Annotated in this window: 99 protein-coding genes, 1 other RNA gene and 1 pseudogene (2 of these 101 only partly in view); 46 read left to right on the top strand and 55 right to left on the bottom strand. The window is 66.0% G+C overall.

The genetic code is table 11. The features are described 5' to 3' along the window. On the top strand, positions 1-1,523 hold the 3' portion of the coding sequence (locus QZ647_RS07620; protein WP_291271582.1) for a hypothetical protein. Its footprint begins 583 nt before the window's first position; 1,523 of the gene's 2,106 nt are visible here — the last part of the coding sequence; its start codon lies beyond the left edge, outside the window; it ends in the stop codon at positions 1,521-1,523. 62 nt (positions 1,524-1,585) lie between these two features. On the opposite strand, the gene QZ647_RS07615 is transcribed toward QZ647_RS07620, so the two are convergent. Continuing rightward, complete coding sequence (locus QZ647_RS07615) at positions 1,586-2,362, bottom strand: enoyl-CoA hydratase-related protein (protein WP_291271581.1); 777 nt, start codon at positions 2,360-2,362, stop codon at positions 1,586-1,588. A 57-nt stretch (positions 2,363-2,419) separates the two neighbouring features. Here QZ647_RS07615 and nadC point away from each other — a divergent pair, with 57 nt between their 5' ends. Together nadC and QZ647_RS07605 are read left to right on the top strand one after the other, a co-directional pair. Continuing rightward, complete coding sequence (nadC, locus tag QZ647_RS07610) at positions 2,420-3,268, top strand: carboxylating nicotinate-nucleotide diphosphorylase (protein ID WP_291271580.1); 849 nt, start codon at positions 2,420-2,422, stop codon at positions 3,266-3,268. Positions 3,269-3,320: 52 nt separating this feature from the next. Then, positions 3,321-5,558: a S9 family peptidase gene (locus tag QZ647_RS07605; protein WP_291271579.1), complete on the top strand. Its 2,238-nt coding sequence runs from the start codon at positions 3,321-3,323 to the stop codon at positions 5,556-5,558. A gap of 47 nt (positions 5,559-5,605) precedes the next feature. Here QZ647_RS07605 and QZ647_RS07600 read toward each other — a convergent pair whose 3' ends face one another. From QZ647_RS07600 to lipB, 4 genes are all read right to left on the bottom strand, one after another. Beyond that, on the bottom strand, positions 5,606-7,135 hold the full coding sequence (locus tag QZ647_RS07600; RefSeq protein WP_291271578.1) for a TolC family protein: 1,530 nt from the start codon (positions 7,133-7,135) through the stop codon (positions 5,606-5,608). Between the two features lie 147 nt (positions 7,136-7,282). After that, the gene (locus tag QZ647_RS07595) at positions 7,283-8,422 is read right to left on the bottom strand and encodes an acyl-CoA dehydrogenase family protein (protein ID WP_291271577.1); all 1,140 of its coding nucleotides are present in this window, start codon (positions 8,420-8,422) and stop codon (positions 7,283-7,285) included. A gap of 113 nt (positions 8,423-8,535) precedes the next feature. Beyond that, complete coding sequence (locus QZ647_RS07590; RefSeq protein ID WP_291271576.1) at positions 8,536-10,275, bottom strand: HAMP domain-containing sensor histidine kinase; 1,740 nt, start codon at positions 10,273-10,275, stop codon at positions 8,536-8,538. A gap of 57 nt (positions 10,276-10,332) precedes the next feature. Then, entirely contained in the window at positions 10,333-11,478 is a 1,146-nt protein-coding gene (gene lipB, locus QZ647_RS07585; RefSeq protein WP_291271575.1) for a lipoyl(octanoyl) transferase LipB, read from the bottom strand. A gap of 81 nt (positions 11,479-11,559) precedes the next feature. Between lipB and QZ647_RS07580 the strand changes: the two genes are divergently transcribed. Then, positions 11,560-13,020, top strand: coding sequence for a serine/threonine-protein kinase (locus tag QZ647_RS07580; RefSeq protein ID WP_291271574.1), 1,461 nt, complete (start codon positions 11,560-11,562; stop codon positions 13,018-13,020). A gap of 40 nt (positions 13,021-13,060) precedes the next feature. On the opposite strand, the gene purE is transcribed toward QZ647_RS07580, so the two are convergent. Further along, positions 13,061-13,552, bottom strand: coding sequence for a 5-(carboxyamino)imidazole ribonucleotide mutase (purE, locus tag QZ647_RS07575; protein ID WP_286355865.1), 492 nt, complete (start codon positions 13,550-13,552; stop codon positions 13,061-13,063). Between the two features lie 222 nt (positions 13,553-13,774). Here purE and QZ647_RS07570 point away from each other — a divergent pair, with 222 nt between their 5' ends. After that, positions 13,775-15,004 carry an aminoacetone oxidase family FAD-binding enzyme gene (locus tag QZ647_RS07570; RefSeq protein WP_291271573.1) on the top strand — a complete coding sequence of 410 codons (1,230 nt, stop codon included), beginning with the start codon at positions 13,775-13,777 and terminating at the stop codon, positions 15,002-15,004. Here QZ647_RS07570 and QZ647_RS07565 read toward each other — a convergent pair. The 3 genes from QZ647_RS07565 to QZ647_RS07555 form a co-directional block, all read right to left on the bottom strand. Then, positions 15,001-16,011: a glyceraldehyde 3-phosphate dehydrogenase NAD-binding domain-containing protein gene (locus QZ647_RS07565; protein WP_291271572.1), complete on the bottom strand. Its 1,011-nt coding sequence runs from the start codon at positions 16,009-16,011 to the stop codon at positions 15,001-15,003. The genes QZ647_RS07570 and QZ647_RS07565 overlap by 4 nt on opposite strands. Positions 16,012-16,014: 3 nt before the next feature. Beyond that, positions 16,015-17,019, bottom strand: coding sequence for a type I glyceraldehyde-3-phosphate dehydrogenase (gap, locus tag QZ647_RS07560; RefSeq protein ID WP_286355868.1), 1,005 nt, complete (start codon positions 17,017-17,019; stop codon positions 16,015-16,017). A 127-nt stretch (positions 17,020-17,146) separates the two neighbouring features. Then, the gene (locus tag QZ647_RS07555) at positions 17,147-17,371 is read right to left on the bottom strand and encodes a helix-turn-helix domain-containing protein (protein ID WP_286355869.1); all 225 of its coding nucleotides are present in this window, start codon (positions 17,369-17,371) and stop codon (positions 17,147-17,149) included. Positions 17,372-17,511: 140 nt separating this feature from the next. On the opposite strand from QZ647_RS07555, the gene pyk reads away from it, so the two are divergent. Both pyk and QZ647_RS07545 read left to right on the top strand, forming a co-directional pair. Continuing rightward, positions 17,512-18,933 (top strand): pyruvate kinase, encoded by a 1,422-nt coding sequence (pyk, locus tag QZ647_RS07550; protein WP_291271571.1) that lies wholly within the window; start codon positions 17,512-17,514, stop codon positions 18,931-18,933. Between the two features lie 12 nt (positions 18,934-18,945). Continuing rightward, positions 18,946-19,473 (top strand): DinB family protein, encoded by a 528-nt coding sequence (locus QZ647_RS07545; protein WP_291271570.1) that lies wholly within the window; start codon positions 18,946-18,948, stop codon positions 19,471-19,473. On the opposite strand, the gene QZ647_RS07540 is transcribed toward QZ647_RS07545, so the two are convergent. Beyond that, positions 19,452-19,748: a hypothetical protein gene (locus QZ647_RS07540; protein ID WP_291271569.1), complete on the bottom strand. Its 297-nt coding sequence runs from the start codon at positions 19,746-19,748 to the stop codon at positions 19,452-19,454. The genes QZ647_RS07545 and QZ647_RS07540 overlap by 22 nt on opposite strands. Before the next feature lie 49 nt (positions 19,749-19,797). Between QZ647_RS07540 and QZ647_RS07535 the strand changes: the two genes are divergently transcribed. Genes QZ647_RS07535 through QZ647_RS07510 form a run of 6 tightly spaced genes read left to right on the top strand, consistent with a single transcriptional unit; the run spans position 19,798 to position 24,900 of the window. Beyond that, positions 19,798-19,962: a hypothetical protein gene (locus QZ647_RS07535; protein ID WP_291271568.1), complete on the top strand. Its 165-nt coding sequence runs from the start codon at positions 19,798-19,800 to the stop codon at positions 19,960-19,962. Positions 19,963-20,004: 42 nt separating this feature from the next. Next, positions 20,005-21,228: a CinA family nicotinamide mononucleotide deamidase-related protein gene (locus tag QZ647_RS07530; RefSeq protein WP_291271567.1), complete on the top strand. Its 1,224-nt coding sequence runs from the start codon at positions 20,005-20,007 to the stop codon at positions 21,226-21,228. Positions 21,229-21,266: 38 nt separating this feature from the next. Next, a complete protein-coding gene (gene plsY, locus QZ647_RS07525; RefSeq protein ID WP_291271566.1) occupies positions 21,267-21,932 on the top strand; it encodes a glycerol-3-phosphate 1-O-acyltransferase PlsY in 666 nt (221 codons plus the stop codon). Further along, positions 21,919-22,917, top strand: a complete 999-nt coding sequence (locus QZ647_RS07520; RefSeq protein ID WP_291271565.1) for an NAD(P)H-dependent glycerol-3-phosphate dehydrogenase — start codon at positions 21,919-21,921, stop codon at positions 22,915-22,917. Before plsY ends, QZ647_RS07520 begins: the two co-directional genes overlap by 14 nt. A gap of 13 nt (positions 22,918-22,930) precedes the next feature. Then, a complete protein-coding gene (locus QZ647_RS07515) occupies positions 22,931-23,995 on the top strand; it encodes a zinc-binding dehydrogenase (RefSeq protein WP_291271564.1) in 1,065 nt (354 codons plus the stop codon). Then, positions 23,995-24,900 carry a CorA family divalent cation transporter gene (locus tag QZ647_RS07510; RefSeq protein ID WP_291271563.1) on the top strand — a complete coding sequence of 302 codons (906 nt, stop codon included), beginning with the start codon at positions 23,995-23,997 and terminating at the stop codon, positions 24,898-24,900. The genes QZ647_RS07515 and QZ647_RS07510 overlap by 1 nt, the downstream gene beginning before the upstream one ends. Before the next feature lie 16 nt (positions 24,901-24,916). Here QZ647_RS07510 and QZ647_RS07505 read toward each other — a convergent pair whose 3' ends face one another. Continuing rightward, positions 24,917-25,354 carry a hypothetical protein gene (locus QZ647_RS07505; protein WP_291271562.1) on the bottom strand — a complete coding sequence of 146 codons (438 nt, stop codon included), beginning with the start codon at positions 25,352-25,354 and terminating at the stop codon, positions 24,917-24,919. A 225-nt stretch (positions 25,355-25,579) separates the two neighbouring features. Between QZ647_RS07505 and QZ647_RS07500 the strand changes: the two genes are divergently transcribed. Together QZ647_RS07500 and QZ647_RS07495 are read left to right on the top strand one after the other, a co-directional pair. Continuing rightward, positions 25,580-26,632, top strand: a complete 1,053-nt coding sequence (locus tag QZ647_RS07500; protein WP_291271561.1) for a bifunctional UDP-4-keto-pentose/UDP-xylose synthase — start codon at positions 25,580-25,582, stop codon at positions 26,630-26,632. Between the two features lie 19 nt (positions 26,633-26,651). After that, positions 26,652-28,319, top strand: coding sequence for a glycosyltransferase family 39 protein (locus tag QZ647_RS07495; protein WP_291271560.1), 1,668 nt, complete (start codon positions 26,652-26,654; stop codon positions 28,317-28,319). A gap of 15 nt (positions 28,320-28,334) precedes the next feature. On the opposite strand, the gene QZ647_RS07490 is transcribed toward QZ647_RS07495, so the two are convergent. After that, positions 28,335-28,610: a hypothetical protein gene (locus QZ647_RS07490; RefSeq protein ID WP_291271559.1), complete on the bottom strand. Its 276-nt coding sequence runs from the start codon at positions 28,608-28,610 to the stop codon at positions 28,335-28,337. Between the two features lie 53 nt (positions 28,611-28,663). Here QZ647_RS07490 and QZ647_RS07485 point away from each other — a divergent pair, with 53 nt between their 5' ends. The 3 genes from QZ647_RS07485 to QZ647_RS07475 are packed head-to-tail and all read left to right on the top strand — an operon-like array spanning position 28,664 to position 31,775. After that, positions 28,664-30,361 carry a phospholipid carrier-dependent glycosyltransferase gene (locus tag QZ647_RS07485; RefSeq protein ID WP_291271558.1) on the top strand — a complete coding sequence of 566 codons (1,698 nt, stop codon included), beginning with the start codon at positions 28,664-28,666 and terminating at the stop codon, positions 30,359-30,361. Beyond that, positions 30,358-31,401, top strand: coding sequence for a glycosyltransferase family 9 protein (locus tag QZ647_RS07480; protein ID WP_291271557.1), 1,044 nt, complete (start codon positions 30,358-30,360; stop codon positions 31,399-31,401). The genes QZ647_RS07485 and QZ647_RS07480 overlap by 4 nt, the downstream gene beginning before the upstream one ends. Beyond that, entirely contained in the window at positions 31,398-31,775 is a 378-nt protein-coding gene (locus tag QZ647_RS07475) for a hypothetical protein (protein WP_291271556.1), read from the top strand. Before QZ647_RS07480 ends, QZ647_RS07475 begins: the two co-directional genes overlap by 4 nt. A 32-nt stretch (positions 31,776-31,807) precedes the next feature. Here QZ647_RS07475 and mtnA read toward each other — a convergent pair whose 3' ends face one another. The 24 genes from mtnA to QZ647_RS07365 form a co-directional block, all read right to left on the bottom strand. After that, complete coding sequence (mtnA, locus tag QZ647_RS07470; protein ID WP_291271555.1) at positions 31,808-32,803, bottom strand: S-methyl-5-thioribose-1-phosphate isomerase; 996 nt, start codon at positions 32,801-32,803, stop codon at positions 31,808-31,810. Between the two features lie 124 nt (positions 32,804-32,927). Further along, the gene (locus tag QZ647_RS07465) at positions 32,928-33,590 is read right to left on the bottom strand and encodes a class II aldolase/adducin family protein (protein WP_291271554.1); all 663 of its coding nucleotides are present in this window, start codon (positions 33,588-33,590) and stop codon (positions 32,928-32,930) included. 7 nt (positions 33,591-33,597) lie between these two features. Next, positions 33,598-33,996, bottom strand: coding sequence for an MmcQ/YjbR family DNA-binding protein (locus QZ647_RS07460; protein WP_291271553.1), 399 nt, complete (start codon positions 33,994-33,996; stop codon positions 33,598-33,600). A gap of 37 nt (positions 33,997-34,033) precedes the next feature. Further along, entirely contained in the window at positions 34,034-34,453 is a 420-nt protein-coding gene (locus QZ647_RS07455) for a DUF1801 domain-containing protein (protein ID WP_291271552.1), read from the bottom strand. Between the two features lie 169 nt (positions 34,454-34,622). Continuing rightward, positions 34,623-34,793, bottom strand: a complete 171-nt coding sequence (locus tag QZ647_RS07450; protein WP_291271551.1) for a hypothetical protein — start codon at positions 34,791-34,793, stop codon at positions 34,623-34,625. A 182-nt stretch (positions 34,794-34,975) separates the two neighbouring features. Then, entirely contained in the window at positions 34,976-35,560 is a 585-nt protein-coding gene (locus QZ647_RS07445; protein ID WP_291271550.1) for a YdeI/OmpD-associated family protein, read from the bottom strand. A 166-nt stretch (positions 35,561-35,726) separates the two neighbouring features. Further along, positions 35,727-36,188: a VOC family protein gene (locus tag QZ647_RS07440; RefSeq protein ID WP_291271549.1), complete on the bottom strand. Its 462-nt coding sequence runs from the start codon at positions 36,186-36,188 to the stop codon at positions 35,727-35,729. A 1,250-nt stretch (positions 36,189-37,438) separates the two neighbouring features. After that, positions 37,439-37,837, bottom strand: a complete 399-nt coding sequence (locus tag QZ647_RS07435; RefSeq protein WP_291271548.1) for a hypothetical protein — start codon at positions 37,835-37,837, stop codon at positions 37,439-37,441. Positions 37,838-38,156: 319 nt separating this feature from the next. Then, entirely contained in the window at positions 38,157-38,960 is an 804-nt protein-coding gene (locus QZ647_RS07430) for a hypothetical protein (RefSeq protein ID WP_291271547.1), read from the bottom strand. 11 nt (positions 38,961-38,971) lie between these two features. Continuing rightward, the gene (locus QZ647_RS15585; protein ID WP_366526160.1) at positions 38,972-39,511 is read right to left on the bottom strand and encodes an energy transducer TonB; all 540 of its coding nucleotides are present in this window, start codon (positions 39,509-39,511) and stop codon (positions 38,972-38,974) included. A gap of 1,400 nt (positions 39,512-40,911) precedes the next feature. Continuing rightward, complete coding sequence (locus tag QZ647_RS07425) at positions 40,912-41,403, bottom strand: hypothetical protein (protein WP_291271537.1); 492 nt, start codon at positions 41,401-41,403, stop codon at positions 40,912-40,914. 117 nt (positions 41,404-41,520) lie between these two features. Next, a complete protein-coding gene (locus QZ647_RS07420; protein WP_291271546.1) occupies positions 41,521-42,153 on the bottom strand; it encodes a hypothetical protein in 633 nt (210 codons plus the stop codon). A gap of 123 nt (positions 42,154-42,276) precedes the next feature. Further along, entirely contained in the window at positions 42,277-42,609 is a 333-nt protein-coding gene (locus QZ647_RS15580) for a DUF4160 domain-containing protein (protein WP_366526159.1), read from the bottom strand. Between the two features lie 803 nt (positions 42,610-43,412). Then, on the bottom strand, positions 43,413-43,925 hold the full coding sequence (locus tag QZ647_RS07415) for a hypothetical protein (protein ID WP_291271545.1): 513 nt from the start codon (positions 43,923-43,925) through the stop codon (positions 43,413-43,415). A 2,113-nt stretch (positions 43,926-46,038) separates the two neighbouring features. Continuing rightward, on the bottom strand, positions 46,039-46,344 hold the full coding sequence (locus QZ647_RS07410) for a hypothetical protein (RefSeq protein WP_291271544.1): 306 nt from the start codon (positions 46,342-46,344) through the stop codon (positions 46,039-46,041). 1,032 nt (positions 46,345-47,376) lie between these two features. Continuing rightward, complete coding sequence (locus tag QZ647_RS07405; protein ID WP_291271543.1) at positions 47,377-47,853, bottom strand: hypothetical protein; 477 nt, start codon at positions 47,851-47,853, stop codon at positions 47,377-47,379. Positions 47,854-49,369: 1,516 nt separating this feature from the next. Beyond that, complete coding sequence (locus tag QZ647_RS07400) at positions 49,370-49,786, bottom strand: isoprenylcysteine carboxylmethyltransferase family protein (protein ID WP_291271542.1); 417 nt, start codon at positions 49,784-49,786, stop codon at positions 49,370-49,372. A 468-nt stretch (positions 49,787-50,254) separates the two neighbouring features. Continuing rightward, complete coding sequence (locus QZ647_RS07395) at positions 50,255-50,671, bottom strand: hypothetical protein (protein ID WP_291271541.1); 417 nt, start codon at positions 50,669-50,671, stop codon at positions 50,255-50,257. A 231-nt stretch (positions 50,672-50,902) separates the two neighbouring features. Continuing rightward, positions 50,903-51,454 (bottom strand): hypothetical protein, encoded by a 552-nt coding sequence (locus QZ647_RS07390; RefSeq protein ID WP_291271540.1) that lies wholly within the window; start codon positions 51,452-51,454, stop codon positions 50,903-50,905. Positions 51,455-51,598: 144 nt separating this feature from the next. Next, entirely contained in the window at positions 51,599-51,901 is a 303-nt protein-coding gene (locus QZ647_RS07385; protein WP_291271539.1) for a hypothetical protein, read from the bottom strand. Between the two features lies 1 nt (position 51,902). Further along, on the bottom strand, positions 51,903-52,394 hold the full coding sequence (locus QZ647_RS07380; RefSeq protein ID WP_291271538.1) for a hypothetical protein: 492 nt from the start codon (positions 52,392-52,394) through the stop codon (positions 51,903-51,905). 425 nt (positions 52,395-52,819) lie between these two features. After that, on the bottom strand, positions 52,820-53,311 hold the full coding sequence (locus QZ647_RS07375) for a hypothetical protein (RefSeq protein ID WP_291271537.1): 492 nt from the start codon (positions 53,309-53,311) through the stop codon (positions 52,820-52,822). A 1,026-nt stretch (positions 53,312-54,337) separates the two neighbouring features. Next, positions 54,338-55,189, bottom strand: coding sequence for a tetratricopeptide repeat protein (locus tag QZ647_RS07370; protein ID WP_291271536.1), 852 nt, complete (start codon positions 55,187-55,189; stop codon positions 54,338-54,340). Positions 55,190-55,279: 90 nt separating this feature from the next. Continuing rightward, positions 55,280-57,316, bottom strand: a complete 2,037-nt coding sequence (locus QZ647_RS07365; RefSeq protein ID WP_291271535.1) for an SPFH domain-containing protein — start codon at positions 57,314-57,316, stop codon at positions 55,280-55,282. A gap of 220 nt (positions 57,317-57,536) precedes the next feature. Between QZ647_RS07365 and QZ647_RS07360 the strand changes: the two genes are divergently transcribed. From QZ647_RS07360 to buk, 3 genes and pseudogenes are all read left to right on the top strand, one after another. After that, positions 57,537-58,172 (top strand): hypothetical protein, encoded by a 636-nt coding sequence (locus QZ647_RS07360; protein ID WP_291271534.1) that lies wholly within the window; start codon positions 57,537-57,539, stop codon positions 58,170-58,172. 76 nt (positions 58,173-58,248) lie between these two features. Next, a pseudogene (locus tag QZ647_RS15575) lies at positions 58,249-59,277 on the top strand (phosphate acyltransferase); the annotation flags it as partial. Positions 59,278-59,319: 42 nt separating this feature from the next. After that, on the top strand, positions 59,320-60,459 hold the full coding sequence (gene buk, locus QZ647_RS15570; RefSeq protein WP_366526158.1) for a butyrate kinase: 1,140 nt from the start codon (positions 59,320-59,322) through the stop codon (positions 60,457-60,459). Between the two features lie 15 nt (positions 60,460-60,474). On the opposite strand, the gene QZ647_RS07350 is transcribed toward buk, so the two are convergent. Next, on the bottom strand, positions 60,475-61,131 hold the full coding sequence (locus QZ647_RS07350; protein WP_366526157.1) for a nitroreductase: 657 nt from the start codon (positions 61,129-61,131) through the stop codon (positions 60,475-60,477). Between the two features lie 118 nt (positions 61,132-61,249). Further along, positions 61,250-62,152 (bottom strand): bifunctional enoyl-CoA hydratase/phosphate acetyltransferase, encoded by a 903-nt coding sequence (locus tag QZ647_RS07345; protein WP_291271531.1) that lies wholly within the window; start codon positions 62,150-62,152, stop codon positions 61,250-61,252. A 52-nt stretch (positions 62,153-62,204) separates the two neighbouring features. Here QZ647_RS07345 and QZ647_RS07340 point away from each other — a divergent pair, with 52 nt between their 5' ends. The 7 genes from QZ647_RS07340 (at position 62,205) to QZ647_RS07310 (ending at position 69,747) form a co-directional block, all read left to right on the top strand. Further along, positions 62,205-62,615, top strand: a complete 411-nt coding sequence (locus tag QZ647_RS07340; protein WP_291271530.1) for a TfoX/Sxy family protein — start codon at positions 62,205-62,207, stop codon at positions 62,613-62,615. Then, positions 62,612-63,133: a GNAT family N-acetyltransferase gene (locus tag QZ647_RS07335; RefSeq protein ID WP_291271529.1), complete on the top strand. Its 522-nt coding sequence runs from the start codon at positions 62,612-62,614 to the stop codon at positions 63,131-63,133. Before QZ647_RS07340 ends, QZ647_RS07335 begins: the two co-directional genes overlap by 4 nt. Continuing rightward, on the top strand, positions 63,130-63,837 hold the full coding sequence (locus QZ647_RS07330) for a 16S rRNA (uracil(1498)-N(3))-methyltransferase (RefSeq protein WP_366526138.1): 708 nt from the start codon (positions 63,130-63,132) through the stop codon (positions 63,835-63,837). The genes QZ647_RS07335 and QZ647_RS07330 overlap by 4 nt, the downstream gene beginning before the upstream one ends. A 64-nt stretch (positions 63,838-63,901) precedes the next feature. After that, complete coding sequence (locus QZ647_RS07325; protein WP_291271528.1) at positions 63,902-67,120, top strand: S41 family peptidase; 3,219 nt, start codon at positions 63,902-63,904, stop codon at positions 67,118-67,120. Between the two features lie 214 nt (positions 67,121-67,334). Next, positions 67,335-67,943 (top strand): hypothetical protein, encoded by a 609-nt coding sequence (locus QZ647_RS07320; RefSeq protein WP_291271527.1) that lies wholly within the window; start codon positions 67,335-67,337, stop codon positions 67,941-67,943. Between the two features lie 178 nt (positions 67,944-68,121). After that, a complete protein-coding gene (locus tag QZ647_RS07315) occupies positions 68,122-68,811 on the top strand; it encodes a methyltransferase (RefSeq protein ID WP_366526137.1) in 690 nt (229 codons plus the stop codon). Positions 68,812-69,318: 507 nt separating this feature from the next. Then, positions 69,319-69,747: a PaaI family thioesterase gene (locus tag QZ647_RS07310; RefSeq protein ID WP_366526156.1), complete on the top strand. Its 429-nt coding sequence runs from the start codon at positions 69,319-69,321 to the stop codon at positions 69,745-69,747. Here QZ647_RS07310 and QZ647_RS07305 read toward each other — a convergent pair whose 3' ends face one another. From QZ647_RS07305 to QZ647_RS07295, 3 genes are all read right to left on the bottom strand, one after another. Beyond that, positions 69,748-70,896, bottom strand: a complete 1,149-nt coding sequence (locus QZ647_RS07305; RefSeq protein WP_291271524.1) for a hypothetical protein — start codon at positions 70,894-70,896, stop codon at positions 69,748-69,750. A gap of 54 nt (positions 70,897-70,950) precedes the next feature. Beyond that, a complete protein-coding gene (locus tag QZ647_RS07300) occupies positions 70,951-72,882 on the bottom strand; it encodes a HEAT repeat domain-containing protein (RefSeq protein ID WP_291271523.1) in 1,932 nt (643 codons plus the stop codon). Between the two features lie 91 nt (positions 72,883-72,973). Then, entirely contained in the window at positions 72,974-73,348 is a 375-nt protein-coding gene (locus QZ647_RS07295; RefSeq protein ID WP_291271522.1) for a PilZ domain-containing protein, read from the bottom strand. Positions 73,349-73,457: 109 nt separating this feature from the next. Here QZ647_RS07295 and mtgA point away from each other — a divergent pair, with 109 nt between their 5' ends. Further along, positions 73,458-74,183 carry a monofunctional biosynthetic peptidoglycan transglycosylase gene (gene mtgA / locus QZ647_RS07290; protein WP_366526136.1) on the top strand — a complete coding sequence of 242 codons (726 nt, stop codon included), beginning with the start codon at positions 73,458-73,460 and terminating at the stop codon, positions 74,181-74,183. Here the strand turns inward: mtgA and QZ647_RS07285 are convergent. Continuing rightward, positions 74,180-77,260: a ligand-binding sensor domain-containing diguanylate cyclase gene (locus QZ647_RS07285; RefSeq protein WP_291271520.1), complete on the bottom strand. Its 3,081-nt coding sequence runs from the start codon at positions 77,258-77,260 to the stop codon at positions 74,180-74,182. The genes mtgA and QZ647_RS07285 overlap by 4 nt on opposite strands. 151 nt (positions 77,261-77,411) lie before the next feature. On the opposite strand from QZ647_RS07285, the gene QZ647_RS07280 reads away from it, so the two are divergent. The 6 genes from QZ647_RS07280 to nudC all read left to right on the top strand — a co-directional run bounded on the left by QZ647_RS07280 (position 77,412) and on the right by nudC (position 81,369). Then, entirely contained in the window at positions 77,412-78,398 is a 987-nt protein-coding gene (locus QZ647_RS07280) for a malate dehydrogenase (RefSeq protein ID WP_291271519.1), read from the top strand. A 110-nt stretch (positions 78,399-78,508) separates the two neighbouring features. Then, positions 78,509-78,721 carry a hypothetical protein gene (locus QZ647_RS07275; RefSeq protein WP_291271518.1) on the top strand — a complete coding sequence of 71 codons (213 nt, stop codon included), beginning with the start codon at positions 78,509-78,511 and terminating at the stop codon, positions 78,719-78,721. Between the two features lie 106 nt (positions 78,722-78,827). Then, entirely contained in the window at positions 78,828-79,097 is a 270-nt protein-coding gene (locus tag QZ647_RS07270) for a MoaD/ThiS family protein (RefSeq protein ID WP_291271517.1), read from the top strand. 1 nt (position 79,098) lies between these two features. Continuing rightward, complete coding sequence (locus QZ647_RS07265; protein WP_291271516.1) at positions 79,099-80,208, top strand: sialidase family protein; 1,110 nt, start codon at positions 79,099-79,101, stop codon at positions 80,206-80,208. A 102-nt stretch (positions 80,209-80,310) separates the two neighbouring features. Continuing rightward, positions 80,311-80,592, top strand: coding sequence for a hypothetical protein (locus QZ647_RS07260; RefSeq protein ID WP_291271515.1), 282 nt, complete (start codon positions 80,311-80,313; stop codon positions 80,590-80,592). 24 nt (positions 80,593-80,616) lie between these two features. Continuing rightward, positions 80,617-81,369, top strand: a complete 753-nt coding sequence (gene nudC, locus QZ647_RS07255; RefSeq protein ID WP_291271514.1) for an NAD(+) diphosphatase — start codon at positions 80,617-80,619, stop codon at positions 81,367-81,369. A gap of 5 nt (positions 81,370-81,374) precedes the next feature. Here nudC and QZ647_RS07250 read toward each other — a convergent pair whose 3' ends face one another. Continuing rightward, a complete protein-coding gene (locus QZ647_RS07250) occupies positions 81,375-82,145 on the bottom strand; it encodes a cyclic nucleotide-binding domain-containing protein (protein WP_291271513.1) in 771 nt (256 codons plus the stop codon). Positions 82,146-82,276: 131 nt separating this feature from the next. Beyond that, the gene (locus tag QZ647_RS07245; RefSeq protein ID WP_291271512.1) at positions 82,277-85,675 is read right to left on the bottom strand and encodes an adenosylcobalamin-dependent ribonucleoside-diphosphate reductase; all 3,399 of its coding nucleotides are present in this window, start codon (positions 85,673-85,675) and stop codon (positions 82,277-82,279) included. Positions 85,676-85,959: 284 nt separating this feature from the next. Here QZ647_RS07245 and ffs point away from each other — a divergent pair. Beyond that, positions 85,960-86,055, top strand: an RNA gene (gene ffs, locus QZ647_RS07240) — signal recognition particle sRNA small type. Positions 86,056-86,197: 142 nt separating this feature from the next. Further along, positions 86,198-86,839, top strand: coding sequence for a SagB/ThcOx family dehydrogenase (locus QZ647_RS07235; protein WP_291271511.1), 642 nt, complete (start codon positions 86,198-86,200; stop codon positions 86,837-86,839). A gap of 38 nt (positions 86,840-86,877) precedes the next feature. Here QZ647_RS07235 and QZ647_RS07230 read toward each other — a convergent pair whose 3' ends face one another. Then, positions 86,878-87,729 carry a TIGR02757 family protein gene (locus QZ647_RS07230; protein ID WP_291271510.1) on the bottom strand — a complete coding sequence of 284 codons (852 nt, stop codon included), beginning with the start codon at positions 87,727-87,729 and terminating at the stop codon, positions 86,878-86,880. Positions 87,730-87,870: 141 nt separating this feature from the next. Here QZ647_RS07230 and QZ647_RS07225 point away from each other — a divergent pair, with 141 nt between their 5' ends. Next, positions 87,871-88,275: a hypothetical protein gene (locus QZ647_RS07225; RefSeq protein ID WP_291271509.1), complete on the top strand. Its 405-nt coding sequence runs from the start codon at positions 87,871-87,873 to the stop codon at positions 88,273-88,275. A 79-nt stretch (positions 88,276-88,354) separates the two neighbouring features. Here the strand turns inward: QZ647_RS07225 and QZ647_RS07220 are convergent, their stop codons facing one another. After that, complete coding sequence (locus QZ647_RS07220; RefSeq protein ID WP_291271508.1) at positions 88,355-88,876, bottom strand: hypothetical protein; 522 nt, start codon at positions 88,874-88,876, stop codon at positions 88,355-88,357. A 129-nt stretch (positions 88,877-89,005) separates the two neighbouring features. Here QZ647_RS07220 and hemH point away from each other — a divergent pair, with 129 nt between their 5' ends. The 6 genes from hemH to QZ647_RS07190 all read left to right on the top strand — a co-directional run bounded on the left by hemH (position 89,006) and on the right by QZ647_RS07190 (position 94,075). Beyond that, entirely contained in the window at positions 89,006-89,953 is a 948-nt protein-coding gene (gene hemH / locus QZ647_RS07215) for a ferrochelatase (protein WP_291271507.1), read from the top strand. Beyond that, the gene (locus QZ647_RS07210; protein ID WP_291271506.1) at positions 89,950-91,209 is read left to right on the top strand and encodes an FAD-dependent oxidoreductase; all 1,260 of its coding nucleotides are present in this window, start codon (positions 89,950-89,952) and stop codon (positions 91,207-91,209) included. Before hemH ends, QZ647_RS07210 begins: the two co-directional genes overlap by 4 nt. A 54-nt stretch (positions 91,210-91,263) precedes the next feature. Continuing rightward, a complete protein-coding gene (locus QZ647_RS07205) occupies positions 91,264-92,127 on the top strand; it encodes a DUF481 domain-containing protein (protein ID WP_291271505.1) in 864 nt (287 codons plus the stop codon). Positions 92,128-92,201: 74 nt separating this feature from the next. Continuing rightward, positions 92,202-92,588 (top strand): DUF2914 domain-containing protein, encoded by a 387-nt coding sequence (locus tag QZ647_RS07200; protein ID WP_291271504.1) that lies wholly within the window; start codon positions 92,202-92,204, stop codon positions 92,586-92,588. A 35-nt stretch (positions 92,589-92,623) separates the two neighbouring features. Beyond that, a complete protein-coding gene (locus tag QZ647_RS07195) occupies positions 92,624-93,157 on the top strand; it encodes a YetF domain-containing protein (protein WP_291271503.1) in 534 nt (177 codons plus the stop codon). A gap of 30 nt (positions 93,158-93,187) precedes the next feature. Beyond that, positions 93,188-94,075, top strand: a complete 888-nt coding sequence (locus QZ647_RS07190) for a radical SAM protein (protein WP_291271502.1) — start codon at positions 93,188-93,190, stop codon at positions 94,073-94,075. Positions 94,076-94,136: 61 nt separating this feature from the next. Here the strand turns inward: QZ647_RS07190 and gltB are convergent, their stop codons facing one another. Beyond that, complete coding sequence (gene gltB, locus QZ647_RS07185; protein ID WP_291271501.1) at positions 94,137-98,525, bottom strand: glutamate synthase large subunit; 4,389 nt, start codon at positions 98,523-98,525, stop codon at positions 94,137-94,139. A gap of 106 nt (positions 98,526-98,631) precedes the next feature. Between gltB and dnaX the strand changes: the two genes are divergently transcribed. Continuing rightward, the gene (gene dnaX / locus QZ647_RS07180) at positions 98,632-100,272 is read left to right on the top strand and encodes a DNA polymerase III subunit gamma/tau (protein WP_291271500.1); all 1,641 of its coding nucleotides are present in this window, start codon (positions 98,632-98,634) and stop codon (positions 100,270-100,272) included. On the opposite strand, the gene QZ647_RS07175 is transcribed toward dnaX, so the two are convergent. From QZ647_RS07175 to QZ647_RS07145, 7 genes are all read right to left on the bottom strand, one after another. Beyond that, complete coding sequence (locus tag QZ647_RS07175) at positions 100,273-100,494, bottom strand: MoaD/ThiS family protein (RefSeq protein ID WP_291271499.1); 222 nt, start codon at positions 100,492-100,494, stop codon at positions 100,273-100,275. It abuts the gene before it with no gap. A 33-nt stretch (positions 100,495-100,527) separates the two neighbouring features. Then, positions 100,528-104,622, bottom strand: coding sequence for a translocation/assembly module TamB domain-containing protein (locus tag QZ647_RS07170; RefSeq protein WP_291271498.1), 4,095 nt, complete (start codon positions 104,620-104,622; stop codon positions 100,528-100,530). 3 nt (positions 104,623-104,625) lie between these two features. Then, positions 104,626-105,594, bottom strand: coding sequence for a serine/threonine-protein kinase (locus QZ647_RS07165; RefSeq protein WP_286355947.1), 969 nt, complete (start codon positions 105,592-105,594; stop codon positions 104,626-104,628). Between the two features lie 70 nt (positions 105,595-105,664). After that, complete coding sequence (locus QZ647_RS07160) at positions 105,665-107,287, bottom strand: MFS transporter (protein ID WP_291271497.1); 1,623 nt, start codon at positions 107,285-107,287, stop codon at positions 105,665-105,667. A gap of 128 nt (positions 107,288-107,415) precedes the next feature. Continuing rightward, positions 107,416-109,140 carry an RNA polymerase sigma factor RpoD gene (gene rpoD, locus QZ647_RS07155; protein ID WP_291271496.1) on the bottom strand — a complete coding sequence of 575 codons (1,725 nt, stop codon included), beginning with the start codon at positions 109,138-109,140 and terminating at the stop codon, positions 107,416-107,418. Between the two features lie 150 nt (positions 109,141-109,290). Beyond that, on the bottom strand, positions 109,291-111,018 hold the full coding sequence (gene dnaG / locus QZ647_RS07150) for a DNA primase (RefSeq protein WP_291271495.1): 1,728 nt from the start codon (positions 111,016-111,018) through the stop codon (positions 109,291-109,293). Positions 111,019-111,133: 115 nt separating this feature from the next. Further along, positions 111,134-111,652: a GNAT family N-acetyltransferase gene (locus QZ647_RS07145; RefSeq protein ID WP_291271494.1), complete on the bottom strand. Its 519-nt coding sequence runs from the start codon at positions 111,650-111,652 to the stop codon at positions 111,134-111,136. 162 nt (positions 111,653-111,814) lie between these two features. On the opposite strand from QZ647_RS07145, the gene QZ647_RS07140 reads away from it, so the two are divergent. Continuing rightward, on the top strand, positions 111,815-112,804 hold the full coding sequence (locus tag QZ647_RS07140; RefSeq protein WP_291271493.1) for a hypothetical protein: 990 nt from the start codon (positions 111,815-111,817) through the stop codon (positions 112,802-112,804). A 39-nt stretch (positions 112,805-112,843) separates the two neighbouring features. Here the strand turns inward: QZ647_RS07140 and QZ647_RS07135 are convergent, their stop codons facing one another. After that, positions 112,844-113,301, bottom strand: the 3' portion of a protein-coding gene (locus tag QZ647_RS07135) for an MFS transporter (RefSeq protein ID WP_291271492.1). It continues 886 nt past the right edge of the window; the window shows 458 of its 1,344 coding nt (coding positions 887-1,344); its start codon lies off the right edge, out of view; its stop codon occupies positions 112,844-112,846.

The raw sequence follows: 113,301 nt of genomic DNA, 5'->3' as shown, positions 1-113,301 counted from the left end.
GTGGCTGGTACCTGGGCAGCCATGGCCGGGGCCTGGTGCTGCGCTACAGCCGGCAGGGCGATCGCCTGGAAACGCTCATGGACACGCCCTTCGAGGAAGTGCGCGCCCTGGCCGTGGCCGAGGGCCAGCTCTATGTCGGCGCCGACAACGGGCTCACGCCCAAATTCAGCACGGGTCAGCTCGAGCGTCGGGAGGGCTACCTTCAGGCCGATACGGCAAGCACCGCCCGCTCCGCCGTCATCCGCCTGGACCGGGACCGGGTGCCGGAAACCCTGTGGCAGAGCGCCCAGAGCCAGGTCTATGCCCTGACGGCCTGGAAGGGGCAGCTGCTCGTGGGGACGGGCAACCGTTCACGCCTCTTCTCGCTGCCTCTGGGCAAGACCCGCGATGCCGATCCCTTCGCGGTGGTGCAGGAACTGGGAACAGCCCAGGCCACGGCGTTTCTTCCCGCCGGTGGGGATCTGCTGGTGGTGGGCTCCAATCCGGCTGAGCTGCACCTGCTCTCGGAGGCCCAGGCCACGGAAGGAACATTGGAATCCAAGATCCTCAAGGGAGCGCCCCTGGCCGACTGGGGCCGGGCCTACCTCGAGTCGGACCTGCCCACCGGCACGAATGTGGAATTGCAGTTCCGCACGGGCAGCACCGAGACGCCGGACGCCACCTGGAGCGCGTGGACGCCGCCGCTGCGCAGCGGAGAGCGCCCGGCGCTGCCGCCCTCCCGGTTCGCCCAGTTCCGGTTGCGGCTCAGCAGCACCCGGGGTGGCGCCACCCCCACGGTGGAGACCGTCACCCTGCACTGGGCTCACCGCAACCTGGCGCCGGTCTGGGAGGGCGTGGACATCATGCCGCCCGGGCTGGTCATCACCCGTACTGCGCCACCCGATGACATCGGCATCGAGCGCGTGCCCCTGGAGACCCAGAAGCTCATCCCCGCCTTGGGCTACATGGGCGCGGAAAAGCGCAGCTTCCGCCGGGGGGGGGCGAGCTTCGTGTTCCGGGTGAACGATCCCAACGGTGACGCCCTCGAGTTCACCATCCGGTTGGTGCCCGAACGCGGGGCGCCCCTGCTCTTGGAAAAGGCCTGGAGGGAAAAATTCTTCAGCTTCGACACCCTGCCCGTGCCCGATGGCCGCTACCGATTGGAAGTGGTCGCCTCGGATGCGCCCACGGTCCCCTTCAACGCCGCCCTCACGAGCACCTGGCGCACGGCACCCTTCCTCATCGACCATACACCCCCGGCCATCGCCGAGCTGAGCGCCGTGCCCGAAGGCGAGGGCGTGCGCCTGCGCTTCGTGGCCCGGGACGAGACCTCGGTGCTGAAAGAGGCCGCGGTGAGCGCCGATGGCGAGCACTGGCTCCAGATCGTTCCCGAGGACCGCGTCTTCGATCAGAAGGAGGAGCGCTTCGATGTGATCGTGCCCCGTGAGGCCGTGCGCGGCGACCGCATCCTGGTGAAGGTCGCCGATCAATACCACAACGAGCAGACGGCGGTGGTCAATGTGGGGGCCACCGCCAAGCGTTAGCGGTTTCCTCTTTCAGGAAAAAGGCGGGCCGGATGGCCCGCCTTTTTTGAGGATGTCAGAACCTAAAGGCCTTTGAATTGCGCGGCCCGCTTCTCCAGGAAGGCGCCCATGCCCTCCTGCATGTCCTGGGTGGCGGCCAGGAGGCCGAAGAGGGCGGCCTCGTACTGGAGGCCCTGCTCCTGGGGCATCTCGAGGCCCTCATGCACGGCCGCGAGGGCGCTGCGAAGGGCCAGCGGACCGCGGGAGAGGAGGGTCTTCGCGAGCTTCTCGGCGGCGGCCCGGAGATCGGCCTGGGGCACGACCCGGCTCACGAGGCCCATGCGGAGGGCATCGGCAGCGGGCGTCATCTCCCCGCCGAGGATCAGGTCCAGGGCCACGCCCTTGCCCACGAGGCGGGGCAGGCGCTGGGTGCCACCGTAGCCGGGGATGATGCCGAGGCTCACCTCGGGCAGGCCGAAGCGGGCGTTCTCGCTGGCGATGCGGATGTGGCAGGCCAGGGCCAGCTCGCAGCCGCCGCCCAGGGCGAAGCCGTTCACGGCGGCGACCACGGGCTTGGGCATGGACTCGATGCGCTGGAATACGGCCTGGCCGCGCAGGGCCTGCACCCGGGCCGAGGCCGTGTCGAGGGACTTCAGCTCGGCGATGTCGGCCCCGGCCACAAAGGCCTTCTCGCCGGCGCCGGTGACCACCACCACGCCCACCTCGGCGTCGTGCTCGAGTTCCGCGAAGGCCTGTTCCAGCTCTTTCAGCACTTCGTTGTTCAGGGCGTTGAGCTTCTCGGGCCGGTTGAGGGTGACCCAGGCGATGCGGTCGGCTTTCTCGACGAGGACGAAGGGCATGGGGACTCCTGATGGGGGATCGTTGCCGACCATTGTACGCTGGGGCCGGAGTGACCGATGTTCCATCCCCCACACCCCGAAACCTACCGCGACCAGCTGCGCGCCTTCCTGCGCGAGGATTGGGGCACCCAGGACTGGACCACGGCCGCCGTGCCGGACCGGCCCATGGTGGCGCGGGTGGTGGCCAAGGGGGACCTGGTGCTGGCCGGCCTGCCCGTGGCCCAGGAGGTGTTCCGGCTGGCCGAACCCGGGCTGGCGGTGACCCTGGAGGCCGCCGACGGACAACGGGTGTCCAAGGGGACCGAAGTCCTGCGCGTGGAGGGGTCCAGCCACGGCATCCTGCTGGCCGAGCGCGTGATGCTGAACCTCCTGCAGCGGCTATCCGGTACGGCGACCCTCACGCACCTGTTCGTGGACGCCATCGAAGGCACGGGCGCCCGCATCCTCGATACGCGCAAGACCACGCCGGGCCTCAAGCTGCTGGAGAAATACGCCGTGCGCTGCGGCGGGGGCGTGAACCACCGCCTGACCCTGGGCGATGGCGTCCTGCTCAAGGAGAATCACCTTGCCGCGGCCGGCGGCATCCGGGCGGCGGTGGAGGCGGCACGACACGGCGCGCCCAACCTGGTGAAGATCGAAGTCGAGGTGGAGACCCTGGGCCAGCTGAAGGCCTGCCTGGACCTGCCGGATGTGGATGGCGTCCTGCTGGACAACATGCCCCTCGAGCAGATGCGCGAGGCGGTGGCCCTGCGGGACCGCAGCGGGCGGCGCCTCTTCCTGGAGGCCAGCGGCAACCTCACCCTGGAGCGCGCCCGCGCCGTGGCGGAAACCGGCGTGGACTTCCTCAGCGTCGGGGCCCTCACCCACAGCGCGCCTTCGGTGGATCTCAGCCTGCGGATGGACTGAAGCGGCGACCTGCGCCATGATCTAGGCCTCAATACACGAGGCAGGAGGCGGCATGCGTTCGAATCGATGGGGACTGGTCCCGATGGTGCTGGCGGCAGCAGGGCCCCTGCTGGCCCAAACGCCGACGCCGACGCCGACTCCGGCCACGCGGCCCATGACCTTCATGGATGTGATGGAGATGCGCGGGGTGGGCGGCGGCCAGCTGTCGGCCGACGGGGCCCGGGTGGTCTACACCGTGAGCATCCCCCACTGGAAATCGGGCAAGACCTTCACCGAGATCTTCATCGCGGAGGCCGCCACCGGCGCCGCCCGCCAGATGACCTTCACCCGCGAGAAGAACGAGACGGCCCCCCAGTGGGCTCGGGACGGCCGGCGCTTCGCCTTCCTCAGTGACCGTGAGGGCAGCCAGCAGGTGTATCTGATGTCGGTGGACGGGGGCGAGGCCCGCAAGCTCACGGAGGCCAAGGACGGCGTCCACGCCTTCGCCTTCAGCAGGGACGGGAAGTGGCTGGCCTTCAGCGCGGGCAAGGCGGAGGAGCGCCAGCTCTCGCTCGTGGACCTGGCTGCGGAGGACCTGACCGTGGCGGCCCTCCCCAAACACGCCGCGCCCATCCGCGACTTCGCATTCACGGAGGACGGGCAGCGCATCTTCTTCACCAGCCCCGATGGGGTGGACAAGGACGACCTGAAGCGGAAGGAGAAGAAGTTCGATGTGCGCGTCGCGGACCCGGAGCAGCCGCCCGTGCATGTGTGGTCCGTGGATCTGAAGGACAGGACGGAGAAGCGCTGGACGGCGGGGGCGGGCTTCACCGTGACGGCCTTCCAGCTCTCGAGGGATGGCCGCTGGGCCTCGTACCGGGCCCTTCCGGCCGCACGCCGCGTGGGCGACATCACCCACGAGGAGGCGAGCCTGCATCTGCTGGATCTGGGCAGTGGCCAGGGCCGCCAGGTCCTGGAGAGGTACGCCGGATTCTCGGCCTTCTCGCCGGACGGGCAATGGCTTGTCTACGCTGCGCCCGAGCGGTTCGAGCGCCTCCGCAACGAGAAGCTCTGGGTGGTGCCTACGGCCGGCGGGCCGGCCCGGAATCTGATGGCCGGGAAGGACATGAGTGTGTCCAACGCCAGCTGGAGCGAGGACTCGCACACCCTCTACTTCACCGAGGCCGTGGGCGCGAACCAGCACCTGTTCGCGCTGTCCGTCGCCGACGGCGCCATGACCCAGCTCACGAAGGAGACCGGCGTCCTCAACGGCGGCTACAACGCCGACGCCAAGGCCTTCCTGGTGGGCTACAGCCAGCCCCGGAAGCCCCTGGATCTCTATGTGGCGAAGCCCCGGACAGTGGGGTCGGCGGCCAGCTGGGTCAGGGTCTCTGACGCGAATCCCCAGGTGGCGCGGCTGGCCCTGGGCGCCACGGAGACGGTCCGCTGGAAGGCCAAGGATGGCGTCGAGGTGGAGGGCCTGCTCATCAAGCCCCTGGGCTACGAGAAGGGGAAGCGCTATCCCCTCATCGTGCAGCTCCACGGTGGGCCGGCCGCCGCGGACATGAATGGATTCCAGGGCCGCTATGTCACCTACCCGCACATCTACGCCGCCGCAGGCTACGCCGTGCTCCAGCCCAACTACCGGGGCTCGACGAACTACGGCGAGGCCTTCGCCCGGCAGATCGGCGGGAACTTCATGCGCCTTTCCTACGGCGACATCATGAGCGGCGTGGACCACCTCATCCGCGAGGGCGTGGCGGATCCGGACCGGCTCGGCATGATGGGCTGGAGCGCCGGCGGGCACCTGTCCAGCTGGACACTCACCCAGACCGACCGCTTCAAGGCCATCAGCACCGGCGCCGGGGCGGTGAACTGGATCTCGATGTACGCAGAAAGCGATGTCCAGAGCGTCCGCGAGTTCTACCTGGGCGGAAGACCCTACGATGCCTGGGACAACTTCCTGAAGGAATCGGCGCTCAAGTACATCAAGAACGCGAAGACCCCCACGCTCATCCATGTGGGCGAGGCGGATCAGCGGGTGCCCAAGCCCCAGAGCGATGAGCTCTACATGGCCCTCAAGAAGCTGGGCGTGCCCGTGGAGTACCTCGTCTATCCCGGCATGCCCCACGGCCTCACCGAACCGCGCTACCAGCTGGTGAAGATGGTCAGCGAGTTCAACTGGTTCGAGAAGTGGATCAAGGGGAAGAAGGACTGGTTCGAGTGGAAGGTCCTGCTGGATACGCTGCCGGCGGATGCGGAGGCCAAATCCGAAGGACCTTCGGCTTCCGCCGCTTCGCGGCGGAAGTAATACAGAACGGGCCCCGGATGGGGCCCGTTCTGCGCAGGATGGAACCCTTACTTGACTTCCAGCTTCCGCGCTTCCAGCAGGTGGCCCAGGGCCTTCTCCAGGGCGGTGATGGCCTTGGCGTAGGTGATCTGGGACTGGAGTTCGCTGCTCTTGGCGGTGTCGAGGTCGTTCTGCTTGGAGAGCACGAGGAAGTTGGTGCTCATGCCGTTCTCGAACTTCTTCTGCTCGGCTTCGAGATCCTTCTCGCGGAAGATGCGGGTCTTCTCGGCGGCGGCGACGCCCTTGGCGGAGGCCTCCACATTGCGGAAGGCCTGGCGGGCCTCCAGGGTGATGCCGAGCTCCAGGTCGCGCAGGCTCCACTCGCTCTGCCGCCGGTTGGCGCGGGCCTGGGCCTGGTTGCCCTTGGCGGCCCGGTTCTGGATGGGCAGGGCGAACTGGAGGCCCACGGTGTAGCCGGGATAGGCGCCCTTGGTCAGGTCCTTGTTGACGGCCGAGAGACCCTCGGAGGGGATCTGCGAAGCCGCGTTGCCGTTGTAGGTGGCGTAGGCGTCCAGCTGGGGCAGGGTGCGGTTGTTGGCCGCGGTCTCGAGCACCTGCTTGGACTCCAGGTCCAGGCGGGCGCTCTTCAGCTCGATGCGGTTCGCCAGGGCCTGCTTCTCGGCGGCGGCCTCATTCAACTCCAGGGGCTTGATGCTGGGGGCATCGGTGGGCTCCAGGCCGGCGGGGCGCTCGGACGACGGATACAGGGCGCGGATCAGGGCGTCCTTGGCATTCAGCAGCTGGGCCTCGGCGGCGATGATGTCCTGCTCGCGCTGGGCGACGGAGGCCTCGGAAGAGGTGACCTCGATGGGGGCCAGGGTGCCCACCTGCACGCGGATCTGGTTCTCCTTGAGCTGCTTCTGGGCCAGGGTCAGGGCCTGCTGCTTGTTCTCCAGGTTGCGCTGCGCGTACACCACATCCCAGTAGAGGGATTCGGTGCTGGCCACCAGGTCGATGATGGCCTTCTGGAAGGCGAGATCCGCGGCCTGGGCGCTCTTGCGCGCCACGATCAGACGGCTTTCCGTCGCGTCGCGGCCGAAGCCCTTCAGCAGGCTCTGGGAGTAGGTGGCCGAGAAGCTGCCGTCGTAGGGGTTCGTGGTGAAGGGGGACTCGGGCCCGCCGTTGACCGTGCCCTTGCTGAAGCGGTAGGTGGGCGCGTAGTTCAGGCTCAGGTTGCCGCCCCAGCCGAAGGCCTTGGTGGAACCCAGGGTAAAGTTCCGGCTGAAGGTGGTCGTCTCCGAAGAGGTGAGGGGACCTCCCGGGAAATTCTGGGCGCGGCTGGCGTCCTGGACCTTGCTCAGGCTCAGGCTGCTGGTCAGATTCCAATCGAAGGCACCCTGCTCGATGGTCAGGCCGGCACGCGTGAAGTCCCGCGTCTCGACGGCGATCTGCACCTGCAGGTTGTTCTTCAGGGAAGTCTCGATGGCGCCCTGCAGGGTCAGCTGGGTGGTGACCTTGGCTCCATCGGCCTTGGGAGTCTCCTGGGCCACCAGGGAGAAGGCCACCAGCAGGGCCGGGAAGATCGGGAGACGCATCATCTACCACTCCTTGAAGATCGAAAAGAGCTGCCACGGGGACAGGCTGCCTACGGACGGGTCCTGGGGCCGGTTTAGGTTAACCCCGGAAGCAGGATGCCTCCCTCGCAAGATGAGGGCAAGAAAGATTTCACCAGGTGTTGAAAATAATTACTTCAGCAGTTCCCGGGCGATCACCATCCGCTGGATTTCGCTGGTGCCCTCGTAGATGGTGGTCACGCGGACATCGCGGTACAGGCGCTCGACGAGGTATTCCCGGGAATAGCCGTAGCCGCCGTGGATCTGCACGGCGCGGTCGCAGATCCAGACGGCGCTTTCCGTGGTGAAGAGTTTGGCGGTGGCCGCCTCCACCGTGCAGGGCTTCCCGGCCTCCTTCAGCGCGGCGGCACGGTAAACCAGCAGGCGGGCCGCCTGGAGGCGGGCCTCCATCTCGGCCAGGTAGGTCTGGATCATCTGATGTTCGCCGATGGGCTTGCCGAAGGAGACACGGGCCTTGGCGTAGGCCACGCTCTCGTCCATGGCCCGCTGGGCGATGCCCAGGGCCTGGGCCGCGATGCCGACGCGGCCGCCGTCGAGGCCGCCGAAGGCCACCTTGAGGCCGTCCCCGGGCTTGCCCAGCAGGGCATCCTCGGCCACGAAGGCGTTCTCCAGGGCCACCATCACGGTCTTGCTGGAGCGCAGACCCATCTTCTCCTCGGGCTTGCCCATGACCACGCCGGGCTGCCGGGCATCGAGGATGAAGGCGCTGATGCCCTTCTTGCCCTTGTCCGGATCGGTGCGCGCCATGGTCACGAAGTACCGGCCCACGCCACCGTTGGTGATCCAGGCCTTGGCGCCGTTCAGCTGCCAGCCGCCATCCACTTTCGTGGCCCGGGTCTTCTGGGCCGCGGCATCGGAGCCGGCATCAGGCTCCGTGAGCATGAACCCGCCCAGTTCCTCGCCGTTGGCCAGGGGCTTCAGGTACTTCTGCTTCTGCGCTTCGGTGCCGAAGGCCAGGATGGGGGCGCAGGCCACGGAGTTGTTCACGCTCATGGTCACGGCCACGGAAGCGTCCGCGTAGGCCACCTGCTCCAGCGCCAGGATGTAGCTGAGGAAATCCACGCCCGCACCGCCGTAGGCTTCGGGGACGGTCATGCCGAGGAAGCCCATCTCGCCCAGCTGCTTCAGGATCGCCTTCGGGAACTCCCCGCTGGCATCCCGGGCCGCCGCGCCAGGATCGATCTCGGACATCGCGAAGTCGCGCGCGGCCTCGCGGATGGCGGTCTGGTCCTCGGTGAACAAGGGGAACATGGTGACTCCAGGGGAATCATCCAGGTTAGCAAGCCAGGAGCCTCCCTCATCGCGCCGGGCGGAGGGCGTGCCGCGGGTCACAGACCGCGGTGGTCACCCGGCGCAGGTACCGATCAGGCGCAGGCCGGGAATCGCAGCGTGAAGGTGGTGCCCTGGTTGGGTTGGCTGACCAGAGAGAGGGACCCGCCGAGGAGCACCACGGTCTGGTGGACGGAGGCGAGGCCCAGGCCGGTGCCGCGACCGGGGGCCTTGGTGGTGAAGAAGGGCTCGAAGATGCGGGCCTGCAGGGGTTCGGGGATGCCCACGCCCGTATCCGAGACCGTCAGTTCCGCCTGGGACCCCCGGTCCTCCAGGGCCACGGCGAGGCGCAGGACGCCGCCGTCGGGCATGGCATCCCGGGCGTTGAGGACGAGGTTGACGATCAATTGATCGAGGCGGCCGGGCTGGCTGAGGACGAAGACGGGATCCGGAGGGAGATCGACCGTGAACCGGATGCCGGCGGGCAGGGTGGCGCGCAGCAGGGGCCGGAGCTGCTGCACCCGCAAGGCGAGATCCACGGCCACCGGGGCATCCTCCGAGCCGCGGCCGAAGGCCATCAGGTCCGCGGTGAGCGCTTCCGCCCGGGCGGCGGCTTCCCGGAGCCCCTCCACATCCTGTCGGGCCTCGACCTCCCGGTTCCCGAGGCGGGCCGTCAGAAGGTCCGTGCGCAGGCGGATCACGCCGAGCAGGTTCTTCAGGTCGTGGGCGAGACCCGCGCCGAGGATGGCCACGCCGTTCAGGCGCTCCGTCTTGAGCAGGAGCTCCTGGGCCGCCTCCAGGGAGCGGGTGCGCTCCTGCACCCTGGCCTCCAGGAGGGTGGAGAGCAGCTGGAGATCGCGAAGCGCCAGCAGGCCCCGGAGCAGCCCCAGGGTGGTCATGAGGATGCCGGTGATGAGGAAGGGGCGGTCCACGCGTTCCGGTGCGAGAAACAGCACGCTCAGGGCGAAGGGAACGGCGGTGGCGGAGGGGACCAGGGGCAGGATGAGGGTGCCCAGGGAGGTGTCCCTGGTTTCGGCATCCGGCGCGGGGCCGGGCTGGACCGCGTGCGGCGCCAGGGGGGCCAGGAGGACGCCGAGGCCCGCGAGGAGCACCAGCATGTCCAGGGGGTGGCCCACATAGTAGCCACCGGCCAGGCTCAGGGGCACCTGGATGGTCACCTGGAGGAGGGAGAGGCCGAAGGTCAGCATGACCCAGCCGAGGGGCCCCCCCAGGCGGCTGGGCTGACGGGCGCAGAGGTAGGCGCCGATGCCGAGGATGGTGGCGTTGCCAAGGAAGAAGCCCACCATCACGGCCCGGTTCAGGGGCGTGGCGGCGGTGTCGCGGAAGAGTGGGCCAAGGGCGAAGACCCAGGCGGCGAAGAAGACGGCCGCCGCGATGCCCAGGCCATCGAGGCCCTTCCTCAGGCGCTCGGAACCGCTGGCCGAGGTCAGAGGCCAGGCCAGCAGGGCCGCGATGGTCAGGCCCAGAGACAGGAAGGAGAAGGCTTCCCCCAGGGAAGGGAAGGCCGGTGGCTGGCCGTACCGGAGCAGGCTGTGGAGCGCCCAGACCTGAGTGAGGAACTGAGCGGCCAAGGCCAGGCCGAGCAGGTTCCATCCCCAGGCGGCCTCCGGCTCCCGGCGGGCCCGGTGGAAGGCCGCGGCCCCTGCGGCACCGAAGATCGTGGCATTCAGCAGATTCAGGGCGATGTCCCGCGCCGCCACCGGCAGGGCCAGGCTGGCGAATCCGGCCCCGACCAGGACGATCACCACGCCCACAATGAACCCCGGCCAGCGGTGGGGGCCATGAGCGGGGAAGGTCGGGAGGAGGGGAGGCATGGCCGGTCCCTTCACCTATCGGCGTTTTGAAGGGGGACCTGAATCCGGCCGCCTGCTTCAGGCTTGGGCAAGCCAGGTCTCCAGCAGCTTCAACGCCGCCTTGGAACCTTCCCACTTCATCAGGTCATGGGCCTCCTTCAGGCCGCACCATTTGCATTCACTGTGCTCCAGCGGCTCCAGGCGGACCGGGGCCTCCGGGGCCACCTCCATGGAGAAGCAGATCTCGGTGTTGAAGCGCGGTTCGGCATCGGGGAATCGCACGATGGCGGGATCCACCCAGAAGCTGTGGGAAAGGCCCAGCGGCCGCAGGGTGCCGGAGAGGCCCGTCTCTTCCATCAGTTCCCGATGGGCGGTTTCTTCCGGCGTTTCCCCCGGCTCCATCATGCCGGTCACGCTCTGCCACCAGAGGCCATGCTCAGGCACCCGGAGCATCATGAGCACTTCGGGACCTGCGGGGCCCCGGCGCCAGGTCAGGGCCGAAACGCTGCGGCTGGGCTCCCGAACGGGCTGGAGATCCAGAGCCAGGCAGCTAGTCAGGTGAGCCTGGAGCCGGTCCGTGGCCGCTTCCAGGGTGGGCGCGGCCTCGCCCAGCAGGGAAGCGAGGCTGCAGACACCCTTGTCCGTGAAGCCGCAGGGCGTGATCCAGCGGAAGTGGTCGAGGTTGGGGCGCACATTGAAGGCGATGCCGTGGGTGGTGATCCACCGGCTGAGGTGCAGGCCGATGGCGCCCAGCTTCTCCAGGCCGCCTCCGGTGCGATATCGGGCGGTGTCCACCCAGATGCCCGGTGCGCCCTTCAGGCGATCGGCCACCACGCCGTAATCCGCGGCGGTGCGGATCATGGCCTCCTCCAGGCCCCGGACCAGGCGACCCACATCCTCGCGGCCGCCCCGCAGGTTGCAGATGGGATAGGCCACGATCTGTCCGGGCCCGTGGTAAGTGACCTCGCCGCCCCGGTCCGTGCGGTGGACGCTCACGCCCTGGGCGGCCAGGAAGTCATCGCTCATGTGGATGTCGGCGGGCGTGGCGTTGCGACCCAGCGTGAAGACGGGATCGTGCTCCAGGATCACGAGCTGATCCGGGTTCCCATCCTGGCTGACATGGGCCGAGAGGGCCTTCTGCAGCCGGAGCCCCGCGGGGTAGAACACGCGCCCGAAGCGGCGGAGCTGGGCGGGGTGGAGGGTGGAAAAGCCGATGTCGGACATGCCTCGAGTCTACCCGTACGCTCCGATCACGGGCCCGGACCGGCCCCGCTCTGGCATCACTCTGGCATCATCAAGGAACAGATGAGCCTGGACCCTTCCACCATCGGCCGCTACAAGGTCCTCGGCACCCTCGGTTCAGGGGCGATGGGCACGGTGTACCTGGCGGAAGACCCGCTTCTCAAGCGGCCCCTGGCCATCAAGGTCGTGCGGGAGGGCACCGGGGACGCCGAGGTGCTGGAGCGCTTCAAGCGCGAGGCGGAGATCTCGGCCCGCCTGAACCATCCCAGTGCCATCACCGTGTTCGATGTGGGCGAGGAGCCCGATCTCGGTCCGTTCCTGGTCATGGAATTCGTCGAAGGCGAATGCCTGTCGGAGCGGATTCGGCGGGGCCCCCTCGAACCCGAGGAGGCCCTGGGGCTGCTCATCCAGGCCGGCGAGGCCCTGGAGGCCGTGCATGCCCTGGGCATCGTCCACCGGGACATCAAGCCCGAGAACTTCATGGTGGGCCGCGATGGGCGCATGAAGCTCATGGATTTCGGCATCGCCCGCAACGATGACGGACGGCTCACCAGTACGGCCGCTTTTCTAGGCACGCCGGCCTATTCCGCGCCGGAGGTGCTGAACGGGGCCAGGGCCACGGCGGCTTCGGACCGCTGGTCCTTCGCCCTGACGGCCTACGAGATGTTGACCGGCGGCCTGCCCTTTTCGGGCGAGAGCGTGGGCGCCACGCTCTACCGGATCATCCACGACCCGCCGGTCTTCGCGGAGGGGATGCCTCCCGAAGCGGTGGCCGTATTCCGGCGGGCCTTCGAGAAAGACCCCGCCCTGAGGTTCGGGGACCTGCGGGCCTTCCTGCGGGCCCTGGTGGAGGTCCTTCCCCTCGACCCGGCCCTGCGGAGCGGGTGCCTGGCGCGAATCGAGGCTCTGGGCACCGAGACTTCCCCAGGCACCCTGCGCATGCCATCGGCGCCCACCGGGCGGTTCTCCTTGCGCTCCCGGTGGGTTTGGGCGGCCGGGGCCCTGGGCGTGGGCCTCCTGCTCTGGGTGGCCTTCTTCCGCCCGGACCGGAGCCGTGTGCTGTCCATCGAATCCCGTCCAGGCGGGGCCCAGGTCTTCCTGGACGGAACGCCCCTGGGCCAGACGCCGCTCCGCCAGGTGGTGGTGAAGGGCAAGGCGGAAACCCTCCGCCTGGAGAAACCCGATTTCCAGCCCCTGGAAGTGCGCCTCAAGCCCGAGGATCGCGATCTCTCCCTGCGCCTCCAGCCTGCGCCCTTCGAGGTGTCGCTGATCACCGAGCCCGCCGGGGCCGAGGTCTTCCTCGACGGGGAATCGAAGGGACGGACGCCCGCCACGGTCTCCGTGCCTGGCGAAGGCACCCATCAGCTGCGGCTGACCCTGGATGGCCACGCGCCCTGGACCACCGTGGCCGAGCGCCACCGCCCCCTGCCCGAGCCCATCCGCCTTCAAAAGCTGCGTGGGAAAAAGGGCCATCCGGGAGACGGGAAGATCAAGAAGTTCTTCAAGGGCATCTTCCAGAAATAGCCCTCGACGATGTTCAGAGGTGCCCGCGAGGCCGGGTTCCCTAGGGCAGGCGGTCGTTCAGCAGCACCTTCTGGGTCTGGGCTTCGCGGTAGGCGCGCAGGCGGGCGCGGAGGGCCTCGTCCGTGCCCGCCAGGATGGCCGCCGCGAAGAGCGCCGCGTTCACCGCGCCGGCCTTGCCGATGGCGAGTGTTCCCACCGGGATGCCCGCGGGCATCTGCACCATGGAGAGGAGGGAATCCAGGCCGTTCAGGGACTTGCCCTGCACGGGAACGCCCAGCACGGGCAGGGGGGACTTGGCGGCGACCATGCCCGGCAGGTGGGCAGCGCCGCCGGCTCCGGCGATGATGACCCTCAGGCCCCGGCCCTCGGCCTTCTCGCAGTATTTGAAGAGCTTGTCCGGCGTGCGATGGGCGCTGACGACCTCGGCCTCGAAGGGGATGCCCAGCTCCTTGAGCATCTCGGCCGCGTGCTCCATGGTCTCCCAGTCGGAGCGGCTGCCCATAATGAGGCCGACCAGCGGTGCACTCGTCATGATGGGCCTCCCAGGGTGGCGTTCGAGCGAAGGATGGGGCAGAGGTCTGAGCCAGCGAAGTCGGCGAAGAAGATGAGGCCGACCAGCGGTGCACTCGTCATGATGGGCCTCCAGGGGTGGCGTTCAGGCGAAGAATGATGATGCCGACCAGCGGTGCATGGGTCATGGATCATCCCCAGGCGTGATGTCCCAGTGTAGCCCCGCCTCGGCCATGATGGAGCCATGGCGAAGGTGGTCGTGGTGGGCGGGGGTGCGGCAGGACTGGTGGCGGCCTGGCGGGCGGCCTCGCGGGGCCATGCGGTCCTGCTGCTGGAAGCCAATGGACGCCTGGGCGTGAAGCTCCGCATCAGCGGCGGCGGCAAATGCAACATCACGCATGACGGCCCCCCCAAGGCCCTGATGGCGGCCTTCTCCAAGGAGCAGGCGCGGTTCTTGAGGCCGTCTCTCCACGCCTTCGACAACCGGGCCGTGCTGGACCTGCTTCGGCGGGAGGGGGTGGAGACCTATGTCCGGGACAACGGCCGCGTGTTTCCCCTGGACCGGCCCGGCAGCGCCGGGGCGGTGGTGTCGGCCTTCGAGGCTCTGGTGCACCGGGCGGGGGTGGAGGTGCGGACGGGCGCCCGCGTGACTGGGCTGGAAGGGGAGCTCCCCCGCCTGGCGGCGCTGTGGGTGGGCGAGGAGCGCCTCGCCGCGGACGCCTTCATCCTGGCCACGGGGGGCGCGAGCTATCCGGAAACGGGCACCCGGGGCGAGGCCCTGGGCTGGCTGAAGGGCCTGAAGGCCCCGGTGCGCCCCTGGTTCCCGGCCCTGGCCCCCATCCCCCTGGCCCGTCCCCGCGCCACCTGGGAAGGCGTGGCCCTGCGGGAGGGAGAGCTGCGCCTGAGCGCAGGGCCTGAAGGCCGCCGCCTCGCCGCCTTCGCGGGAGACATCCTCTTCACGAAGGTGGGCATCAGCGGGCCCGCGGCGCTGGAGCTGAGCCAGGCCACGGAACGGGCCCGGCGGGAGGGAGCCGCCTGCCTGGTCTACGCTTCAAGCCTGGAGGCGCCGGAACGCGTGGATGCGACGCTGATCGAAGAAGCCCGGGCAAACCCGCGCCTGCTGGCCGCCACCTGGCTGCAGCGGCATCTGCCGGAGCGGCTCGTGGACCCGCTGCTGCAGGAGGCTGGCATGGATCGCGGGCTCATGCTCAAGGATCTCTCCAGGGCCGCGCGCCGGGAGCTGGTGGGGCTGGTCACGGCGCTGCCCCTCGGCGCCCCTCAGCCGGTCCCCCTGGCCCGGGGCGAAGTGGCGGCGGGCGGCGTGGAACTGGCGGCCGTGGATCCGCACACCATGGCCCTGCGGGGCTGGGAGAACCTGCGCGTCTGCGGCGAGCTCCTGGATCTGGATGGCCCGGTGGGCGGCTACAACCTGCAGGCGGCCTTCAGCACGGGCTTCGCGGCGGGGAATCTCTAGATCCTGGCCGCCAGGTCCACCACCAGGTCGCGGAGCCGGGCGGCGTAGCCGGTTTCGTTGTCGTGCCACCCGAAGACCTTCACGAAGCGGGGTCCGAGCATCATGGTCAGGTCCAGATCCATGATCACGCTTTCCGTCCGGCCCGTGATGTCGCAGCTGACCGTGTGCGGATCGGCCAGGGCCACGAGACCCTTCCAGGGGCCCGCGATGGCGGCGGCATAGGCGGCCCGGATTCCCGCGACCTCGGCATCCCGGCGGAGGGTGGCCACCACATCCACCAGATTCACACTGAGGAGGGGCACGCGCAGGGCCACGCCATCGAAGGCCGGAGGCAGGTCCGGCATGGCGCGGTGCAGGGCGCCGAAGGCGCTCGAGGTGGTGGGGATGATGCTCTGGAAGGCCGCCCGGGCTCGCCGCCGGTCCTTGTGGGGCAGGTCCAGCAGGCGCTGGTCGTTGGTGACCACATGCACGGTGCTCATTCCCGCGTGCTCCAGGCCGAAGGCATCTTCCAGGATCTTCAGCATGGGCGCCGTCGCGTGGGCGGTGCAGCTGGCGTTGGAGACGATGCGGTGGCGCGCCAGATCCAGTCCTGAGCCGTTCACCGGGGCGATGACGGTGTAGTCCGCATCCGGGCTGGGCGCGCTGATCACCACATGGGATACCGCCCCCTTCAGATGCCGGGCGGCCTCCTCCCGGCGGGTGAAGCGGCCGCTGGCCTCCACCACCAGGCGGGTTGCGGAAGGGAAGGGAATGCTGCCGGGATCCGTGGCATGGAAGAGGGGCAGGCGCCGGTCCCCCAGGAGGAGGAAGTCCTGTCCGCCCTCGGTGAACCCGTCGATGGGGCGATGGCTGGGCCCATGCACCGAGTCGTACCGGAGCAGGTGCACGAGCTGGTCCAGCGGGGCCGGGTCGTTCACAGCGCCCAGGAGCCCGGGTCGGGTGGTGCCCAGCAGGCGGACCAGCAGCCGGCCGATGCGGCCCAGGCCGTTGAGGGCGATGGAACCCATCGACTAGATCCGCTCCAGCAGGTGCACGCAGAGGTCCTTCAATCGTGCCGCGTAGCCGAATTCGTTGTCGTACCAGGCAAAGACCTTGACCAGCCGGGGGCCCAGCATCTTGGTGAGGTAGGGGTCGTACAGGGTGCTGGCGGTGCTGCCCACCAGATCCGCGCTGACCAGCTCGGCGTCGAGTACCTCGACATAGGGTGCCAGGGGGCCGGCCGTGGCGGCCTGGCGGAAGAGCTCCTGGATGCCCTCCAACGAGGCATCGCGCTTCAGGGTGGCCGTGAGGTCCACGAGGCTCACATCGGGGGTGGGGACCCGCACCGCGATGCCGTCCAGGCGCCCCTTGAGGTGGGGCAGCACCAACCCGATGGCCTTGGCGGCGCCCGTGCTGGTGGGAATCATGCTGAGGGCCGCGGCCCGGGCCCGGCGCAGGTCCTTGTGGGGCAGGTCGAGGATGCGCTGATCGTTGGTGTAGCTGTGCACCGTGGTCATGAAGCCGTAGTCCAGGCCGTAGGCGTCGTCGAGGATCTTAACGACCGGGGCCAGGCAATTGGTGGTGCAGCTGGCGTTGGAGATGATGTGGTCCGCGGTGGGATCCAGGGCCGCCTCGTTCACGCCCATGACCACGGTGCGGTCCGCGTCGCCCGCCGGGGCGCTGATCACCACATGGGTGACGCTGCCCTGGAGGTGGACAGCGGCCTGGGCGCGCTTGGTGAACTTGCCCGTGCATTCGAGGACCACCTGGGCCCCCTGGGCCCCGAAGGGGATGAGCTGGGGATCCTTCTCGGCGTAGACGCGGATGCGCCGCCCGCCGAGCACGAGGTAGTTCCCGTCGGAGGCCACGGGGAAATCCGCCTGGCCGTGGACCGAGTCGTACTTCATCAGGTGGGCCAGGGTGGCCGCATCGGTGAGGTCGTTCACGGCCACCACCTGGACATGCGGGACCTTCATCAAGTGGCGCAGCACCAGCCTTCCGATCCGTCCGAGTCCATTGATGGCCACCTTCTTCATGGCGTCCTCCGAATCCTTGTTGTATCGGCCCCGTCCCATCCTGTCGAAGGAAAAGGCTGTCGCGCCGACAAAATGAAAAGCCCGGCGGGGCCGGGCTTTGGATGAAACGGAGCCGGGGATGGGGGCTTCAGCTGGCCAGGCTCACCTGGCGGATCCGGCTGGGGGGCGTCTCCAGCTTCTTGGCGAGGGTGTTCCGGTGGATGCCCAGCTCCCGGGCAGCGGCGCTGTGGTTGCCCTCGTGGGTGGCCAGCACCTCTTCCAGGTAGAGCCGCTCGAATTCGCGGCGGGCCATCTCCAGAGGGACGCCTCCACGCACCATTTCGGCCACGAGGACTCGCAGCTTTTCGCGCATTCCGTCTTCTCCAACAACCGTATCGGGACCAAGAAGGTAGCACCGCGATGACAAGAGGGAAAGCCCCGTGACAACTTGGAAACGCAGGCGCAGACTGTGGAAAAGTGTGTGGAATGCCTGTGCAGGCCATGGGGGTTGATGTGCGCAAGACCAAACTCGTGATGACCTTGGGTCCGGCCCTGATGCAGGGCGATCGGTTGCGGGAATCCCTCCGCGAAGCCGATGCGGTGCGATTAAATGCGAGCCACGGGGATCCCGAGAGCCGGGCCGAGGCCCTCCAGAAGGTCCGGACCCTGGCTCAGGAACTCGGGCGGTCGATTCCCGTCTTCCTCGATCTGCAAGGACCGAAGTGGCGGGTGGGCCTGCTCGAGGCGCCCATCGACCTGGCCGAAGGCAGCGAAGGCTACTTCTTCGCTGCAGGGGCGACGGTTCCCGCCGACGCCGCCTGGGCCGCACCCCTGCCGCACCCCGAGCTGTTCGAGGGGGCCGAGGCCGGCCAGCACTGGCTCCTGGACGACGGCGCCATCACGGTGGAGATCCTGGCCAAGCGTGCGGATTTCCTGAAGGCCCGGGTGATCATCGGCGGGCCGCTGAAGGCCAGGAAGGGCATCCATCCCATCGGCATGGACATCAACATGGATCCCCTCACCGAGAAGGACCATGTCGACATCCGGTGGGGCGTGGAGCACGAGGTGGACCTCTTCGCCCAGAGCTTCGTCCGCCGGGCCTCAGATGTGCAGCAGCTCCAGGCCATCATCCAGCACCTGGGGGGCACCCAGCCCATCATCGCCAAGATCGAGCACCCGGCAGCCCTCGCCAATCTCGGCGAGATCCTGGAGGTCTCCTGGGGGGTGATGGTGGCCCGCGGCGACCTGGGGGTGGAACTCGGCGTGGAGCGGGTTCCCGGCCTCCAGAAGCAGATCATCAAGACCGCCCGCCGGGCCCTGAAGCCCGTGATCACCGCCACCCAGATGTTGGAGAGCATGATCGAACACTCCCAGCCCACCCGGGCCGAGGCCAGCGATGTGGCCAACGCCATCTGGGACGGCACCGATGCCGTGATGCTCAGCGCCGAGAGCGCCACCGGCGCCCATCCCGTGGAGGCCGTCCAGTGGCTGGCCCGCATCGCGGCGGAGGCCGACGCCAATGTGAAGCAGCGCACACCCACCCTGCCGGACGAACTGGCCGAGAAGGTGCTGGCCCGCACGGACATCTCCGTGGCCTTCGCGGCCTGCCGCACGGCCGACGAGATCAACGCCCGCTGGATCGTGGCCTTCACCGAAGGGGGCGGTACGGCCCGCATGGTGAGCCGCCTGGCGGGGCGCACGCCCGTCCTGGGGGCCACGGTGGACGAGGTCACGGCCCGCCGCATGGGCCTGCTCCGGGGTGTCACCTCCCTGCTGATCCCCCGCGTGAGCAACACGGACGAGATGGTGACGGTGGTGCGGGAGCTGCTGGTGGCGAAGCATCAGCTGGGCAGCATGGATCGGGTGGTGATGACCATGGGCCTGCCCCTGTGGAAGACTGGAAGCACGAACACCATGAAGGTGATGACCTTCTGAAGAGGAGAACCCATGGCCCTCACGCGACCTCTCCCGGGTGAATACCCCGAAGCCTACGCCCCCTACATCGCCGCGGCGGGTGAGGGGGAGATTGCCAGCAGCCTCCAGAGCCAGATGGGTGAAGTGACGGCCCTGTTCGCGGGGCTCTCCGAGGCCCAGGGTGGCTTCCGCTACGCCCCGGGCAAGTGGAGCCTCAAGGACCTCCTGCAGCACCTCAGCGACGCCGAGCGCATCTTCGCCTATCGCTGCCTGCGCATCGGCCGGGGCGATGCCACGCCGCTGCCGGGCTTCGACGAGGAGACCTACGCCGTCGCGGCCCGGGCGGACGCCCACTCCGTGGCGGACCTGCTGGCCGACTGGCGCGCCGCCCGCAGCGCCAGCCTCACGCTGTTCCGCAGCCTGCCCGAGGCGGCCTGGGATCACCAGGGCACCACCAACGGCCGGGCGATCATCGTGCGCTGCCTCCCCTTCATCTGCGCGGGTCACACGGCCCACCACCTGGCGGTGATCCGCGAGCGCTACCTGCCCGGGCTGAAGTAGCCCTTCCACGCCTCCAGAGAATCCGCCAGCTTCTCGAGCTGGGTGGATTCCGTGGTGCGGAAGCGGCTCACGAGCTTCCAGCCCTGGGCCACCTTCTGGTAGCGGTGCAGCCAGAGGAAGGGGCCCTCCCAGTCGCCTTCGGGATCCGTCTTCGTCTTCACCAGGAAGGCCACGGTGGTCCAGGGCCCCCGGGCCAGGACGCGCCGGCCCAGCTCCTGGATGCCGGACTCCTCGTCGGATTCCAGGACCAGGTCGTCCAAATCCGGGATGATCATGGGAACACCTCTTCCAATTCCATCATCCTAAAGCCCAGGAGGCGCCTCCGTGGAAAAGCTCATGGGTTTCGTCGGAGCCACCCTGGGCAGCCTGGCGGGGTGGTACCTCGGCGCCCTCATCGGCGTGACCACCGGGGTCGTTCTCAGCATGGTGGGCACGGGCGCTGGGATCTGGCTGGGGCGCTGGGCCGCGCGGGAGTGGCTGGAGTCCTGACCCGCATTGAGCTTTCGCGATCCCCGTGGTTCCATTCCCTTCATGCGCATCGAATGCATCGCCATCGGAACGGAACTGCTCACCACGCGGCGTCTCGACACCAACTCCGTATGGCTGGGCGAGCGCCTGGCAGCCTTGGGTCTTGGCTTCCACCGCAAGACCGCGGTCGGCGACAGCCGGGAGGACCTGGCCCAGCTCTTCCGTGAGGCCCTGACGCGGTCGGATCTCATCATCACCACCGGCGGGCTGGGCCCCACTTTCGACGATTTCACGAAGGAGTGCTTCGCGGACATCCTCGGCGCTGAGCTGCGTGAAGATGCGAAGAGCCGCGAGGACATGCTGGCCTTCTACGCGGCCCGGAAACGGGTCCCGCCCCAGGCCAACTTCAAGCAGGCGCTCATCCCCGCCGGTGCGGAGGCCCTCGCGAACCCCGTGGGCACGGCGCCGGGCGTGTGGTGGTCGGGTCCCCCAGGACACCCCGGGACGCGCCTCGTGATGCTGCCAGGCGTGCCCCGCGAGATGAAACGCATGTGGGAGGAGCAGGTGGAGCCGCGCCTCCAGGCCCTGGCCGGCCGGCGGGTGCATACGCTGCGCCTGGTGGTGGGGGGCGTGCCTGAGAGCAACCTGGACGAGCGCACCCGGGAGGCCCGCGAACGCCACGCCCACCTCGAATGGACCATCCTCGCCAGCCTCACCCAGGTGGAGCTGCTGGCCCGGGGAAGCGATCAGGCCGCCCTCGAGGCCGCCCGCGTCGAATTCGAAGCCTTGTTGGGCGGGGACCTGGTCGGCGTCGGGGACGGCAACCTGGAGGATGCCGTGCTGGACCGCTTGAAGGTCCGGGGCGAGACCCTGGTCGTGGCGGAAAGCGTGACCGGCGGCCTCCTGGCCGCGCGTCTCACGGCCATCCCCGGGGCGAGCGAGGCCTTCCTCGGGGGCGCCACGGTCTACACCGCCGCCGCCAAGACCGCCCTGCTGGGGCTTCCCAAGCCCTTCCTCGCGGTCGAAGGCACCGTCTCCGAAGCCACCAGCCGGGCCCTGGCGGAGGCGGTCCGCACGAAACTCGGCGCCACCTGGGGCCTCGGCCTCACGGGCAATGCGGGCCCCGCGGCGGAAGGAGGAGCGCCTCTGGGCGCCGTGTTCATCGCCCTGGCTGGACCGGGAGGCACTGTCTCGAAGGCGTTCAACCAGCCAGGTGACCGCACGGACATCCAGCTCCGCAGCACGGCCTGGGCGCTGGATCTGCTGCGCCGGGCGCTGTCCGCGTAGCCTTCCTGCCGGCGCACGGCCGCTGATACACTGCGTTCATGCCGTCATTCGATCCGAAATCCCTGGTCCTCTGGTGCCTCGCGGCCTTCTTCTGCGGCAGCATCCCCTTCGGTCTCCTGCTGGTGAAGCTGGCGGGGAAGGGGGATGTGCGCGCCCACGGCAGCGGCAACATCGGCGCCACCAATGTCAGTCGGGTGGGGGGCAAGGCCTTGGGCGTCGTCACCCTGCTGCTGGACATCCTGAAGGGCTTCCTGCCGGTCTTCCTGGCGAAGCGGGCCGGCCTGGGTACCGACATGCTCGCCCTGCTGGCCCTGGCCGCGGTGCTGGGACACATCTATACGCCCTGGCTGAAGTTCCAGGGCGGCAAGGGCGTGGCCACGGCCCTGGGCGTGATTCTCGCCGCGGAGCCCACCCTGATGGTCCTCCCCATGGTCACCTTCATCTTCGTGCTGTGGCTCACGCGCCAGGTGAGCCTGGGCAGCATCCTGGCCGCGGCCATGGTGCCGGTACAACTGTTTATCGGAATGTACTGTTTCTCGGCTTTCGGATTTTCTGCTCGGAGGGACCTGTGGCCCGTCCTTCCCTGGCTGGCCCTGGCCATCCTGGTGATCTGGAAGCACCGTGAGAACATCAAACGCCTGCAGGAGGGCACGGAATCCAAGCTCTGGGGCGCCAAGAAGGAGGACAGCGATGTCCAGGGCTGACATCGGCGTCTTCGGTTCCGGCGCCTGGGGCACGGCCCTGGCCATCACCTGGGCCCGGGCGGGCGCCAAGGTGGCCCTGTGGGGCAACTTTCCCGATGAGATGGCCCAGATGGCCGCCACGCGGCGCCACCTGCGCCTGAAGGATGTGGTGTTCCCCGACAACCTGCAGACTTCGGACGACCCGGCTGCGGCCTTCGAGGCCCCTCTGTGGATCTCCGCCATGCCCACCCAGGCCACGCCCGGGGCCTGGCGACGCCTTCGGCCCCGAGCGGGGCAGGCCCCTGAGCTGGTGATCCATGTGAGCAAGGGCATCCTCCAGAGCACGCACCAGACCCTGTCCCAGGCCCTCACGGGCGTGTTGGATGTGCCCGTGGGCGCCCTGTCCGGCCCGACCTTCGCCGACGAGGTGAGCCGGGGCGTGCCTTCCGCCATCGTGCTGGCGCTGCCGTCCGCCGTGTCCGATGAGCGGGCGAAGGCCCTGCAGGCCCAGCTGTCCTCGGAGAAACTGCGCATCTACCTCAGCCGCGATGTGGTGGGCACAGAGCTCTGCGGCGCCTTGAAGAATGTCCTCGCCATCGCGGCGGGCCTGGTGGACGGTCTGAAGCTGGGCTACAACGCCCGGGCGGCGCTCATCACGCGGGGTCTGGCCGAGATGGCCCGGCTGGTGGAAGTCCTGGGCGGCCAGCCGTCCACGGTGATGGGCCTGGCCGGCATGGGCGACCTGCTCCTCACGGCCACGGGGCCCCAGAGCCGCAACCGCACCTTCGGCGAGATGGTGGGCAAGGGGCAGAGCGTGGACGCGGCCCGGGACGCCCTGGGCGGCCAGGTCATCGAGGGCATGTTCACCTGCGAGGCCGCCCTGGCCCTGGCGCAGGAGCACGGCCTCGACCTGCCCATCGCCACTGAAGTGCAGCGCCTGCTGAATGGTGAACGGCCCGAAGAAGCCGTGCGGCGACTGATGACCCGCTCGTTGAAGTCCGAGTGACCTGGAGGCCGCCTTGGCCGATCCGTTCCGTTTCCGAGTGAACCAGCACGGCCCGGCGGGCTCGCCAGTGCACGAGGCCTTCGTGCCCGGGGATCCGAAGCCGGGGTGGGTGCGGCTCGAGCTGAAGGCCATGGCCCTGAACCGCCTCGACCTCTGGACCACCGAAGGCCTGCCGGGCTTCCCGCTGCCCCTGCCGCTCACGCCCGGCTGCGATGGCGCGGGCGTGGTCGAGGCCATGGGCGAGGGCACGGTCCTGCCGCCGGGCGTGGAGCCGGGCGGCAGCGTGATGATCGCGCCGGGCCTCAGCTGCGGCGTCTGTCCGGCCTGCCTGCGCGGCGATGACATGCTCTGTCCCTCCTACGGCGTGCTGGGCCATGTCTGCGACGGCACGGCCGCCACCCATGTGCTGGTGCCCGCGGCGAACCTGCTGCCGATCCCGCCGAACTGGGACTTCGAGCAGGCGGCGGCCTTTCCCCTGGTCTTCCTCACGGCCTGGGAGATGCTCGTCCACAAGGCGGCCCTCCGGCCCGGCGAGACGGTGCTGGTCTGGGGTGGCGGCAGCGGCGTGGGCAGCGCGGCCATCCAGCTGGTGAAGGTCCTGGGCGGCACGGCCATCGCCGTGGTGGGCAGCGAAGCCAAGGCCATGAAGTGCTGGGAGCTGGGGGCCGAGCACGCACTCGTCCGCGGCGATCTGAAGGCCCTGGCCGCCAAGGTGCGTGATCTGACGGGCAGGCGCGGTGTGGATGTGGTGTTCGAGCACACGGGCGCGGCCACCTGGGGCACCAGCCTCTCCGTCTGCACCCGGGGGGGCCGCATCGTCACCTGCGGCGCGACCACGGGCCGCGAGACGACCTTCGACCTGCGCGCCCTCTTCGCCAAGCAGATCCAGATCCGGGGCTCGTACATGGGCCGCCGGGAGCACCTCTGGTCGTTGCTGTCCCTGCTGCGGCGCAATCCCACGAACCCGCCCTTCCGCCCCGTCATCGATCGCGTCTTCGATCTGGTCGACTATCCCGCAGCCCAGCGCCACCTCGAAGCCGGACAGGGCTTCGGCAAGGTGGTCTGCCGGGTGCCTTGATGCTGCGCAACCTGCCGCTTCCCGAGGGGTCCTCCTTTGCGTGGGTGGACCTGGTGGATCCCACAGCCGAGGAGATGGCCGAGGTGGCGGACCGCTACGGCCTGCACCCGGCGGCGGTGCGCGACTTCCTCAACCAGCCCCACCTGCCGAAGTTCGAGCGCCTGCCGGGGCAGCAGCTGCTGATCCTGCGGGCCTACGATGAGGTGGCCAAGCGGGGCGACACCATCCAGGCCATGACCCGGCGGCTCGTGGTGCTGATGATGGAGGGCGCCGTCATCACCGTCCACCGGCGCGAGCAGCCCTTCTTCACCACGGCGGCGCAGCAGGCGGCCGCGGGGGGGACGGCGCTCCGGCCGGAGCAGCTGGCGCTGGCCCTCTGCGCGGGCGCGGTGAAATCCTTCGATGATCCCCTGAAGGAGAGCGAGGACAAGCTGGATCAGATCGAGGCGGCCCTCTTCAGCCGGAAGACCCCGCACCAGGGCATCAAGCAGATCTACGGCCTCAAGCGCCGCTGCGCGGTCATCAAGCGCACCCTGGGCCGCATCATGACCTCCCTGGGCCATCTGAAAGAGCAGGCCAGAGACGACCAGGGGCTGCTGGCGGATGTGGTGGAGGAGGCGGATCGGCTGCACACCTGGGCGGACGAACTCCTGGAGAGCGCCACCCATCTCATGAACCTAGAGATCAATCTCGCCAGCCAACGCACCAACGAGGTCATGCGGGTGCTCACGATCTTCAGCGCCTTCTTCCTGCCGCTCACCTTCATCGCGGGGGTCTACGGCATGAACTTCAAGCGGATGCCCGAGCTGGAGCACCGGCTCGGGTATCCGCTCGTGATCGCCGCCATGGTCCTGACGGCCTTGGCCATCTGGGGCTGGTTCCGGCGGAAGGGCTGGCTGAAATAGGCGCGGGGTTCCCGGCCTACCAGCAATCGTTCCCTTCGTATTTCGTGGACAGGATGGTGCCGCGGGCATCGGCCTCGAGGACCACTCGGCAATAGAGGTTGCTGTTCAAAGGCACGGAGACCTTCCGGGTCAGGATGCCGTCGGTGCCGTTGTTCGCCCATTCGGGGGGGGTGGCTCCCGGCGCCTGCTGCACGCGCTCGTGGGTGGTGGTGTTGCGGAATTCTTGGTAGACGATCTTGTCCTCCTTCTGGCGATAGGCCGCGAAGACATAGGTCTTGCCGCCATCGGGCCGGGCGGAAGTGGTGGAGGGATCGCCGTTGGCCTGGATGAATTCGGCGGCGGGGCGACCAACCCAGCGGTTGAGGTTCGTCTCGAAGTCGGCCTTCCTCTTGGGGGCGAGGCAGGCCACGGAAGTCGTCAACAGCAGGCCGACGAGCAGGGTCGAGGCATTCATGGAACCTCCTGGGGGTGGGTGGTGGTAAAAGACAAAGCAATATTTATACCTATTGAAAAAGGTGAGATTGGACGCGGATTAATAGCCCATAAGCGATCCCTTCTTGCGGCAATCTTCCACAGGGTGCGTGGCGATTCGCCACGCACCCTGCCCCTCCCCGGGCAAAACGGGATGTTCATCGGCCTGCCCAGGCTCTAAGCTGAAATGTTTGCGTGAGGAGCTTTCGTGAAAGTCCTGATTCTCGGCGTCAATGGTTTCATCGGGTCCCATTTGGTGGACCGCATCATGCAGGACACGGACTGGGAGGTCTATGGCCTGGATCTCAGCGCCCATAAGGTGGCTGAGCATCTGCCCAACCCGCGCTTCCACTTCGTGGAGGGCGATGTGACCATCTCCAAGGAGTGGATCGAGTACCACATCAAGAAGTGCGATGTGGTGCTGCCCCTGGTGGCCATCGCCACCCCCAAGGTCTATGTGACCGATCCCCTGCGCGTGTTCGAGTTGGACTTCGAGGAGAACCTCCGCGTGGTCCGCCAGTGCGTGAAATACAAGAAGCGCGTGGTGTTCCCCAGCACCTCCGAGGTCTACGGCATGTGCCCCGACGCGGAGTTCGACGAGCATGAGTCGCCCCTGGTGACGGGTCCCATTCCCATGAACCGCTGGATCTACAGCACCAGCAAGCAGCTCCTCGACCGCGTGATCTGGGCCTACGGTTTCCAGCAGGGCCTGAAGTTCACGCTCTTCCGCCCCTTCAACTGGATGGGCCCCAAGCTCGACAGCCTGAACACCGCCAAGGAGGGCAGCAGCCGCCTGGTGACTCAGTTCAGCTGGAACCTCTTCAACGGTGAGCCCCTGAATCTGGTGGACGGCGGCCACGCGCACCGCTGCTTCTGCGATGTCAGCGACGCCATGGACGGCCTCATGTCCATCCTGCGCAACGAAGGTGGCAAGGCCGACGGCGGCATCTTCAACATCGGGAACCCGGCCAACGACTACAGCGTGCGCGAGATCGCCGAGATGATGATCGCCATCTGGAAGGACCATCCCTTCCGCATCGAGCGCGGCATTCCCGAAGGCCGCACGGTGGAGACCAGCAGCGGCGAGTTCTACGGCAAGGGCTACCAGGATGTGGCCCGCCGCACCCCCAGCATCAAGCGCATGCAGAGCACCTTCGGATTCGATCCCAAGGTGTCCATGAAGGATTCGCTGAAGAAGGCCATGGACTTCTTCGTCGAGGAGCACAAGGCACTGGAGAAGGTCGTCGAGACCGAGAACTAGCCCTCTGAGCCCCGCGCCCATGACGCGCCGCGAACGCTCCACCCTCATCGCACTCTGGTTCTTCCTCGGCCTGCTGCCCCTTCTGGTACGGCCGCTCTGGGAGCCGGATGAGGGCCGCTATGCGGAGATCCCGCGGGAGATGCTCGCGGCCGGCGACTGGCTGACCCCGCGCCTCAACGGAGTGCTCTACTTCGAGAAACCGCCCCTTCAATACTGGCTATCAGCCCTCAGCATGAAGCTCTTCGGGTTGAACGGCGCTGCGGCGAGGCTGCCCCTGGCCCTGGCTTCAGGCCTCATGATCTGGGCCGCCTGGCGGCTGGCGAAGCGCCTGGGCGCCCGGGATCCCCTGTGGGCGCCCTTCATGGCGGCCACGGGCCTGCTGGCCTTCCTCGTGGGCCAGGTCCTCACCCTCGACGCCCTCTTCAGCGCCTTCCTGGTGGCGGCCCTGGCCGCCTTCGTGGAGGCGGCAGCCCAGCGCAAAGAAGGGCAGGGTGGTCTGGGGTGGACGCTGACCGCCTTCACCTTCATGGCCGGTGCCATGCTGACCAAGGGGTTGGCCCAGGTGATCCTCATGGGCGGCATCCTGGTGTTCTCGCTACCCTTCGCCTGGAAGGATGCCGCGCTCCGCCGGGCCGTGCTGCGCACGGCCCTCGATCCCCTGGGCTGGCTGCTCTACCTCGGCCTGGTGGTGCCCTGGTTCTGGGCTGTCAATCGCGCGAACCCGGGCCATGCCCAGTTCTTCTTCATCCACGAACACTTCACGCGCTTCCTCACCCATGAACACGCCCGCCAGGGCTCGAACAACTGGCTGCTGGACAAGCTCTACTTCGTGGGCGTCCTGGCCGTGGGCCTGCTGCCCTGGCTATCGGCCACGGCCGTGGGGCTGAAGCGCGGCTGGACCTTCCTCAAGGGCCGGGGGCCGCAGGGCCAGGACCACCTGGCCCGCTGGACTGTCGGCATCACCGCACTGGCCTTCTGCTGGCCCCTGGTCTTCTTCAGCGCCTCCGGCTCCAAGCTGGCCCCCTACATCCTGCCGGCCATCGTGCCGCTCGCGGCGCTGGCCTGCACTTTCGAGCGCGAGGGCGAAGAAACCGCCGCCCTGCGCCGCATGGGCAAGGAGCTGGTGCTGCTCGGCGGGATCTTCCTCCTGGCCGCGGCCATCTTCCGCAAGGATCTGGGCGGATTCGCCTGGATGCTGGCCCTCGGCGCCGGCTTCGCGGGCCTCGGCCTCTGGGCCCACCGGCCCAAGGGGCTGACGGCTTCCCGCCTCAGGGCGGCCATGGGGGCAGCCCTGTGGCTGCTGGTCTGGACCGCCCAGACGGCGGCGGGGCCGGGCAAATCCGTGGCCGATCTCCTTCGCGCCGCGCCGGCGAATGCCCAGTGGATCAGCTACGGGACCTACTTCCAGGGGCTGCCTTTCTACGCCCGGACCCGGGTCGTGGTGGTGGCGGGCACGGGCGAGCTGGCCTACGGCCGGGACAAGCTGGGCGCCGAGGTGGCGCGCTGGTTCGACGAAGACCCCGCCACCCTGGGTCCCATGGCCGACCGCCTGAAGCAGGCTGATCCTTCACGCCCCGTCCTGGTGATGGCCAAGGCCGCCAGCTGGAAGCAGCTGGGCGCCGACGAAAAGGCCCGCTGGGAGGAAGTGGCGCGCAATCCCGCGGCTGTGGTGGCCCGGCGGCGCTGAGGAAACCGGTCGTCTTTACTTCTTCACGGCCTCTTTGATCCCCTTGCCAGCTTCCTTAGCGCCCTTGGCAACGCCCTTGCCCGCGGTTTTCGCCCCGCGTCCCACGGCTTTTCCGCCTTCCTTCGCCGCATGGCCAATGGCTTTGCCGCCTTTCTTGAAGCCCTGGCCGATCTCCTTGCCCGCCTGCTTGATGTCCTCCTTCACGCCGTCCGCCGAGGGAGCAGCCGAAGGAGTGGCCGAAGGAGTCGCAGGCGTGGCCAGAAGCAGGAGGCTGAACAGGAGGGGACCCATGTTCCCATTCTAACGCCTGGGCGGAAGGCGGCTTTCCGGGCGAAGATGGAGGGATGGACGGACACCTGCCCCCGCCGCCTCCCTTGAGGTCCAGAGCCCGCCTGGCGGACTGGCTGCGTGCCCATGCACCCGAGCTGCTCTTCGCCCTGCTCCTCCTGGCCGTGCTGCCCATGCGCGACCTGTGGGCGCCGGACGAGCCCGACTTCGCCCAGTGCGTGAAGGAGATGCGCCTTCGCGGCGACTGGATCCTGCCCTACCTGAACGGCGTGCCCTACAGCGAAAAGCCGATCCTCTACTACTGGGTGATGAAGGCCTCTGCGGGGCTGCTGGACGCGCTCACGGGCGGTCTGGGCTTCACCCAGGGTGTGGCGGCCTGGGCCTTGCGCCTGCCGTCGGTGCTCGCCGCCGTGGCCTTCCTGGCGGCTTTCCGCCGCTGGGCCGCGCGTTTCCTGGAACGGGGGATCGCCATGCCGGCCGCGCTGATCCTCGCCACCACGCCCCTCTGGTTCTGGCAGAGCCAGTTCATCCAGATCGACCTGCTGTTCGCGGCCCTGCTGGCCTGGAGCTGGTTCTGCTGGCTGGGCGGCTACCTGCTCTTGCGCGGCCAGCAGCAGGAGGCCTCGTCTGATGAGCACCGCCGCTGGTTCCTGAAGGCCTACTTCTGGCTGGCCCTGGCCTTCCTCGCCAAGGGGCCCCTGGCGCCGGTGCTGTCGCTGCTGCTGCTGGCGGCCTTCCTCCTCTGGCAGCGGGATTTCGCCGTGCTCCGCCGCGCGGGCATCTTCGCGGGCCTGGGCCTCACGCTGCTGCTCGTGGCGCCCTGGTATGTGGCCGCCGGACTGAAGGGCGGGGCGCACTACGCCTACGAACTGATCATCTTCCAGAACTTCGAGCGGGCCACGAAGGCCTGGGACCACATCCATCCCTGGTGGAAGTACGGCGAGTACCTCCTCGGGGACTTCTACCCCTGGGTCCTGCTGCTGCCGGCGCTGGGGCTGCATCTGCGGCGGGAGCGGAGCCTGGGCGATCCGGCCCGGCGCTTCCTGCTGCTGGCCTTTCTTGTGCCGTTCCTCTTCCTCAGCGCCGTGCAGAGCAAGCAGGGCAAGTACCTGCTCATGGGCTATCCCTTCCTGGCCCTGCTGCTGGCCGATCTGTTCTGGCGGATGGAGGGTGCCCGCACCCGGCGCCTGGGTCTGCTGCTCGCGGCGGGCCTCGCCGTGCCCGCGCTCGTGCTGGCCGCCGTGGCCCTGGGGGCCGGCGGGCCGAAGATGCGAGGGCAGGTGGCGCCCTTCCTCGGTCCGATCCGCCTCATGGCTCTGGTGATGGTGGCGGGGACGCTCGGGACGGCCGTCCAGGCCTGGCGCCAGCGGGCCCAGGGCCTGATTCCCGTCGCGGCGCTGGCCCTCGGCCTGCTCTACCTGGTGGGGGGGACCTGGGGCTTCCGGCTGCTGGATCCAGCGAAGTCCTACCGCCGCTGGACGGCCGCCGTGCAGCCCCTGATCGCCGGGCGGCAGGTCTACTACTGGCAGACCATCCGCAGCGGCGTCATGGTCTATACGGATCACCTCATGCCTGAGTTGCGCAGCGCCGGGGCCCTGGAGCGGCTGGATCCCGAGGCGCGGCTGGTGGCGCAGCGCGGCGAGTGGGAGCTGGATGCCTGGGGCATGACGCCGGCCCTGCGGGACCGCTTCGAGGTGCTGCTGGCCGTGCCCACGGGTGGCGGCGAGATCCTGCTGCTGAAGAAGAAACCATGATTCCCTCCGGCGCCCACTGGCTCCGTCTGCCCCGCTTCGTCGGCGACGCGGTGCTGATGCACCAGGCCGCCGCCCCGCTGATCGCCGCGGGTCTGCCCCTGGTGGCCTGGGGCCCGGCGGCCACGGTGGAACTCTTCGAGGGCGCCGAGGGCTATGCGGGTGCCGTGGCCGATCCCCCGGGAAAGACCGGGCTGCGGGAGGGGGTCCGGCTGCTCCGCGCCCATCGCCCAGCCTCCGTGCTGGCTCTGGCGAAGAGCCTGCGCGCCCCGGCCGCGGCCTTCCTTGCCCGCGTGCCGCGCCGCGTGGGCTGCGGCGATGGCGGCGCCTCGCTCCTGCTGACCGCCAGCTTGAAATACTGGGACCGGGATGACCACTCGCTCGACCGCTACCGGGACATCGTGAAGTGCGGCTATCCCGAGTTGGGGCCGGCGGCTTTCCTGCCCTTCCACCCGCGGCAGGCCAGCGTGGAGGCGGTGGTTGAGCAGCGCCGCCGCCAGGGATTCGAAGTCGCGCCCTATCTCGCGTTCGCCATCGGGGCGGCGGCGGGCGCCAAGCGGCTGGGGCTCGATCTGCTGGTGGATCTGGCGCGGCGGGCCCTGGGAGCTGGGTACCGCATCGTGGTGCTAGGCGGGCCCGGCGACGATGTGATCTGGGGCGCCAGGCTGAAGGAGCAGGTGCCCGAGGTGCTGAACCTCACGGCGCAGCTCCCCTGGTCCCAGAGCGCCGCCTGGCTCGCGGGCGCCACCGCCGTGCTGGCCAACGATTCGGGCCTGGCCCACCTCGCGGCGGCCTGTGGCGTGCCCGTGGTGGCCGTCTTCGGGCCCACCATCCCCCGCCACACGGCCCCCCGGGGGCCCCAGGTGACGGTGCTGCGCAAGGAGGATCTCGCCTGCCTCGAATGCCAGCAGTGGCACTGCCCGCTGCCGGATCACCCCTGCATGACCCAACTGCCCGCAGAACACATCTGGGCCGCCCTTGAAGCCCATGCAGCCACCCGCCAGGTCCCACGCCAAGTCCTGCCCGCCCCGGAGGCCCCATGAGCCCCAACCTGAAGGCCATCCCCCTCATCGTGCTGGGCGTGCTGCTCAATGCCGCCGCGCAGATCTGCCTGAAGAAGGGCCTGCAGGCGGCTGGGGGCATGCAGCTGGCCGCGGGCCCGCTGTTCCGCCTCATGCTCGAGCCCTGGGTCATCGCGGGGCTGGCCTGCTACGCCGTGAGCGTCGTCGTCTGGCTGGGCGCCCTGTCCATGGTGCAGGTGAACTACGCCTACCCCTTCCTGGCGCTGGGCTTCATCGCCAACGCCCTCATGGCCCGGGCCTTCCTCGGCGAGGCCATGACGCCCATGCGGTGGGTGGCGCTGCTCATCATCGTCATCGGCGTGGGATTGCAGGCCTGGAGCGGACGGGGGCAGTGAGAAACCATTAACCACAGAGGGCGCATTCGTCTTTACCCGCACACCCTGGCCAGGACTCCGGATCGAAGCTGGCCGGCGCTGTAGACGCCGCGATCCAGCACCAGACTGGTGACGAGGTCCACCGGGGTGACATCGAAGCTGGGGTTCCACGCGGCCATTCCTTCGGGGGCCCAGCGCAGGCGGCCATGACCGCGCACCTCGGCGGGGTCGCGTTCCTCGATGGGAATGGCGGCGCCGTTGGGGCAGGCGAGGTCCACCGTGGAGAAGGGGGCCACGGGATGGAAGGGCACGCCGTGGAAGCGGGCCTGCACGGCCAGGCCGTAGGTACCCACCTTGTTGGCGAAGTCGCCGTTGGCGGCCACGCGATCCGAGCCGACCAGCACGCGCTGGACCTTGCCGTCGCGCAGGAGCAGGGCCGCCATGCTGTCGGTGATGAGGGTGGACGGGATGCCCAGCTTGCTCAGTTCCCAGGCCGTGAGGCGGCCACCCTGGAGCAGGGGCCGCGTCTCGTCGGCGAAGACATGAATGCGCTTGCCCAGCTCGTGGGCGCGGCGGATGACGCCCAGCGCTGTGCCGATGCCCGCCGTGGCGAGACCCCCGGTGTTGCAGTGGGTGAGGATGCCTTCGCCGTCCTGGATGAGGGCGGCGCCGTGCTGGGCCATGCCCTCGCACAGTCGCACATCCTCCTCGAAGATGGCCCGGGCTTCCACCCCGGGATCAGTCGCCGCCTTCATGCGGTCCATGGCCCACATGAGGTTCACGGCCGTGGGCCGGGCCGCGCGCAGGGTCGCGCAGGCGGCGGCGTACTCGGCCGCGGTGGCCCCGCGCTCCGCGCAGGTGGCCAGGCTGGCCGCCGCGGCCACACCAATGAGAGGCGCCCCCCGCACGGCCAGGCGCTTGATGAGCGCAATCATGTCCTCAGGAGCGCTGCCATCCAGCCAGACTTCGGCGTCCGGGAGCTGCGTCTGGTCCAGCACCCAGAGCGTGCGTCCGTCATGTTTCAGGCCAAGGGATTCAAAGGGGTTCATGGTTGATTCTCAGTCATGGGGGGAGCTGGACGAAGGGTGGATTCATCGTGGGAAGCGCAGAGATCATTCGTTTCTTATTATCTGTAAATTATGCATTATATATAGTTATGGTTGTTTCATCCGTTTAGATGATCCTAGGCCCCAGCTTGGCCCGAAGCGCTCGGAGTTCGTCCAGGTCGGCGGGTTCCAGGCGCTTGGCGCCGCCCAGGGCTTCGGCCTTCCAGAGGATCTCGGCCACCTGTTCCAGCCGCTCGATGCCGCCCACGGCCTCGTCCAGCTGCTCGCCCCAGCACAGGCCGCCGTGGCGGGCCAGGATCATCAGGCGATGGTCGGGCAGGAAGGGCAGGAGGTTCGAGCCCATGGCCTCGGTGCCGGGGATGGCCATGGACACGATGGGGATGCGGCCCGCGGCGAGGATGACTTCCGGCAAGCCATCCGAAGGCAGCTCCCTCAGCTCGGGCCGCGCCAGCGACCAGGCGATGGCGGTGGGCGGGTGGGCGTGGACGATGGCCCTGGCTTCCGGCACGGCGCGGTAGATGGCCAGGTGCATGGCGCGCTCGCTGCTGGGGCGGCCCGAGAGGATGGTGCCGTCGAGGGCCAGGTAGGCCAGGTCCTCCAGCCTCACCTTCGCCTTGGGCACGCCACTGGGTGTCATGGCGATGCGGCCGTCGGCCAGCCGCAGGGACAGGTTGCCGTCGGAAGCCGCCAGCAGGCGGCCTGCGTGGAGGCGGCGGCAGGCCTCGAGGAGGTCGTGGGGGAGATCGCGAAGGGGGCCGGAAGCATCCATGGAGCGATTATCGCCTGCTCCGGAGCGCCGCGGGGCGGGCCTTCGCCGCCAGGATTGCCGATACGCGCTTGGGCGCCACGGCGAAGAAGCTCTCCTCGAGCCAGTCCAGCAACAAGGGCAGGGGGATCGTTTCTCCCAGCGGGAAGGTGGCCGTGATCCATCCGCTTTTGCCGAGGCCGTAGCCCGTGGGCTTGGTGAAGGGCAGAAGGAGGGCGAAGCCGTTCGACTGGGGCAGCTTCATGGAAAGGGAGAGCCTGGCGTCGCCCGTGGACAGGAAGAGGAACACCTTCCCCTTCACCTTGAAGGCGCACTCGCCCCAGGGGTGGTCCTCCGTGGTCTCGGGGAAGGCCAGGGCCGCTTTCCGGAGGGCGGTCACGGGTCGAGAAAACGGAGGGGGCTTGGGCATGGGGCGCTCATCAAGGAAGCTGGCTGGGCGGGATCTCCTAGGACTTCGCTTTCTTCGGGGGCTTCGACTGGCCGGATCGGTTGAGGTCGACCGCTCGGCGGATGAGCGCCTTGAAAGCCGACGCGTCGACTTCTTCCCCTTCGCGGATGTCGATGGCGCGCCGCGCGTTTCCATCGAGGCTCGCGTTGAAGAGATGGTCCGGATCCTCCAGCGAGGCACCCTTGATGAAGGTCAGCTTCACGGCCTTCTTGTAGGACTCCCCGGTGCAGAGGATGCCGTCGTGCGACCAGACCGGCGTGCCCATCCACTTCCACTCTTCGACGACCTCTGGATCGGCCTCCTGGATGAGCTTGCGGACTCGGCTGAGGGTTTCCCCGCGCCAGTCCCCAAGCTCGGCGATTCGTTCCGAGATGAGTTCCGACGCCGAGGGACCTTGACTCACGCTTTGTTTTTTCATGGCCTCCTCCTAGGAGCAGGGGAGATTTTATGAACAAGGGGGTGGGAGTGGCTTTCTTGGTTCGATGTCGCTAACGGCGAGTTGACAAGCGGAGCCGAGATCGCGAAAGGCCGAGAGAGTGCGGAAGGTCACGGTGGCGGGGTCGAGTTGAGTCGAGGGTCAGGCCAATCTAATGGGCATGCATTCCGTCAATGAATCCCTTCACAAAGTCATTCAATGAACCACCAAACCAGAGAACCAATGCCGAGATGAGCATGATGTTTCGATTCTTCTTGGTGTAGCCATAGATGAGGCCGATCAGGCCAAGGCTTTCGAGGACAAAGGAAATTTTGTTTTGCATGGAAGTGGCACTCCAATGAGTTCGTGCGGGGAGGCGAGTGGCCTAACGAAGGACGCTAACCGGCCCCGCCGGCCCCAGGGCGCCTAACGGAGGTGAGGAAGCGGGTAGCCGAGAGAGAGCGGAGGGCAATGCAGGCGGGGTCCGAGTTGGGCTGAGGGTTAGGCTTACGAGGAGGTTACAAATCATTTTCGCACTTCCCCTGGACCCAGGCCGATACGCTTGTTCTCTTTAAGAAGAATGACTGCTTCAGCGATTCGCTTTTCACGCGTATCTTCGCGCTTGGCGGATGACACCCAGCCGACATATCGACGCTGATGTGATGGAGGCAAGTTCTGAAAGTTGCTCAATGCGACCATATCTGCCTGGACGGCGGTCATAAACCAAACAGGCGGGAATGGTTCGGGTGGCTTACTTGAGTCAGTTTGGGCGGACCTTGCCTGATTGAGTGAGGCAATCCCTGATGGCGAAAGGAGGCCTTCGGCCTCCAATTCTTTTGCTAGTGCAATATTAATCGAAGACCATCTAGATGTTTTGGTGCGTGGAGAAAATCGCTGTGCATACTTTTCGTCGTCGATTCGCTGGCGCACACCGTCAATCCAGCCAAAGCAAATGGCTTCTGATAGAGCATCCCTGTATGTAAATGTGAGTTGGCCAGAATGTGCCTTTTTAAAAACCAGCCAAATTTCTTTCTCAATGGCGTGGTGATGCTCAAGCCAGTCGCGCCATGCTTTGCGATGTTTGGGTTCAAGAGTGGCTGCGAGCAACATCGTAAGCCCTAACAAATGAAGCTAAGCGGCCAAGCCGCCGCCGAGGCGACGAGCAGAGCCGAGTTAGCGAAATGCTGAGAGAGAACGGAAGGCCGTTCGGGCGCGGCCCGACTTGAGCGGAGAGTTGGGCAGCACTTCCAACGCCCGGGGTGTGGGCGCTCCGCGTTTACGCCTCATCATAGGCTTTCTCCAGTGCCGCCACATCGAGCTTCACCATTGTCATCATGGCTTCCATCACCGCCTGTACCTTTTTGGGATTCTTATCGGCAATGAGTTCCATGAATCGCCGCGGGACAATTTGCCATGAGAGACCGAAGGGATCCTTGATCCAGCCGCACGCGGTAGGTGTCGCCCCAGCCTTGACCAGTTTGTCCCAATACCCGTCGACTTCAGCCTGGCTCTCGCAGTCAACATAGAGCGAGAAGCCTTCGGAGAATGTAAAGTAGGCCCCTCCGTTGTAGCCCATGAAGACTTGACCACCGACGACGAATTCGGCGGAAGTGATCGGACCATCCTTGCCGGTGCGGGCGACATTCCTGATTTCGGAGGCCGGGAAGGTGGCGGTGTAGAACTCCATGGCCGCCTCGAGCTGATCGTTGAACATCAGGAACGGGGTGATTTTGGTCATTGGGGATTCTCCTTCATCGCGGGCGATGGTAACCGGTGGTCGCATATCCATCCAGAGGTGCGCCTCCGTTCTGTCTGCCTAACGAAGGAAGCTAGCCGGCCCCGTCTGCACCGAGGCGCTGAACGGAGTCGGGACCGCGAGACGAAGAGAAAGAATGGAAGGCAATGCAGGCGGGGCCTGAGTTGAGCGGAGGGTTAGGCACAGGCTCACTCAGAATCGTCGCCGTAAGGATTGGAAGGAACCGATAGTAAGGCAAATAACGGCAGGAAAGAATGTGATGGCGAAAAGCAATCCACAACCAATCGGATTGGGGTTTGGATCTGACAACATGCTTAATTTTGAAAGAAGGATGATCGCGAAGAGGGGACCCCAACCCAGCGCCACTAGAATCAGCCCGACCTTTGTCCAGCGATTTGACAGGATGGATCTCAGGATAGACATGTGTTGGCGCCTAACGAATGGAGCTAAGCGGCACCGTCTGCACCTAGGCGCTGAACGGAGCCGGGGAAGAGAGAAACTGAGAGAGAGCGGAAGGCAATGCAGGCTGGGTCCGAGTTGAGCTGAGGGTTAGGCCGAGGCTCACTATTTTGGGCCGACTGAACCTGGACCGACAGAGGAACCACACGCCTCGCAGAATTTGGCGAGGGGGCTGATGGGATGCCCATTTGGGCAGTGTGTCGGCCTAAGTTGTTCCTGGGTGCTCATTCTGGAATACAGAATTGAAAGGGCAGCACAGTAGAAGGCCATCCAGTGGCCCGAGAAGCCCCTTACTACAGCTGGTGGCATTGGCCCAGAAGCAGGGTGCGCAGGAGCAGAAATGATGAATAGAGCGAAATTGAAGATGGCGTACCCGAAGAAGAAGTAGGTGAGGTACTTCATCCAGGGTGGGCACCCACGCAGTGCTGCCTTCCAGAAATCTTTGGAAGGTACATTGCGGCTTAAAGACTGGCTTGCGATGACCGCTGGAATCCAAACAACAAAAATTCCAATATGTAAGATCCAGGAGAAATCACCCAGAGGGCCGGCCAGACCAAAAAGGGCGAATATATGGGAAACAAGGCTGACGACCAATCCGATGGCCGCGAGGGAAGCGAATAGATTCAGAACTGGTTTCATTGGGAACCTGGAGGCCTAACGAATGAAGCTAACCGGGCCCCGCCTGCGCCGAGGCGATGAGCGGAGCCGAAATAGCGAACTGCCGAGACGAAGAGCGGAAGGCAATGCAGGCGAGGTCCGACTTGAGCGAGAGGTTAGGCGTCTGCATTTGAATCGCCAACCTGGCGTGAAGTGTGGAATGCCAGGGTGATAATTGTGGGAAAAATAAAGCCCTTGAGATAGGAGAGTGGATGCCTACCCAGAGTGAAATCGACGGGCAGGTTCCCGAAATGCGCCCAATAGTGCGTTGCAATAAGCCCGGTGATACCGGCCCACATCCCGCACAAAGCCCAGCGTTTGCCAAAGACCACGAGTAGCAAACTGAGAGCAATCACCGCTCGAAGGACCGATTGTATGTATTCGAACGTCGTATGAGTACTGGTGCCGGCGCCTAGATACAGATCGCACAGGGTAAAGGTGTGGTAATAGATCAGCAGTCCGGCGAGAGCAAAGATGATCAGGCGCCGGAATACCAGAAATCGGCTCGTCTGCATTCCAGGTAGTGTAGTCACCTCGGCCTTCCATTCAATTGCGTATATAAAAGAGGACAAGCCACATACTCCTCGATTCGCATTGGTCGATACCTTACTTCTTCGATGATTTTGAGCGATTCAGATGATTCGAGGCTCAAGGCGTATCTCCCTTCTACAGACGCCTAACGAATGAAGCTAACCGGGCCCCGCCTGCACCGAGGCGCTGAGCGGAGGCGAGGAAGCGAGAAGTCGAGAGAGAGCGGAAGACAATGCAGGCGGGGTCCGAGTTGAGCGGAGGGTTAGGCAGACGATTACGGGGAATGGGCTTGTGTCAATGATTCTATTCGATTGCTCGGAATGCTTTTCGCCAAATCGGTTCACTTGGGAAAGTTGAGCGAACGGAAACCGCCCATTTCTTGCCATCGATTTCTACTGCCCCCTTTTCTTTCCTGGTAGCAAGAAATGCTGTGAGCCGTTGCAGTTGTGACCCTGGGATAAAAATGGAAAACGAATCATCCCTGCGTTTAACTGTCGATTCCGATGACAGCCCCGGCCAGTCCTTGGGCCAATGGATGGACTCCTCGGGTGCGTATTCATACGGCCAAACCATGGCTTCGATATACCGAGGCTTCCACTCCTGCATTTGGGTAGGAGTAAATTTGGCCAGAAGAGTGAGCAGAGACCGTGTCTCCTTTGACAACCTCGACTTTCCCTTTACACCAGGTACGGATCGCTCCTTTGGCCATGAGAGCCCGTAGACCGAACAGAGGAAACGATCTTCACCAAAATCAATCATCACGCTGGTTTCCGGCTGATCAGTAGCTTCTGTCAAAGAAAGTCGGCTTGGTTTTGAAGGGAATGGACCACAGGCATGGATCTGGGCTTTGATTTCGTTGAATTCTTTATCTGTGAGCTGTTTCCAGAAATAGACTGATCGATCTTCAGGCAGTACCTTCAGGCGAATCAGTTGACCGTCCTCGTAAAGAACAAGATTGGGAGTATCAGAACCGATAACCATTCGCCAGGGATCGGAAACGAGGATGACGACTATTGGTTTGGGCCCTTCAAATGGCTTGAACCCCCCGGCTAGAAGGGTGAGAGGCATGATGAGAAGGGCGAATAGCGTCTTTAGAACACTGTTCATGGGCTGCCTAACTAAAAAAGCCAAGCGGTCCCGCCTGCACCGGGGCGATGAGCGGAGTCGAGGAAGCGGGGAGCTGAGAGAGAGCGAAAGGCAATGCAGGCGGGGTCCGAGTTGAGCGGAGGGTTAGACCGCCCTAGAACGGCAAAGCTATTTCTTGGGGGCACTATCACTTCAAGACCCGCGCAGCCATTCGGAATGATCGTTGATTGAATGGTAGCCCTTGCAGGCAGGAATAAGGTAAGGGTCTCTTGAGTGGGAGCGCTCTCTGGGTTTTCTTCTTCTGAGGGTGGCTCAACCAGCTTGTATGTAAGCTCGACCGTGAACTCAGTGCGTTTGTGGGGAACAAACCGCCACGATTTAACGAATGCCAACGAGGATTCAACTAATGTGGGCGGTCCCGACAGGCAATCCACAGCCACCGGCTTGGACCCATCAGTAACTACCGAGACCAAAACAACACCTGAAATCCCGAGTGACCGAGCAGGAACTGGGTAGATCAACAAATTAGAGGCAATAACCTTCGGGCGGGCCGGTGGCTGCGCCTGGAGCATAGATGCAAGGCAGGACAGGGCCAACATGAGGATCATTCGAACATTCATGGGCGGCCTAACGAATGAAGGTAACCGGCCCCGCCTGCCCCGAGGCGCTGAGCGGAGCCGAGGAAGCGAGAAGTTGAGAGAGAGCGGAAGACAATGCCGGCGGGGTCCGAGTTGAGCGGAAGGTTAGGCTGGGCCTCAGCTCCCAATCTATGAATGAGCTAATTTAGCGGCCTTCCATCGCGGTAGCAGAATTTATAGTCCGGTGATGGGTAGTATTCGTGCCCATCGGCACATACAAGTTTCCCGACCCGAACACCGTTTGGATGGGGCATCGGCCAAAAAGCTCCTTCTTGGATAGCGCGTTTCGCTGCTGCCATGATCAATTCATTAAATTGCCGCGACAATTCTATTTGTTGGGCTTCCTGGCTCTTTGTGAGGCGTACATTCCCCTGGTGAAATTGAGGCTTATGATATAGCGCTCTCTCTAGGCTCATCGCCTTAACGGTAGCTAGAAGTTCAGGTTCAATAATCAAATAGCCTTTACCATCCTCTTGGTACCAGAGGAATTCTCCACGAACGGTTTTGATAAGGGCCCTTGCCTGCTCTGGTTGGACATCGCGGGAATTAAGGTTGCCATCGCCACGGGAGTAGACCCAAGAAATTGAATTAGCTAGCGGGTTGACTGTTCGGAGTTCCTGAGCAGTGAATAAGGCGCTGTAACAGCAAAGAGCGACTACCGACACAGCCAACGGCCGAGGCGATCTCATTGGAACCTCCAGGCAATTTGAGTGTGAAACGGGAAGCCTAACGAATGTGGCTAACCGGCCCCGCCTGCGCCGAGGCGCTGAGCGGAGCCGAGGAAGACGAATGAAGAGAAAGAGCGGAAGGCAATGCAGGCGGGGTCCGAGTTGAGCTGAGGGTTAGGCGCTGGTTGCAGCACTGTATAGAAAGAGTATGAAAAACAGAAGGTAGGCTATGCTCCAGATTAGAGCGGCAATTCGCAGTTGCCGTAAATAATCTTTCGCGGTCTCATTTTGATTTATCCAATCAGGTGTTTTAAAAATGACCTTAAACATAAAATACCGGGCGGCCATGGCGTTCTGATATGAATCCTCCCCCGGTGCCCACCAAAACGAGCCCTTTGGCTTGCCATCAGCTATCCAAGTCTCTCGATTTGTTTCGTATTCAATTCTTAAAAGCCTATCGAAACGAATCACGCTATATATCGAAATGACGAGGAATAGGACCGCGATGAGAAGGAGCATGATGATTTGAGAATTGGTCATCGGAGACTCGGAAGCGCCTAACGAATGAAGCTAACCGGCCCCGCCTGCGCTGAGGCGATGAACGAAGCCGAGGAAGCGAGACGAAGAGAAAGAGCGGAAGACAATGCAGGCGGGGTCCGAGTTGAGCTAAGGGTTAGGCCGCTGAGTTATAGGCGTTGGATCTGGTGGGAGAAGGTTCTCGGCAACGTGATAGGTATGAAGCAGCCGCCTCTGTTGGACATCGTATTCGAAGACCACTGTGACCCTCTCGATACCACCAGCGAGGCCACTTGCTTTGGCAAAAAGGAGTTTCTTCGAGGCGTTATATCTTAAATCGCAAGGATAGACGTAGTCGCCTGGATGGCCGATTGTTCGTGGTGTGGATTCATCAGAGAACTGCCCCTGAAATTCACCACTAATCCAACCAGTGGCGGTAACCAGTAGAGTCAGGCCATTGCCCAGATTGATGGACTGATTCCATTGATGAACAGATGGATGATAAATGGTACTCCATGATGGAGTGAAGCTCTGGGAGGATTTATAATCCGCCAGCAATGGGTGATTAGCTGAGGACACATCAACCTTGCTTGGCTGACAGCCGAGTACCAGGGCGCATGCAATTGGGAGAAGGCGTTTCATCAGCGGCCTAACGAATGAAGCTAACCGGGCCCCGCCTGCACCGAGGCGCTGAACGAAGCCGAGGAAGCGTGATGCTGAGAGAGAACGGGAGGCCGTGCAGGCGGGGTCCGAGTTGAGCTAAGGGTTAGGCCGCTGGGCTGGCTTTAGGGTATTAACCACAACGGTACTTTCGCAATCTCCAGATTTAAGAGATGCATCGAAAGGCTCTTTCTCAGAAAATCGATCATCTTGAGCAATCAGTTCCTCAAGCTGTTGCACGCAGGCAATTAACTGGGCTTTCTGGTTGTTGGATAGTGGCTTCTTTTCAAATTCAATGCGTTCCCCGGATTTTGTGACGATTCGTGTTGCCAATCCGTGTTGGAGAAATAACAACTTAATTCGACCAGAATCCAGAGGCTCCTTGGTTCCTTTGGTGTAAATGTAAATTACATCGTTAATGACTTTGGACCAATGCCCCGTAGAGACCCAACTATCGCCGTGGAATGATGGGGGGCGGCCCTTCAAGCGATCGTTATCCACGCAAGCCAGTCTCGAAAGTGCTTGGATCGCCTGACGGTGTGATATACCGCCCTTTCTCCAGGAGATGTATACGCAATCAGTTACATCCTTGACCTCACCGACCTTGGTTTTATGGAAGTCTAAGGTAATAGTTTGTCTGTCTACTTCTAGAACAATAATCTCGGCAGAGGCACCTTGAGCCAGCAACGACTGTGTGGCTTGGGCAAGCACAAGAGTTATTGCCTTGTTCATGAGCGGCCTAACGAATGAAGCTAACCGGCCACGCCTGCACCGAGGCGCTGAGCGGAGCCGAGGAAGCGGGAAGAAGAGAAGGAACGGAAGGCAATGCAGGCGGGGTCTGAGTTGAGCTAGGGGTTAGGCGCCGGAGATATGGATGGGACCTACTTGGCAGCCACTTGGACGGGTTTCATTCCAGATCCTAACCAATTTGGCATGAGAACGAGCGAACCACCATTCGATGAGTGCCTTCTCTCTGGTTCCTATGGTTCCGTTGAGATAACGCCCATCTGATATTGAGAAGGTGGCATCGATACTACCTTTCGAAACATGGAAGTGAGGCGGAGCGTGTTCGCGAGAGAATATTTCGATTCGCAACCCGTTGAAACTATCTACCAGCTTTCGAATACTGCCAATCTGGCCTTCGTACCCGACTGCGTACCCGCCACTGAGGAGGATTTCGAGCACCATGGCTATATCCTCGAGCGATTCGCTCGATGTAATACGGTTCTCAAAATAGGCTGAATTCATGGCGCCTAACGAATGAAGCTAAGCGGCCACGCCTGCACCGAGGCGACGAGCGGAGCCGGGATAGCAAAATGTTGAGAGAGAGTGGAAGGCAATGCAGGCGGGGTCCGACTTGAGCGGAGGGTTAGGGCCGCCGGAACCATTCTTGGAACTTAGCCCATAGTGAAGGCTTTGAGGGAGAAGTAGTCTCGGGACACCACCAACCAGAAACTTGGCCGGTATGGGGTTTCCCATTGTCATCGATGATCTGTACTTCACAGAGGTAAGGTGACTCAATCAAACGCGGATCAGACGAATAGGGACGGGTCTGAGCGAGATCGTAGGTGACTGACATTTGCGCTGCGGTGACCAAACTTAGGTCAGAACCACTGCGTTGCAACAGTGCTGGGAATTGAGTGCAGTAACCCATTACAGAACCGAGGACAGGGGCTGGGAGGAGTTCAGGTGGTTCTGCCGTGGCTCTCAGAAGATCAACATGAAGAATGAATTTCCCGGAATTGCGGGCAGCCAGAAGCAGGTGGCCCATTACATAGTCATTGCCCCAATAATTCATGGCGCTCGTGAAGGAGTGCGCTGTATTGTGAGCGACGCTTTTTAGAACTTTGTGTGAAGGCATGATTGTTGGCGGCTCTAACGAATGAAGCTAAGCGGCCGCGCCTGCACCGAGACGATGAGCGGAGCCGAGGTAGCGAGATGTTGAGAGAGAGCGGAAGGCAATGCAGGCGGGGTCCGACTTGAGCGGAGGGTTAGGCGTTACTGGCCGGGAACCAAATAGGAGCAATATTCTTTCGGAATTCGGAGGCGTATAAAAGAGTGCGAATAAGAGGGAATTGCTCTGACACCATATTTTTTTTGACGCTGTGATCGAGTAGATATTTCATGATATCAGCCATAAGATCGGAAACGAGCATAAGGCGCCCACCACCCAGGGTTGGATGAGTTGTACCGCTGCCGTAGAGGAAAAGTGCGATCTGTTCTATATCCTTTGGGATTCCTAGATTCGGAAACATAGAGGGAATGTACTTTTTCCCCGCTAAAAATTTCTTCGTGTATCTGGATTCTCGTTGAGCCCAAGAATCTGTATCGAGTGAGGGTTCAATATGAACTAGATGTTTTCGTTCTGGGTGGAAGGCGACAACATCAAGTTCGGTTTCATGGCCCCCAGCGCTTCGCTTTCCAACCAGTACATTCCTTCGCACGAAGTAGCCCTGGACCTCGTACCATTCACAAACTAGTTGTTCCAGATGGTTGTTAGACATGATTCGGCATCTCCATGGTGACGCCTAACGAATGAAGCTAAGCGGACCAGGCGCTTGCGCCTGGGTCCGCTTGAGCGAGAGGTTAGGCACGGCGAGATGCGAGGGAGAGAGAACGCCCGAATTCGCGGCTCCTAGATTTGAAAGGGAAAGAACAGACCTTCAGAAACTGTGGACCCAAAGGCTTTAAAAGCTGGGCGTGGACCCAGGTTGCCGACCAGGATGGATGATGATGACAAGAGTCTTAGTGTTTCTGGGTGGGCCACTGCGAACGGTGTTGGTTCGACGGGCGAACGGTAACTGCGGACAAGCAGGGGTAGAAAGTTGGTGAGGCCTAACGAAAGAAGCTAACCGGACCCGCCTGCACTGAGGTGCTGAACGGAGCCGAGGAAGCGAAACGATGAGAGAGAACGGGAGGCAATGCAGGCGGGGTCCGAGTTGAGCTGAGGGTTAGGCCAAGGGCGTACTGTTCCGCTGCTTTGACTTTTTGTAATGAAGGTACTTCCACCCGGCCCCCAAGCAGATGACAGCGTACGGGGCCATATTGAGGAAGGTATCTTCTGCTGAGTAGTTGGGATGCCAGAAGAAAGGTGTAATAAGCATGCCCAAGCCAACGACCAGTAGGCCATACCCAACGAACAATGAGGAGGTCGCTTCACTTGGTCCCTCGACTCTCGGACCTGTATAGGGCTTTGAGGTATACACCTCAGGGTACGCCGATAAGAAACGCCTGCTAAAACGCTCCCCGCACTCAACACACCAGGGGTATCGGTGCCCCTTGTATATCGCCTTGTGGCAACCAGGGCACTCGGCGATTTGGATTGAGGGGTTCATTTGGTAGAGGGCCTAACGAATGAAGCTAACCGGACCCGCCTGCACCGAGGCGACGAGCGGAGCCGAGGAAGCGGGAAGCAGATAGAGGGCAGGAGGCAATGCAGGCGGGGTCCGAGTTGAGCTGAGGGTTAGGCATGTGCCAAGACCACCAGGTCCTTAGGTAAGGGTAATGAGCGTATCAATGATTTTACCATTTCGAAGGAGTTCAAGACCTCCAGTTCCATGGATAGCCCCAGGTGGAGGCGGCGCATAGAACTCAATAAGAATGTCCGTAGGTTGGATCTGGGATTTGAACTTCAACCACTCCGCATGATTGAAACCGAATGCGACAGGTTCTTTCCCCAACCTTGGATCTGTGACCGAATGCTTTCGCTCTGCCTCTTCGATGCTGATAGGTCGACGAAACCCCTTATCCCAATCCGAATTTCCGGGAGCGGGGACTAGGGGTGAATTTGAGGGTGCATTGCAGCAAATTGACCCGAATGTGAGCCCAAGACTGAGCAATCCGACTATTGGTCTCATGGATTCCTCAAATGCCTAACGGAAGAAGTTAAGCGGACCAGGCGCTTGCGCTTGGGTCCGCTTGAACGAATGGTTAGGCATTTCGAGGCTGATGTTAACGAGCGACCCGAGTTGCGATACCAAGCGTTCTTGAAAGTGGAAAGAACGAAGAGAACGCGGTGAACAGAAGGCTTGAAATGCTGGGCGTGGACCCAGGTTACCGACCAGGATGGATGATGATGACAAGAGTCTTAGTGTTTCTGGGTGGGCCACCGCGAACAGTGTTGGTTCGGCGGGCGAACGGTAACTGCGGACCAGCAGGGGAAGAGAGTTGGTGAGGCCTAACGAAAGCAGCTAAGCGGACCAGGCGCTTGCGCCGGGGTCCGCTTGAGCGAGGGGTTAGGCACGGCGCGATTTGAGTAAGAGAACGACCCGAATACGCGGCACCTAGTATTGAAAGGGGAAAGAACAGGATTTCAGGAAGTGCAAATCCGAAGGTTAGAAAAGCTGGGCGTGGACCCAGGTTGCCGACCAAGATGGATGATGATGACAAGGGTCTTGGTGTTTCTGGGTGGGCCAGGCTGAACAGTGTTGGTTCGACGGGCGAACGGTTACAGCGGACCAACAGGGGAAGAAACTTGGTGATGCCTAACGAATGAAGGTAACCGGCCCCGCCTGCACCGAGGTGCTGAGCGGAGCCGAGGAAGTGAGATGCTGAGAAAGAACGGAAGGCAATGCAGGCGGGGTCCGAGTTGAGCGAAAGGTTAGGCGCATTTATGGTTCAATATTTATCTTTTACAGACACCAGCACGAGGCTTGCGACTGCAGCAATCAAAACTAAAACAGGAAGCATTTTTTCCCAATCAATATGAGTTGTTTCCCAGCGAACCTCGTTATTTTTTCTATTTGTGTAACTTCCTTTGGGTTTCCATAGGAAGGTCCATTGTGTTCCACAATCATTTATATAGACCTCTCGCCGATACTCGTCGCTCCAGGTGATTCCATCTGTCTTCCAAGCTGGACGTATAAACGCCAAAATAAGAAGAATTCCAGCCACCTGGCTTGCAATTACTGTTCTTCTTTTCATTTTTTCTCCATGCAAGCGAAGAGTGCTCTGAAGCCTAACGAACGAAGGTAACCGGCCCAACCGCAGCCGGACGATGGGAGGGGAGCGGAATCCCAACCAGGACGGGAGAGCGGAAGACAAGGGCGGTTGGGTCCGAGTTGAGCGCAAGGTTAGGCCGAGACGCCAGCTCTGCCGTGGCATGAACCGAGGCGAAGGGGAAACCACGCGGGGATTGGAAAGAGCGACCTGGGGCTTGCCACCATGAACGCACGCCCGCCTCGAAACCCCAAGCAGAACGGCCGAACAGGCGAATTGACCAGCCGAACGGAGTTCTGACGAGCCTGCTTTTCGAGGCCTAACGAAAGAAGCTAACCGGACCCGCCTGCACCGAGGCGCTTAGCGGAGCCGAGGTAGCGAGATGTTGAGAGAGAACGGAAGGCAATGGAGGCGGGGTCCGGGTTGAGCGAGAGGTTAGGCCGGCTAGTTTCATTACTCAGATACTCTAGGGTCGCCTTTAGAAAATTTAGGGGGCTTGTGGCTACGACATGTATACGAGCCTTGGGCATAGACTCCAAACCCAAATCCACAGGCTTGCTTCGACTCTGGCTGAGATAGAAAGACTTCTCCATTTCGAAAATCGAAGACGATCTCACACGGGCCAAATTCGTCGGTTCGGAATGTGCCCTTGTGCCCTTTCAAAATAAACTCACCCTCGATGAATCCAGAATTGTAAGAAGGACCACCTCGCTGGATTTCGAGCTGAAAACGGACTCGATTGCCCGTCTGCTTGGTGAGGAGATGCCCGCCAGATTCATACGACCCAGACCAGGACCAAGTTCCTGTCGCGAATTGGGACTGCCCGGATAGCAGCCCAGCTGAAAGAAACAGGATCGGAACAACCAACCTCTTCATGAGCGGCCTAACGAAAGAAGCTAACCGGACCCGCCTGCGCCGAGGCGCTGAGCGAAGCCGCGGAAGCGAGATGATGAGAGAGAGCGGAAGGCATTGCAGGCGGGGTCCGAGTTGAGCGGAGGGTTAGGCAGGTGTGAGCTCCTATCTGCGCCGCTTATTGATAAGTAGTGGGGAATAGAACTCCTTCAATTCACGGGGAGAACAAAGTTTTTCAATGTCGATGAGCCGCCCCTCCCATGATTCCCTAGGCTTGGTGATTACAATCCTTCTTACTTCCATCACCATTCCGGTTCGAAGGTTGAGGAGCATTACAATTCCAGGATTATCAGGACGTAATTTATCAAAACCTGGTTCAAGGAATTCAATCTGCATGTAAAAGGGCAAAAGCTTTTCATCGTGATACCAAGATGCAGATGCAAACACTGCATCAATAGATTGGCAGTTCATTGTTTTTAGAAGGATGGCCGGGATCTGAATTGTGTGACCACTTAGGGTGATAGCCAGTGATCTGATTGGTTGATCGGTTGGTGAGCTTGAAAATTCGACCTGAATTGAGGCAGGGGTGAAATCTTTTGGCAGCCCAACGAATGTGCCATCTTTTCGGATTTCGATGACCATGTCTTGGTGAGCACTACAGACGGTCGGGCTGAATGTAGCAAGCACGGCTGGCACGATTACCAATCTCATGAGACCTGCCTAACGAATGGAGCTAACCGGACCCGCCTGCACCGAGGCGCTTAGCGGAGCCGAGGAAGCGAGAAGCTGAGAGAGAGCGGGAGGCAATGCCGGCGGGGTCCGAGTTGAGCTGAAGGTTAGGCCGAGACGCCAGGTTTGCCGCGGCATGGACCGAGACGACGAGGAAACCGAGCGGACGATTGAAAGAACGAAAGAATTGCGAGACGAGTGGGAAATGCGAAGTGCCTGAAAGCAATGTGAGGTGTGGCTTTTCGAGGCCTAACGATGAAGCTAACCGGACCCGCCTGCACCGAGGCGCTGAACGGAGCCGAGGAAGCGAGAAGTTGAGAGAGAGCGAAAGGCAATGCAGGCGGGGTCCGAGTTGAGCGGAGGGTTAGCCGTGGGCCGTGTCATTGGGTATTGGCGCCCAAGAAACCTGAACACAGTTTGATATAGAAAGCCCGGAGTGAATCAACTCCATTACCATGCCACGAACGTAAATCGGAGGGCTGAGGTGGTTCGGTAGTGAACTGGCTATGCCAATGGGATGGGTCAGCGATGATGATTGGCGCCGGGGAATCTTCGAACTGATCGGCAGTAATGTCCACTACGCAGCTACCTTTTGCCAGCCATGCATGGGAAGTCCAGGTGTTTCGCTCTCTAGAACCACGCTCTCCGCAGATGTACATGAATCCATCGATTCCGGAATCTGCGAGATAAGCTCCGAGAAGTAATGACGCATCTCCACACGAACCACGAGGGAATGCGGAGAGAGTGATAGGACGTTCATCTGGTGGAACGGATTCAATCGCCCCTCTTAGCGCATGAGCTAGGACTGAGATGGGATGGTTGGGCATATTGGACGGCTAACGAATGGAGCTAAGCGGCCACGCCTGCACCGAGGCTTTGAGCGGAGCCGAGATAGCGAAATGTTGAGAGAGAACGGGAGGCAATGCAGGCGGGGTCCGACTTGAGCGAGAGGTTAGGGCGACGGGTGCGAAAAGAGATTGGTAGCCATGACCGCGAGCATTATCAGAATTGGAAAGATCAATAGTGAACCGAGCAGCATGAAGCCGAGATTCCGGATTTCGATCGATTTCGAGAAGACAAGAGGCAAGGCTGTAATCGAGTATGAAATGAAGACGAAAATGAATACAAAGAAATCAACGAATGCGACGAGAAAGCCCTCACCGCCGGCATACCCAAGAATGGCCATCACGAGCGTGAAGACCGCGAGCCCTGCCCAATATATGAGAATGTGCTTACATTGCTTCTTGGTCTGGGCTTGCAGTTGTTCGATGGGAACTTCTGTCATTGAGGAGCCCTAACGAATGAAGCTAAGCGGCCACGCCTGTACCGAGGCGACGAGCGGAGCCGGGATAGCGAAATGCTGAGAGAGAACAAAAGGCAATGCAGGCGGGGTCCGACTTGAGCGAGAGGTTAGGCGCCGGGAAAGGCTTTAGAACCATGTTGTCTTTCGATAGGCGAGATAGGCCTCACCAAATGCCTGAGTCAGAATTTTCTCTTCTTGGCGTGCCCGAAGGAACTGCATGGGAAGGATGATGATTAGAATGACTGCCAGCCAAGGCATTTTGAAGTACAGAGCTAAGCCAAGGACTAATACGGAAGAAAAAACGTACACAGGATGGCGGAGCCGCGAATAAATGCCTGTCGTTACGAGATTGCGAGCTTCGGCAGTTATGGAGAAGGAATTCCCTAGCTGCCGGCGGGCGACTGTAAGGAGGGCTAGGAAAACGATGACGATGATGGCACCCAGGATTCGCCATAAATCCCATGGGGACCAAGCGAAGGTCACCATAAGCACCAGGATCGCCGCTGGAGGGACATAGGTAACGAAAGCAGCTTCAGTATCCATGGGATTCCCAGGGGGGATATGGCGCCTAACGAATGAAGCTCAGCGGACCAGGCGCTGGCGCCTGGGTCCGCTGCAGCGAGAGGTTAGGCGCGGCGTGAAATGGGTGCGAGAACGATCCGAATTGCCGCGCCGACAGTTCTGAGAATTGAAGAGCAAAGAACGAGTGAGGCAGGAAGAAGGCTTGAACTGCTGGGCGTGGACCCAGGTTACCTCGACGATGGCAGATGCTCAGCCGTTTCTGGGTGGGCCACCGCGAACGGTACTGAAATGCGGCGCGAACGGTAACTGCGGACCAGAGGCGCAATAGTGATGGTTACGCCTAACGAAAGAAGCTAACCGGACCAACCGCAGCCGGACGCAGGGTGGAGAACGGAAATCGGAAAGAACGAAGGAGAGCGAAAGGCAGGTGCGGTTGGGTCCGAGTTGAGCGAAAGGTTAGGCCGTGATCGCGCATCAAATTGAATGATTTTAAGCTTTCGTTTTTGAATCGGTGGAATGGTTTGAAGAATAGAATGCCAGCGTAATGATGGTCGGAATAATAAATCCCTTTAAGTAGGAGAGGGGGTGCCTGCCCTGAGTGAAATCAACGGGCAGATTTCCAAAATGGGCCCAATAGTGAGTAACAATCAAACCGGTAATCGCGGTCCACATTCCCCACAAGGCTCGACGGCTGCCAAAGACGACGAGAAGCAAGCTTAGAGTGATACCCACGCGAAGAGTCGACTGTACATACTCATATTTCGTATGGACACTCGTACCTGTACCCAAATACAAATCAAAGAGGGTATAAGTATGGTAAAAAATCAGAAGTCCGGCAAGTAATAGGATGATTCCTCGCCGAAACAGCAAAGCAGCTTTGCCCTGAGTTACATGTTGTGCGGTCATCGAAGCTTTCCATTTGATTGTTACGGAATGTAGCCGTCCGAATATTCCGCAACTTGCGGCCTAACGAATGTGGCTAACCGGCCGCGCCTGCACCGAGGCGATGAACGAAGCCGAGGAAGCGGAACGATGAGAGAGAGCGGAGGGTAATGCAGGCGGGGTCCGAGTTGAGCTGAGGGTTAGGCGGCTGACCTGGGAATTTATGATCGAGCAGCACGAAAGGTATATGCACACTTAAGGCGTTTTCTTTTTAAGTGATTTTGATGCTCGAGGAATATACTTTAATTCAAGCTGACTCAAATCCCCATGCTTTCGCCAGTAATCTTCAAGTTCCTTGTCTTCAACGGATCTGCTACGGCCGAACGATACAATGACGGCTTTCATTACCTGCATGGATTCTTCGAGGTCATCCATGGTGTCCACGAGAAATTTAATTGCCTCTTTAGCCCCGGCTTCAGTATGGATATTGAACTCATGCGAAAACTCATGGACGAACAAATTTCGAGCGCCCAAAGTCCTTTTTAGGCATTCGTCGAATGATTCTTCTATCTCAACGTTCTTTCTCAGAAGCCCCATTAGCTGGCCGAGTGTCATGGTGTCGGCATTCAATATGGCTTCTTTCGCTTTTTGAGCATTCTCTGCAAAAACGACCTTTGAGACATATGCGATGAACATTTCTAGATCTTGGAGCAGGACAAGTCGACACCCTATTTCCGCAAAGAGCTCTTCAGGCACTTCTTGGGTGTGCTCTGGCTCAAATGGATGGTTTTTTTGTAGATCGACCATGGATCTCCTGGCGCCTAACGAAAGCAGCTAAGCGGCCACGCCTGCACCGAGGCGATGAGCGGAGCCGGGATAGCAAGATGTTGAAAGAGAGCGGAAGGCAATGCAGGCGGGGTCCGACTTGAGCGGAGGGTTAGGCGCCTCTACCTACGCCTTGTCTTTCATGGAAACAAAGACCAGACCTGATACGACGAAAATAATTACGAGAATGGGAGCCATCCTTGCCCAGTCAATGCGCGTCACGGTCCAATGAGTATAGTTGCCGCCAGTATTCTCGAATACTCCTTTGGATACCCACAAAAAGGACCACTCAGTGCCACAGTCAGGCATAGAGATAAAGTGCCCTCGTTGATTCCAAGTGTAACCTTCCGTCTTCCACGCAGGACGAATGAAGGCCAAGAGAAGAAGCGCGCCAGCCACTTGAATCGCGATTCTCATCCTATTTTTCATGTCACCTCCATTCGGCGTGCTCCAAGGATGGGGCTTGGCCTGTGTTGAATACAAGAAACAAGGCGTGCGAATAGCCTAATTCGGATTTGTAGGCTTGGAGTTTGTCGAGATCGATATTTCGTGAAACGGAGCTATTCGACTTTTTAACCTCAATGACGAGGTGGTTATTAGCACTACCTCGTTTATGCACGATGATGTCGGGGAACACAGTCTTTCCCTCGGTGTCATCAGAATTGGGGTCCAACGCCAAGCCGATTAGCCTTTTCCTAAAATGGACCTCATCACTTGAGTTGATATCGCGGTTGTATTCGCAGTCGACGTGCCAATCTGTAAATTCACATTGAATGTGGCAAGCAAGACGGTGAGTCAATGAGCGCTCATTTGCGTCGCATGAAAAAAGATACCGATCTTCAGAAAGCAATTTGTCGATAGCGTTGATCAGTGCGGCGCCGGGTTTTTGGGAGTTTAGTATGGTGGCGAGTTGAGGGAGCATGAGGTTGGCGCCTAACGGAAGAAGTTAAGCGGACCAGGCGCTTGCGCTTGGGTCCGCTTGAACGAATGGTTAGGCATTTCGAGGCTGATGTTAACGAGCGACCCGAGTTGCGATACCAAGCGTTCTTGAAAGTGGAAAGAACGAAGAGAACGCGGTGAACAGAAGGCTTGAAATGCTGGGCGTGGACCCAGGTTACCGACCAGGATGGATGATGATGACAAGAGTCTTAGTGTTTCTGGGTGGGCCACCGCGAACAGTGTTGGTTCGGCGGGCGAACGGTAACTGCGGACCAGCAGGGGAAGAGAGTTGGTGAGGCCTAACGAATGAAGCTAACCGGCCCCGCCTGCGCTGAGGCGATGAACGAAGCCGAGGAAGCGAGACGAAGAGAAAGAGCGGAAGACAATGCAGGCGGGGTCCGAGTTGAGCTAAGGGTTAGGCCGCTGAGTTATAGGCGTTGGATCTGGTGGGAGAAGGTTCTCGGCAACGTGATAGGTATGAAGCAGCCGCCTCTGTTGGACATCGTATTCGAAGACCACTGTGACCCTCTCGATACCACCAGCGAGGCCACTTGCTTTGGCAAAAAGGAGTTTCTTCGAGGCGTTATATCTTAAATCGCAAGGATAGACGTAGTCGCCTGGATGGCCGATTGTTCGTGGTGTGGATTCATCAGAGAACTGCCCCTGAAATTCACCACTAATCCAACCAGTGGCGGTAACCAGTAGAGTCAGGCCATTGCCCAGATTGATGGACTGATTCCATTGATGAACAGATGGATGATAAATGGTACTCCATGATGGAGTGAAGCTCTGGGAGGATTTATAATCCGCCAGCAATGGGTGATTAGCTGAGGACACATCAACCTTGCTTGGCTGACAGCCGAGTACCAGGGCGCATGCAATTGGGAGAAGGCGTTTCATCAGCGGCCTAACGAATGTGGCTAACCGGCCCCGCCTGCGCCGAGGCGCTGAGCGGAGCCGAGGAAGACGAATGAAGAGAAAGAGCGGAAGGCAATGCAGGCGGGGTCCGAGTTGAGCTGAGGGTTAGGCGCTGGTTGCAGCACTGTATAGAAAGAGTATGAAAAACAGAAGGTAGGCTATGCTCCAGATTAGAGCGGCAATTCGCAGTTGCCGTAAATAATCTTTCGCGGTCTCATTTTGATTTATCCAATCAGGTGTTTTAAAAATGACCTTAAACATAAAATACCGGGCGGCCATGGCGTTCTGATATGAATCCTCCCCCGGTGCCCACCAAAACGAGCCCTTTGGCTTGCCATCAGCTATCCAAGTCTCTCGATTTGTTTCGTATTCAATTCTTAAAAGCCTATCGAAACGAATCACGCTATATATCGAAATGACGAGGAATAGGACCGCGATGAGAAGGAGCATGATGATTTGAGAATTGGTCATCGGAGACTCGGAAGCGCCTAACGATTTGAGTTAAGCGGACCAGGCGCTTGCGCCGGGGTCCGCTTGAACGATTGGTTAGGCACTTCGAGGTTGTTGATTGAGAGCGCCCCGAACTGCGATTCCAAGCGTTCTTGAAGGTGGAAAGAACGAAGAGAGTTCGGTGAACAGAAGGCTTGAAATGCTGGGCGTGGACCCAGGGTACCGACCAGGATGGATGATGATGACAAGAGTTCTGATGTTTCTGGGTGGGCCACGCCGAACAGTGTTGGTTTGGCGGGCGAACGGTATCAGCAGCCCAACCGAGAGAAATCCTGGGTAAGCCTAACTTTAAATTGGACGGTGGGGACGAAGGTGTTCGGAGTTCGCCTAATCCGGTTTGAGAGGGGTGTAAGTGTTGATTTTACCGTGGGGCCATTGAACGGGGCGATTTGAATGGGCAGACCGGAAATGGGCGGATGGTGTCGGGTTTTCTGCAGCTGAAACGGGTCGCTCCGATGCAAACCGAATGGGGGACGCGAACGCTGTTCGTGAGGCAGTCTAAGGCCGCTTGGGGGCGGGCAGGGCGGCGTAGCGCTCGGCTTGGCGCAGGTTTTCGGTGAGGACGGGGTCGTCGGGGCGCAGGGCGAGGGCGGCGCGGAAATCGTCGCGGCTCTCCCGGTAGCGCTTCAGCTCGAAGCGGGCGCGGCCGCGGTTGAAGAGGGCCTCGAGTTGGCCGGGCTCCAGGGTCAGGGCTCGGTCCAGGGCCTCGCAGGCCTCGGTCCAGGCCTTCTTCTCGTTGAGGCAGCGGCCCAGGTTGTTCCAGGCGTGGGCGATCCCTGGCTCCTTCGCCACGGCCTCCCGGAGGATCGGCTCGGCCTCGGCCAGGCGCCCCTGGCGCGCCAGGGCCTCGCCCTTCCAGGCCTGGCCCATGGCATCCCCCGGCCGCGCCTCGAGCAGTGCGTCGGCGCAGGTCTGGAGGGTGCTCCAGTCCTGCGCCAGGCGGGCCTCGGCACAGGCGTTGGGAAAGCCATCGGGGTAGCCGAGGCGGCCGTTCTCGGCATGGGCGGCCGCAGCGTCCCCATGGCGCCCCAGCTGGCTCAGGGCCTGGGCGCGGTAGAGGCGGTAGGTGGCCAGGCGGGGGCCGGATTTGGCTTCCAGCTGGGGCTGCAGCGCCTCGCAGACTGCCGCGAGCCGCTCCCAGCGCCGGCTTCGGTTGAGGGCCTGGATCCACATCTCGTAGTGGGCGCCCCGGGTGGCGGGCGGTACCGTCTCGAACCAGTCCGCGAGGCCGGCCCAGTCCTTGGTCCGGACCAGGGCTTCCGCCGGGGCGGGCAGGGGGGCGGCCAGGCCCTGGGATTGGATCTGGGACTGGACCTGGGCGGCCGGGGACAGGAGGAGCAGAAGGATCATGGGGCGTCCTAATTAGCGGGAGAGAATGCTCCAAACCTACCCGAGAAAGGGGCGGCATCGCCGCCCCTTTCTCGGGTCGTCGAAGTCGGGCTACTTGGTCAGGTTCTGCCGCAGGAGCGCCTTCAGGGCCTCGGCCTCCGGGTTCGCGGCGGTTGGTGTCGCCACGCCCGCCAGCTGCCCGGCCTTCTCGCTGAGCAGGAGCCCCAGCAGGCTCTCGATGAGGCTGCCGCCGCCCTTGTCGCCCCCACCCATGTGGATCTTGGGGACCACATCCACCTGGGATTTCTCGATGGCCTCGGCGAAGCGGTTCATGACCTGCTGCACCAGCTGGAACTGCGGGCCGCCGTAGGCGCGGACCTGCTCCTCGATGGCCATGGCCTGGGCGATGCCCACGCGGGCGGCCTGCTCGGCCTGGGCTTCGGCCATGACCTTGATGCGTTTGGCCTCGCCTTCGCCCATGAGGCGCACCTTCTCGGCTTCGGCGCCGGCCAGCGTCTGGATCTGCGCTGCCTGCTGCTGGGCCTTGGCGTACTCGGCCTTGCCCTGGTTGCTCTGGACCTGGATGCTGATGGCCGATTCCGTGAGCGCCGTCTGCTGTTTGGCCGTGGCTTCGGCTTCGCGAAGCTCGCGTTCCTTCACCGCGGCGCTCTGCTGGCGACCATAGGTCTCCACCTGTTCGTCGGCGATCTGGCGGCTGCGGAGCTGGACGAGGATCTGCTCGATCTGCCCGCCGGGCGCACCGCTGGTGGGTGTGCCGATGAGAACCTCCTGCAGCTCGAGGTTGTACTGGGCGAACTTCTCCTTCATCTGGGTGCCGCTCTGCTCCTGGATGGCGCTGCGGTCCTGGATGAGCTGGATGAGGGTGCGGGTCTGGCCGATGTTCTTGAAGTAGGCGCTCACCATGGGATCCAGCGTCTGCTCCACCAGCTTCTTGATGTCGCCGAAGCGCTGGATGACGAGGGGCGCCTTGCGGTAGTCGATGTGCACCACCACGGAGAGGGGCAGGCTGGGTTCGAAGGCATCCTTGGTGATGAGGCTCACTTCGGCCAGGTTCTCGTCGAACTTGTGGCTGCCCACCTCGCCCTTGGACCACTTCAGGATGAAGTTGGTGGTGGGGACCATGAGCACCTTGCCGGCGTAGGTGTTGAAGGCGTACTTGCCGGGCAGCAGAGGCTCGCTCCACACGCCGCGGCTGCCCTTGGCCACCAGCTCGCCATGGCGGTACTCCTGGCCGCTGATGTCGGCGCCAATGGCGCCGGTATAGCTCACCACCACGCCCACGGTGCCCACCTCCACGACGGTCTTGGGGATGAGCTCCACCGTCGCGAACAGGCGGTTGATGTAGTAGGTGCCTTCCACCAGCACCTGGTACTGGCGCCCGCGCTGGCCGCCTGCCACCAGGAACTTGTCGGCGTCCTGGAAGTTGTTGTGGTAGGTCGTGACCTGGTGGGGATCTTCGCCCACGGTAGAGGCGATGATCTCGCCGCTGGCCAGGCTGGGTCCGTCGTGGACGGTCACGATGCCCACGGCGTCGTCCGTGCCCTTGATGATCACGGGCCGCCAGCCGGCCCGCTCGGTGATGATGGCGCTCATCTTCTGGAAGGTCTCGAGCTCACCCGGATCCAGGGGGAGGTAGAAGAGCCGGTCCTCGGTGAGCACCACGAACTGCACCAGGTTGATGGCGTAGATGCCCTCACGCAGGATCTGGCGCTGGGGGCCCTTCTCGCCACCACCCTGGATGAAGGCCACCACATCCTGGAAGTCGGCACCGTGGGCATTGCTGGCCAGGGCCTGGGAGGGGGGCAGATCTTTGCCGTCGCGGGCGAAGATGTAGCCGATCTTGCCCTGGGGGATGGTCACCAGGGGCATCTTGTGGATGCGGTACTGGAAGGGCGTGAGCAGGTGCCAGCCGCCGCGCAGGAGCTGAGGCTGATAGCCGGCCTCGCCGTCGAGGGCGATGAGGCCGGTTTTGACCGAGCCCTTCCGGCTGATGAGCTTCTCGACGATGCCCACGCGGTTGTTGGGAATGTAGCGGATCCACTTGCTGAGGAGGAGCGCCGCGAAGGCGGCGCCGAGGAGAGCCAGCAAGCTCAGGCCGGGGTTGGCGGAAAGCCAGGAGAGGTCCATGAGGACTCCAAGGGACGGGTTAAATGGCGCTGTCCAGTCCGGGGCGCCGTCCCGCCCAGATTCCGGGGCCCTCTCGCGGTCCGGTGCCCCGGCTCGGCTTCGAGCGGGCACCTGGGATCCAACGCGGAAAGAACCATATGAAGGCTGTGAACATAGGCGAACCGGCCTTCCGCGCCGTGACGGACATCACCCTTTCCCGGGGGGCGGGTAGTCTGGTCGCATGAGCGGATGGCTGGAGTGGCTTCGGGAGCGGCGAGGGGCCGTGGTGGTGGCGGTCCTGGCGGCCCTGGCCGGGCTCGGGTGGTGGCAGGGACGCCCCGTGACCCAGCCGCCGGGGGTGCTCGCGCCGGAGGACCCGCTCCAGACGCCGCCGGAGGCCCCGGCCCCCTGGACCTTCCGGAACCACACGCTCACGGCCCTCGCCCGGTTCGAGCTGCGGGCGCGGGTGCTGGGCGTGGAGCGGTACCGCTTCGACCGGCCCGCCGAGCTGTCTCCGGTGGACTTCGCCCTGGGCTGGGGGCCCATGTCGGATTCCCGGATCCTTGGCGCCTTCAGCATCCAGCAGCGGGACCGCTGGTACTTCTGGAGCACCCCCCGGATGCCCATTCCCGAGGCTGAAGTCATCGCCCACAGCGCGAACATGCACCTGATCCCGGCCACGCCCCTCGTGGAGAGGCGCCTGCTGGCCGTGAAGCCGGGGCAGGTGGTGGCGCTCCGGGGCCAGCTCGTGCGGGCGGACGGGAAGGACGGCTGGCACTGGGTGAGCAGCCTCACCCGGACGGATACCGGCGACGGCTCCTGCGAGGTGATCTGGGTGGAGTCCGTGCGGGTGACAGACCGCCAGGATCAAATGTGACTTCCGGGTAGACAACATAGAATCTTCCGCCTGATAGACTCGGCAGGTTGAAGGCCCCCAGTGGTCTTGGAGTCCCATGTTTGACATCGAAGCGTCCCTCGACAGCCGACTGCTGGCCGAACCCCGGAACCGCCCCACGGTGATGTTTCCGGAGGCCCTGGATCCCCGCACCCTCGAAGCCGCCTGCTTCCTGAGCCGGTTCATCCGGCCCGTGTTCCTGGCACCCGAGGCCGAGGTGCGCGCCGTGGCCGCCCAGCACCTGGCCCATCTCGGCGCCGACCGCGTGGCGTACACGCTGTCGGAGAGCGCCTTCGTGGTGCCCGCCACCCGGCCCGACCTGGTGGAGGCCTTCGCCGCCGCCTGCGTGGACTTCGGCCGGACCCATGGCCGGCCCCTGACCCTGGACGAAGCCCGCCTGCTGGTGTCCGAGCCCGGGCGGTTCGGCATCTGGGCCGTGAAGCAGGGCCATGCCGACATGGTCGTGGGCGGGGCCATCCATGAGCCCAAGGCCTTCTTCCGGCCCATGGTGGAGCTGCTGGCCCACCGGAGCGTCGCCTGCGAGGCGGGCGTGTTCGTCCTGCCGGACTCCCATCCCAGTGATGTCTATCCCCACAACATCGTGGTGTTCGGCGATGTGGGCGTGAACGCGACCATGACGCCGCGCACCCTGGCCGAGGTGGCCGTGGGCACCTGCGCCGTGGCCCGGGACCTCTTCCCTGAGGAGGTGCTGCCGGAGATCCGCTGCGCCATGGTGTCCTACTCGAACCGTGGCAGCGACGAGGGCCCCTCGCCCGAGCTGGTGCGGCAGGCGGCCGACCTGGTGCCGGACATCCTGGCCGAGCGCATCGCCCACAGCACCCGCTATGCCAGCATCCACATCCGCGGCGAGGTGAAGGTGAGCGTGGCGCTGTCCCGCCGGTCCGCGGACCTCTACCACCCGGACGGCCTGCCCTGGGAGGGCGGACCCAATGTGATCGTCTGCCCCAACCTCGACATGGGCAACCTGCTCTACCACCTCTACGCCACGCGGTTCCCCGAGGCGCGGAAGTTCCCGGTCATGTTCGGCCTCTGGTTCCAGGGCGTGGACCTGCCCATGGACTGCACGCCCGAGGACATCCGCCTCGCGGTGAAGGCCTCGGTCCTGCGTCTGCACGCCTACGGCGAGTGGAAGCGCACCCCCAAGGACACCTTCTTCCGGCGCCATCGTGTGCTGGTGCTGAACCCGGGCTCGACCTCCACCAAGACCTCGATCTTCGAGGGCGACGAGGAGCGCTTCACCGAGGAGCTCCAGCACCCGGCCGAGGAGCTGAAGGCCTTCGAGGGCCGGCCCATCACCGAGCAATTCGCCTTCCGCAAGCAGTCCGTGCTGCGCTTCCTCGCCGACAAGGGGCTGTCCCTGGGGGATCTCGATGCCGTGGCCGGCCGCGGCGGCCTGCTGCGTCCCATCCCCCACGGCACCTGGACCGTGGGGCCCGCCATGCTGGAGGACCTGAAGGCCGGCCAGCGCGGCGAGCACGCTTCCAACCTGGGGGCGCTGATCGCCTCTGAGCTGGTGGCCGGCACGGGCAAGCCTGCCTACATCGTGGACCCCGTGGTGGTGGACGAGGCCGATCCCAAGGTGAAGATCACGGGCCTGAAGGAGCTGCCGCGCCGCGTGATCAGCCACGCCCTCAACCAGATCGCCACGGCCCGCCGCTACGCCGAGGAGCACGAGACCTTCTACGAGCGCATCAATGTGATCGTGGCCCACATGGGCGGCGGCATCACCGTGGGGGCCCATCGCCGGGGCCGCTACATCGATGTGAACAACGGGCTGGACGGCGAAGGGCCGTTCTCCCCCCAGCGCACGGGCACCCTGCCGGTGGGGCAGCTCATCGACCTCTGTTTCTCCGGCAAGTACACCAAGGCGGAACTGAAGCTCCTGAACAAGGGGCGGGGCGGCCTCATCGACCTGCTGGGCACCTCCGACATGCGCGAGGTGGAGCGCCGCGTGGACGCGGGCGATGCCGAGGCGAAGGCGGTCTATGACGCGCTGGCCTACCAGATCGCCAAGGCCATCACGGCCCTCGTGCCGGCCTTCGGCGGCGACCGCATCGACGCCGTCCTGCTCACGGGCGGCATGGCGCGCTCGCCGAAGCTGGTGGGCGAGCTGAACCGCCTCACCGCGGCCCTGGGCTGCCCCGTGAAGGTCTACCCCGGCGAGAACGAGATGGCCGCCCTCGCCAAGGGCGCCCTGCGCGTGCTGTCCGGACGGGAGACGGCCAAGGACTATCCGCCCCAGGCCTAATGGACAAAAGGGGTCCTACTTCTCGTAGAACCTGGCGAACTCGGAGACGGGCGCCCGCTCGGTGACGAGGGCGTTCTCGGGGGCCGAGGGATCGGCGTGCCCGAGGGCCATGCCGCAGATCACCATCTGCTCCGGGCCCAGGCCCAGCTCCTGGGCGATGACGCGGTGGAACTGGGTGAAGGCGGCCTGGGGGCAGGTGTCCAGGCCCCGGGCCCGGGCCGCCACCATGATGTTCTGGAGGAACATGCCGTAGTCCAGCCAGCTGCCCACCTGCAGAACGCGGTCCATGGTGAAGATGAGGCCCACGGGCGCGTCGAAGAACCGGTAGTTGCGGCCGTGCTGCGCGTGCATGCCGGCCCGGTCCGACTTCGCGATGCCCAGGAGGCCGTAGAGATCCCAGCCCACCTTCCGGCGCCGCTCGAGGTAGGGCGAAGTCCATTCCTTGGGGTAGTAGTCGTACTCCCGCTCGTGGCGGGCCAGCTCCGCGGGGTCGGCGTAGATCGCGAGGATCCTGTCGGAGAGCCGCGTCAGCGCGGCGCCGGTCAGCACATGCACCTGCCAGGGCTGGAGGTTCGTGCCCGAAGGCGCCCGCGAGGCCACCCGCAGGATGTCCTCCACCACGGCCCGGGGCACGGGGGTGGGCTGGAAGGCCCGGATGGAGCGGCGGCCCATGATCGCGGCATCGACGAGGGCCGTTTCGGCGGCGGTGGGCAGGTCGGTCGGATGGGTCGGATTCACGGGCGCACTCCTCCCAGGGACGGGTCGGCCCTTATTCTGCCGCGGACTCGGCTCAGGCCAGCAGGGCCGCCAGCGCGATGGAGCTCAGCTTGGTCTTGGCGCTGTCGCCACGGCTGCTGAGGACACAGGGAACGCGGGCACCCGTGACGACGGCCGCGATCTCGGCGCCGCCCAGCTTGGTGCCGGCCTTGTAGAAGGTGTTGCCCGCCTCGAGGTTGGGGAAGAGCAGGCAGTCGGCATCCCCGGCCACGGGGCCGCCCATGCCCTTGATGCGGGCCGACTCGGGGTCGATGGCCCCGTCCAGGGCCATGGGGCCGTCCACGAGGGCGCCCTTGATCTGGCCGCGGTCCGCCATCTTCGACAGCATGGCCGCCTCGGCGCTGGACGCGATCTTCGGCATGACCTGCTCCGAGGCCGACAGCACGGCCACCTTGGGGAGGTCGATTCCCAGGGCCCTGGCCACCTTCACCAGGTAGCCCAGGATGGCGACCTTCTCCTTGAACTCGGGCTCGGGGATCACGGCCACATCGCCGGCGATGAGGAGCTTGGGGTGGCCCGGATGCTCCATCACGGTCACATGGCTCAGGATGGCGCCGGGATCGAGCAGGCCCTGCTCCTTGTTGAGGATGGCCCGCATGTACTTGTCCGTGCTGAGCAGGCCCTTCATGAGCAGATCGGCCTCGCCGAAGCGGACCATGGCCACGGCCTTGGCGGCGGCCTCGGTATCCGTGGGCGCGTGGACCATGCGGAAGCGCTCCTTCGGCAGGCCCTGTTCCTGGCAGACCTTCACCATGACGGGTTCGTCCCCCACGAGGATGGCCTCCACCAGGCCCGCCGCCACGGCGGCGTTCACGGCCTCCAGGGTGTGGGCGTCGTTGGCCCAGGCCACCACCAGCCGCTTGTGGGGACGGTTCTTCACGGCAAGGAGCAGGTCGTCGAGGGTGTTGATCCGCATGGGGGATCCTGTCGAAAGGCCGGTCGTACCGGCGGGCCCTGGGGAAGGTAGCATGGTCGCCATGGCCGTCTCTGTGAGCTTCCGCACATACCTCCTGGAACAACTGGGGCGGATCCGCCCCGTCACCGCGCGGGCGATGTTCGGCGGTCTCTGCTTCTTCGCCGAGGGCCGCGCCTTCGCCCTGGCGGACGACGGCGTGCTGTATTTCAAGGTGGACGCCACCAACCGCCCCGATTTCGAGGCCGCGGGCATGGGCCCCTTCCTGCCCTTCGGCGACCCCGGCAAGCCCATGGGCTACTACGAGCTGCCTGAAGATGTGCTGGAGGATACGGACGAACTGGCCCTCTGGATGGCCAAGGCCATCGCCGTGGCAGAGCGGGCGAAAGCCAAAGCCAAGTCCAAAGCCCCAGCGGCGCCCAAAGGGCCCGCGAAGCCCGGGACCGGGGGGAGGTCGCGCCCATGACCGCCGTGACCCTCCGACCCGCCACCGTGGCGGACGCCCCGCTCCTGGCGGACTTGGGCGCCCGCACCTTCACCGAGACCTTCGAGGCGATCTGTTCGCCGCAGGACCTGGCGGCGTTTCTCCAGGCGACCTACGGCGAGGCGCTCCAGCGGGCCGAACTGGCCGATCCATCCCGGCCGGGCCTGGTGCTGGAGCTGGAAGGCGTTCCCGTCGGCTTCGCGCAGCTCCGCCTGGGGCACCGGGAGCCCTGTGTCGGGGGAGCGAGGCCGGCGGAACTGCAGCGCATCTACCTCCTGAGATCCGCGCAGGGCGGGGGCCGGGGCGCGGCCCTGATGGCGGCCTGTCTTGATCTGGCCCGGGCCTGGGGCGCGGATGTGCTCTGGCTCGGCGTGTGGGAGCACAACGACAAGGCCCTGGCCTTCTACGGCCGCTGCGGCTTCCGCGAAGCCGGCGACCACATCTTCCAGATCGGGCAGCAGGTCGACCGCGACCTGATCCTGGTGAAGGACCTGGCTTGAACTTGGTGCTGCTGTTCCCGGAGGACTTGGTGGCCCCGGGCCGCGCCTGCCTCACCGGGCGGCGGCTGGCCCATGTGCGCGAGGTGCACCGGGCCGGAATCGGAGCCGACCTCAGCGTGGGCCTGCTGGGCGGGATGATGGGCCGGGGCAGGGTGCTGCGCCTGGATGACGAGGTCCTGGAATTGGCCCTGACGCTGGACCAGGCGCCGCCACCCAAGCTGCCGCTCACCTTGCTGATCGCTCTGCCGCGCCCCAAGGTCCTGAACCGCGTGGTGGCCGCCGCCGCCAGCCTGGGTGCCGCGCGCCTCGTGCTGCTCAACGCCTGGAAGGTGGAGAAGGCCTACTGGGGCAGCCCCCGCCTGAAGCCCGAGCACCTGCGCGACCAGCTGATCCTGGGGCTGGAGCAGGCCAAGGACACGGCGCTGCCGGAACTGCGCCTGGCGCGGCTCTTCCGGCCCTTCGTGGAGGACGAGCTGCCGGGGCTGCTGGAGGGCGGCACCGGGCTCCTGGCCCATCCCGGCACCGGCGGGCCGGCGCCGAAGGTGCTGGCGGCGCCGGTCACCCTGGCCATCGGCCCCGAGGGCGGGTGGATCGAGGCGGAAACCCAGAGCCTGCTGAAGGCGGGGATGCGGCCCCTGGACCTGGGCCCCCGCATCCTCCGCACCGAGACGGCCCTCGCGGCGCTGGTGGGGAAGCTCTTCTAGAAGCTGCGGTTCCACATTCATCGTTTCACGATGTATGATGGCGAACCCGTTCCCGGAGTCTTTGATGCTGAGCTTCCGCGTTTCCGCCCTCGCGCTCGTGGCCTTTGCCCTGGTGGCCCAGGATCGCGCCCCCCGCTTCGTCAGCGCGCCCGATGTGAAGGGCGACCGCGTGGTGTTCACCTGGGAGGATGACCTCTGGCTCGGCTCTCTCAAGGGCGGCGCCGCCCGGCGGCTCACGACGCATCCCGGTCTGGAGACGGCGGCCCGCTTCAGCCCTGACGGCCGGTGGATCGCGTTCAGTGCCCAGTACGACGGCGCCAGCCAGGTCTATGTGATGCCCGCGGAGGGCGGTGCGCCCAGGCGCCTCACCTGGGCGGGCGCGGCCACCGTGCAGGGCTGGACGCCGGATGGCCGGAAGGTCGTCTACAAGACCGTCGCCGATCACGACTTCCGGCCCGTGGAGCGGCTCCTCACCGTGGACCTCAAGGGCCACGAGCCCGAGGCGCTGCCGGTGCCGCGCGGGGTGCAGGGCACGGTCTCGCCGGACGGCGGACGCCTGGCCTACAGCACCAAGGGCGTGGTGGAGTACTACTGGAAGCGCTACAAGGGCGGTCGCCATCAGGACCTGTGGCTGGCGGACCTGAAGACCGGCCGGTTCGAGAAGCTCACGGATTATGTGGGCCGGAACGGCGCGCCCATCTGGGCCGGCGGGAAGGTGGTCTTCGAGTCCGACCGCGGCAGCAACGGCATCACGAACCTCTATGCCGTGGACCCGGCCACCAAGGCCGTGGAACAGCTCACGGACCTCAAGGATTTCGATGTGCAGCAGCCCAGCAGCGATGGCCGCACCGTGGTCTTCGTGCAGGGGGGCCACCTGCAGGCCCTCGACCTGGCCACCAGGGCCGTGCATCCCGTGGCGGTCACCACCAGCAGCGATGGCTGGAAGGCCGCGCCGCGGCCCGTGAACCCCAAGGACTGGATCCAGGCCATGAGCCTGGTGGGCGGCACGGCGGTCTTCGAGGCCCGGGGTGAGGTGTTCCTCGTGCCCACGGACGCCGCGAAGCCCGCGAAGAACCTCACCCAGACGCCGGGCGTGCGCGAGCGCATGCCGCGCCTCTCGCCCGACGGCAAGCGCGTGGCCTATTTCAGCGACGCCAGCGGCGACTACGACCTCTATGTGCAGGCGGTGGATGGCGCCCCGGAGCGGATCCCCACGGGCCTGAAGACCGCCCTCTACCACCTGGAGTGGAGCCCGGACGGGACAAAGGTGCTGTTCGGCGACAAGAGCTTCGCGCTGTATGTGATGGATGTCGCCAGCCGGAAGCTGACGAAGGTCGACGAGTCCCACGAGCTGAAGAACGACCAGTTCACCTGGGAGGTGAGCGACTACGCCTGGGCACCGGATTCGCAGTGGGTCGCCTACGCCTTTGTCGAGCCCAACCGGAACAGCCGCATCCACCTCTACAACCTGTCGACCAAGCAGAAGGTCACGCTGACCGATGGCTTCTACGACTGCCTGAACCCCCGGTTCGACCAGGATGGCAGCACCCTCTACTTTCTCAGCTACAACAACTTCCAGACGCGGCTCGACCCCAGCCAGGACAACCACATCCAGTCCGCGCCGGTGCAGGTCATGGCCGTGAAGCTGAAGGCCGGCGACGAGAAGCCGGCAGCTTCCTCCTCCGCCCCCGGCGCTTTCCGCATCGATGTGGCGGGCCTGTCGGAGCGCATCGCGCCCCTGCCAGTGAAGCCCGGCAACCTCTTCCACCTGCAGGCCGGTAAGGGTCTCGTGGGCTGGGACGAGGTCGAAGGCTGGGATGACAGCGTCGTGGAAGAGCTCTACGGGCCCCGGGGCGCGGACAAGTGGAAGTTGCACCTCTACGATCCCGCCGCCAAGAAGGACAAGGAAGTGGTGCTGACGGATCCGGTCAGCAACTGGACCTTCGACGCCGAGGGCAAGCGGGTGCTCATCCGCAAGGGCGCCAACTACCATGCGGGCGAGGCCGCGGCCCTGTTCGCCACCAAGGCCCTGCCCGAAAAGCTCGACCTGGAGCGCATGACCATGACCGCGGCCCCCCGCGAGGAGTGGAAGCAGATCTTCGAGGACACCTGGCGCTGGTACCGGGACTTCTTCTACGACAAGGACATGAACGGCAACGACTGGAACGCCATCGGGGCCAAGTTCCGCGCCTGGCTGCCGGAGCTGAACTCCCGGCAGGAGCTGAACTGGCTCCTAAGCCAGATGGTGGGCGAGTTGAATGTCAGCCACACCTATGTGGGCGGCGGCGACCTCGGCCCCGCGCGGCCCGCGCCCAGCCTGGTGGCCCCCGGCTACCTGGGCGCCGACTTCACCGCCGACCATGGCTTCTACAAGTTCGCCAAGGTCTATGGCCCCACGCCCTATGCCATGACCCTCAAGGCCCCCCTGGCCGACCCCGCGCCCAAGGTGAAGGAGGGCGAGTACCTGCTGGCCATCGACGGCAAGGCCCTGCGGGCCCCCGAGGCCATCCAGGCCCGCCTGCAGGTCATCAAGGGCCAGAAGGTGACCCTCACCGTGAACGGCAAGCCCTCGCTGGAAGGCGCCCGCACCATCGAGGTGGAACCCGTCGCCAGCGACTGGACCCTGCGCTACGAGCGCTGGATCGCGGGCAACATCGCCGCGGTGGACAAGGCCTCCAACGGCCAGCTGGGCTACATGCACATCACGGCCATGGGCGACCAGAACATCGGCCAGTTCGACAAGTACTGGCGCGCCTTCCGCTACAAGAAGGGCCTCGTCGTCGATGTGCGCGGCAACGGCGGCGGCTGGACCGAGTACTTCATGATCGACAAGCTGGAGCGCAAGCAGGTGGGCTTCAATGTCATGCGCGGCGTGGCCCCCTTCCGCTACCCCAACACGGCCTCCGACGGCCGCTATGTCTTCCTCAGCAATGAGCAGAACGGCAGCGACGGCGAAGCCTTCCTCATGCATGTGAAGGCCCGCAACCTGGGCACCATCGTGGGCGTGCCCAGCTGGGGCGGCCTGGTGGGCATCATCAACACCCAGTTCACCCTGGATGGCGGCACCGTGGAGCAGAGCAACAACGGCTTCTACGGCCGCGAAGGAAAGTGGTGGGTGGAGAACCACGGCGCCGACCCCGACCTCACCGTGGAGAACGATCCTGCCAGCCTGCTCCAGGGCCACGACCGCCAGCTCGAAGTGGGCATTGAGACCCTGCTCAAGCAGCTCAAGGAGAACCCCACACCGAGCTTCCCGCCGGTGCCGGCGTATCCGAAGCGGTGAGCCGTTCGTAGTGAAAACGGATTCACCACGATAGTTCGGTTCGTCTCGCGTATCGGCGCAGGCGATACCGAGAAGAGACCAGGACACGAAGAAAAGCCAAGCAAGCCGGTGATGGACGAGGAGGAGCGGTGGTGGGAGAGTGATCCCATTACCGTCCTCATTGTTCATCGCTGTCTAACAGTTAATTAGGCATCTAATGTGCGAGGCCAGTCTGATGCTCACAGTAATCAAGGACATTGTTCTTACCTGCGGGGCACTAGTCGGCATCTATGTCGCTATTCGAGGGCTGAACACATGGAATCGCCAACTTCGCGGGACAAGTGAATACGATCTAGCGCGACGAGTACTGCGGGCCGTGTACCGTCATCGCGATGCTCTCAAAAACGTTAGGAATCCCGCAGTGTGGGTGAATGAACAACCTCACCCTCCCGAAGAAGAGGCGAAGAAAATGAATTCTGAGCAACTTCATTTTTATGGAATATCAGGTGCCTACCAAAAACGCTGGGATCGTGTCATAGAGGTTCGAATTGATCTCCAAGCAGAACTCCTCGAAGCAGAGATTCTTTGGGGAAAAGCACTCAACGCTCTAATTGAGCCAATACATAAGCTAGAACGAGAGTTGTTTCTTGCTGTACTTAACTACATCACAATCATTAACCCAGTGACAGAACCCGAAACCAAGAAGGCTTACATTGATATCAAGAATAAGAAACGAGATGTTCTCTATGAAATTTCCGAAGATGAACCAGATGAATATGCGCGAGAACTCACTTCGGCCATCACCGCAATCGAAAGCCACCTGAAACCACATTTGCGCCGATAGTGCATACCCCCCCGCTCAAATTGACCTCCCTCTTGCATGGCCTCTCGGGCTCAATCATCGTTTCGCTCTCCCGGCGACACTCATCGTCTTGGCACAGGCGGGTTCGGTTCGCTTCCTTCATTAGGCGGGGCCTAACTTTTTCATCCTTCCAATTCTTCTCTTAGGATCTTCTGATTCCATGGATCGCTCTTCTCGCAATCGGCTGACGGAAAAACTGCTTCCTCAATTTGCAGGGGACACCCTCTTCGAGGCCATTGCCAGGGCTGTCTGCCGTGCGGGTTGCCTGCCGCGCAAGGAGCTTTACGAGGCCTGGGAAGTGGCTCGAAGGGTGCGGCGCCGATTCCGGGGGAGGCGGGTGGTGGATCTGGCCTGTGGGCATGGTCTGGTGGCCCAGATCCTCCTCCTGCTGGATGACACCTCTCCGTCGGCCTTGGCCGTGGATCAGCGGATCCCGAAGAGTGCCGCCACGCTGGAGGCATCGCTGTGCAGGGACTGGCCACGGCTGCAGGGCCGGGTCAGGTACCTCGAGTCCGATCTGCGGGCGGTGCCACTGGGTCGAGATGATCTGATCGTCTCTGCGCACGCCTGCGGCGGGCTCACCGATCTGATCCTGGAACGGGCGGCCGCGGCCCGGGCCTGCGTGGCGGTGTTGCCCTGCTGCCACAATCTGCAGAAGGCCGATCTCGGGGGCCTGGAGGGCTGGCTGGATGGCCCGCTGGCCATCGATGCCACCCGCGCCGCACGGCTGCGCTTCCAGGGGTACCGGGTGTTCACGCAGGTGATCCCGGGAGACATCACGCCCAAGAACAGGCTTCTCATGGCCGAACCGGAGGATGCCAAGTCTGATTTGGCGAACCTCGGCGCATGACGGGCAGAGGCAGGCCCGATTTGAAGTCGGGCCTCGCCTCACGACCATTGGACCTTCCCCGGGGAGGGGCTTTGAACCATTCTTCACGGATGAGTGATCCCAAACCCTCCTCCAAGCGTTTCTCCCCCGCAGGCCTTGGCGTCCTGTGCCTGAGATGTGAGGGCAGCGGCCACCTATCCGTGGCGTGCGACCTCTGCGGTGGAAAGGGCGCCGTGGCCTTGAGCTGTCGAAAATGTTCGGGGACCGGCACCTATTCCCAAGCCTCGGGGCCGTGCGCCCGTTGCGACGCCAAGGGGGTGCTCCGGGATGGCATGCCATGCCCCCGCTGCAAGGGCCTCAAAACCCAGAAGGCATTCGCCTCTGCCTGTGCGAAGTGCGCTGGCAGTGGGTCCGTCCAGCTTCCCTGCAAGAAATGCCATGGAAGCCTCAAGGTCGTCATTGATTGCAAGACCTGCAATGGCACTGGTGTGTATCGGCGGGAACCATGATCGGACTGACCCCATGTCGATGACCGACCTTCAGGAACGGATCACCACCAGCTTCCAGGCCCAGGGCCTGATGACCACGCTCGGGGCCGAGCTGGTCCGGGTGGCGGAGGGCGAGGTGCACATCGCGCTGCCCTTTTCGGAGCGGCTGTCCCAGCAGCACGGCTTCCTCCACGCGGGCGCCATCACCAGCATCCTCGACAGCGCCTGCGGGTATGCCGCGCTGACGAAGGCGCCACCGGGCTGCGAGGTCGTCACCGCCGAGTTCAAGATCAACCTCCTGCGGCCCGCCCTCGGGGACCGCTTCCTGGCCATCGGCAAGGTGCAGAACGCGGGCCGGTCGCTCACGGTCTGCACAGGCGAGGTGCTGGCCATTTCCGGGGACGGATCCGCCCCCAAGGTGGTGGCGCTCATGCAGGCCACCATCGCCAACCTGCGATCCTCTGCCTGATCAGAACCCCACGGAGTACGCCCCATCGCGCATGAGCGCGACGCGTGATCCGTCGGCCATGGCCAGGTCCACGCTCACGACCTTCACCTCGGGCTGGGTTTCGGGAACATACACGCGGTCGATGTGGATGACGGCTTCGGGGCCGCTGAAGTCCTTGGGGCCCACCTGGCCGCCGAAGTGGTCGCTGCGGCCGAAAGCCAGATGCAGGCCCAGCTTCTCGTCCAGCAGGATCTCGCCGATGGGCTTCACGCCGAAGGCGGCCAGCACGCCCAGGCCCAGCTCGGCGAGGTTGCCGTAGGCGGGCTCCCGGGCCAGCAGGGCGGCCTCTTCGCGGGACTTGGGCCCCTCGCTGATCACTTCCAGGGCCTTGTTCTGCTCGATGCGGTAGCGCACGATCTCGGCCCCGAACTGCACCGGCATCACGCCCGCCGTGCGGCTGGGATCGCCGTCGCGCTCGCCCTCGTAGGGCACGATGTAGGCCTCGCCCGAAGGCAGGTTGCCCGCTACGCCGGGCTGGGGCAGCAGGCCGCCGGAGGCGTGGCCCGTGCGGTGGCGCAGGTCCACCTGCAGGTCGCAGGGGCCGCCGGGCGTGGCGAAGCGGAAGGCCGCGCCCTCGGCCCGGTCCAGCAGGTCCTTCAGGAGGTTCACGCGGCGGTTCACCTCGGCGTAGTCCAGGCGCAGGGCGGGGATCATGTCGGCCCGGAAGCCGGGCATGGTGGCGGCGCGGATGGGGTGCTTCTTGGCCGCCATCTTCAGGGGCGCGGTGGCCGAGAACTTGGTGAGGGCGATGAGGATGGGATGACCGGCATAGAGGTCGGCGAAGCTCACGGAGGCCGCGGGATCCAGCGAGTCGGCCGAGGGCAGGGGGCCGCCGGCGTGGAGCCAGGCCCGTTCCGGCAGGTCGCCGTTGTTGGTGTGGACATTGGGGTAGACCACCAGGTGCGTGTCCAGGCCCAGCTCGGCGCGGTGCGCGGCCAGCTCGCGGGCCCAGGCGGCGGCGATGTCGCGCCGGGCGGCCCAATTCGCGTCATCCGGCACCTTGGCATCCGGCAGGTCCACGAGGATGGCCACGGCGCCTTCGCCCGCCCGGGGCTGGAACACCCGCTGCACCAGGGCCACCAGTTCAGGTCCCGTCAGGTTCTCGCTCATGCCGTCCTCCGCTTGGGAGGATGCCCCGGGTGGTGCCGTCCTGTCGAGGCCGGCTCAGAGCGTCGCCAGCAGCGCCAGCGACCGGGCGCAGGCCTGGAGGCGGGCCAGGTCATCGGGGGAGACCTCGCCGGGCGGCCGCTTTTCGGCGAGGGCCCCCTGGAAGAGGTCCGACAGTTCGGTCCAGAGGTCCGGATCCTCCGCGTGGATGGTCAGCAGGGCGTCGGCCATGCGGCGGCGCAGGGGCCAGGGATTCCGGTCGGACCAGCCGCCCTGGACGGCCCTGATGAGGGCCGCCGTGGCGGGAGCGGACAGGGGCCGCTCCGGATCGCCATGGATGCGGGCGAGGGCCTCCACGGCCACCGCGTGCAGCACTGGGACATTCAATTCGCGGGCCTTGGCGCAGAGGCCGAGGGCCCCCTCGGCGCTGCCCAGGTCGCGGAGGGCCTCCGCGAGGGCGATCTGGAGGCGAGGCGACTGGCCGGAATGCAGCAGCGCCAGGAGGGGCTCCACCGCCTGGAGAGCCCCGATGGCGCCCAGGGCCTCCAGGGCGGCGATGAGCACGGCTTCGCGGCTTTCCGCCTCCACGAGGGTGAGGAGATCCGGCACCAGCTCCTGCAGCCGGTGCATGGCGGCGAAACGGAGGCCCACCTGGACCTGCTCGGGATCGGGGTCGGCGAGAAAGGCCCGCGCCGTTCCGGCGGGATCCGACAGCTGGCCCAGGTGCCAGAGGCTCCGGTCGGCGATGTCGGCGATGGCGTCCCGCTGGGCCTTGAGGAGCGCGGGCCGCAGGGCCGGGTCCTTCCGCGCGCCCAGGAGCTCCACGGCGGCGGCACGAAGGGCGCCGTCGGGTGCGTCCAGCAGCAGGTCGAGCAGGTCCTGGGCCTCGGGGGGCACCACCTGGGCCAAGGCCCCGGCCACGCCGGCGTGGCCCGTGTTCTGACGCAGGGATTCCGCGAGGCCGGGCAGCAGGCGGGCGGTCTCGATGAAACCCTGGCCGGCGAGGGCCGCGAGCCCCTGGGCCGCGGCGTCGATGGCGAAGTCGAGGCGCCGGATCCGCTGCTGGGCCGCGTCGCCAGCCTGGCCCAGGAAGCGCGCCAGGTGGGTGGGCTTCTCCTCGGTGGCGGCGAGGAGTGCGTCCAGGAGGAAGGCATCCAAGATCCCCGGCTGACCTTCGCGGAGCGCGGCGGCCCCGGCCCGGATGCGATGGGCCTGGCCGGAAGCCAGGTCCGCCGCGGCCTCGGGCTGGCGTTCCCCCCAGCGTGCGGCGAGGGCCTGGCCTGCATGTTCCTGGACCTCGGCCCGCGGAAGGTTGCGGAAGGTGGCGAGGAGGGCCCGGGCCTCGCGGTCCTCCAGGGCATCCAGGTGGGTCTCCTGCAGGTAGTCCAGCAGGAAGACCGCGGCCGCTTCGGAGGGCACCAGACCCACGAGGCGGAGCGCATGGCGGAACACCAGGAGGTCCGGGTGGTTCACGGCCTCCTTGAGAGCCTCCAGGCTATCGGGGGTGAGGAGATTCTCGAGCTGGTGGGCGCCCTCGTTGGCATCGGCGGGCTGGGCGCTGCCCTGCAGAAGCCGGGAGAAGTGGTGCTGAAAGGCCTCGGCGGGATCGCATTCGCCGAGCACGGCCTCGACGGCTTCGCGGAAGCCCGGTGTCGCGCGGCCCTGGGCCAGCTCCTTCAGGAGGCCGATGGCGGGGGGCGTCCCCATGCGCCCGAGCGCGCGCACACCCGACTCGAAGCGCGCCAGGTCGTTCTCGTGCCGGAGCAGGCGGTCCAGCACGGGGAGCCAGTCCTCCCAAGGGTAGTAGTAGGCGAACTCGAGGGTGAGCTGCTTCAGGCCGGCCGGGCAGGAGACCCGGCGGACGCGGCCGGCCAGTTCCTCCACGGCCGCAGGACCCGCCGCGGCGACGGTCCGGAAGAAGGCGAGCTGATCGGCCCGCGAGGCCGGATCGAGCCGGTCCAGGAAGATGTCGAGGGATGCTTGCCTCATGGATCCGTCACGGCCTCAGGCTTCTCATGGCGCTTCTCATCGGCACCCGCAGGGCCGGCCATGACCCTCGGGGCCTGGATCCATCCGCGGCTCATGCGCGGGCGAGCTGGGCGGCCACATGGTCGGCGATGAGGCCGCGCACGAAGGGCGTGATGCCCCGGAACTCCATGCCGACGAGGACATAGCCGAGGGTCTTGCCGGGCACCTTGCCAAGCATCCGCAGGATGACGGCGGAGAGGGGCACCAGGGGCATGTCGGGGTGATCCAGGTAGAGCGACTCCAGGACATCGCCCACCTCCAGATTCCGGGCATCGGCCATCTGGATCTCCACGCCGCAGCCTCCCGCACTGAGATTCACCAGGCGGCAGTCGTGGATGTCGACGCCCTTGACCTGGAAGCGGAGTCCGTACACGCGGCTGGTGGTGCTCAGGCGGGGGTATTTCCGCTGCTCGTGTTCGATGGACATCCGCGGGGCTCTCCGGGCCCGGGCGCCGCTGGAGGCGGACATTCCGGAGCCGATTCCCATTCATCGGCGCCGAGGATGGCAGACTGTTGTTTTGGCCGGGAAGCACACGATGGCGAAGACGAAGCGTGGTTGGATGCGACGGCTCCTGGTGGGGCTGGGCTGGGCGGTGGGCGTGTTCCTGGCCTTCAACCTCGTCCTGGTGCTGGTCTTCCGGTTCGTGCCGGTGCCGGTCTCGGGCCTGATGGTGCAGCGGCGCATCGAATCCTGGTCCAGCGACAAGCCCTATGTCTCGCACCACCGCTGGGCCCCTCTGGAGGAGATCTCGCCCAGCCTGGGCGCGGCGGTGATCGCGGCGGAGGATCAGAACTTCACGGATCATTTCGGCTTCGACTGGCAGGCCATCGAGAAGGCCGTGCAGCACAACGAGCACAGCCGCCGGAAGCGGGGCGCCTCCACGGTCTCCCAGCAGACGGCGAAGAACCTCTTCCTATGGAACAGCCGCTCCTGGACCCGCAAGGGCCTGGAGGCCTGGTTCACGCTGCTGATCGAGGTGGGCTGGTCGAAGAAGCGGATCCTGGAGGTCTACTTGAACATCGTGGAGTTCGGCGACGGCGTCTACGGCGCCGAGGCCGCGGCGCGCACCTTCTTCGGCAAGTCCGCCCGGCGCCTCACCGCCAGTGAGGCCGCCCTGCTGGCGGCCGTGCTGCCCAACCCCCGCAAGTTCCGCGCGAACGCCCCCAGCGAGTACATCCGGGGCCGCCAGAGCTGGATCCTCAATCAGATGCGGCACCTGGGCGGCGAGCAGGTGGTGAAGGACCTCGAGGCCAAACTCTAGTCCCAGTGAAGGCTCATCACCTTCCAGGGACCGCTGAGCAGATCGACGGTGCCGCCCTGGACGCACAGGGAGGGAGCCTGGTCGAAGCGCTGGGCCAGGCCCGGGGCCGATCCGGGCCGTCCCGCCACGCCCACCCAGCCGTCCCGGCCGGAGCGCTTCGCGGCATAGAGGCAGCGGTCGGCCACGCGGACCTGGTCCTCCCAGGAGGCGCCCTCCAGGTGATCGGGCTGGAAGGGGAAGAGGGAATACCCGATCGAACAGGTGAGGGAGACCGGCGTGGGAAGGCCCAGGTCGAAGGGATGATTGCGGATGGCCTGGTGCAGGCGGGACACCACGGCCGCGGCGCCTTCGAGGTCGCTGGTGTGCCCCACGAACAGAATCTCCTCGCCGCCCCAGCGGACGAGGAAGTCGGATTCGCGGGCCTCGTGCTTCAGCACATCCGCCACCTGCTTCAGGGCCAGGTCGCCGGCGGCGTGGCTCCAGGTGTCGTTCACGCGCTTGAAGTGATCGAGATCCAGCATGGCGAAGACGATGCAGGCGTCGGTAGCGGGCTCGGACCCGGCGCGTTCGCGCCGGGTCCGCAGCGCGAGGGCCAGCACGGACGGAAGCTCCTCCGCGAGATAGCGGCGGTTGCGGAGGCCCGTGAGGTGGTCGGTGGTGGAGATGGTGGTGAGGGCGAGGTTGCTCAGTTCCAGCGCCTCGGTGCGCTGATGGACGAGGACCTTCAGTTCTTCGTTGCGGCGCCGGAGCCAGCGGACGCGCCAGCCGAGGCCGGCCAGGCCCAGGGAGAGGGCGAGCCCGCCCCAGATGAGCCAGGCCCACCAGCGGAGCCACCAGGGCGGCAGCACCTGGAAGGCTGCGGAGGTCACCGGCCCCGGACCGCCGTCCTCGAGCAGGGCGCGCACCTCCAGGCGGTAGGTGCCCGGGGGCAGGGCGGGGTAGCGGAGCTCCCGGCCGGGCAGGTCGACCCAGCTGTCCTCCAGGCCCACCAGGCGGCCCTGGAACCGCAGCCGCCCTTCATGTTCGAAGGCCAGGGAGCTGAACCGCGCGGACAGCGTGCGCTCCCCGTACGGGACCGTGCCGAGCAGGCCCTCGCCGGTCATCGGCCGGTCCCACTGGCGGGAACCCAGGGTGAGGGAGACCAGGATCGTCGCAGGCCATGTCCCCGGGGGCGGTCCTTCGGCGTCGTGGTGATGGAGGAGGCCCGCCGTGGAGCCGAACCAGACGCCGCCATCCGCATCCACCCAGGTGGCGAAGGGATTGCAGTCCGTGCCCGCCAGACCGTCCTCCCGCCGGAAGAGCCGCCCTCCCCGCTCATCGAGCCGCTGCACGCCTCGGGGGCCACCCACCCACAGGTGGTCGGAGGCATCCGCCGCCAGGCTGTACACCGAGTCGCTGGCCAGGCCGTCCCGCCGCGTCCTCTGCTCCATCACGCGGGGGGCATCGCCCTTGAGGTCCACGCGGGTGAGGCCCATGGGCTCGAGGTAGCCGATCCAGGCCGTGCCGTCTGATAGCGGGGCCAGAGCCCACAGGGGCGCGTTCCGCAGGCCGATGTCCCGGCCCCAGAGGCGCCAGCGGCCCTGGTCGAGGCAGGCCAGGCCGCGGCCCGTGGCCACCCAGAGGCGGCCCCGCGCATCCAGGTGCAGGGCCGTGATCTGCCCGAGGTCGCCCGCGCCGGGAATCTCCGCCCGCTGGTAGGTGGCGCGGCCGGAAGGGTCGCTCAGCTGCCAGAGCCCGTCGTTCGAGGTGCCGATCCACAGGGAACCTGTCCGATCGAAGGCCAGGGCCACCGGCACCGCGAGGCTCGGGGAAGGAGGCAGGGGGATGCGCGTCAGCCGCGCACGGTCCGGGCTGACGCGCACCAGGAAGGGATGTTCCCCGGCGCCCCAGATGGCCCCGTCGGGGGCTTCCTTGAGGGCATAGAGGACGAGCCCTGTGCCCGGGGCGTAGGCCTCAGGCCCGCGAGGGCCCCGATTCTCAGGCCCGCGGGGCCTCATGCGCGCGAGGCCGCTGCTGGTCCCGATCCAGAGCACACCGGCGCGGTCGCGGACCAGGCCCCAGGTGTTGTCGGCCGGGAGCCCGTCCAGCCGTGTGAAGTTCTCCCAGGTCCCGCTGCCCTGAAGCCGGTGCAGGCCCAAGCTCGCCACCCAGAGGTTTCCCGTCCGGTCTACCAGGGCCTGGTTGGCCCATCCCGACGGCAGGCCCCGGGTTTCGTCCAGGAGCTTCCAGATCCCCGATTCCTGGAAGAGCAGGAGGCCCTTGGCCGTCGGCACGAACACGCCGCCCTGACCGTCCGGGCTGAGGGTCTCCTCGTAGAAGCTGACGGCCAGGGGCGGTAGGCCCCTGGAGGGCGGAAGCAGGCGGGCGGCGCCGGGGCGAAGCACCCGCAGCTGGCTGGGCGTCCGGGCCCAGAGGGTGCCGGAGGACCCCACCAGGAGGGCTTTCACAGGTTCGGCAGGTACGCCTTCCGGGGCGCCGTAGGCCCGCCAGGCGCCGTCCTCGTCGCGGTACCGGAGGATCGAGGCTCCGCCCACCCAGAGGCCGTGGGTGCCCAGGGCCAGCGAATAGGCCGGGCCACCGGGCCACCCCTGGACGGGGGCGAAGCGCTGGCCGCGGCCGATGCTGCGGAACAGGCCCGATTCGGCGGCGACCCAGATCTGGCCCTTGGCATCGTGGAGGATGTGGTGGATCCGGGCGGAGGCCAGCGGGTCGCCCGGTTCCAGAGTGTGGATGCGTCCCTCACGCAGCACGCACAGCCCGGCGCGCGTGCCGATCCACAGGCTGCCGTCAGGGGCGGGCCCGAAGGTGCGCACCCAGGCCGAGGGCAGGCCCTCGGGCAGGCTCCAGAGACGGAAGCTGGTGCCGTCGAATCGGTAGGCGCCCCCTTCGGTGCCCATCCAGAGGAAGCCCGTCGAGTCCTGGGCCAGGGTCGTGAGGCTGGTGTGCTCCAGGCCTTCGGAGGGGCCATAGGCGCGGAAGACCATGCGCCCGGAGGCGGGAATGCCCACGGCCTGGGCAACCAGGGCCAGGCTGGTGAGAAGGAGGATTTGCAGGATTCGGGAGAGGGTTACGCGCATGGTGGGGCCGAATCCATCCTATCGGCTGGTGGATCGCGGAACTTTCCAGATGGCTGGCCCGTGTGCGGACATGCGTCACGGATTCCCAGCCCCACGGTTCGATGAGTCCGAGGTGAGGTATAGAATGAGCCATCTCCCAGGAGGATCCAGCATGAAGCCCCCCGTTCGCGTTGCCGTCACCGGCGCTGCCGGTCAGATCGGATACAGCCTGCTTTTCCGCATCGCCAGCGGCGCGATGCTGGGCGAGGACCAGCCGGTCATCCTCCAGCTGCTGGAGATCACCCCGGCCCTGAAGGCGCTGAACGGCGTCGTCATGGAACTCAATGACTGCGCCTTCCCCCTGCTGGCGGGTGTGGTCACCTCCGACGACCCCATGGTGGCCTTCAAGGATGCGGACTACGCCCTGCTGGTGGGCGCCCTGCCGCGCAAGGCCGGCATGGAGCGCGCCGACCTGTTGAACGCCAACGGCGGCATCTTCAAGCCCCAGGGCAACGCGCTGAGCGAAGTGGCCAGCCGCAATGTGAAGGTGCTGGTGGTGGGCAACCCCGCCAACACGAACGCCTTCATCGCGCTCTCCAACGCGCCCAAGCTCAAGCCCACCCAGTTCCACGCCATGGTGCGCCTGGATCACAACCGCGCCATCTCCCAGCTGGCCGAGAAGACCGGCAAGCCTGTCACCGCCATCAAGAAGATGACCATCTGGGGCAACCACAGCGTCACCCAGTTCCCGGACCTCTACCACGCCACCGTGGACGGCAAGAACGCGTACGACCTGGTCAATGATCACGCCTGGTATGAGACCTCGTACATCCCCACCGTGGCCAAGCGCGGCGCGGCCATCATCGAGGCTCGCGGCCTCAGCAGCGCCGCCAGCGCCGCCAACGCCGCCATCGCGCACATGCGCTCCTGGGCGCTGGGTACCCCCGAGGGCGACTGGACCAGCATGGCCTTCGTGTCCGACGGCAGCTACGGCGTGCCCGAGGGTCTGGTCTACGGCTTCCCCGTCACCGTGAAGAACGGCCAGGTGGAGATCGTGAAGGGCCTGGAGATCAACGCCTTCAGCCGCGCCAAGATGGACGCCACCGCCAAGGAGCTCGACGAGGAGCGCCAGGCCGTGAAGCAGCTGGGCCTGATCTAGACGGTCATCGGTTTTTTCTGAAAACGCAGGGGACTTGGTCCCCTGCGTTTTTTTTGACAATGGCGTGACGATCCCCGGGACCTATTCTTGCCTTGAGCCGGAGGTGGACCATGGTCGTACCGATCGAACGGCGTCAGGCGTGGAGCAGGATCATCGGCGTGGAACGCCGCTCCGCGCCCCTGCATGATCTGGAGGGGCGGCCCCTCCCGGATCCCACGCGCCTCGAGGATGAGGAATTCATCGAGGCCCGGGTCCGGAGGGAGGAGGAGCGGCTGAAGGCCGAGGCCCACCGGGAGCGGTGGCATCGGCCGCTCGGGAGGTAGCGCCGGCCCCCCATGGAAGGTCGCGCCGGTTGCCCGAAAAGTAATTGTCCCCACAGCTTGACACCCGGCCGTGAAGGGCGGAGATTGGCGGGTCCCAGGGATCTCCATGCCCCGCGTCACCTTCACCGGCAACCTCCAGCGCCATGTGCCGTGCCCGCCCTGCGCCGTGGGCGGCGCCACGGTGAAGGAGAGCCTGGAGGCGGCCTTCGCGCTCTATCCCCGGGCCCGCGGCTATGTGCTGGATGAGCACGGTGCCCTGCGCTTCCATATGGCGATCTTCGTGGATGGCGAGCCCATCTCCGACCGGAGGGGGCTGAGGGACCCCGTGCCCGCGGCCGGCGAGATCTTCGTCATGCAGGCCCTTTCCGGAGGCTGACATGTCCGACCAGCTGCTGATCTCGACGCGCAAGGGACTCTTCGCCGCCCGGCGGCAGGGGAAGGGGGGCTGGGCCCTCGAGGGCGTGTCCTTCCTGGGCGACAATGTGTCGCTGACCCAGCAGGACCCGCGGGACGGCGCCTGGTATGCGGCCCTGGATCACGGCCACTTCGGCGCGAAGCTGCACCGCTCCAGGGACCGCGGCGTCAGCTGGGAGGAGATCGGCGTGCCCGCCTATCCCACGCCGCCCGAGGGCCATGTCGAAAAGGATTTCCTGGGCCGCGAAATCCCCTGGCGGCTCATCCGCTTCTGGTGCCTGGCCCCGGGCCTCGCTTCGCAGCCGGGTCTGCTCTGGGCGGGGACGCTCCCCGGGGGCCTCTTCTGGAGCGAGGACCACGGGGACACCTGGCAGATGGTCGAATCCCTCTGGAACCTTCCCGACCGCCGCAAGTGGGCTGGCGGTGGCGCCGATGTGCCAGGGATCCATTCCATCTGTGTGGATCCCCGGGACGGCCACCGCGTGGCGGTGGCCGTCTCCAGCGGCGGCGTGTGGATCACCCTCGACTGCGGCCGGACCTGGACCGCCCACACCGCGGGCATGCGCGCGGACTATGCGCCACCCGAGCTGGTCTACGCGCCCGAATCCCAGGATCCCCATCGCATGGTGCAGTGCCCCGCGGCCCCGGACACCTACTGGGTGCAGCACCACAACGGCATCTTCCGCAGCACCGACAACGCCATGAGCTGGGCGGAGATCACGGAGGTGAAGCCCTCGGTCTTCGGCTTCCCCGTGATGGTGCATCCGAAGGATCCGGACACGGCCTGGTTCGTGCCGGCCATCAAGGACGAGCGCCGCATTCCCGCCGAGGGGCGCGTGGTGGTGAACCGCACCCGCGACGGCGGCCGCACCTTCGAGACCCTGCACAAGGGCCTGCCGCAGGCCTGGGCCTACGATCTGGTCTATCGCCACGCGCTGGACCTGGATGCCAGCGGCGAGCGCCTGGCCTTCGGCTCCACCACCGGGTCGGTATGGATCAGCGAGGATGGCGGCGACAGCTGGCTCACCCTCGCCGAGCACCTGCCGCCCGTGCATGCGGTGGCCTTCGTGTAGCGGGAACCGCCGGACCGGGGTCGTGCTCCGCAAGGGAGTAGCATGGGACTTCGGCACGGCGGGAACGCTGCCTCTTGCAGACCCCGTCCCGGGAGGAACCCCATGACCTGCTTGACCCGCATGACGCGCACGCTGATGGCCCTGATGTTCGGCAGTTCCCTGCTCCTGGCCCAGATCCCCAATCCGCTGAACCTTCCGGATCCCCTGGGCCTCTCCAAGAAGCCGGCCCCGGCGCCCACGGCGCCACGCGCCCCGAGGGAAGGCCGGGAAGGCCGCCGGGTGGAGCGGAAGCCCAAGCGGGAGCGCCACGACCAGGGCAAGCACAAGGGCCAGGACAAGCGGGATGACCGCCGCGACGATCGCAAGGGCCATGACCGGCACTAGCCAGGCCGTCGGCCGGGAGGAGGGGTGAGCGAGGTGCGGATCATCTTCCAGGGGGACCGCCTGTGGCTTCCCTCGGGACCCGCGCTGCCCGAGGTCGAGGCCAAGATCAGCCTGCGGCTGCCCGAGGGGCATCTGGCCCTGAAGGTGGCCGAAGAGCAGCCCGTGCCCGAAGGCGTGGAGACCCTGAGCCTCCGGGAGGCCTTCGCGCGGATGGATCTCGAGGCCTGGGTCCGAGCGGGCCGGGCCTACCAGTGGCTGGAGTGGGAGGCAGGCCACCGCTTTTGCGGCCGGTGCGCCACGGCCCTGGAGCCCGGCGAAGGCCACGGCCGGCGCTGCCCGGCCTGCGGCCTGGCGGCCTTCCCCTCGAACGCCACGGCCATCATCGTGCTCATCTCGCGCGGGGAAGGCCGGAACCGGGAACTGGCCCTGGCACGGTCGCCCCACTTCAAGCCCGGCGTGTACAGCGCCATCGCGGGCTTCACGGAACCCGGCGAGTCCCTGGAGCAGGCCGTGCACCGGGAGGTGGCCGAGGAACTGGGCATTCGCGTCCAGGGCCTGAGGTACTTCGGCAGCCAGCCCTGGCCCTTTCCCAACGGGCTCATGGTGGCCTTCCTGGCCGAACACCTTGCGGGCGACCTGCGGCCCGATCCCGCCGAGCTGGAGGACGCCCGCTGGTTCCGTCTGGATGCCCTGCCGCCGCTGCCCGGCCCGCTGAGCATCGCGCGGTGGATGCTGGACGCGGCCCTGGCCGAAGCCGGGCTTGAAGCCGGGGCCTGAGGCCGTCAGTCCCCCCCGGCCTCCAGCAGCTGCAGCGCCAGCTCCGGCTGGGTGCGCAGGAAGGCCACGCGACGCGAAGCCGGGATCACCGCCAGGAAGCAGCCCTCTTCGGCGGTGGCCGTGGCGGCGTGCGGGTGTTGGCGCAGGTAGGCCGCCAGGTCCAGGTAGCCGCTGGGCAGATCCTCCGCACGCACCCGGCGCGCGCCGGCGGCCTCAGCGAGGCGCACGGTCCCCAGGGCCAGCTGGAACAGGGTGTCGGCCTTCGCCCCCGCCTCGAAGATCACCTCGCCGGGCTGCACCATGCGGCGCTGGGCGGCCAGATCGAAGCGGGCCCGCAGGTCGCGCAGCTCATCGTTGGCTTCCTTCAGGCGCGAGGTGAACTGGCGGCAGAGGATGCGGGTGAGGCCGGGGAAACCCGCCATGATGGCGTCCAGGTGGGCGGGCTTCAGGTGCAGGGCCTGGCAGCTGCCCACGGCGCGCACCGTGGCTGTGCGGTGCTGGGCTCCAAAGTAGGCCATCTCGCCCACGATGCAGGGCGCGTCCTCGCTGCACTGCAGCTGGGCCAGGGGCCGCAGCGTGCCGTCCGGCAGGGCCTTCTCCACCACCAGGCTGCCCTTGCGCACGATGAACAGATCCTGTGAATCCTCCCCCTCCACCACCAGCCGTTCCCCATCCCGGAACCGCAGCGGCGCGATGTCCGGATGCGCCGCCAACAACGGCCCCAGCTCCGGGTCCGAGGCCAGGTCCAGGGCGATGGGGTCGAGGGGGTCGGGCATGAAGCTATCTTGTGGCGGGGAGGAAGGATCTGCCACGGATAAACACGGAGGGGCACGAATGACATAACGAAGGGCGGGATCGCTCCCGCCCTTCGTTACGCGCTCCGCATCCTCCGCGGTGGATCGCTTTCCTAGCTGCAGCCCGTGGTCGCACCGCAGGTCTGGCACTTCATGCAGGCGCCGTTGCGGACGAGGGTGAGGTGGCCGCATTCGGGGCAGGGGTCGCCGGTGTAGCCCTTCTCGCGGGCGGCCTGGGCCGCCGAGACGGTGCTCCGGGCGCCCACGGTGACCGGCTGGAGGACGGGCTGGACCGGGGCGGGCGCAGCGGCGCTCCCGGTGGCTCCGGCAACAGCTTCGGGGAAGGGCAGGGGCGTGCCCGTGGGCAGGTTCGGCAGGTTCGCGCCGGGGGCCTGGCTGTTGGGGCGCAGGCCGGTGGCGGCGTTCACGAGTTGCTCGGGCTCCACATGGGCTAGGTCGTAGCGGCCCAGGTAGCTGATGGCCAGTTCCCGGAACACGAAGTCGATGAGGCTGGTGCTCAGCTTGATGGTGTCGCTGCCCGCCACCATGCCGCCGGGCTCGAAGCGGGTGAACAGGAAGGCGTCGCAGAACTCTTCCAGCGGCACGCCGTGCTGCAGGCCCATGCTCACGGCGATGGCGAAGCAGTTGAGCACGGCGCGGAAGGCGGCGCCCTCCTTGTGGATGTCGAGGAAGATCTCGCCGAGGCTGCCGTCCTCGTATTCGCCGGTGCGGAGGTAGAGCTTGGTGCCCCCGATGGTGGCCGCCTGGGTGTAGCCGCCGCGGCGGTTGGGGAGGCGGCGGCGGTAGGTGCGCACCAGCTGGTTGGTCAGCGCCTGGGCCACGGCCGGGGTCTTCTCGGTGCCGGTGGCCTGCTCGTCGAGCAGGGTGTCGACGCCGTCCAGCAGGTCCAGGTTGGTGGCCATGGCCTGGCTCATCTTCGAGCCGTCGCGGTAGAGCGCCACGGCCTTGAGCATGAGCTGCCAGCTGGCTTCGTAGATGCTGCCGATCTCAGCCACGGTGGCTTCGGCGGGCAGGTTGATGGTCTTGCTGATGGCGCCGCTGAGGAAGGGCTGGGCGGCGCCCATCATCCTCAGGTGGCCCTGCGGGGCGATGTAGCGGCGGCCCGTGCGGCCGCAGCGGTTGGCGCAGTCGAAGATGGGCAGGTGCTCGTCCTTGAGGTGGGGCGCGCCTTCCACGGTCATGGTGCCGCTGAGCGCCAGGAGGAAGGTCTCCACCTGCTCGGGGCTGAAGTCGTTCTTCAGGCGCTCCACATCGATGGCGTAGGCGGGATCGAAGGCCGTGGGGAGCTTCTGCTCCACGGAGGCGATCTCCTCCTCGGCCCAGCCCGCGCCCTTCAGCATGCTGCGCGTGATGCCGGGGGTCTCATCGGTGATCTGCTGCCAGCCCACCACATGGCGCTCGATCTCGTGGATCTGCGTGGGCGCGTAGCCCAGGCGGGCCAGGGCCTCGGGGATGGCGCTGTTCACGAGCTTGAAGTAGCCGCCGCCGGCGAGCTTCTTGAATTTCACGAGGGCGAAGTCGGGCTCGACGCCGGTGGTGTCGCAGTCCATGAGCAGGCCGATGGTGCCCGTGGGCGCCAGCACCGTCACCTGGGCATTGCGGAAGCCCCACTGCTCGCCGTAGGTCAGCGCCGTGTCCCAGCTCTCGCGGGCGGCCTCGACGATGCGCTTGGGCACGCCAGCGCCGTGCAGGCCCTGGGGTCGGATGGAGAGCTGCTCGTACTCCGAGGCCGGGGCGTTGTAGGCGGCGCGCCGATGGTTGCGGATGACCCGCAGCATGTGCGCGGCGTTCTTCTGGTAGCCGGGGAAGGGTCCGAGTTCGTGGGCCATCTCGGCGCTGGCGGCGTAGGCGTCGCCGGTGAGGAGGGCGGTCAGGGCCGCGCACCACTGGGTGCCCTCGACGCTGTCGTAGGGGATGCCCATGCGCATGAGCATGGCGCCCAGGTTGGCGTAGCCGAGGCCCAGGGTGCGGAAGTCGTAGCTGAGCTTGGCGATGGATTCGCTGGGGAACTGCGCCATGAGCACGCTGACTTCGAGCACCACGGTCCAGAGGCGGATGGCGTGACGGTAGCCCGCGAGGTCGAAGCCGCCGTCATCCGTGAGGAAGGTGCACAGGTTCAGCGAGGCCAGGTTGCAGGCGGTGTCGTCGAGGAACATGTACTCGGAGCAGGGATTGCTCGCGTTGATGGGGCCGTCTTCGGGGCAGGTGTGCCAGTCGTTGATGGTGGTGTTGAACTGGATGCCGGGGTCGGCGCAGGTCCAGGCGGCGCGGTTCACCTTCTCCCAGAGATCCTTGGCGCGGAGCTTCTTGCTGGTCTTGCCGTCGATGCGGCGCTTCAGCTCCCAGTCGCCGTCCATCTCCAGGGAGCGCATGAAGGCGTCAGGCACGCGCACGGAGTTGTTGGAGTTCATGCCGCCCACGGTGAGGTAGGCCTCGCCGTCCCAGGAGGTGTCGTAGCCGGCCAGATCCCGGGCGAAGTCGCCCTCGGCCAGGCGGCCCAGGCACTGGGTGAGAAACGCGGCTGGCACGCCCTCGCGCTTGGCGCGGGCCAGGGCCTTGCGGAGGGCCTCGTTGGTGTGCGGGTCGGCGTCCTTGCTGGTGGAGCCTTCCACGGACTTGCAGATGGCATCCCAGTGGCGGCGCACCACGGCGCTGCCCGCGGCCATCATGGCCACCTTGCGTTCCTCGGTGACCTTCCAGTCGATGAAGGCCTCGATGTCGGGGTGATCCAGGTCGAGGCAGACCATCTTCGCGGCGCGACGGGTGGTGCCGCCGCTCTTGATGGCGCCGGCGGCACGGTCGCCCACGGCCAGGAAGCTCATGAGGCCCGAGCTGCGGCCACCGCCCGACAGCGGTTCTTCGGAACCGCGCACCTTGGAGAAGTTGGTGCCCGTGCCGGAGCCATACTTGAAGATGCGGGCCTCGCGGGTCCACAGATCCATGATGCCGCCCTCGTTCACGAGGTCGTCGGCCACGCTCTGGATGAAGCAGGCGTGGGGCTGCGGGCGCTCATAGGCCGAGGTGGACTTCATCATCTCGCCGGTCTTCGGATCGACGAAGCTGTGGCCCTGGGCGGGGCCGGAGATGCCGTAGGCGAAGTGCAGGCCCGTGTTGAACCACTGCGGCGAGTTGGGGGCGCACATCTGCTTGGCGAGCATGAGGGTGAGCTCGTCGTAGAAGGCCTGGGCGTCCTCGGCGGAATCGAAGTAGCCGTGCGTCTCGCCCCAGTGCCGCCAGCAGCCCGCCAGCCGGTGGAAGACCTGACGCGCATCCTTCTCACCGCCGTTCTGGGCGTCGATGCCCTTCCGGCGGAAGTACTTCTGGGCCAGGATGTCCACGGCCACCTGGGACCAGGTGTCCGGGACCATCACATCCTTGGCCTCGAAGACCACCGTACCGTCGAGCTTGGAGATGCGGCTGGTCCGGGGGACGAAGGGGATCCCTTCCAGGGGGTCGTGACCTGCCTTCGTGAAGTGGCGGGCGATCTTCATGGGCTGTCCTGGGAGATGGAGTGGAGAAGGACGATTCGAAAGACACGGCCTTCCCACGAGGCGCGCAAAGCCATCCCCAGAGCATGGGGAACTTTGAGGTGACCTCTAGGGGTTGTGCCGGGAGAAAAGGATGGCCCCAACATGTAGGGGTGTCAAGGGTCAGGCACCGTATTTTTCCACTGATTAAAAAAGGCCATGAAATCCATCACTTCAAGCAGCGGTGCCCCTCTGCCGGGGGGCCTCCTGCTGGTGCTGCGGGGCGCTTCCCGGGTAGTCTGAATCCAAGCCGGGCCCCATGCATCGGGGTGCGATGAACCGGGTCAGATCGGAAGAAGCAGCCCTAAGTCGTTCCCCCGAGTGCCGTGGTAAGCCCGGCCCCTTTGTGCCTGGGCGGGAGGCCGCGGGCCCACGGATGGAATTTCCAACCTCTCGATCATCTTCGACTAAGATGGGGCCGCAGACCGAGCAGGGCCGGGGTATCCACCTCGATTTTCCCCGCGCTCATGGTCCCCGAGGTGTTCGATGAAAATCGGCGTCGCCCTTGCTTCCGCGCTGCTGTCCACGAGTGTGCTGCTCGCCCAGGCGCAGGCTCCGCTCGAGCTGCCGGCGCCCCAGAAGACGGGCGGGCGGCCGCTCATGGAGACCCTGGCCCTGCGCTCGACCTCCCGTGCCTTCGACCGGCGGGAGCTGCCGCTGCCGCAGCTTTCGGACCTCCTGTGGGCCGCCTTCGGGGTCAACCGCCCCGAAGGGAAGCGCACGGCGCCCTCGGCCAGGAACACCCAGGAGATCGACCTCTATGTCCTGCTGAAGAAGGGCGCCTACCGCTACCAGGCCCAGGCCCACCGGCTCGATCCCGTGGCGCCGGGCGACCTGCGGGCCTACGGGGGCACCCAGACCTTCGTCCAGGACGCCCCCGTCACGCTGGTCCTGGTGGCGGACCTGGCGAAGACGGGGACGGGTCCCCTGGAGCAGCGCCGGGAGTGGGCCCACGCCGATGCCGGCTACATCTCCCAGAACATCTATCTCTATTGCGCCTCGACGGGTCTGGCCACGGGCGCCCGGGCCTATGTGGACCGGGGGCTCCTGGCTCCGCGTCTCGCCCTCCGCCCGGATCAGCTCATCCTGCTGGCCCAGTCCGTGGGCTTTCCCGCCGGTTCCCGCTGATCTGTTCCCGCTGATCTGCCCGCCTCTCCGGTTCCGGGTCAGCGCTTGCCGGCCCTGCACACCGCCACGAGGGGGCAGGGCGCGCAGGACGGCAGGCTGCGGATTCCCGGGCAATCGCCCATGATGCCCAGGTGGCTGAGGGCGAAGTCGTAGCGCAGGGGATCGGCCGGATCCAGGCGGCGCAGGGCCTCGGTGATCTCGAGGGCCATCTTCCCGTCGGGCGTGGCGCGGCGGGTGAGCCCGATGAAGCGCGAGACCCGCGCCACATGGGTATCCAGGGGGATGATCAGCTGATCGGCGGAAAGGCGGGTCCAGAGGCCGAGGTCGGGCCAGCCCGAGCGCACCATCCAGCGGAGGAACATGCGCCACCGCTTGCAGGCGGCGCCTTCGTGGGGATCGGGCAGGGAGAAGCGGGCGCCGTAGGAGGCCGGGAGGTCGGTCCGGAGCCGCTGCACCAGCCGGGAGAGGCCCTCATCGGGCGCTTCCCCGGGGCCCGGAATCAAGTGGGCTTCGAGGCCGGCCCCGCTCTCCGCATCGAGCCGCTTCCAGGCCAGCAGCCAGGCCGTGAGGTCGGCGCCGGTATGAAAACGCCAAACCCAGGAGGCCAGGGCCCGGTCCAGTTCTTTCCCGGCGGCCGGTTCGGAGCGTTCCCGGAGCCAAGTCGCGGGCCGCGGGCCCAGGGGGGCCAGGGCCGCCCGTACCGCCCGGATCATGGGGTCCACCCGCCCATAGGCCAGGTGGGCGGCCACGAAGGCGGCGACCTCCCGGTCCAGGGGACCCTCATAGGTGAGGGGGAGGCTGAGGGGATCCTTCTCCAGGGCCCCGGCCGTGTCGTAGCGGGCGCAGAGCCCGTCCAGCCGGGCCTTCATCGAGGCGGTCGAGGTTGCCATGGGGTCCAGTGTCCCAGGCGCCGGGAACCCCCGGGGGGCGAAAAAAACGCAGCTCGTGCCTAAAATCACTATGTAAGCAAAGGCTCTGCCGCTATTCTTATGAACGGTGGCCCGTGGCCCCTTCTGGAGTAACAACCGCACATGATGACCCTGCGTGGCCTTGGCAACCTGGCGAAGATCCTCGAAGAAGCTGCAAAGCCCGATTCCGTGTTGCGGGAAGACCGTGAGAAGCCCAAGCCCAAGGTCCTCAAGAAGGGGGAGAAGGCCGCCAACATGCGCGTCATCGATCCCAAGCGGAAAGTTTGGTACGAGAAGCGCCTGAAGGAGATCACCGCCAAGTCCGCCACCGCCCCCGAGGGTTCCGTGTCGGGCCCCGTGAGCGCCCCGATGGTCCCCGCGGCTCCGGCCCTGGCCAAGAGCGTGGCCTCCAAGATGGGTGGCTCCCTGCTGCAGACGCTGGCCGCCGCCAAGGATGCCAAGCCCAAGGCGGACGCGCCCAAGCGCTCCGAGGGCTGGCGCCGCAAGCCGGGTGAGTCGATCTTCTAGATCCTCGTCATTCCAATGAAAACGAGGCGGCTTGGCCGCCTCGTTTTCATTGGGCGGAGCGGAGCTCCGCAGCCTCGCATCAGGCTGAAGGCACGGCGCGCAGGTACTTCCGGCCGATCCAGGTGGCGGCCAGGGGACGCTCCAGGCGGCCCTGGCGCAGATCGCCCAGGTTGAAGAGGGTCAGGTCCAGCAGCGGCGTGGCCCCCTCCAGGGTGCCGTCCGCCAGGCGGGCCTCCAGCTCGGCGCGGTCGAAAGCGTGCAAGCCCCCGGGCAGCCGGGCGAGCACAGCCTGGGGGTCCAGCAGGCTCAGGTTCAGGCGGCCGGCCAGCTGGTGCATGCCGCGCAGCATGCCGTCGATGGCGCAGCCCGAGGGCTGGGTTGCCAGCGTGGGTTCCGCCACGGCCAGGATGCGGCCTTCCAGGATGGTCCAGGTGGCGTGATACTCGACACCCTTGTGGCGCCAGCGGCTCAGCAGCGCCTCAACCTCGGGGGCCAGGAGGGCGGCCTCCACGGGACGATCGAAGGCCAGGAGCCAGAGGCGGGCCTCATCGGGCAGGGTGGCGAAAGCGGCCAGGGGGGAGGGCGGGTTGGACAGGGGCATGGCTGATCTCCAGTCTCGATATCAGTCTAGTGGGTCGGCCCGGGCCCGGGCGGAATTTCCTGTCCGCACAGGACCTGTCCAGGGTTCCGTGACGAATGTTCCGGCAAGTCTCAAGTAAGGTGGAAGTCGATGCGAGACACGGCGATCCTGCTCCTGAACCTCGGCGGTCCGGTGAACCTGGACCAGGTGGAACCGTTCCTGGCGGCGCTGTTCGGCGACCGGGACCTGATCCGGCTGCCGGGCCCGGCCTGGCTGCAGGGGCCTTTTTCGAGGCTCATCGCGAAGCTCCGGGCCCCCGGCGCGAAGGGCCGCTACGCCGAGATCGGCGGCGGCTCGCCGCTGCTGCGGGAAAGCGCCTACCAGGCTTCGGCGCTGCGCGCGACTCTGCGCGCCGCGGGGCGCACGGAGCCCGTGAAGCTCTGCTTCCGCTACGCCGCGCCGCGGGCCGAGGGGCTGCTGAAGGCCCTGAAGCGCGAGGGCATCCGCAAGCTGGTGCCAGTGACGCTCTATCCCCACGACTGCCGCGCCACCACGGGCTCCAGCCTACGGGAGCTGGCCATCGAGGCGGCGAAGGCCGGTATGGAGATCCTGCCGGGGGTGGAGCACTACGCCACCGATCCCGACTACCTCGATTCGCTGGAACGGCCGCTCCGGGCGGCGCTCAGCGAGCTCCCGGGGGCCACCGTGATCTTCAGCGCCCACAGCCTGCCCGTGCGCCAGATCGAAGCCGGGGATCCCTACGAGAAGGAGATCCACGCCACCCGCGAGGCGCTCATCGCCCGCATTGGCGCCATCCCCGGCGACTATATCCAGGCCTACCAGAGCCGCACGGGGCCCGTGCGCTGGCTGGAACCGCCCCTGAAGAGCGTGCTGGAATCCATGGGCGGCAAGGATGTGATCGTCGTGCCCATGAGCTTCGTGAGCGAGCACATCGAGACCCTGCACGAGCTGGACATCGAGTATCGGCATGTGGCCGACAAGGCGGGCATCCGCACCTATCGCCGCGTGGCCGCCCCCGGCATCGATCCCGCCTACATCCGCTGCCTTGCGCGGCGCGTTCTGGAGATCCTCCCATGAGCACCCTGATCCTCGGCGGAGGCGTGACGGGCCTGGCGGCCGCTTGGCACCTGCAGCAGCGCGGCGAGGCCGTGGAGGTCTGGGAGGCCGGGGCCACGGTGGGCGGCTGGATGAAGACCCTGCCCTGGGAAGGCGGCCACTTCGAGACCGGGCCCCAGGGCGTGCTGTGGCAGAAGGGCACGGCGGTGGACCGCCTCTTCAGCGCCATCGACCTGCCGTTCAAGTCGCCGGGTACCGGCGCCCGCTGGGTGGGAAAGGGCGGGCGGCTCATTCCCGTGCCTGCCTCGCCCGTGGGGCTGATGACTTCGCCGCTGATGCCCCTGGGCGCCAAGCTCCGCATGATGCTGGAGCCCTTCCAGCCCGTGCGGCCGGGGGAGCCTGAAGAGGGCCTCAGCGCCTTCATCACCCGCCGCCTGGGCAAGGGCGTGGCCACGGAGCTGCTGCCGTCCATGATCGCGGGGGTGCTGGCTGCGCCTGCGGAGATCCTGTCCGTGGACGCCATCCCCAAGCTGCGCCAGTGGGAGGCCACGGGCAGCCTGGTAAACGGCATCCGCAAGGGCGGCGTGAGCCACATGGTGGTGCCCGAAGGCGGCATGGGCCAGCTGCCCATCCGCCTCGCCGCCAAGCTGGCGTCCGTGCGATCTGGCCTCCGCGCCGAGCGGCTGGAGGCCCTGCCGGACGGTCGCTGGCGCGCGAGCGGCGGCGGCGAAATCCGCGAGGCCGATCGGGTGGTGCTGGCGCTGCCCGCCTATGAAGCCGCGATCCTGCTGGGCTCCGTGGCTCCGCAAAGCGCCGAGGCCCTGGCCGCCATCCCCTATACCTCCGTGGATCTCTGGCACAGCCGCCACGCGCCGCTGCCGGCCCTGAAGGACAGCTTCGGTTTCCTCATCCATCCCCCCGAGGGCCGCGGATACCTGGGTTCCCTGGTGCCGTCCTGGATGGATCCCCAGAGCGCGCCGGAGGGTCTCATGCAGCTCCGCAGCTTCATCGGCGGCGCCTTCGGCAAGCCCGCGGACCTCGAGACCTGGGAGGGCATCCAGGCGCGGCTGAAGTTCTGGATTCCCAGCCTCGGCGAGCCCGTGGCCACGCGCCACGAGCGCGCGGAACGCGCCATCCCGCGTCCTGAGCTGGGCCACCGGGCCCGGGTGAAGACGGCGGTCGAAGGCCTGCCCGCCGGCCTCGATTGGCTCAGCAATGCCCGCTTCGGCCCCGGCGTGCGGGACATCCTCGAAGGCCTGGAAACCTGGGTGGCCTGAGTGCGTCCCGACCGAGAAGCGGGTACCATCGCCTGGAATTTTCAGGAGATGGCCATGCGCACGCGGTCTTTGCTGATGCTGATTCCAGCGGCGCTGCTGCCCCTGGCGGCTCAGGAGGCGGCTGCTCCCACGCGCCCCTGGTCGGACAAGGCCGCCCTGAGCTATGTGGCCGTGGGAGGGAACGCCTCGAGCCAGAGCCTCGGCTTCTCCAACGAGTTCAAGTACACCTGGGCCAACGCGGCCTTCGCATTCAATGCGGGAGGCGTGCGCGTGGCCACCACCACCGTGGCCCGCAGCGCCCTCGGGCCGAGCCTGGACGCGGCCACGGTCCTGGAGACCCGCACCACCCAGACCAGCACGGAGACTTATTTCGCCAACCTCCGCTACGACCACAACCTCACCGAGCAGCTCCAGTGGTTCGGTTCTGCCGGCTGGGAGCGCAACCTTCCCGCAGGTCTGGAAGCGCGGTACACGGGGCTGGTGGGACTCGGCCATTGGTGGCTCAAGGAGGACCGCACCAAGTTCTTCACGGATGCCGGCGTGGGCTATACCAAGGAAACCCAGGTGTTCCGGCCTGCAGGGACGGAGGACGGATTCGCCACTTTCCGGCTGGGCGCCAAACTCGAGAAGAAGCTCTTCGCCGCCTCGACCTTCACCTCGGAGCTGAACCTCTCCGACAGCTTCAAGGACACCCAGAACTACCTGGCGGTCTGGCGGAACGGCTTCACCACGACCCTGTCTTCGCGGCTGGCCCTGAAGGTGGGCTACGACATCACCTACAAGAACAAGCCCGCTTCCATGGGGGTGGAGGTGGTGCAGACGCCCGTGGCCACGCCGCCGGTGGTCCTCGGCCAGGTGCCCTTCCAGCTGAAGAAGACCGACACCGTGTTCACGACCTCCCTGGTGATCACCTTCTGACGGAAGCCCACGACGCGGTGACACCGGCGGGGATCGGGCGCAGAATGGGGCCACCTTTCCACCAAGGAGCCTCCATGCGCCAGGCCTTCCTCCTCCCCCTCCTCGCCTCGGCGGCACTCGTCGCCCAGGCCCCTGAAGCCAAGGCCTCGGCCGAGATCAAGGTCGGCACCGGCATCGAAAAGATGGAACTGCAGGGCGAGGCCGCCTCCTTCAAAGTGGCCGCCGGCACGAAGCTCTACGCCTGGACCAAGGTCACCGGCGCCGCCGACAGCACCATCACCGTGGCGTTCGCGAAGGGCGAGCGCACCACCAAGCTGGAGCTGAAGGTCCCGCGCTCGCCCTACCGCACCAACGCCTACCGCACCTTCCGCAAGGGCGACGAGGGCGCGTGGACAGTGAAGGTGCTGGCCGCGGATGGCGCGGAACTCGGCTCGGCGGCCTTCTCGGTCGAGATCGAGTAACGCCATCTTCAGTCCTCGGTCCTCAGGGGAGGGGCATGTCCATCGCCATATTGCTTGAGGGTGCCCTGCCCGTGGGCGTTTCCATGTGGAAGCTGACCCAGCCCTGGTGGGAGTTCGTGCTGCGGGCCCTCCTGGTGTACGGCTTCCTCCTGGTGCTGCTGCGTCTCACGGGCAAGCGCCAGGTGGGCCAGCTGGCGCCCTTCGACTTCGTGATGCTCCTGGTGCTGAGCAACGCCGTGCAGAACAGCATGAACGCCGGGGACAACACCGTGGCCGGGGGCTTCATCCTGGTCGCCACCCTCCTGGCGGTGAACGGCGTCATGTCCTGGCTCACCTGGCGCAGCAAGCGGGCGGAGACGCTGTTGGAGGGGCGCCCGCAGATCCTGATCCACAACGGGCTGCTGGACGAGGCCATGCTGGCTTCCGAGCGGATCACCCGCCATGAGCTGATGGCCGCCGTGCGGCAGGCGGGGGTTTCCGATGTGGCCGATGTGCGCGTGGCCATCCTCGAAACCAACGGCCGGATCAATGTGATCCCCCTGACCCCCAAATCGCCCGCCACCCCTTGATTTGGCGAATAAAAAGCGAAAACTTGGGCTATGACGCCCTTGCCGCTTCCGTCGGATCCGCCGCCCCTCTTCCAGAACCTGCTGGTGGAGCCGGAGGAGGCCCGCTCCATCCTGCGCCCCCAGAAGGACGACCGGTACGGCTTCGGGTTCGCCCTCAGCCCCTATCGCGGCTGCGGGCACGGGTGCCGCTACTGCTATGTGCGGGACTACCCCAACGCCCTGCACAAGCCCGAAGACTGGGGCGAGTGGGTCGCCCCGAAGCTGAATGCGCCGGAGCTGCTCTGGTCCCAGCGGTACCGGCTCCACGGCGAACGGGTGTTCATGGCTTCGGCCACGGATCCCTACCAGCCCCTGGAGCGGGAGTATCGGCTGACGCGCCGCTGCCTGGAGGTGCTGCTGCTCTGCCCCACCACCGAGGTGATCGTCCACACCCGCTCGCCCATGGTGCTGCAGGATCTGGAGTTGCTGCGGGCCTTCGGGGACCGGCTGACCGTGGGCCTCTCCATCCCCACCGATGACGACACCGTCCGCCAGGCGGTGGAGCCGCACGCCCCGGCCATCCCCAGCCGCTGGGCCGCGGTGGAACGCCTGGCTGCGGCGGGCATCGGCGTGACGGTGGCGGTGGCCCCCCTCATGGCCGTGCATGCCCCTGAGGCCTTCGCCCGCCGGGCCCGCACCAGCGGTGCGTCCAACGCCTGGGTCGGCCGCCTGCGCCTGCTGAAGCAGGATCCCTTCTACAAGGTGCTGGCGGACCATGGCTGGCTGAAGGTGCTGGACCCCACCTATGCCGAAGGTATCCGCCAGGCGTTCGCCGAGGCCTTCCCGATCCGCCGGCGATCCCGGGAGAAGGCCGAGAAGCCACCACCGCCACCGCCAACTCCCGTCTGCCAACCTGGGTTGTTCGACCGGGTGGGCTGATGCCTTCGCGACGGTGAGACGCGACGCCTTTCTGGCGGAAGGGGGGCCCGGCTGAACGGGGCTAGCTGGGCTTCAGCCCTGCCGCCACGGCCACAGGCACAAAAGCGCTGAAGGCAAGAAGGGTGGCGGGCCAGTCTTCGAGCAGGGCGGCGGCGGTGGCACTGCCGGTTTCGGCGTGGTGCTGCTCCAGCAGGCCGCGGAACTGGGTCTCCTCCTCGGGCCGCCAGGGGAGGGCGGTGAGGTAGTCCTGGTTCACCCTTTCCGCGTGGGTCCGGCGCAGGTAGAGGCAACCGCCGGTCATGCCGGCGCCGGCATTGGAGAGCACGGGGCCGAGGATGGCCACGGCGCCCCGGGTCATGTATTCGCAAGCGTGGTGGCCCGTGCCCTCGACCACGGCGGCGGCCCCGCTGTTCCGCACGGCGAAGCGGTCCCCGGCCCGGCCGCGGACCAGCAGCGTCCCGCCAGTGGCGCCATAGAGGGCGCCGTTGCCGAGGATGGCGTTCTCTTCGGCGGCGTAGGTCGACCGGGGATGCGGGAGGAGGATCACGCGCCCGCCGGACATGGACTTGGCAACGGAATCGTTGGCCTCGCCCTGCAGGCGGACCTCCAACCCGTCCGTGAGGAAGGCGGCGAATCCCTGGCCCGCGCTGCCGGTGAAGTCCAGGTGCAGGAGGCCAGGCACGGCCGGATCCTCGCCCCGCCGGCGGCGCTCCCGCACCCGCTTGGCGATGGCTCCGGCGAGGGTGGCCAGGACGCCGCGGTCCTGGGTCGTGATGGCATGGGCCTGACGGTGGGTGCCGCCGGCTTCCAGGAAGGTCTCCGCCTCCGCCAGGATGCGCTGGTTCAAGGCCCCTACGCCTTCGGAGTCGGAGACGGAAGGCCCCGTGCCGGCTCGTGGCGGGCGCGGATTCAGGAGCGATCCCAGGTCGAGCTTCCGGTCGTGCACGAAGGCCGCATGGTCCGGCGCCACCTGGAGGAGGTCCACCCGGTCCTGGAGATCCCCCAGCGAGGCCACGCCCAGGGCCGCGAGGTGGCGGCGCGCGTCCTCCGCCAGGTGGATCAGCACGCGCTGGACTGCCTCGGGGCTGCCGGCATAGCGGGCCTTGAACTTCGGGTCGTGGGTGGCGATGCCTGCGGGGCAGGTGTTCTTTTCGCAGATCCGCGCCATCACGCAGCCTTCGGCCACCAGCAGCAGCTTCCCGAACTCGAAGCCCTCGGCGCCGAGGATGGCCGCCGTCACCAGATCCTTGCCCGTGAGCAGGCCACCGTCCACCCGCAGTTCCACCTGGTCGCGGAGGCCGTTCTCCAGCAACGCCCGCTGGGTCTCCACCAGGCCGAACTCCCAGGGCAGGCCCGCGTGCTTCATGGAACCCAGCGTGGCGGCTCCGGTACCGCCGTCGCCTCCGGCCACATAGATGATGTCGGCCCCGGCCTTGGCCACGCCCACGGCGATGGTGCCAATGCCCGTGCCCGAGACGAGCTTCACGCTGATCTTTGCGGCGGGATGCACCTGCCGCAGCTCGTAGATGAGCTCCTTCAGATCCTCGATGCTGTAGATGTCATGCAGGGGCGGCGGGGAGATCAGGTCCACGCCGGGCAGGGAGAACCGGGCCCTGGCGATGGACTCATCGACCTTCACGCGCATGAGCTGGCCGCCCTCGCCGGGCTTGGCCCCCTGGGCCACCTTGATCTGCAGCTCCTCCCCGGAGATGAGGTACTCCGCCGTCACGCCGAAGCGGGCCGAGGCCACCTGCTTGGTGGAGGCGGTGATGCCGTCCGTCCAGTAGAAGGGGTTCTCGCCGCCCTCGCCACTGTTGCTCCGGCCACCCGAGGCCTCCATGGCCAGGATGAGGTCGCGCTGGCTCTCGGCGCTGACGGCCCCGAAGGACATGGCGCCGGCCCCGAAGCGCTGGAGGATGGCCGAGACCGGTTCGACGGCCTCCAGGGGCAGGGGCGTGGCGTCCGGGCGCAAGGCCAGGAGGTGGCGGGGGTTGATGGGCTCATCGAGCTTCAGGGAGGCGAGGTAGTCCTGGTAGAGATCCCGCGCCTCGGGTGTCTCGGGGTCCAAGGCCACCAGGCGGTGCAGCAGCCGCGCGCGGGCCGAGGTCATGCCGTGGTGCTCGCCCTGGTCGGGGTGGGGCGATTCCCGGAACTGGTGGGTGTGCAGCAGGCGGTCCATGAATCCCGCCTGGGCTGCGAGGCCGGTCTTCCGGAGGATGTCGCCGGCCAAGTCCTCGTACCCGATGCCGCCGATGGGGCTGGTGCGCTGCGGGAAGAAGGTCTCCATCAGCTCCGGTCCCAGGCCCACGGCCGTGAAGAGCTTGGCGCTCATGTAGCTCTGGACCACCGAGATGCCGCACTTCGCCATGATCTTGAGCAGGCCCGATTCCAGCGCCGCGACCAGGTTCTGTTCGCGGCGGTCCGCGCTCAGGGCGCCGAAGGTCGGGTGCTCGTCGCGCCGCGCGATCTCCAGGGCGAGGTAGGGGCAGACGGCGGAGGCGCCGAAGCTGATGAGGGCGGCGAGGTGGTGCGAGGTCCGGGCCTCGGCCGTGTGCATGACGATGGCGGCGTTGAGGCGCTGGCCGGACTCGTTGAGGGTGTGCACCACGGCCCGCAGGGCGATGAGGCCCGGGATGGGCGGCTGCTCCACGCTGGCCTCACGGTCGCTGAGGATGATGACGCTGGTGCCGCCCTTCACGGCCTCGAGGACATCGGCCGCCAGCCGCGCGACGGCGGCGTGGAAGCCCGCCACGCCGTCGTCGCGGCGGAAGCGCATGGCGAAGGTGCGGGGGATGATGTGGGATTCGGAGGGCCGGTAGCTCTGCATCCGCTCCAGGAAGCGCATCTGCCCGAGGTCGAGGATGGGCCGGGGCAGCTCCAGGGCCTCGCTCAGCGGGATCAGATCCTTGGGGAAGAAGATGTTGGGCGAACGGCCGAGGAACACGCGCAGGTCGGTGATGTTGCCTTCGCGGAGGTAGTCCAGCGGCGGGTTCGTGACTTGCGCGAAGTGCTGGTAGAAGTAGTCGAAGAAGGGTCTGGGTTCGGAGGAGAAGACATTGGGCCGCGCCGTGTCGCCCATGGAGCCGATGGCCTCCTTGCCGGTGGCGATCATGGGATAGAGGACCTTCTCCAGCTCCTCGCGGGAGCAGGTGAAGAGGGTCTTGCGGAACACGCTGACGGGGCCTTCCGGCGGGGCCGGGTCCGGAAGCGAGCCGATGGGCGTGGTGCGGGGGTCGAAGGCGGCGTCCCGGTGCTCCCGCGAGCGCCCCGGATCCCGGAAATGCACGCGGCCCGTGGCCAGGTCCACCTTCACGCCCGTGCCTGCATGGAGGATGCCCTTGCGGCGCACGGCCGCTTCATCCAGGGGGAATGCGCCGGCCTCGGAGGCCAGATAGAACCGGTCATCCGTGATGGCCCAGCGCGCGGGGCGGAAGCCGTTGCGGTCGAGCCTTGCTCCCACGGTGCCGCCGTCGGCGTAGACCAGGAAGGCGGGACCGTCCCAGGGCTCCATGGCCCGGCTCCAGAAGGTGTAGAAGGGGGCCTCCGCCTCGGCGGGCGGCAGCATGATGGCGAGGATGTCCTCCACATGCGGGATGCTGCTGCGGTAGAGCAGGGCCTCGGCGATCTCGTTCAGGCTGCCGGAATCGCTGATGGAGCCGTGCGTCACCAGCTGGTCGGCCTTGAGCCCGATGGACATCTCCCGGGAGATGGCGCGGGAGCGGTTGCCGGCGATGGTGTTGATCTCGCCGTTGTGGGCGAGGAGGCGGAAGGGCTGGGCCTTGTCCCAGGAGGTGCGGGTGTTCGTACTGAAGCGGCGGTGGATGAGGGCGAACCGCGTGATGAAGCGCGGATCCAGGAGATCCGGGTAGAACCGGTCGAGATCTGCGGCGCGGGTGAGGGCCTTGTAGACGATGGTCCGGGCGGACAGCGAGGCGAAGAAGAACTCGTCCGTGATGCCCTGCTCCTCGAGCTTGGTGCGCAGCACCTGCTTGGCGTTGTAGAGCAGTTTGTCGAAGGAGGCATCCGTGCGGCAGTGGGCCGGCCGGCGCAGGATGGCCTGCCGCAGGGAGGGCAGGGTGCGCCGGGCGTCGACGCCCAACACTGCGGGATTGGCGGGGACCTCCCGGTAGGCCAGCACATCCAGGTCGAAGAATGCGAAGGTGGACTCGAACAACGCGAGGGCGCGGCGCAGGCGGCCGGGGTCCTGGGGCATGAAGAGGCTGGCCACGGCGATCTCGCCGGGCTGGTGGCCCAGCAGCTCGAAGGGGATGTCGGCCATGACGCCCGCGCCGTCGCTGCTGATTTGATCGGCCGCGCAGCCGCCCCGGTGCTCCACGCACCGCAGGGCCTGGAGGGCATCCCGGAGAACCTGATGGCAGGCCTTTCCGGTCCGGGAGGCGATGAATCCCACCCCGCATGCGGCGTGTTCGTTCCGAGATGCGTGGGGCATCGGATGTCCTCGGGAGAGTCGCAGGTTACCGCAGTTGGCGGCCCACCGGAGCCTCTTCCCTGCTTATGGGGCAGGTTGGGTACTCTTATGGGAGACTGGATTTCCGATGAGCACCCTCGCCCTCAAATACCGCCCCCGTCTGCTATCCGACCTTGTGGGACAGGAAGGTAGTGTGAAGGCCCTGGCCAACGCCCTGAAGCGGGCCAAGGAGAGCGGCCGCATCCACCAGGCCTACCTCTTCGCGGGGGTGCGCGGCACGGGCAAGACCAGCACGGCGCGCATCCTGGCCCGGGCCCTGAACTGCGCCGAAGGCCCCACCGCCACGCCCTGCGGGGTCTGCGATCCCTGCCGCGCCGCGGAGCAACCTGACAGCAGCCTGGACATCGTCGAGATCGACGCCGCCAGCCGGGCCTCCGTGGCCGACGCCCGGGCCCTCCGGGAGCAGGTGCAGACGCGGCCGGCCTTCTGCCGCTACCGGATCTACATCATCGACGAAGTGCACATGCTCAGCACCGAGGCCTTCAATGCCCTGCTGAAGGTCATCGAGGAGCCGCCGCCCCACGCCATCTTTGTGCTGGCGACCACGGAACTGCAGGATGTGCCCGACACCATCAAGAGCCGCGTCCAGATCTTCCCGTTCCGCCTGATTCCCGTCGGCCTCATCGAGGGCCGCCTCCGGCATGTCTGCGAGCACGAGGGCGTGGAGGTCGAGGCCGGCAGCCTGCGGCTGGTGGCCGAGGCGGGCCAAGGTTCCATGCGCGATGCGCTGACCATCCTCGACCGCGTCATCGCGGCTGGCGATGGGAAGGTGCTGGAAGAAGCCGTCCGGGAACAACTGGGCATCGTCAGCGCCCATCTGGTGCAGGGCGTCCTGTCGGCCCTGGTCATCGGCGACACGGCGGCCCTGGTGGAGGCCTGCCGCGAGCTGAATGAGCAGGGCGCGGACTGGGCCACCTTCTGGCGCGAGCTGGTGCTGGCCTTTCGCGACCGCCTGGAAGCGGAAGCCCGCGCCGCGCGGGGCCCCCAGGACCTGCTGCGCTGGGCGCGAATGCTGAATCTTCTGCTGAGCCGGGAGCGAGACTTGCGCGACAGCAGCCTGCCCCGCGTGGTGGTGGAGCTGGCCCTCCTCACGGCGGCGCAGCTGCCGCACCTGGCCCCCCTGGATGCCCTCGTCTCCGGCGCCTACGGGGCCGGAGCGCCATCGCGACCTTCGGGCCCGCCCGCCGGGCCGCCGCCGGTCCCTTCCCGGGCCCCCCAGGCCGCGCCGGCGCCTGAGGGGCCTCGCAGGCCCGCACCGGCCCCCGCAGCAAGTGCCCCGCCCCGCGCTCCATCCCCTGCTCCCGCCCGCCCCCAGGCGGCGGTTCCCATGGGGGCACCGGCACCTCCCCAGCTGCGGGTGGCCTGCAGCGAGGCGCTCCGTCAGGTGCCCGGCCTCCGGGCCCTCGGCACGGCGCCCCAGATGGCCACGGATCTGCGCTGGGAGCCGCCGGTGCTGCACTTCCGGTTCCCGGGCAATGTGCGGCAGACCCTCCAGGACCTTGAGCGGGAAAAGACCAATCCCCATGTCTTGGCGGCGCTGGCGGCGGTGCTCCCGGGCCTGAGGGAGCTGGAGATCAGCTTCGAGGGCGGTTCCTCCGAGGAAGCGCAGGGCGACCGGCCCGAGGACCGCCTGCGGCGGGAGCCCGCCTTCCAGGACCTGCTGCGCCTCAGCGGGGGGGAAGTGCTGGAAATCCGGCGCGAGAGCTGATCAGCCGCCCGACACCGGAGGCATCAGGGCCACCTCGTCGCCCTCCGTCAGCGGCGCCGTGCGGTCTGCGAAGCTCTGGTTCACGGCCAGCAGGGCGTCCTTGGGCAGGTCCGCGAAGCGGGGATCCGCCAGAAGGTCATCCAGGGTGGGGGCGACGGGCAGTTCGAGTTCGCTGAACCCCAACAGGGCGCGGTAGCGGGCGAAGCATTTCACCGTGATCATGCGTGTCTCCACTTACAGCCTACCGCCCGCGCACTACTTGGGACTCCAGGTGTGGCGGATCTCTCCCGAGGGGTTGAGCCCGGTGCCACCGCCCTTGCTGGCGCCCAGCTGCAGAATGAAGCCGCCGAAACGCCACTCCACCTGGCCGGAGGTGATGCTCAGCTCGCCGCTCTTCTTGTGGGAGACCACGAAGGCGCTGCGCTGGCCGAACAGGTTGATGCTCTTGCCCAGGGTGACCTCGGTCTCGGTGGTGCCCAGGTTGGTGGAGCGCACCGCCACATTCACGCGATCCAGGCCGAGCGTCCGCCGCATCTGCTCCTGGAAGGGCGCGAAGGCCAGGGTGGAGATGAGGCCGGAACCGGCGCTGGCGATGCCGGAGGTGATGGCGCCCTGGGTGGCGCCGGAAGTGGCTCCCGCCGCGCCCACATTGGCCACATTGCCGGGATTGATGAGGATGGCCACGATCTCGTCCTGCCGGAGGCTGGGGGTGGAGCTGGGCACGATGGCCAGGTTGCTCAGGGTGCCGTGGATGTCGAGGTTCACGGTGTAGCCGGGAATGGAGCTGACGCTGCCCTGGAGGTTGATGACCGGGTCCAGGGGGCGTGATTCGGAGAAGACCAGCGAACCTCGATCCACCACCATGTCGCCCGCGGGGAAGATGTTGGTGATGCGGCCGCCGGGCTGGAAGATCATCGTGCCCTTGGGCACGGGGTGCGCCAGGGTGCCCAGCACCTGGAAAGGCCCTTCCGTGCGGCCTTCCAGCTTCAGGAGGTTGGTGTCGAAGCTCCAGGGGCTGCGCAGGTCGAGGTCCAGGTCCAGGCGGATGCGCTCCAGGGGATCGTCCAGGTCCAGGCCCACCAGGCCACCGCTGTCGCTGAGGGCGCTCCGCAGGATGAGGTCGGCCAGCTTCACCTCGGTCTGGTAGCTCAGGCGGTCGGCCCGGAGGCGGCCCTTGAGCAGGCCTCCCTCCTCATTGCCCTCCAGGGTGGCCCGCAGGGTGCCCTGGAGATCCAGGCCGTCGGGCACATCCCGGAGCTGAAAGTTGGCGAGGGAGGCCTTCAGCCGGTAGGCGTCCAGGCCGCCGAGCCGCCAGGTGAGGTCGCCGGAGACCTGCAGGTCCCCGTGGGCCAAGGTGCCTCGCAGCGGCCGGTCCGCGGGAATCGACACGGTGCGGTCTTTGAAGATCAGCCCGACCTGCAGATCCTCCACGCCCTGGTAGCCCCGCAGGTTCGTCTGGCCCTTTTCCAGGGACAGGGTGCCGTCCAGCAGGGGGGCGGGATAGGTCCCATGGGCCAGGAGGTCGAACCGGCCCAGGCCCTGGATCCGCAGCTCGGACAGCAGGCTGTACTCGTCGACCTCCATCACCCGGTCGAAGATCGACTTGAGGTGGGCGAGGTTGGCGGCGCCCTGCACCCGGAGGGCCAGGGGGGCGGTCGTCGAGAAGGGCACGGTCCCCGTCAGGCGCAGGTTGGCGGCCTGGGCCGTCGGGTCGGCGGCTTTCCGCGCCCCGCCTTCCAGGGCGATGTCCACCTCGGCGCCATTGGCGTCCCCGCGAAGGGAGGAGGGTCGGGCCTGATGGAGTTCGAAGGCATTGAACTGGGCGGCCAGGCGGTTCAGGGATCCGGTCCAGAGGAGATTCCGGCCGTTCCAGCGCCCCTGGGCGCTGACCTCGAGGCTCAGATCCTCCATCAGGTCGTCGGTCAGGCTCCGGGCCAGGTTCTCGGTTCGGGCGCTGTCCGCGGAGACATTCAGCGATAGGCTGCCGGCCAGATCCGGCCCGTCCTGCCGGACCTGGACCTCCACCAGCGGACGGCTCATGCCCTCCAGGGCCAGGCGGCCGGCCATCCGGCCCCGCTCCAGGCTGAAGGCACCTTCCAGGCCCTCAAGGCTGCGCCCGCCGAAGAAGATGCGGCCCCGGCTCAGGTTGACCTGGCCCTCCGGCAGATCCAGGGCGCCGAAGGGGTGGGTGACGGGCCCCAGCAGGCGGGCCTCCACCTGGGCCTGGATGCGGGGGCCGGGCAGGGCCATCAGCTGGGAATCGAGGCGCCCTGCGAGATCCACCTTCCAGGTCCACCGGCGGAGGTCCATGTCGGCCTGGCCGGTCAGGGCCAGGGCCCCTTCGGGTTCGGAGCCGGGGCTGCCCAGCAGCTCGGAGCGCTCGGCGATGCGGACATCCTGAAGGCGCAGCCGCAGGGTCTCGAGGTCCATCGCGAAATCGGAAGAAGCGGCGGGGACCTTGATCCCGTAGACCTCCCCGGCTTCGACCTGGGCGGCGCCCTGCATGGTGAGGTGATCGTAGGGGCCCTGGAGGCGCACCCAGCCGCTGCCGGTGCCGGTGATGGGGAGGTCGTGGCCCTCGTTGTCCTTCAAATCGGCGGCCCTGAGCCCTTCGGCCACGGGGAGGCGGAAGGCCGTGTAGCACATGTCCATCTGCTTCTGGCCCGGGGCGGTGCGACCCCAGGTGAGCCAGAGATCGCCGCCGCCGCGGCCCTCGTCCTTTTTCAGGTCGATGTCCGTGACACGAAGGTCCGAGCCGCGGATCTCCACCTTGGCCTGCAGCTCATCCGCCCGCGCCCCGTGCCAGCGGGGATGGGAGACCTCGGTGGTGCCATCCAGCTCCAGGCCGGCGCCCCGGCTCCAGCGGACCTTGGCCTGGGCCCGGGTCTGGCCCTCCATGTCCAGGTCCACCACTTTCCAGGCGCGCAGGGCCTGGGCTACCTGGCTGGCGCCCACCTCCACCTGGCCTTCCGCCTCCAGACGCACCAGACCGCGGGACCCGAGGGTGGCCCAGCCGGTGCCGGAGGCCTTCAGTGCTTCGAGGTCCAACCGGAGCTGATCGAGGGTGGCCCGGCCCTCCCGCAAGGAGGCCCGCAGGTTGCCGGCCTCCAGGCCGTGCTGCGTCAGGGCCATCTGGGCCGAGGCCTGCCAGCGGTCCGGGCGGCTCAGGGCCGAAGCTTCCCGCGGTCCCTTGACCTGGGCCTGCAGCGTGCCGCGGACGCCCTGGAATTCCGGGAGGCGCAGGGCGCGGCCGACGGCATCCAGATCCAGGTTCCGTCCCTGGAGGGTGGCTTCCGGGGGCGCCTTCTTGGACCAGGTTCCCTGGAGATCCAGCTCTCCCTGGCTGGACCGCCAGCGCAGATGCTCGACCTTGGCGGCCTGGAGGCCGCCGCTGGCTCGCAGGTCGAGCGCGCCGGGCTGGAAGCTCCCGTTCGCCGGCCGGAGCCCTTGGCCTTCCGCGATCACAGACCAGCGGGGGGCGGCGAGGGTGCCGTCGACGGTGGCACTGACATCCAGGCTGCCTGTCAGGGGCGGTCGCGTCTGACCTCCCCAGCGGGCGATCTGGGCCAGGCTGAGGACACTGCCGAGACGGCCTTCCAGCCGCTCGGGTGCCTTGGGTGTCTTGGCCTCCAGGCGCCCGCTCAGCCGCACCTGGCTTTCGCCTAGGCGGAGGTAGCCCTCCTGGAGCAGGACGAAGGTCTCAGAAAGCTCCCCGTTCAGATCCAATCGGCCCCGCTCCCAGCCGCCCGGCCCCTTCACAGACAGCTGCGGGCCGGCCACATCCAGGCGCAGGCGGTTGGGCCCCTGGCCCGTGGCCTTCACCTCGAACTGGTAGCGTGCCGCGGGAATGCCGCGCAGCGGCTCGGGGATGTCGATCTCGCCGCCGGTGAGGCTGAAGAGGTCGAGCCGCACCTGGGGCAGGGGGCCCGTCCGTGGCGGGCGCTCCTTGAGCTTGAGGGGGGCCAGGCCCGCTTCCGTCAGCCGGAGGTGGGGCTGCTCGGCCCGGATGGAGAAGATCCGGTAGGGGGGCGCAAGGAAGGAGGGGAGGTCCGCCTGGATCTCGATGCGCCGCACGCTGAGCAGGTCCCCTCCGAGGTGCACATCCCGCAGGACGATGGATCCCAGGATGGGGTGGATCTCCAGCTGGCCGATGGTGAGCGGGAGCCCGGTCTCCTCGCGGGTCAGGGCATCGAGCTTGGAGATGGTCCACCGGAGGACGGCGGGCCGGGTGGCGAGCCAGGGGCCCACGGTCACGACGGTCGCGCCGGCCACGAGGACATAGGACACCCGGCGTACCCACCGGCGGCCCCAGAGCCGCTGCACCGCATCCTTGGTGGGGTGCCAGATCATTGGCTAGTTCTTCTCCCCGCAGTTGGGGCAGACCATGGCCATGCGGGGCAGCTGCCGGTAGCAGAAGCGGCAAAGCCGGGCCTGGGTGGCGGCGCGGAGGGTGGGATGGGGGCCCGAGGTGCTGGAGGAGAGCACGGCCGTGCCCAGGGGGCGGGTCTCTCGGGCCACGCTGTCTTTGAGGCGGCGGAGGGCTTCCAGGAAGGCCTGGGCCGACAGGTAGCGCTCGCCGAGGTTCACCGCCAGCGCCTTCATGACGACCTCGGAGAAGGCCTTGGGCACGATGGGATTCCGCAGGTGCGGCGCCAGGATCTGCTGGCTGGTGAAGGCCTGGGCGATCTTCAGGGGATCCGCGTCGTAGAAGGGCACCGTGCCCGTGAGCATCTCGTAGAGGGTGATGCCCAGCGACCAGAGGTCGGACTGGAACACGGCCCGGCCGCGGAAATGCTCTGGCGCCATGTAGGGCGGAGAGCCGATGCGCGTGGGGGCGAAGGGGACATGCTGCATCTCCAGCACGCGGGAGGTGCCGAAATCGGTGACCTTGGCCAGGCCGTCGCGGTTCACCAGGATGTTGGCGGGGCGCAGGTCCCGGTGCAGGATCTGGTGGCCATGGGCGAAGGCGATGGCGCTGCAGATGTCCAGGCCCATCTCCAAGGCCCGGGTCGGCGCGAGGGTGCGTTCCCGCCGGATCATCCGGTCGAGGCTCTCGCCTTCCACATATTCCAGGACCATGAAGAAGATCCCGTTCTTCCGCTCGACGGTGATGAGCTCGACGATATTCGGGTGCTTCAGACCCGCCATGATGCGCGGTTCCTTCAGCAGGTCCACGATCTCGTCCTGCTGCTGGTGGGGGACTTTCAGGGCCACCTTGCGGTTCACCCAGGTGTCCAGGGCCAGGTACACGGCTCCGAACCCCCCGGAGCCGAGGCGATCCAGGATCTGGTATTTGCCCAGGGTCTGGTCCTTGGAAAGCACGAGTGCGGGCTCCGAAGCGATGAGTCCAGCATGACCGAAACGGGCCGGGCCTCCTAGCCCACGCGCGGCCTTACTCCAAGATGCGGTCCAGGATGGAGCGGTGGTCCTCCCAGGCGGCGAGGAGATGGCGGATTCGGGGCCTCACTTCGACCCCCAGCCCATAGGCCCGGCGGAAGACGGCCCGGTCCTCCACGGTGGCCCGGTGGTGCTGGCGGAGGTGCTCTCCCCAGCTGGAACTGAGGAAATTCTCCACGAAGCGCAGCTGGCCGGGCTCCGGCGGGGCGATGTCCTGGAACAGCGACCAGCGCACGGCCCCGTCGCGAATGCGGATGCGGCGGACCTCCCGCATGGCTTCCTGGAAGGCGGTCTTGCGCTCCTCCGGGATCCGGTACTCCAGCACCGTGAGGATGGGCCCCTCGTCGGGATCGATGGGTTCAGGGGCATGGGGCTGGAGGCGATGCGGGCTCATGTCCATGGGTTCGTGCAGGGCCTGGATCTTCAGTCGGGCGGTGGCGGCCAGCAACAGCAGCATGCCGATTCCGGAGGCGAGGAAGGCCACATGGATCCCCCACCGCTCGCCCACCCAACCCCAGAAGGCCGCGCCGCCTGCCATGGCGCCGCCCCAGACGGTGATATAGACCCCAAGGGCCCGGGCGCGCACCCAGGAGGGCACGGACAGCTGGACGCCGGTGTTGCAGGTGCTGAGGACGGACAGCCAGCCAGCCCCGCAGACCAGGAGGGCCAGCCCGGCGGGCAGGGGGTGGTTCACGACGGAGAGAGCCAGCAGGCCAGCCGCGAATGCCAGGATGGCGGTCGCGAGAAGGGCGTTGGGACTCAGCCTCTCCCGCAGGGCGGGCAGGAACAGCGTGGCCCCCACCGCTCCCGTCCCGATGCATCCCAGCAGCAGGCCGAAGGCCGTGGACCCAAGGTTGAGCTGATGGATGGCCAGGGTGGGGAGCAGGGCGAAGATCGTCCCGCCGAAGAACACGAACCCGCCGCCCCGGAGCAGGATCACCTGGAGGGCTGAGCGGTGCCGAGTGTAGCGAAGCCCCACCTTCATGGCGGCGATGAAGCGCTCGGCGGGGAGGTCGGTGGTGACGGGCGTGCGCTTCCACCCCTTCAGGACCACCAGCACCCCCACGAAGGAGACGGCATTGAGGGCGAAGGCCCAGGTCGCACCCAGCCAGCCCACCACGAGGCCTCCCAGGGCGGGGCCGACGGCCCGGCTCACATTGAACCCCGCGCTGTTCAGGGCCACGCCGGCGGCGATCTGGTCCTTGGGCACCAGGTCGGGCACGGAGGCCTGCCAGGCCGGGGCATTGAGCGCGGCGCCCACGCCCAGCAGCAGGGACATGGTGATGAGGATGGCCGGGGTTACCAGATGCAGTGCCGATAGGAGGGCCATGGCCGCGGCCGCCAGCAGCATCCAGGCCTGGGTGACCAGCAGCAGGCGGCGCCGATCCACGATGTCGGCGATGGCGCCGCCGGGCATGGACAACACCAGCATGGGCAGGGTGGAGCCGGTCTCGATGAGGCTCATGAGCAGCGGTGAGCGGGTGATCTCCGCCATGAGCCACTTCTCGCCCACGCTCTGAACCCAAGTCCCCACATTCGAGACCATGGCCGCGATCCAGATCGCCATGAAGATGCGATTCCGAAGGGGGGCGAAGGGGCTCTTTCGGGCGTCGGTCACGGGCTCAGGCTACCTCGACTTCAAGGGGAAAACAGCCGCCGAGGACTCCGAGACAGCTGAGGTTCGCAGAGAAGAACGAACCCTTCCTCTGCGAACCTCTGTTCTCTCAGCGCCCTCTGTGACGGGCGTTATCCCAGGAATGCTTTCAGGGTCTTGGAATAGCGCGGGTGGCGAATTTTTCTCAGGGCCTTGGATTCGATCTGGCGGATGCGCTCGCGGGTGACAGCGAACTCGCTGCCGACCTCCTCCAGCGTGTGCTCGGAGCCGTCGTCGCCCACGCCGAAGCGCATGCGGAGGACGCGCTCTTCCCGCTCGCTGAGGGTGTTGAGCACATTGCGGACGGTCTCCTTGAGGCGCTGCTGCACGACCTGCTCCACGGGGGAGACCACGGTCTTGTCCTCGATGAAATCCCCGAGGTGGGAATCCTCCTCCTCGCCGATGGGCGTTTCGAGGGAGATGGGCTCCTGGGCGATCTTCATCACCTTGCGGACCTTGCCCACCGGCATGTCCATGGCGTGGGCGATCTCCTCGCTGGAGGGTTCCCGGCCCAGCTTCTGCACCAGCTCACGCTGGGTGCGGATGAGCTTGTTGATGGTCTCGATCATGTGGACGGGAATGCGGATGGTGCGGGCCTGATCCGCGATCGCGCGGGTGATGGCCTGCCGGATCCACCAGGTGGCGTAGGTCGAGAACTTGAAGCCGCGGCTGTATTCGAACTTGTCCACGGCCTTCATGAGCCCGATGTTGCCTTCCTGGATGAGATCCAGGAACTGCAGGCCGCGGTTGGTGTAGCGCTTGGCGATGGAGACCACGAGGCGCAGGTTGGCCTCGATGAGCTCGGCCTTGGCGCCGCGGCTGATGCTCTCGGCGGCCTTGAGTCCGTTGAAATCCTTGTGGAACTGCTCGCTGGTGGTCTCGTACTTCTCGAAGAAGTCCTCGAGGGTCTTCTCGATGTGGGCCAGCTCTTCCTTGTAGCGGTCCTTCAGCTTGGCGAAGGCCGGATTCTTGAGCCGGTCCCGCAGCTCGCGGCACTTGCGCTCCCCGGCCATCACCTGGCTGTGCTGATGGGTGATCTTGTCGATGAGGCGGGTGACGGCGAGGCTGTTGAGGCCCAGCTTGCGGATCTGGCGGGACAGGCGCCCGCGGGCCATGAGGATTTCCCGGCCCAGCTTGCGTTTCTTGGGCAGGGTCTTGGTGCCGGCCTCGACCTGGAGGTGCAGGTCCAGCAGCTCCTGGAGGGCCTGGTCGTAGACCAGCAGCTTCTCGAACTGGTGGTGCACATGCTGGGTGGCGGAGGTGCTCTCGGCATCCTCGTCGTCGTCCACCTCGTCGGACAGACCCACGACCTCGCGGATCTTGCCGGGGTTCTCCTTCAGCATCTTGCCGATCTCGATGAGGAGGCTGGCGGCGAGGCGGGACCGGGACAGGGCGCGCATGACGCTGCGCACGCCCACTTCGATGCGCTTGGCGATCTCGACCTCATCCTCGCGCTTGAGGAGGGGGACCGTGCCCATCTCCTTGAGGTACATGCGGACCGGATCGTTGAATTTGTCGCTGTCGGGGCTGTCGATCTCGACTTCGAGGTCCTTGTCGGCCTTGCCGCCGCCGTCCACCAGGACGAATTCGGGCTCGATGGCCTCGCGGGCGGCCTGGGCCTCTTCTTCTGTGGCACCGATGCCCACGCCCAGACGGGCGAACAGACCCATGACCACCTCGAGGTCCATGGGACTGGAGGCGGTGTCGGGGAGGAAATCATTGAGCTGGTCAACCAGCAGGAATCCGTTCTTCCTTCCGATGGAGATCAGGGCTTTGGTCAGGGGGTAGTAGGCTTCTCGCGGTGGCGTCGGAACCATTCGGACCTCAAAGAACGCTGCAGATATCGGGCCGGCGGTGCCGGCGGCCGAGAGGTAAGCAGAACTCGTCCAATGTACCGGCCGAGTCCGGAACTTTTCAGTATAAGGGATCTGCGGATTCAGGCAAGGGTTGGATGGTGGCTCGAACCCTCACCGGGTGATTCGCCGCTGCTGGGAAAGCTTCTTCTGGCGCAGCAGCAGGTCGTTCTGGCGGATCTCCACCTGTTTCGTGAGAGCTGCGTCCACGAGGGTGCGGGGATCCTGGAGCAGGCGATTGTTGGCCTGAATCTCCCGATCCAGGTATCGGCCTTCCAGCTTCGCGAATAAAGAATCAGCATCCCGGCCGGCTTCATCCTTGTGGCTGGCCTGGGCCTCCAGGTGGCGGATGGCGGCCAGGGCGCCTCCTGGCAGCTGGGTGGGATCGCCCTCAGCATCCAGGAGGGCCTGGAGCAGCGGCGCTCCAGGAAGGTTTTCCCACCAGGCCGGTGGAACCTCCTGGACCCGCCGCCAATGCCCCGCGGTGCTCAGCAGGAGGAGGCTGCGGACGAGGTCATCCACTTCTGGGGGCGCGGATTGGCTGGGGGGGGGCTCGTCGGGACCCTGGGCCGGCGCCTGGCGGCCACGCACCGCCCGGTCCAGCTCCTGCAGGGGGACCTGGAGCTGATGGGCGAGGCTGGCGAAGAGATCCCGGCTTTCCGTGGTGCGGGGCAGGTAGGGCAGGAAGTCCAGCAGGTCCTTGAAGGCGCCCATGCGGTCCGTGATGCGGCGCAGGTCCTTGCCCTCCATGGCCCGGTCCACCATGAAAGCGGTCCAGTCCGGCGCGGTGCGCAGCAGATCGCGGAAGGCGTCGCCACCCAGTTTGAGGCACCAGGTGTCGGGATCCTCGCCCTGGGGCAGCTCCAGCAGGCGGACCTCGAACCCCAGTGGCAGCGCCATCCTCAGGCTCTTTTCCATGGCCCGCCGGCCGGCCGCATCGCCGTCGAAGCAGAGGATGACCCGGCGGGTGAAGCGGCCCAGGGCCTTCAGGTGCTCTTCGGTGAGGGCGGTGCCCAGGGGCGCCACGGCCTGGTGGATGCCGTGCTGGTGGAGCTGAAGCACATCGAAATAGCCTTCCACCACCAGGGCTCCGTCCTTCATGGCGCCCTTGGCCCGGTGGAAACCGAAGAGGGTTTCGCCCTTGTGGAAGAGGGGCGTATCGCGGGTGTTCAGATACTTCGGTTGGCCATCGCCCATGAGGCGCCCGCCGAAGGCCACGATGCGACCCCGGGCGTCGTGGATGGGCAGGGTGAGGCGGTTGCGGAGGAAGTCGATCTGCGTGCCGCGCTCGCTGCGGCTGACCAGGCCCGCCTGCTCCAGCAGCTCGCCCGAGAAATCCAGGCTTCGGAGGTGCGTCACCAGAGCATCCCAGCCATCCGGCGCCACGCCGAAGCCCGCTTCGACCACGAAAGGACCTTCGTAGCCCCGTCGGCGCAGGTAGGCGCGAGCCGCCTCGCTGCGTTCGAGCTGGCGTTCATAGAAGGACTGGGCGGCCTCCAGCGCCGACCGCATGCGGGTTTCCAGGTCCACCTCGGCAGTGGGCCGCTCCCGGCGCTGGGGCAGGTCGATACCCGCGGCCCGGGCCAGCTGCTCCAGGGCCTCGGGGAAAGTCATGCCCTCACGCTCCATGAGCCAGGCGAAAGCATCCCCGTGCTTGCCGCAACCAAAGCAGTGGTAGAAACCCCGGTTGGCCACCACCTGGAAGCTGGGGCTCCGTTCCGCGTGGAAGGGACAGAGGCCCACATGGGCCGAACCCTGCTTGCGCAGCTTCACCGCCTGACCCACCAGGGCCAGGAGGTCCGTGGCGTCCCGGACGCGCTCGACGATTTCGCGGTCACGCATGGGTGATACATTCCGGAGAAAAGGAACCACGCTTGCGGAGGGTCGCCGATGTGGTCGGGGGTGCGGAGGAGGGCCCTTCCTCCAGCATACCGCTCCCGGTGCTCCGGACCGGAGGCTACAGGCACTTCTCCATGAGCTTGAACTCCACCCGGAGTTGCTCGAAATCATGGAACTCCACGCCCACCTGCCGGAAACCCAAGGATTCGTAAAAGCGGATCGCCGAGGCATTGCCCTGGTAGACCACCAGCCAGGTGGACCCAGCGCCCCGCGTCCGCATCCACGCTTCGCCGGCCAGCATCAGCTGCCGACCGAGGCCGGAGCGCAGGGTGCCGGGATCCACATACAGTTTCTGGGTCTGCCACGGCGTTCCCGGGCCCGTCGCCGAGGGGTGGGGGCACGCCTCCTTCAGTTTCAGGAAGCCCAGGACGCGACCCTCCACCTCGGCGACAAAATAGGTGTTGCTGGGCTTGGCCAGGCTGCGGGCGATCTTGGCGGGTGAATAGGTGGCTTCCAGATACCGGGCCAGGGTGCCCGCTTCATAGAGGTGGCCGAAGGCCCAAGTGAAGCTTTCGCGTCCCACGGAGGCAATGGCGGTCCCATCTTCGGGACGGGCCGGGCGGATGAGGGCACTCATGGGATCTCCAGGCGCGAGGATCTCCGCAGGGAGACCCCAGGTCCAGCATTGTGGCCATAGCCAGGTGGCACAACCCGGTTCTCGCGACCCCTCGGGTTGGACCTTCCCTGATCCCGTTTCGCTCCGGGCATGGCATTCTTGAGGTTCTGTACGGTGGACCCCATGAACCAGCTCCTCGACACCATCCTCCTCTTCAGCCTGCCCGCCTCCGGCAAGTCGGAAGTGCGCCGCTACCTGGCCAGCCTCACGCCCGATCAGTGCCGGAACGACTTCCACATGGGGCCCACGCTGCAGCTGGACGACTATCCCTATGTCCACCTCATGCACCGCATCGACGACGAGCTGAAGGCCAATGGCCTCGGCTACGCCTACTACCACGGCCCGAACCGGCCCTTCCTGGACAACTGGACCTGGGCCGTCCTCATCGAGCTGCTGAATGAGGACTACGCGAACCTCATGGCCAGCCGCCAGACCCTGGTGGCCAGCGCGGCCCAGCACCTCTTCGACCGCCTGGATGCGGCCCACGCCAGGGTCGGCCTCTCCCAGCCCCTGGGCGAGATTCCCCACCGCATCCGGGTGCGGATGGCTGAGGCCCTGGAAGGCGAATGCCGGGCCGAACTGGATGCCCTCAACCGCCAGAACGCGCAGGACAAGACGGGCCGCACCCTGGTGATCGAAGCCGCCCGCGGCGGCGCCCACGGCTCCGCGTTTCCCCTCTGTCCGCCCCACGGCTACGACACGGCTTTCCAGACCCTGTCCCCGGCCATCCTGGAGACGGCCTCCGTGCTGTATGTCTGGGTGGACCCCACGGAAAGCCGCCGCAAGAACATCGAGCGCGGCCGTCCCAACGGCCAGGGCAGCATCCTCCACCACAGCGTGCCCATGGAGGTGATGCTGGGGCAGTACGGCACGGATGACATGGCCTGGCTCATGGAGCAGAGCGACCGCCCCGGCACCATCCGCGTGGAGCGCCTCATCCAGGAAGGCGACCGCTACGCCAGCAGGGTCTACTACCTGCCCGTGGCCCGCTTCGACAACCGGAACGACCTCACTACCTTCGTACGCGAGGATCAGAAAGCCTGGAAGCCCGCCGATGTGCAGGCCATCCACGGCGGCCTGAAGGCGGCCTTTGACCAGCTGGTGAAGAAATAGAGGACGGATTAACCACCATTGCCGTGGTTAAAACGCCTGTCAGTGCGCTCCGGCTCCCGCCTTGGCATTCCAGATGCGGGTCATGATGAAGGCGCCGATGAGGCTGAAGGGGATGATGGAACCCACCCACACCCAGGCGTGAACCGGCTGGTGGCCGTGAGTGGCCACGCCGTCCCAGCCGTAGGTCTTGAGGATCCAGCCCAGGCCGAAGCCCGTCAGCCCGGAGCCGATGTACTGGATGCCGTCCAGGGCTCCGGCCACGGAGGCCGCGGCCTTCCGTCCACCGAAATCCATGCTGGCGGTGCCGCTGAGCATGCCGTGGACGCCGAAGATGAACATGGCGGTGAGGCCGAGCAGGATCACGGCCCAGATCTGCCCGCCCCAGGTGCCTTGGCCCAGAGTCATGCCCAGTAGGCCCAGCATGACCACCTGCACCAGGTAGAAGAAGAAGGCCACGGGCGGACGCCGGGACTGGAAGAGCTTGTCGCTCATCCACC

It is taken from the genome of Geothrix sp. (assembly GCF_020622065.1).
GTDB lineage: Bacteria > Acidobacteriota > Holophagae > Holophagales > Holophagaceae > Geothrix.
This window is presented reverse-complemented; position numbering and strand designations above follow the sequence as displayed.

Bases quoted from the DNA above. Each gene is read 5' to 3' on its own strand.
- QZ647_RS07375 (WP_291271537.1), bottom strand. From the start codon at position 53,311: ATGAAACGCCTTCTCCCAATTGCATGCGCCCTGGTACTCGGCTGTCAG.
- QZ647_RS07360 (WP_291271534.1), top strand. From the start codon at position 57,537: ATGAGCGGATGGCTGGAGTGGCTTCGGGAGCGGCGAGGGGCCGTGGTG.
- QZ647_RS07530 (WP_291271567.1), top strand. From the start codon at position 20,005: ATGCGCATCGAATGCATCGCCATCGGAACGGAACTGCTCACCACGCGG.
- QZ647_RS07245 (WP_291271512.1), bottom strand. From the start codon at position 85,675: ATGAAGATCGCCCGCCACTTCACGAAGGCAGGTCACGACCCCCTGGAA.
- QZ647_RS07385 (WP_291271539.1), bottom strand. From the start codon at position 51,901: ATGAAAAATAGGATGAGAATCGCGATTCAAGTGGCTGGCGCGCTTCTT.
- QZ647_RS07425 (WP_291271537.1), bottom strand. From the start codon at position 41,403: ATGAAACGCCTTCTCCCAATTGCATGCGCCCTGGTACTCGGCTGTCAG.
- QZ647_RS07365 (WP_291271535.1), bottom strand. From the start codon at position 57,316: ATGGACCTCTCCTGGCTTTCCGCCAACCCCGGCCTGAGCTTGCTGGCT.
- QZ647_RS07195 (WP_291271503.1), top strand. From the start codon at position 92,624: ATGTCCATCGCCATATTGCTTGAGGGTGCCCTGCCCGTGGGCGTTTCC.
- lipB (WP_291271575.1), bottom strand. From the start codon at position 11,478: ATGTCCGACATCGGCTTTTCCACCCTCCACCCCGCCCAGCTCCGCCGC.
- hemH (WP_291271507.1), top strand. From the start codon at position 89,006: ATGCGAGACACGGCGATCCTGCTCCTGAACCTCGGCGGTCCGGTGAAC.
- QZ647_RS07505 (WP_291271562.1), bottom strand. From the start codon at position 25,354: ATGAATGCCTCGACCCTGCTCGTCGGCCTGCTGTTGACGACTTCCGTG.
- QZ647_RS07230 (WP_291271510.1), bottom strand. From the start codon at position 87,729: ATGGCAACCTCGACCGCCTCGATGAAGGCCCGGCTGGACGGGCTCTGC.
- QZ647_RS07495 (WP_291271560.1), top strand. From the start codon at position 26,652: ATGACGCGCCGCGAACGCTCCACCCTCATCGCACTCTGGTTCTTCCTC.
- dnaG (WP_291271495.1), bottom strand. From the start codon at position 111,018: ATGCGTGACCGCGAAATCGTCGAGCGCGTCCGGGACGCCACGGACCTC.
- QZ647_RS07615 (WP_291271581.1), bottom strand. From the start codon at position 2,362: ATGCCCTTCGTCCTCGTCGAGAAAGCCGACCGCATCGCCTGGGTCACC.
- QZ647_RS07145 (WP_291271494.1), bottom strand. From the start codon at position 111,652: ATGAGTGCCCTCATCCGCCCGGCCCGTCCCGAAGATGGGACCGCCATT.
- rpoD (WP_291271496.1), bottom strand. From the start codon at position 109,140: ATGGTTCCGACGCCACCGCGAGAAGCCTACTACCCCCTGACCAAAGCC.
- QZ647_RS07590 (WP_291271576.1), bottom strand. From the start codon at position 10,275: ATGCCTCCCCTCCTCCCGACCTTCCCCGCTCATGGCCCCCACCGCTGG.
- gltB (WP_291271501.1), bottom strand. From the start codon at position 98,525: ATGCCCCACGCATCTCGGAACGAACACGCCGCATGCGGGGTGGGATTC.
- QZ647_RS07490 (WP_291271559.1), bottom strand. From the start codon at position 28,610: ATGGGTCCCCTCCTGTTCAGCCTCCTGCTTCTGGCCACGCCTGCGACT.
- QZ647_RS07175 (WP_291271499.1), bottom strand. From the start codon at position 100,494: ATGATCACGGTGAAATGCTTCGCCCGCTACCGCGCCCTGTTGGGGTTC.
- QZ647_RS07600 (WP_291271578.1), bottom strand. From the start codon at position 7,135: ATGATGCGTCTCCCGATCTTCCCGGCCCTGCTGGTGGCCTTCTCCCTG.
- QZ647_RS07460 (WP_291271553.1), bottom strand. From the start codon at position 33,996: ATGCCCAAGCCCCCTCCGTTTTCTCGACCCGTGACCGCCCTCCGGAAA.
- QZ647_RS07450 (WP_291271551.1), bottom strand. From the start codon at position 34,793: ATGCAAAACAAAATTTCCTTTGTCCTCGAAAGCCTTGGCCTGATCGGC.
- QZ647_RS07520 (WP_291271565.1), top strand. From the start codon at position 21,919: ATGTCCAGGGCTGACATCGGCGTCTTCGGTTCCGGCGCCTGGGGCACG.
- QZ647_RS07265 (WP_291271516.1), top strand. From the start codon at position 79,099: ATGTCCGACCAGCTGCTGATCTCGACGCGCAAGGGACTCTTCGCCGCC.
- QZ647_RS07400 (WP_291271542.1), bottom strand. From the start codon at position 49,786: ATGGATACTGAAGCTGCTTTCGTTACCTATGTCCCTCCAGCGGCGATC.
- QZ647_RS07345 (WP_291271531.1), bottom strand. From the start codon at position 62,152: ATGCGGATCAACACCCTCGACGACCTGCTCCTTGCCGTGAAGAACCGT.
- gap (WP_286355868.1), bottom strand. From the start codon at position 17,019: ATGAAGAAGGTGGCCATCAATGGACTCGGACGGATCGGAAGGCTGGTG.
- QZ647_RS07190 (WP_291271502.1), top strand. From the start codon at position 93,188: ATGACGCCCTTGCCGCTTCCGTCGGATCCGCCGCCCCTCTTCCAGAAC.
- QZ647_RS07220 (WP_291271508.1), bottom strand. From the start codon at position 88,876: ATGCCCCTGTCCAACCCGCCCTCCCCCCTGGCCGCTTTCGCCACCCTG.
- QZ647_RS07595 (WP_291271577.1), bottom strand. From the start codon at position 8,422: ATGTTCCCCTTGTTCACCGAGGACCAGACCGCCATCCGCGAGGCCGCG.
- QZ647_RS07465 (WP_291271554.1), bottom strand. From the start codon at position 33,590: ATGGATGCTTCCGGCCCCCTTCGCGATCTCCCCCACGACCTCCTCGAG.
- QZ647_RS07340 (WP_291271530.1), top strand. From the start codon at position 62,205: ATGGTCGCCATGGCCGTCTCTGTGAGCTTCCGCACATACCTCCTGGAA.
- plsY (WP_291271566.1), top strand. From the start codon at position 21,267: ATGCCGTCATTCGATCCGAAATCCCTGGTCCTCTGGTGCCTCGCGGCC.
- QZ647_RS07205 (WP_291271505.1), top strand. From the start codon at position 91,264: ATGCGCACGCGGTCTTTGCTGATGCTGATTCCAGCGGCGCTGCTGCCC.
- QZ647_RS07415 (WP_291271545.1), bottom strand. From the start codon at position 43,925: ATGTCTAACAACCATCTGGAACAACTAGTTTGTGAATGGTACGAGGTC.
- QZ647_RS07485 (WP_291271558.1), top strand. From the start codon at position 28,664: ATGGACGGACACCTGCCCCCGCCGCCTCCCTTGAGGTCCAGAGCCCGC.
- QZ647_RS07570 (WP_291271573.1), top strand. From the start codon at position 13,775: ATGGCGAAGGTGGTCGTGGTGGGCGGGGGTGCGGCAGGACTGGTGGCG.
- QZ647_RS07420 (WP_291271546.1), bottom strand. From the start codon at position 42,153: ATGAACAAGGCAATAACTCTTGTGCTTGCCCAAGCCACACAGTCGTTG.
- QZ647_RS07405 (WP_291271543.1), bottom strand. From the start codon at position 47,853: ATGGTCATCGAAATCCGAAAAGATGGCACATTCGTTGGGCTGCCAAAA.
- QZ647_RS07370 (WP_291271536.1), bottom strand. From the start codon at position 55,189: ATGATCCTTCTGCTCCTCCTGTCCCCGGCCGCCCAGGTCCAGTCCCAG.
- QZ647_RS07250 (WP_291271513.1), bottom strand. From the start codon at position 82,145: ATGCCCGACCCCCTCGACCCCATCGCCCTGGACCTGGCCTCGGACCCG.
- QZ647_RS07565 (WP_291271572.1), bottom strand. From the start codon at position 16,011: ATGGGTTCCATCGCCCTCAACGGCCTGGGCCGCATCGGCCGGCTGCTG.
- QZ647_RS07540 (WP_291271569.1), bottom strand. From the start codon at position 19,748: ATGATCATCCCGGATTTGGACGACCTGGTCCTGGAATCCGACGAGGAG.
- QZ647_RS07410 (WP_291271544.1), bottom strand. From the start codon at position 46,344: ATGAAAAGAAGAACAGTAATTGCAAGCCAGGTGGCTGGAATTCTTCTT.
- QZ647_RS07350 (WP_366526157.1), bottom strand. From the start codon at position 61,131: ATGGGCCGCCGCTCCATCCGGGCCTTCCAGCCCACCCCCGTGCCCCGG.
- QZ647_RS15585 (WP_366526160.1), bottom strand. From the start codon at position 39,511: ATGCTCCAGGCGCAGCCACCGGCCCGCCCGAAGGTTATTGCCTCTAAT.
- QZ647_RS07300 (WP_291271523.1), bottom strand. From the start codon at position 72,882: ATGAGGCAAGCATCCCTCGACATCTTCCTGGACCGGCTCGATCCGGCC.
- QZ647_RS07580 (WP_291271574.1), top strand. From the start codon at position 11,560: ATGAGCCTGGACCCTTCCACCATCGGCCGCTACAAGGTCCTCGGCACC.
- mtgA (WP_366526136.1), top strand. From the start codon at position 73,458: ATGGCGAAGACGAAGCGTGGTTGGATGCGACGGCTCCTGGTGGGGCTG.
- QZ647_RS07310 (WP_366526156.1), top strand. From the start codon at position 69,319: ATGACCGACCTTCAGGAACGGATCACCACCAGCTTCCAGGCCCAGGGC.
- QZ647_RS07170 (WP_291271498.1), bottom strand. From the start codon at position 104,622: ATGATCTGGCACCCCACCAAGGATGCGGTGCAGCGGCTCTGGGGCCGC.
- QZ647_RS07225 (WP_291271509.1), top strand. From the start codon at position 87,871: ATGATGACCCTGCGTGGCCTTGGCAACCTGGCGAAGATCCTCGAAGAA.
- QZ647_RS07545 (WP_291271570.1), top strand. From the start codon at position 18,946: ATGGCCCTCACGCGACCTCTCCCGGGTGAATACCCCGAAGCCTACGCC.
- QZ647_RS07435 (WP_291271548.1), bottom strand. From the start codon at position 37,837: ATGCAGACGAGCCGATTTCTGGTATTCCGGCGCCTGATCATCTTTGCT.
- QZ647_RS07280 (WP_291271519.1), top strand. From the start codon at position 77,412: ATGAAGCCCCCCGTTCGCGTTGCCGTCACCGGCGCTGCCGGTCAGATC.
- QZ647_RS07305 (WP_291271524.1), bottom strand. From the start codon at position 70,896: ATGAGCGAGAACCTGACGGGACCTGAACTGGTGGCCCTGGTGCAGCGG.
- purE (WP_286355865.1), bottom strand. From the start codon at position 13,552: ATGACGAGTGCACCGCTGGTCGGCCTCATTATGGGCAGCCGCTCCGAC.
- QZ647_RS07210 (WP_291271506.1), top strand. From the start codon at position 89,950: ATGAGCACCCTGATCCTCGGCGGAGGCGTGACGGGCCTGGCGGCCGCT.
- dnaX (WP_291271500.1), top strand. From the start codon at position 98,632: ATGAGCACCCTCGCCCTCAAATACCGCCCCCGTCTGCTATCCGACCTT.
- QZ647_RS07390 (WP_291271540.1), bottom strand. From the start codon at position 51,454: ATGGTCGATCTACAAAAAAACCATCCATTTGAGCCAGAGCACACCCAA.
- QZ647_RS07275 (WP_291271518.1), top strand. From the start codon at position 78,509: ATGGTCGTACCGATCGAACGGCGTCAGGCGTGGAGCAGGATCATCGGC.
- QZ647_RS07430 (WP_291271547.1), bottom strand. From the start codon at position 38,960: ATGAACAGTGTTCTAAAGACGCTATTCGCCCTTCTCATCATGCCTCTC.
- QZ647_RS07260 (WP_291271515.1), top strand. From the start codon at position 80,311: ATGACCTGCTTGACCCGCATGACGCGCACGCTGATGGCCCTGATGTTC.
- QZ647_RS07200 (WP_291271504.1), top strand. From the start codon at position 92,202: ATGCGCCAGGCCTTCCTCCTCCCCCTCCTCGCCTCGGCGGCACTCGTC.
- QZ647_RS07605 (WP_291271579.1), top strand. From the start codon at position 3,321: ATGCGTTCGAATCGATGGGGACTGGTCCCGATGGTGCTGGCGGCAGCA.
- QZ647_RS07325 (WP_291271528.1), top strand. From the start codon at position 63,902: ATGCTGAGCTTCCGCGTTTCCGCCCTCGCGCTCGTGGCCTTTGCCCTG.
- QZ647_RS07445 (WP_291271550.1), bottom strand. From the start codon at position 35,560: ATGTTGCTCGCAGCCACTCTTGAACCCAAACATCGCAAAGCATGGCGC.
- QZ647_RS07480 (WP_291271557.1), top strand. From the start codon at position 30,358: ATGATTCCCTCCGGCGCCCACTGGCTCCGTCTGCCCCGCTTCGTCGGC.
- QZ647_RS07320 (WP_291271527.1), top strand. From the start codon at position 67,335: ATGCTCACAGTAATCAAGGACATTGTTCTTACCTGCGGGGCACTAGTC.
- QZ647_RS07475 (WP_291271556.1), top strand. From the start codon at position 31,398: ATGAGCCCCAACCTGAAGGCCATCCCCCTCATCGTGCTGGGCGTGCTG.
- nadC (WP_291271580.1), top strand. From the start codon at position 2,420: ATGTTCCATCCCCCACACCCCGAAACCTACCGCGACCAGCTGCGCGCC.
- QZ647_RS07510 (WP_291271563.1), top strand. From the start codon at position 23,995: ATGCTGCGCAACCTGCCGCTTCCCGAGGGGTCCTCCTTTGCGTGGGTG.
- QZ647_RS07440 (WP_291271549.1), bottom strand. From the start codon at position 36,188: ATGACCAAAATCACCCCGTTCCTGATGTTCAACGATCAGCTCGAGGCG.
- QZ647_RS07335 (WP_291271529.1), top strand. From the start codon at position 62,612: ATGACCGCCGTGACCCTCCGACCCGCCACCGTGGCGGACGCCCCGCTC.
- QZ647_RS07285 (WP_291271520.1), bottom strand. From the start codon at position 77,260: ATGCGCGTAACCCTCTCCCGAATCCTGCAAATCCTCCTTCTCACCAGC.
- QZ647_RS07380 (WP_291271538.1), bottom strand. From the start codon at position 52,394: ATGCTCCCTCAACTCGCCACCATACTAAACTCCCAAAAACCCGGCGCC.
- QZ647_RS07270 (WP_291271517.1), top strand. From the start codon at position 78,828: ATGCCCCGCGTCACCTTCACCGGCAACCTCCAGCGCCATGTGCCGTGC.
- QZ647_RS07315 (WP_366526137.1), top strand. From the start codon at position 68,122: ATGGATCGCTCTTCTCGCAATCGGCTGACGGAAAAACTGCTTCCTCAA.
- QZ647_RS07295 (WP_291271522.1), bottom strand. From the start codon at position 73,348: ATGTCCATCGAACACGAGCAGCGGAAATACCCCCGCCTGAGCACCACC.
- QZ647_RS07555 (WP_286355869.1), bottom strand. From the start codon at position 17,371: ATGCGCGAAAAGCTGCGAGTCCTCGTGGCCGAAATGGTGCGTGGAGGC.
- QZ647_RS07455 (WP_291271552.1), bottom strand. From the start codon at position 34,453: ATGAAAAAACAAAGCGTGAGTCAAGGTCCCTCGGCGTCGGAACTCATC.
- QZ647_RS15580 (WP_366526159.1), bottom strand. From the start codon at position 42,609: ATGGTGCTCGAAATCCTCCTCAGTGGCGGGTACGCAGTCGGGTACGAA.
- mtnA (WP_291271555.1), bottom strand. From the start codon at position 32,803: ATGAACCCCTTTGAATCCCTTGGCCTGAAACATGACGGACGCACGCTC.
- QZ647_RS07140 (WP_291271493.1), top strand. From the start codon at position 111,815: ATGAACCAGCTCCTCGACACCATCCTCCTCTTCAGCCTGCCCGCCTCC.
- QZ647_RS07395 (WP_291271541.1), bottom strand. From the start codon at position 50,671: ATGACCGCACAACATGTAACTCAGGGCAAAGCTGCTTTGCTGTTTCGG.
- QZ647_RS07235 (WP_291271511.1), top strand. From the start codon at position 86,198: ATGAAAATCGGCGTCGCCCTTGCTTCCGCGCTGCTGTCCACGAGTGTG.